The sequence below is a fragment of the Azonexus hydrophilus genome (assembly GCF_001956855.1).
GTDB lineage: Bacteria > Pseudomonadota > Gammaproteobacteria > Burkholderiales > Rhodocyclaceae > Azonexus > Azonexus hydrophilus_A.
The window spans coordinates 56,735-172,077 of the sequence record NZ_MTHD01000002.1 but is presented as its reverse complement, the minus strand read 5'-3'; the positions used below and the strand labels follow the sequence as shown (position 1 = coordinate 172,077).

112 protein-coding genes (2 of these 112 running past the window's edge) are annotated in these 115,343 nt (G+C 59.8%); 34 read left to right on the top strand and 78 right to left on the bottom strand.

Going from position 1 to position 115,343, the window contains the following annotated elements:
* A protein-coding gene (locus BJN45_RS05305; protein ID WP_076092872.1) for a hypothetical protein crosses the window boundary here: on the bottom strand, nt 1-340 show its 5' portion. It extends 116 nt beyond the left edge of the window; only the first 340 of its 456 coding nucleotides appear in the window; the start codon lies at nt 338-340; its stop codon lies off the left edge, out of view.
* A gap of 176 nt (nt 341-516) precedes the next feature.
* On the opposite strand from BJN45_RS05305, the gene BJN45_RS05300 reads away from it, so the two are divergent.
* A complete protein-coding gene (locus tag BJN45_RS05300) occupies nt 517-1,011 on the top strand; it encodes a TlpA family protein disulfide reductase (protein WP_076092870.1) in 495 nt (164 codons plus the stop codon).
* A 15-nt stretch (nt 1,012-1,026) separates the two neighbouring features.
* On the opposite strand, the gene BJN45_RS05295 is transcribed toward BJN45_RS05300, so the two are convergent.
* Nucleotides 1,027-1,206, bottom strand: coding sequence for a LiaI-LiaF-like domain-containing protein (locus tag BJN45_RS05295; RefSeq protein ID WP_076092868.1), 180 nt, complete (start codon nt 1,204-1,206; stop codon nt 1,027-1,029).
* Between the two features lie 15 nt (nt 1,207-1,221).
* On the bottom strand, nt 1,222-3,444 hold the full coding sequence (locus tag BJN45_RS05290; protein WP_076092866.1) for a RelA/SpoT family protein: 2,223 nt from the start codon (nt 3,442-3,444) through the stop codon (nt 1,222-1,224).
* Between the two features lie 265 nt (nt 3,445-3,709).
* Between BJN45_RS05290 and BJN45_RS05285 the strand changes: the two genes are divergently transcribed.
* From BJN45_RS05285 to BJN45_RS05265, 5 genes are all read left to right on the top strand, one after another.
* Nucleotides 3,710-4,678 (top strand): TAXI family TRAP transporter solute-binding subunit, encoded by a 969-nt coding sequence (locus BJN45_RS05285; protein ID WP_076092864.1) that lies wholly within the window; start codon nt 3,710-3,712, stop codon nt 4,676-4,678.
* A gap of 123 nt (nt 4,679-4,801) precedes the next feature.
* Complete coding sequence (locus BJN45_RS05280; protein WP_076092862.1) at nt 4,802-7,411, top strand: TRAP transporter permease; 2,610 nt, start codon at nt 4,802-4,804, stop codon at nt 7,409-7,411.
* A gap of 28 nt (nt 7,412-7,439) precedes the next feature.
* Entirely contained in the window at nt 7,440-8,750 is a 1,311-nt protein-coding gene (locus BJN45_RS05275; RefSeq protein WP_076092861.1) for a Glu/Leu/Phe/Val family dehydrogenase, read from the top strand.
* Nucleotides 8,751-8,857: 107 nt separating this feature from the next.
* A complete protein-coding gene (locus tag BJN45_RS05270; RefSeq protein ID WP_076092859.1) occupies nt 8,858-9,745 on the top strand; it encodes a DMT family transporter in 888 nt (295 codons plus the stop codon).
* Between the two features lies 1 nt (nt 9,746).
* Nucleotides 9,747-10,547 carry a zinc-dependent peptidase gene (locus BJN45_RS05265; protein WP_076092857.1) on the top strand — a complete coding sequence of 267 codons (801 nt, stop codon included), beginning with the start codon at nt 9,747-9,749 and terminating at the stop codon, nt 10,545-10,547.
* Nucleotides 10,548-10,553: 6 nt separating this feature from the next.
* On the opposite strand, the gene fliW is transcribed toward BJN45_RS05265, so the two are convergent.
* Complete coding sequence (gene fliW / locus BJN45_RS05260; RefSeq protein ID WP_076092855.1) at nt 10,554-10,994, bottom strand: flagellar assembly protein FliW; 441 nt, start codon at nt 10,992-10,994, stop codon at nt 10,554-10,556.
* 120 nt (nt 10,995-11,114) lie between these two features.
* On the opposite strand from fliW, the gene BJN45_RS05255 reads away from it, so the two are divergent.
* Entirely contained in the window at nt 11,115-13,421 is a 2,307-nt protein-coding gene (locus BJN45_RS05255) for a Tex family protein (RefSeq protein WP_076092853.1), read from the top strand.
* A gap of 80 nt (nt 13,422-13,501) precedes the next feature.
* Here the strand turns inward: BJN45_RS05255 and BJN45_RS05250 are convergent, their stop codons facing one another.
* Nucleotides 13,502-16,750, bottom strand: a complete 3,249-nt coding sequence (locus tag BJN45_RS05250; RefSeq protein ID WP_076092851.1) for an autotransporter outer membrane beta-barrel domain-containing protein — start codon at nt 16,748-16,750, stop codon at nt 13,502-13,504.
* A 248-nt stretch (nt 16,751-16,998) separates the two neighbouring features.
* Between BJN45_RS05250 and BJN45_RS05245 the strand changes: the two genes are divergently transcribed.
* Nucleotides 16,999-18,333 carry a ferredoxin reductase family protein gene (locus BJN45_RS05245; protein WP_083650867.1) on the top strand — a complete coding sequence of 445 codons (1,335 nt, stop codon included), beginning with the start codon at nt 16,999-17,001 and terminating at the stop codon, nt 18,331-18,333.
* Here the strand turns inward: BJN45_RS05245 and BJN45_RS05240 are convergent.
* A complete protein-coding gene (locus BJN45_RS05240; protein ID WP_076092849.1) occupies nt 18,330-19,412 on the bottom strand; it encodes an NADH:flavin oxidoreductase/NADH oxidase in 1,083 nt (360 codons plus the stop codon). The genes BJN45_RS05245 and BJN45_RS05240 overlap by 4 nt on opposite strands.
* Before the next feature lie 55 nt (nt 19,413-19,467).
* Nucleotides 19,468-20,472 carry a zinc-binding alcohol dehydrogenase family protein gene (locus BJN45_RS05235; RefSeq protein WP_076092847.1) on the bottom strand — a complete coding sequence of 335 codons (1,005 nt, stop codon included), beginning with the start codon at nt 20,470-20,472 and terminating at the stop codon, nt 19,468-19,470.
* Nucleotides 20,473-20,568: 96 nt separating this feature from the next.
* Between BJN45_RS05235 and BJN45_RS05230 the strand changes: the two genes are divergently transcribed.
* Nucleotides 20,569-21,489, top strand: a complete 921-nt coding sequence (locus BJN45_RS05230) for a LysR family transcriptional regulator (protein WP_205750546.1) — start codon at nt 20,569-20,571, stop codon at nt 21,487-21,489.
* 11 nt (nt 21,490-21,500) lie between these two features.
* Here the strand turns inward: BJN45_RS05230 and BJN45_RS05225 are convergent, their stop codons facing one another.
* The 4 genes from BJN45_RS05225 to BJN45_RS05210 all read right to left on the bottom strand — a co-directional run bounded on the left by BJN45_RS05225 (nt 21,501) and on the right by BJN45_RS05210 (nt 24,161).
* Complete coding sequence (locus tag BJN45_RS05225) at nt 21,501-21,974, bottom strand: VF530 family DNA-binding protein (protein ID WP_076092845.1); 474 nt, start codon at nt 21,972-21,974, stop codon at nt 21,501-21,503.
* 286 nt (nt 21,975-22,260) lie between these two features.
* Complete coding sequence (locus tag BJN45_RS05220; protein ID WP_076092843.1) at nt 22,261-22,566, bottom strand: NIPSNAP family protein; 306 nt, start codon at nt 22,564-22,566, stop codon at nt 22,261-22,263.
* 262 nt (nt 22,567-22,828) lie between these two features.
* The gene (locus BJN45_RS05215; protein ID WP_076092841.1) at nt 22,829-23,341 is read right to left on the bottom strand and encodes a hypothetical protein; all 513 of its coding nucleotides are present in this window, start codon (nt 23,339-23,341) and stop codon (nt 22,829-22,831) included.
* Between the two features lie 115 nt (nt 23,342-23,456).
* A complete protein-coding gene (locus BJN45_RS05210) occupies nt 23,457-24,161 on the bottom strand; it encodes a hypothetical protein (protein ID WP_076092839.1) in 705 nt (234 codons plus the stop codon).
* 509 nt (nt 24,162-24,670) lie between these two features.
* Between BJN45_RS05210 and BJN45_RS05205 the strand changes: the two genes are divergently transcribed.
* The 3 genes from BJN45_RS05205 to BJN45_RS05195 all read left to right on the top strand — a co-directional run bounded on the left by BJN45_RS05205 (nt 24,671) and on the right by BJN45_RS05195 (nt 26,494).
* A complete protein-coding gene (locus tag BJN45_RS05205) occupies nt 24,671-25,204 on the top strand; it encodes a hypothetical protein (RefSeq protein WP_139326291.1) in 534 nt (177 codons plus the stop codon).
* A 115-nt stretch (nt 25,205-25,319) separates the two neighbouring features.
* Nucleotides 25,320-25,616, top strand: coding sequence for an ArsC/Spx/MgsR family protein (locus BJN45_RS05200; RefSeq protein ID WP_240494498.1), 297 nt, complete (start codon nt 25,320-25,322; stop codon nt 25,614-25,616).
* On the top strand, nt 25,613-26,494 hold the full coding sequence (locus BJN45_RS05195) for an Hsp33 family molecular chaperone HslO (protein WP_076092833.1): 882 nt from the start codon (nt 25,613-25,615) through the stop codon (nt 26,492-26,494). Before BJN45_RS05200 ends, BJN45_RS05195 begins: the two co-directional genes overlap by 4 nt.
* A gap of 54 nt (nt 26,495-26,548) precedes the next feature.
* On the opposite strand, the gene BJN45_RS05190 is transcribed toward BJN45_RS05195, so the two are convergent.
* Nucleotides 26,549-27,049 carry an OmpA family protein gene (locus BJN45_RS05190; RefSeq protein ID WP_076092831.1) on the bottom strand — a complete coding sequence of 167 codons (501 nt, stop codon included), beginning with the start codon at nt 27,047-27,049 and terminating at the stop codon, nt 26,549-26,551.
* A 1-nt stretch (nt 27,050) separates the two neighbouring features.
* Nucleotides 27,051-27,557, bottom strand: a complete 507-nt coding sequence (locus BJN45_RS05185; protein ID WP_240494497.1) for a MarR family winged helix-turn-helix transcriptional regulator — start codon at nt 27,555-27,557, stop codon at nt 27,051-27,053.
* 310 nt (nt 27,558-27,867) lie between these two features.
* On the opposite strand from BJN45_RS05185, the gene BJN45_RS05180 reads away from it, so the two are divergent.
* Nucleotides 27,868-28,665 (top strand): 4-hydroxy-tetrahydrodipicolinate reductase, encoded by a 798-nt coding sequence (locus BJN45_RS05180; RefSeq protein ID WP_076092827.1) that lies wholly within the window; start codon nt 27,868-27,870, stop codon nt 28,663-28,665.
* On the opposite strand, the gene BJN45_RS05175 is transcribed toward BJN45_RS05180, so the two are convergent.
* Nucleotides 28,604-30,022 carry an FAD-binding oxidoreductase gene (locus BJN45_RS05175; protein ID WP_170873030.1) on the bottom strand — a complete coding sequence of 473 codons (1,419 nt, stop codon included), beginning with the start codon at nt 30,020-30,022 and terminating at the stop codon, nt 28,604-28,606. The two genes, BJN45_RS05180 and BJN45_RS05175, sit on opposite strands and share 62 nt — an antisense overlap.
* Entirely contained in the window at nt 29,997-31,319 is a 1,323-nt protein-coding gene (gene rimO / locus BJN45_RS05170) for a 30S ribosomal protein S12 methylthiotransferase RimO (RefSeq protein WP_076092825.1), read from the bottom strand. Before rimO ends, BJN45_RS05175 begins: the two co-directional genes overlap by 26 nt.
* A gap of 149 nt (nt 31,320-31,468) precedes the next feature.
* Here rimO and BJN45_RS05165 point away from each other — a divergent pair, with 149 nt between their 5' ends.
* Nucleotides 31,469-32,002, top strand: coding sequence for a DUF2478 domain-containing protein (locus tag BJN45_RS05165; RefSeq protein ID WP_083650865.1), 534 nt, complete (start codon nt 31,469-31,471; stop codon nt 32,000-32,002).
* Nucleotides 32,003-32,175: 173 nt separating this feature from the next.
* Nucleotides 32,176-32,580, top strand: a complete 405-nt coding sequence (locus tag BJN45_RS05160) for a hypothetical protein (protein ID WP_076092823.1) — start codon at nt 32,176-32,178, stop codon at nt 32,578-32,580.
* A 25-nt stretch (nt 32,581-32,605) separates the two neighbouring features.
* Here BJN45_RS05160 and BJN45_RS05155 read toward each other — a convergent pair whose 3' ends face one another.
* Nucleotides 32,606-33,034 (bottom strand): TOBE domain-containing protein, encoded by a 429-nt coding sequence (locus BJN45_RS05155; RefSeq protein WP_076092821.1) that lies wholly within the window; start codon nt 33,032-33,034, stop codon nt 32,606-32,608.
* 176 nt (nt 33,035-33,210) lie between these two features.
* Here BJN45_RS05155 and BJN45_RS05150 point away from each other — a divergent pair, with 176 nt between their 5' ends.
* Genes BJN45_RS05150 through modD form a run of 5 tightly spaced genes read left to right on the top strand, consistent with a single transcriptional unit; the run spans nt 33,211 to nt 37,411 of the window.
* Nucleotides 33,211-34,029, top strand: a complete 819-nt coding sequence (locus BJN45_RS05150; RefSeq protein WP_076092819.1) for a TOBE domain-containing protein — start codon at nt 33,211-33,213, stop codon at nt 34,027-34,029.
* Nucleotides 34,030-34,055: 26 nt separating this feature from the next.
* Complete coding sequence (modA, locus tag BJN45_RS05145; protein ID WP_076092817.1) at nt 34,056-34,802, top strand: molybdate ABC transporter substrate-binding protein; 747 nt, start codon at nt 34,056-34,058, stop codon at nt 34,800-34,802.
* Between the two features lie 21 nt (nt 34,803-34,823).
* Nucleotides 34,824-35,504, top strand: coding sequence for a molybdate ABC transporter permease subunit (gene modB / locus BJN45_RS05140; RefSeq protein WP_076092815.1), 681 nt, complete (start codon nt 34,824-34,826; stop codon nt 35,502-35,504).
* A 1-nt stretch (nt 35,505) separates the two neighbouring features.
* Entirely contained in the window at nt 35,506-36,576 is a 1,071-nt protein-coding gene (gene modC / locus BJN45_RS05135; protein ID WP_076092813.1) for a molybdenum ABC transporter ATP-binding protein, read from the top strand.
* A gap of 4 nt (nt 36,577-36,580) precedes the next feature.
* Nucleotides 36,581-37,411, top strand: coding sequence for a ModD protein (gene modD, locus BJN45_RS05130; RefSeq protein WP_076092811.1), 831 nt, complete (start codon nt 36,581-36,583; stop codon nt 37,409-37,411).
* Here modD and BJN45_RS05125 read toward each other — a convergent pair.
* Nucleotides 37,408-37,818, bottom strand: a complete 411-nt coding sequence (locus BJN45_RS05125; RefSeq protein ID WP_076092809.1) for a winged helix-turn-helix transcriptional regulator — start codon at nt 37,816-37,818, stop codon at nt 37,408-37,410. The two genes, modD and BJN45_RS05125, sit on opposite strands and share 4 nt — an antisense overlap.
* Nucleotides 37,819-37,909: 91 nt before the next feature.
* Between BJN45_RS05125 and BJN45_RS05120 the strand changes: the two genes are divergently transcribed.
* Nucleotides 37,910-38,767 (top strand): SDR family oxidoreductase, encoded by an 858-nt coding sequence (locus BJN45_RS05120; protein ID WP_076092807.1) that lies wholly within the window; start codon nt 37,910-37,912, stop codon nt 38,765-38,767.
* 61 nt (nt 38,768-38,828) lie between these two features.
* Nucleotides 38,829-39,221 (top strand): NifB/NifX family molybdenum-iron cluster-binding protein, encoded by a 393-nt coding sequence (locus BJN45_RS05115; protein ID WP_076092805.1) that lies wholly within the window; start codon nt 38,829-38,831, stop codon nt 39,219-39,221.
* A gap of 3 nt (nt 39,222-39,224) precedes the next feature.
* Here BJN45_RS05115 and BJN45_RS05110 read toward each other — a convergent pair whose 3' ends face one another.
* The gene (locus BJN45_RS05110; protein ID WP_076092803.1) at nt 39,225-39,896 is read right to left on the bottom strand and encodes an SIMPL domain-containing protein; all 672 of its coding nucleotides are present in this window, start codon (nt 39,894-39,896) and stop codon (nt 39,225-39,227) included.
* A gap of 149 nt (nt 39,897-40,045) precedes the next feature.
* On the opposite strand from BJN45_RS05110, the gene BJN45_RS05105 reads away from it, so the two are divergent.
* On the top strand, nt 40,046-41,008 hold the full coding sequence (locus tag BJN45_RS05105; protein ID WP_076092801.1) for a hypothetical protein: 963 nt from the start codon (nt 40,046-40,048) through the stop codon (nt 41,006-41,008).
* A gap of 15 nt (nt 41,009-41,023) precedes the next feature.
* On the opposite strand, the gene BJN45_RS05100 is transcribed toward BJN45_RS05105, so the two are convergent.
* Nucleotides 41,024-41,962: a GGDEF domain-containing response regulator gene (locus BJN45_RS05100; RefSeq protein WP_076092798.1), complete on the bottom strand. Its 939-nt coding sequence runs from the start codon at nt 41,960-41,962 to the stop codon at nt 41,024-41,026.
* Between the two features lie 189 nt (nt 41,963-42,151).
* Between BJN45_RS05100 and BJN45_RS05095 the strand changes: the two genes are divergently transcribed.
* A complete protein-coding gene (locus BJN45_RS05095) occupies nt 42,152-42,649 on the top strand; it encodes an ankyrin repeat domain-containing protein (RefSeq protein WP_076092796.1) in 498 nt (165 codons plus the stop codon).
* Nucleotides 42,650-42,744: 95 nt separating this feature from the next.
* A complete protein-coding gene (gene ppk1 / locus BJN45_RS05090) occupies nt 42,745-44,826 on the top strand; it encodes a polyphosphate kinase 1 (RefSeq protein WP_076092794.1) in 2,082 nt (693 codons plus the stop codon).
* Between the two features lie 29 nt (nt 44,827-44,855).
* On the opposite strand, the gene lolA is transcribed toward ppk1, so the two are convergent.
* The gene (gene lolA / locus BJN45_RS05085) at nt 44,856-45,476 is read right to left on the bottom strand and encodes an outer membrane lipoprotein chaperone LolA (RefSeq protein WP_076092792.1); all 621 of its coding nucleotides are present in this window, start codon (nt 45,474-45,476) and stop codon (nt 44,856-44,858) included.
* Between the two features lie 80 nt (nt 45,477-45,556).
* Nucleotides 45,557-47,857, bottom strand: a complete 2,301-nt coding sequence (locus tag BJN45_RS05080) for a DNA translocase FtsK (protein ID WP_076092790.1) — start codon at nt 47,855-47,857, stop codon at nt 45,557-45,559.
* A 172-nt stretch (nt 47,858-48,029) separates the two neighbouring features.
* Between BJN45_RS05080 and trxB the strand changes: the two genes are divergently transcribed.
* Both trxB and BJN45_RS05070 read left to right on the top strand, forming a co-directional pair.
* A complete protein-coding gene (trxB, locus tag BJN45_RS05075; RefSeq protein WP_076092788.1) occupies nt 48,030-48,986 on the top strand; it encodes a thioredoxin-disulfide reductase in 957 nt (318 codons plus the stop codon).
* Between the two features lie 6 nt (nt 48,987-48,992).
* Nucleotides 48,993-49,760, top strand: a complete 768-nt coding sequence (locus tag BJN45_RS05070) for a Smr/MutS family protein (RefSeq protein ID WP_240494496.1) — start codon at nt 48,993-48,995, stop codon at nt 49,758-49,760.
* A gap of 55 nt (nt 49,761-49,815) precedes the next feature.
* On the opposite strand, the gene BJN45_RS05065 is transcribed toward BJN45_RS05070, so the two are convergent.
* The 55 genes from BJN45_RS05065 to gyrA form a co-directional block, all read right to left on the bottom strand.
* On the bottom strand, nt 49,816-50,154 hold the full coding sequence (locus BJN45_RS05065; protein WP_076092786.1) for a P-II family nitrogen regulator: 339 nt from the start codon (nt 50,152-50,154) through the stop codon (nt 49,816-49,818).
* A gap of 28 nt (nt 50,155-50,182) precedes the next feature.
* A complete protein-coding gene (locus BJN45_RS05060) occupies nt 50,183-51,799 on the bottom strand; it encodes an NAD+ synthase (RefSeq protein WP_076092784.1) in 1,617 nt (538 codons plus the stop codon).
* A 3-nt stretch (nt 51,800-51,802) separates the two neighbouring features.
* Nucleotides 51,803-52,339 carry an inorganic diphosphatase gene (ppa, locus tag BJN45_RS05055; RefSeq protein ID WP_076092782.1) on the bottom strand — a complete coding sequence of 179 codons (537 nt, stop codon included), beginning with the start codon at nt 52,337-52,339 and terminating at the stop codon, nt 51,803-51,805.
* A 58-nt stretch (nt 52,340-52,397) separates the two neighbouring features.
* Nucleotides 52,398-53,183: a 3'-5' exonuclease gene (locus BJN45_RS05050; RefSeq protein WP_076092780.1), complete on the bottom strand. Its 786-nt coding sequence runs from the start codon at nt 53,181-53,183 to the stop codon at nt 52,398-52,400.
* Nucleotides 53,184-53,193: 10 nt separating this feature from the next.
* On the bottom strand, nt 53,194-54,093 hold the full coding sequence (gene cysM / locus BJN45_RS05045) for a cysteine synthase CysM (RefSeq protein WP_076092778.1): 900 nt from the start codon (nt 54,091-54,093) through the stop codon (nt 53,194-53,196).
* Complete coding sequence (rfaD, locus tag BJN45_RS05040; RefSeq protein WP_076092776.1) at nt 54,086-55,096, bottom strand: ADP-glyceromanno-heptose 6-epimerase; 1,011 nt, start codon at nt 55,094-55,096, stop codon at nt 54,086-54,088. Before rfaD ends, cysM begins: the two co-directional genes overlap by 8 nt.
* Before the next feature lie 9 nt (nt 55,097-55,105).
* The gene (rfaE1, locus tag BJN45_RS05035) at nt 55,106-56,032 is read right to left on the bottom strand and encodes a D-glycero-beta-D-manno-heptose-7-phosphate kinase (RefSeq protein ID WP_076092774.1); all 927 of its coding nucleotides are present in this window, start codon (nt 56,030-56,032) and stop codon (nt 55,106-55,108) included.
* Nucleotides 56,033-56,039: 7 nt separating this feature from the next.
* The gene (lapB, locus tag BJN45_RS05030) at nt 56,040-57,212 is read right to left on the bottom strand and encodes a lipopolysaccharide assembly protein LapB (RefSeq protein ID WP_076092772.1); all 1,173 of its coding nucleotides are present in this window, start codon (nt 57,210-57,212) and stop codon (nt 56,040-56,042) included.
* Nucleotides 57,209-57,490: a LapA family protein gene (locus BJN45_RS05025; RefSeq protein ID WP_076092770.1), complete on the bottom strand. Its 282-nt coding sequence runs from the start codon at nt 57,488-57,490 to the stop codon at nt 57,209-57,211. Before BJN45_RS05025 ends, lapB begins: the two co-directional genes overlap by 4 nt.
* Before the next feature lie 67 nt (nt 57,491-57,557).
* Nucleotides 57,558-57,842 (bottom strand): integration host factor subunit beta, encoded by a 285-nt coding sequence (locus tag BJN45_RS05020; protein WP_076092768.1) that lies wholly within the window; start codon nt 57,840-57,842, stop codon nt 57,558-57,560.
* A gap of 11 nt (nt 57,843-57,853) precedes the next feature.
* Complete coding sequence (gene rpsA, locus BJN45_RS05015) at nt 57,854-59,530, bottom strand: 30S ribosomal protein S1 (protein WP_076092766.1); 1,677 nt, start codon at nt 59,528-59,530, stop codon at nt 57,854-57,856.
* Nucleotides 59,531-59,631: 101 nt separating this feature from the next.
* Entirely contained in the window at nt 59,632-61,563 is a 1,932-nt protein-coding gene (locus BJN45_RS05010) for a bifunctional 3-phosphoshikimate 1-carboxyvinyltransferase/cytidylate kinase (RefSeq protein ID WP_076094073.1), read from the bottom strand.
* An 83-nt stretch (nt 61,564-61,646) separates the two neighbouring features.
* On the bottom strand, nt 61,647-63,575 hold the full coding sequence (locus BJN45_RS05005; protein ID WP_076094071.1) for a polysaccharide biosynthesis protein: 1,929 nt from the start codon (nt 63,573-63,575) through the stop codon (nt 61,647-61,649).
* A gap of 45 nt (nt 63,576-63,620) precedes the next feature.
* A complete protein-coding gene (locus tag BJN45_RS05000; RefSeq protein WP_240494495.1) occupies nt 63,621-64,841 on the bottom strand; it encodes a DegT/DnrJ/EryC1/StrS family aminotransferase in 1,221 nt (406 codons plus the stop codon).
* Entirely contained in the window at nt 64,810-65,463 is a 654-nt protein-coding gene (locus tag BJN45_RS04995; RefSeq protein ID WP_076092764.1) for an acetyltransferase, read from the bottom strand. The genes BJN45_RS05000 and BJN45_RS04995 overlap by 32 nt, the downstream gene beginning before the upstream one ends.
* Nucleotides 65,460-66,128, bottom strand: coding sequence for a sugar transferase (locus BJN45_RS04990; protein ID WP_276205203.1), 669 nt, complete (start codon nt 66,126-66,128; stop codon nt 65,460-65,462). The genes BJN45_RS04995 and BJN45_RS04990 overlap by 4 nt, the downstream gene beginning before the upstream one ends.
* A gap of 29 nt (nt 66,129-66,157) precedes the next feature.
* Nucleotides 66,158-67,321: a glycosyltransferase family 4 protein gene (locus BJN45_RS04985; RefSeq protein ID WP_170873029.1), complete on the bottom strand. Its 1,164-nt coding sequence runs from the start codon at nt 67,319-67,321 to the stop codon at nt 66,158-66,160.
* Nucleotides 67,318-68,268 (bottom strand): glycosyltransferase family 2 protein, encoded by a 951-nt coding sequence (locus BJN45_RS04980; protein ID WP_170873028.1) that lies wholly within the window; start codon nt 68,266-68,268, stop codon nt 67,318-67,320. The genes BJN45_RS04985 and BJN45_RS04980 overlap by 4 nt, the downstream gene beginning before the upstream one ends.
* Complete coding sequence (locus BJN45_RS04975) at nt 68,265-69,158, bottom strand: glycosyltransferase family 2 protein (RefSeq protein ID WP_170873027.1); 894 nt, start codon at nt 69,156-69,158, stop codon at nt 68,265-68,267. The genes BJN45_RS04980 and BJN45_RS04975 overlap by 4 nt, the downstream gene beginning before the upstream one ends.
* Nucleotides 69,159-69,190: 32 nt before the next feature.
* Nucleotides 69,191-70,126, bottom strand: coding sequence for a UDP-glucuronic acid decarboxylase family protein (locus tag BJN45_RS04970; RefSeq protein ID WP_076092756.1), 936 nt, complete (start codon nt 70,124-70,126; stop codon nt 69,191-69,193).
* Nucleotides 70,123-71,121 carry a glycosyltransferase gene (locus BJN45_RS04965; RefSeq protein WP_076092754.1) on the bottom strand — a complete coding sequence of 333 codons (999 nt, stop codon included), beginning with the start codon at nt 71,119-71,121 and terminating at the stop codon, nt 70,123-70,125. Before BJN45_RS04965 ends, BJN45_RS04970 begins: the two co-directional genes overlap by 4 nt.
* Nucleotides 71,121-72,257: an NAD-dependent epimerase/dehydratase family protein gene (locus BJN45_RS04960; protein WP_076092752.1), complete on the bottom strand. Its 1,137-nt coding sequence runs from the start codon at nt 72,255-72,257 to the stop codon at nt 71,121-71,123. The genes BJN45_RS04965 and BJN45_RS04960 overlap by 1 nt, the downstream gene beginning before the upstream one ends.
* Entirely contained in the window at nt 72,250-72,846 is a 597-nt protein-coding gene (locus BJN45_RS18240; protein WP_076092750.1) for a CatB-related O-acetyltransferase, read from the bottom strand. The genes BJN45_RS04960 and BJN45_RS18240 overlap by 8 nt, the downstream gene beginning before the upstream one ends.
* A gap of 11 nt (nt 72,847-72,857) precedes the next feature.
* Entirely contained in the window at nt 72,858-73,769 is a 912-nt protein-coding gene (locus BJN45_RS04950) for a class I SAM-dependent methyltransferase (RefSeq protein WP_076092748.1), read from the bottom strand.
* Nucleotides 73,769-74,464, bottom strand: a complete 696-nt coding sequence (locus tag BJN45_RS18135; protein WP_076092746.1) for a CatB-related O-acetyltransferase — start codon at nt 74,462-74,464, stop codon at nt 73,769-73,771. Before BJN45_RS18135 ends, BJN45_RS04950 begins: the two co-directional genes overlap by 1 nt.
* 6 nt (nt 74,465-74,470) lie before the next feature.
* Entirely contained in the window at nt 74,471-76,324 is a 1,854-nt protein-coding gene (locus tag BJN45_RS04940; protein WP_139326289.1) for a hypothetical protein, read from the bottom strand.
* A 35-nt stretch (nt 76,325-76,359) separates the two neighbouring features.
* Nucleotides 76,360-77,160, bottom strand: coding sequence for a class I SAM-dependent methyltransferase (locus BJN45_RS04935; protein ID WP_076092743.1), 801 nt, complete (start codon nt 77,158-77,160; stop codon nt 76,360-76,362).
* Nucleotides 77,157-78,728, bottom strand: coding sequence for a lipopolysaccharide biosynthesis protein (locus BJN45_RS04930; RefSeq protein ID WP_076092741.1), 1,572 nt, complete (start codon nt 78,726-78,728; stop codon nt 77,157-77,159). Before BJN45_RS04930 ends, BJN45_RS04935 begins: the two co-directional genes overlap by 4 nt.
* A gap of 14 nt (nt 78,729-78,742) precedes the next feature.
* A complete protein-coding gene (locus tag BJN45_RS04925; protein WP_076092739.1) occupies nt 78,743-79,510 on the bottom strand; it encodes an oxidoreductase in 768 nt (255 codons plus the stop codon).
* A gap of 20 nt (nt 79,511-79,530) precedes the next feature.
* The gene (locus BJN45_RS04920; protein WP_076092737.1) at nt 79,531-81,348 is read right to left on the bottom strand and encodes a carbamoyltransferase C-terminal domain-containing protein; all 1,818 of its coding nucleotides are present in this window, start codon (nt 81,346-81,348) and stop codon (nt 79,531-79,533) included.
* A gap of 34 nt (nt 81,349-81,382) precedes the next feature.
* Complete coding sequence (locus BJN45_RS04915; RefSeq protein WP_076094065.1) at nt 81,383-82,096, bottom strand: cytidylyltransferase domain-containing protein; 714 nt, start codon at nt 82,094-82,096, stop codon at nt 81,383-81,385.
* Complete coding sequence (locus BJN45_RS04910) at nt 82,093-83,004, bottom strand: Gfo/Idh/MocA family protein (RefSeq protein ID WP_076092735.1); 912 nt, start codon at nt 83,002-83,004, stop codon at nt 82,093-82,095. The genes BJN45_RS04915 and BJN45_RS04910 overlap by 4 nt, the downstream gene beginning before the upstream one ends.
* Before the next feature lie 2 nt (nt 83,005-83,006).
* Nucleotides 83,007-84,074 (bottom strand): nucleotidyltransferase family protein, encoded by a 1,068-nt coding sequence (locus BJN45_RS04905; RefSeq protein ID WP_076092733.1) that lies wholly within the window; start codon nt 84,072-84,074, stop codon nt 83,007-83,009.
* A gap of 20 nt (nt 84,075-84,094) precedes the next feature.
* Nucleotides 84,095-84,763, bottom strand: a complete 669-nt coding sequence (locus BJN45_RS04900) for a PIG-L deacetylase family protein (protein WP_076092731.1) — start codon at nt 84,761-84,763, stop codon at nt 84,095-84,097.
* Nucleotides 84,763-85,926 (bottom strand): UDP-N-acetylglucosamine 2-epimerase, encoded by a 1,164-nt coding sequence (neuC, locus tag BJN45_RS04895; RefSeq protein WP_076092729.1) that lies wholly within the window; start codon nt 85,924-85,926, stop codon nt 84,763-84,765. Before neuC ends, BJN45_RS04900 begins: the two co-directional genes overlap by 1 nt.
* Nucleotides 85,923-86,621, bottom strand: coding sequence for a WbqC family protein (locus BJN45_RS04890; protein WP_076092727.1), 699 nt, complete (start codon nt 86,619-86,621; stop codon nt 85,923-85,925). Before BJN45_RS04890 ends, neuC begins: the two co-directional genes overlap by 4 nt.
* Nucleotides 86,618-87,763 carry a DegT/DnrJ/EryC1/StrS family aminotransferase gene (locus tag BJN45_RS04885; protein ID WP_076092725.1) on the bottom strand — a complete coding sequence of 382 codons (1,146 nt, stop codon included), beginning with the start codon at nt 87,761-87,763 and terminating at the stop codon, nt 86,618-86,620. The genes BJN45_RS04890 and BJN45_RS04885 overlap by 4 nt, the downstream gene beginning before the upstream one ends.
* The gene (locus BJN45_RS04880; RefSeq protein ID WP_076092723.1) at nt 87,760-88,659 is read right to left on the bottom strand and encodes an NAD-dependent epimerase/dehydratase family protein; all 900 of its coding nucleotides are present in this window, start codon (nt 88,657-88,659) and stop codon (nt 87,760-87,762) included. The genes BJN45_RS04885 and BJN45_RS04880 overlap by 4 nt, the downstream gene beginning before the upstream one ends.
* 3 nt (nt 88,660-88,662) lie before the next feature.
* Complete coding sequence (locus tag BJN45_RS04875; RefSeq protein ID WP_076092721.1) at nt 88,663-89,358, bottom strand: class I SAM-dependent methyltransferase; 696 nt, start codon at nt 89,356-89,358, stop codon at nt 88,663-88,665.
* Nucleotides 89,359-89,371: 13 nt separating this feature from the next.
* A complete protein-coding gene (locus tag BJN45_RS04870; RefSeq protein WP_276205209.1) occupies nt 89,372-90,484 on the bottom strand; it encodes an N-acetyl sugar amidotransferase in 1,113 nt (370 codons plus the stop codon).
* An 8-nt stretch (nt 90,485-90,492) separates the two neighbouring features.
* On the bottom strand, nt 90,493-91,824 hold the full coding sequence (locus BJN45_RS04865) for an N-acetyl sugar amidotransferase (RefSeq protein WP_076092717.1): 1,332 nt from the start codon (nt 91,822-91,824) through the stop codon (nt 90,493-90,495).
* Complete coding sequence (gene hisF, locus BJN45_RS04860) at nt 91,821-92,693, bottom strand: imidazole glycerol phosphate synthase subunit HisF (protein WP_076092715.1); 873 nt, start codon at nt 92,691-92,693, stop codon at nt 91,821-91,823. Before hisF ends, BJN45_RS04865 begins: the two co-directional genes overlap by 4 nt.
* A 16-nt stretch (nt 92,694-92,709) precedes the next feature.
* The gene (gene hisH, locus BJN45_RS04855) at nt 92,710-93,342 is read right to left on the bottom strand and encodes an imidazole glycerol phosphate synthase subunit HisH (RefSeq protein WP_076092713.1); all 633 of its coding nucleotides are present in this window, start codon (nt 93,340-93,342) and stop codon (nt 92,710-92,712) included.
* Nucleotides 93,343-93,385: 43 nt separating this feature from the next.
* On the bottom strand, nt 93,386-94,387 hold the full coding sequence (gene neuB, locus BJN45_RS04850) for an N-acetylneuraminate synthase (protein WP_076092711.1): 1,002 nt from the start codon (nt 94,385-94,387) through the stop codon (nt 93,386-93,388).
* A gap of 23 nt (nt 94,388-94,410) precedes the next feature.
* Complete coding sequence (locus tag BJN45_RS04845; protein WP_076092709.1) at nt 94,411-95,409, bottom strand: NAD-dependent 4,6-dehydratase LegB; 999 nt, start codon at nt 95,407-95,409, stop codon at nt 94,411-94,413.
* Between the two features lie 380 nt (nt 95,410-95,789).
* Nucleotides 95,790-96,287 (bottom strand): transcription/translation regulatory transformer protein RfaH, encoded by a 498-nt coding sequence (rfaH, locus tag BJN45_RS04840; RefSeq protein WP_076092707.1) that lies wholly within the window; start codon nt 96,285-96,287, stop codon nt 95,790-95,792.
* 42 nt (nt 96,288-96,329) lie between these two features.
* Nucleotides 96,330-96,875 (bottom strand): dTDP-4-dehydrorhamnose 3,5-epimerase, encoded by a 546-nt coding sequence (rfbC, locus tag BJN45_RS04835; RefSeq protein ID WP_076092705.1) that lies wholly within the window; start codon nt 96,873-96,875, stop codon nt 96,330-96,332.
* The gene (gene rfbA, locus BJN45_RS04830; RefSeq protein ID WP_076092703.1) at nt 96,875-97,771 is read right to left on the bottom strand and encodes a glucose-1-phosphate thymidylyltransferase RfbA; all 897 of its coding nucleotides are present in this window, start codon (nt 97,769-97,771) and stop codon (nt 96,875-96,877) included. Before rfbA ends, rfbC begins: the two co-directional genes overlap by 1 nt.
* Nucleotides 97,768-98,832 carry a dTDP-glucose 4,6-dehydratase gene (gene rfbB, locus BJN45_RS04825; RefSeq protein WP_076092701.1) on the bottom strand — a complete coding sequence of 355 codons (1,065 nt, stop codon included), beginning with the start codon at nt 98,830-98,832 and terminating at the stop codon, nt 97,768-97,770. Before rfbB ends, rfbA begins: the two co-directional genes overlap by 4 nt.
* Before the next feature lie 49 nt (nt 98,833-98,881).
* Entirely contained in the window at nt 98,882-99,736 is an 855-nt protein-coding gene (locus tag BJN45_RS04820) for a DNA ligase (protein WP_240494494.1), read from the bottom strand.
* Nucleotides 99,721-100,599: a prephenate dehydrogenase gene (locus BJN45_RS04815; protein ID WP_076092699.1), complete on the bottom strand. Its 879-nt coding sequence runs from the start codon at nt 100,597-100,599 to the stop codon at nt 99,721-99,723. Before BJN45_RS04815 ends, BJN45_RS04820 begins: the two co-directional genes overlap by 16 nt.
* Complete coding sequence (hisC, locus tag BJN45_RS04810) at nt 100,600-101,688, bottom strand: histidinol-phosphate transaminase (RefSeq protein ID WP_076092697.1); 1,089 nt, start codon at nt 101,686-101,688, stop codon at nt 100,600-100,602. It lies immediately after the preceding gene.
* Nucleotides 101,689-101,697: 9 nt separating this feature from the next.
* Nucleotides 101,698-102,789: a prephenate dehydratase gene (gene pheA / locus BJN45_RS04805; protein WP_076092695.1), complete on the bottom strand. Its 1,092-nt coding sequence runs from the start codon at nt 102,787-102,789 to the stop codon at nt 101,698-101,700.
* Between the two features lie 4 nt (nt 102,790-102,793).
* Nucleotides 102,794-103,879 (bottom strand): 3-phosphoserine/phosphohydroxythreonine transaminase, encoded by a 1,086-nt coding sequence (gene serC, locus BJN45_RS04800; RefSeq protein ID WP_076092693.1) that lies wholly within the window; start codon nt 103,877-103,879, stop codon nt 102,794-102,796.
* Nucleotides 103,879-106,533 (bottom strand): DNA gyrase subunit A, encoded by a 2,655-nt coding sequence (gyrA, locus tag BJN45_RS04795; RefSeq protein WP_076092691.1) that lies wholly within the window; start codon nt 106,531-106,533, stop codon nt 103,879-103,881. Before gyrA ends, serC begins: the two co-directional genes overlap by 1 nt.
* Nucleotides 106,534-106,622: 89 nt before the next feature.
* Here gyrA and BJN45_RS04790 point away from each other — a divergent pair, with 89 nt between their 5' ends.
* The 4 genes from BJN45_RS04790 (at nt 106,623) to gph (ending at nt 110,120) form a co-directional block, all read left to right on the top strand.
* Nucleotides 106,623-107,978: a TRZ/ATZ family hydrolase gene (locus tag BJN45_RS04790; protein WP_240494493.1), complete on the top strand. Its 1,356-nt coding sequence runs from the start codon at nt 106,623-106,625 to the stop codon at nt 107,976-107,978.
* Between the two features lie 43 nt (nt 107,979-108,021).
* A complete protein-coding gene (locus BJN45_RS04785) occupies nt 108,022-108,678 on the top strand; it encodes an OmpA family protein (RefSeq protein WP_076092689.1) in 657 nt (218 codons plus the stop codon).
* Nucleotides 108,679-108,748: 70 nt separating this feature from the next.
* A complete protein-coding gene (ubiG, locus tag BJN45_RS04780; protein WP_076092687.1) occupies nt 108,749-109,447 on the top strand; it encodes a bifunctional 2-polyprenyl-6-hydroxyphenol methylase/3-demethylubiquinol 3-O-methyltransferase UbiG in 699 nt (232 codons plus the stop codon).
* On the top strand, nt 109,440-110,120 hold the full coding sequence (gene gph / locus BJN45_RS04775) for a phosphoglycolate phosphatase (protein ID WP_076092685.1): 681 nt from the start codon (nt 109,440-109,442) through the stop codon (nt 110,118-110,120). Before ubiG ends, gph begins: the two co-directional genes overlap by 8 nt.
* Here gph and BJN45_RS04770 read toward each other — a convergent pair.
* Nucleotides 110,104-112,251, bottom strand: a complete 2,148-nt coding sequence (locus tag BJN45_RS04770; RefSeq protein ID WP_076092683.1) for an ABC transporter substrate-binding protein — start codon at nt 112,249-112,251, stop codon at nt 110,104-110,106. The genes gph and BJN45_RS04770 overlap by 17 nt on opposite strands.
* 79 nt (nt 112,252-112,330) lie before the next feature.
* On the opposite strand from BJN45_RS04770, the gene BJN45_RS04765 reads away from it, so the two are divergent.
* Both BJN45_RS04765 and BJN45_RS04760 read left to right on the top strand, forming a co-directional pair.
* Nucleotides 112,331-112,786, top strand: a complete 456-nt coding sequence (locus tag BJN45_RS04765; RefSeq protein ID WP_076092681.1) for a peroxiredoxin — start codon at nt 112,331-112,333, stop codon at nt 112,784-112,786.
* Between the two features lie 36 nt (nt 112,787-112,822).
* Complete coding sequence (locus tag BJN45_RS04760) at nt 112,823-114,241, top strand: PhoH family protein (RefSeq protein WP_076092679.1); 1,419 nt, start codon at nt 112,823-112,825, stop codon at nt 114,239-114,241.
* Nucleotides 114,242-114,298: 57 nt separating this feature from the next.
* Here BJN45_RS04760 and BJN45_RS17740 read toward each other — a convergent pair whose 3' ends face one another.
* Nucleotides 114,299-114,484 (bottom strand): hypothetical protein, encoded by a 186-nt coding sequence (locus BJN45_RS17740; RefSeq protein ID WP_170873025.1) that lies wholly within the window; start codon nt 114,482-114,484, stop codon nt 114,299-114,301.
* 19 nt (nt 114,485-114,503) lie between these two features.
* Between BJN45_RS17740 and BJN45_RS17490 the strand changes: the two genes are divergently transcribed.
* Nucleotides 114,504-115,343: the 5' portion of a transglutaminase-like domain-containing protein gene (locus tag BJN45_RS17490; protein WP_170873024.1), read on the top strand. 228 nt of this gene lie beyond the right edge of the window; only the first 840 of its 1,068 coding nucleotides appear in the window; the start codon lies at nt 114,504-114,506; its stop codon lies beyond the right edge, outside the window.

Here is a 115,343-nt window from a genome sequence, read left to right as displayed (position 1 = left end):
CAAACACACCGGGCGTCCGCTCCTGCAGACGCGGACGATTGAAACCCATGTCCATGTCCACACCGGCGAAATCGACATCGACCTGACGTGCCCCGGCAACTTCGACCTTGACCTCGAAGGGCTTGACCAGCGGCACCGGCCGCGTGCCGAACGAAAAACTCAGCGCCCCACCACCGGGCAGCTGCACGGTACACGGCCCGCTCTGCAAGCTACATGCGGGATCCGGCTCGACCGTCAGATCGGCCTTCGGCAGCAGCATCGGCGACAACTTGTAGCCAACCAGCACCACCAGCGCGATGAGCAGCAGACCAATGATGTCGAGGAGAATTTTCTTGTTCACAGGCTTCTTTCATGATGACCCGGTCCGGCATATTTCCGGCGTATCCGGTCACGGCAGATATTGTTGCATGATGCTTTGCTGACAAAAGTGCGGCATATTGTCGCAGTGTTCCCGGCCACTACTTCGCCGAATGCTAATATGCACCGCTCCGACCACCTGATGATCCAGATCAATTCGTGAAAACTCTCCTTGCCGCCATCGTTTTTGCCCTGTTTTCGTCGTTGACCGCAGCAGCCGAAACACCCGATGCCAGCGCCTTCTTCGCTGCCACGCTGCACAATCCGGACGACAAGCCGGCAGCGCTGTCACGTTTCAAGGGCAAGCCCCTGGTCGTCAACTTCTGGGCCCGCTGGTGTCCACCCTGCCGGGCCGAGATTCCCGAACTTAACGCGTTCCAGAAAACGCACCAGGGCCGGATCGAGGTCGTCGGCATCGGCATTGAAGACGACGCTGCCGCGGTCAAGACCTTCGTCCGCGAACATGCCATGAACTACCCGGTGTTTCTCGCCCGCGACCAGGGCCAGTCATTGATGACGGCGCTGGGCAACCGGCGCGGCGGCCTGCCCTACACACTGTTCATCGACCGCCACGGCCGCGTTGTCGGCCAGAAGCTCGGCCTGCTGCGCAAGGGTGATCTCGACGCGATCACGCCGCAACTGCTCGCGCGCTGACGCGCGGTCGGCCGCTCAGGAGCGGTCCCGGCGCCCGTCCGGTGCGAACAGCATTGCCACCCCGACCCCGATCGGGATCAACGGCCACCAGGTGCCGATCAATTCAAAGATGTTGATGTGAAACAGATCAAGGTTCGCCCCCAGCGCTGCGACACCGACAACGATCAGCACGATGGCTGCGACATTTCCCTTCATGCGGACTCCCTGGATTCAGGCACGACGTACGCCGACCACGCCTTCGACCTCGTGAATGAGGGTCAGCGTGCGCTGCAACTGGCGCAGATTGGTGATCTCGACGGTAAAGCTCATGTGCGCATTGCCCTGGCGTGACTGGGTATTGACGCCGACGACATTGAGCTTCTCGCGGGTGAAGATTTCCGAGATGTCGCGCAGCAGGCCCTGACGATCGTGCGCATCGACAACGATGTCGCAGGCGAAGACGCCGGTCGTCTCACCGCCCCAGTCGGTCTCGATGACCCGTTCCGGATGCAGCGCGGCGAGATTGGCGAAATTCGAACAATCGGCACGGTGAATGGAAATCCCCTTGCCGCGCGTGATGAAGCCCTGGATCTCGTCCGGTGGCGCCGGCTTGCAGCAGCGCGCCAGTTGCGTCAGCAACTTGTCGACACCGACGATCAGGATGCCCTGATTGCCTTCGACCGGCTTGCGCGGCTTGGTTGCCACAGCGTCCGGCACCAGGTTTTCCAGTGCCGCCTCGCCACCGCGGGCGACGGTCTGGAACTGACGCTGGTTCAGCTCGCCACGGGCTGCCGCGATATAGAGATCGTCGGCTTTGGCGAAATCGAGCTTGCGCGCCAGTTCGTCAATATTGCCCCCGCTCTGTCCCGCACGCTGCAATTCCTTGGCAATCAGTGCCCGCCCTTCGGTCAGCGTCTCTTCCAGCGCCAGCGTCGAGAACCAGGCACGCACCTTGGTCCGCGCACTCTTGGTATGAATGTAACCGAGCGAGGGATTCAGCCAGTCGCGTGACGGACCACCGAGCTTGGCAGTGACGATCTCGACCTGCTGGCCGGTTTCCAGCGGCGTGTTCAGCGGCAGCAGATGACCGTCGACCTTGGCCCCCCGGCAACGATGGCCGAGATCGGTATGCACGCGGTAAGCGAAGTCGACGGCGGTCGAACCGGACGGCAGATCGACGACCCGCCCCTGCGGCGTCATCACGTAGATCGTTTCGTCGAGCGCGGCCTGTTTGTAGTGATTGACCCAGTCGGAGCTGTCGGCGACCTCGTTCTTCCAGGTCAGCAGTTGGCGCAACCAGGCGATCTTCTCGTCGTAGGCATCGGCCCCCGGCGCGCGGGCGCCTTCCTTGTAGCGCCAGTGCGCAGCAACGCCGAGTTCGGCATGCTTGTGCATTTCCCAGGTGCGGATCTGGATTTCCAGACTGCGCCCGTCCGGACAATGCACGGCGGTATGCAACGAACGGTAGTGATTGCCCTTGGGATTCGAGATGTAATCGTCGAACTCCTTGGAAATCGGCTGCCACAGGTTGTGCACGATGCCGAGCGCGGTGTAGCAGTCCTTGACGTCATCGACGATGATGCGCAGCGCGCGCACATCGTACACCTCGGAGAAGTCGACGCCCTTCTTGCGCATCTTGTTCCAGATACTGAAGATGTGCTTCGGTCGACCGTAGATTTCGGCGTTGGTAATGCCGGAAGCCACCAGTTCCCCGCGGACCTTGGCCACCGCATCGCTGATGAAGGCTTCGCGCTCGCTGCGCTTTTCATCAAGCTGCTTGGCGATGGTCTTGTAGATGTCGGGATGGATGAAGCGGAACGACAGATCCTCCAGCTCCCACTTCAGCTCCCAGACACCGAGGCGATTGGCCAGCGGCGAATAGAGTTCGAGCGTCTCACGCGCCACCTGCACGCGCAGGTCGTCGGGATTCGCCGCGTAATAGCGCAGCGTCTGCGTCCGGCTGGCCAGTCGCAGCAGCACGACGCGGATATCCTCGACCATCGCCAGCAGCATCTTGCGCAGGACTTCGACCTGCGCGCGCATTTCCGCCGGATTGCTCTCGCCGGCCTCGATATCGACGGCGACAAAACCCTTGGCGATCGGCCGCAGACGATTCAGCCGGAAAATGCCATGGACCAGATGGGCGGCCGGCTTGCCGAACTTTTCCTCGATGCGTGCGACGCCATGTTCTTCCTGCGCCGGGATGGCGAACAGCACGGCGGCAATGCGCGATTCCACGTCGAGCTTGAGGCCGGCAATGATCACGGCCATCCCCAGCGCATGCGACCAGACGCGTTCACCACTGCCCAGCGTGCGGTCGCCGTAGGTTTCCCAGGCGTAACTGACGGCATCCTGCAGTCGCTGAACGTCGGGCGCCGGCAAACCGGCCGAGAGGATGGCGAGGAACTGCTCGAAATCGCTTTGGGCAGCGACGGAATGGACGACTGAAACCATGGCCGCGATTATAGGTCTGAGCACTCAGGAAAGACAGAGTTCAGGCACCTAGCTTACACACTGTCACATGCCGCCAGCACGGAGCGTCAGCATGGATCTGCAGCAATTGACCACGACCAGGCCATCGGGGTTTACCCCAATCCCTCCTCATCCCATTATGTGGGACCGTGCACAACGTTATGCGCCGTATCCGGCCAATTGCCCAAGGTCACAAGCCGGAACGGCATTCCAGCATCCTTTTCACGTCACCCCGTAAGGAGAAAACATGAAGAAATTCACCGTACTGGCTTCCGCCCTGGCCATCATCGGCACCCTCGGCGCCACCCCGGCCCAGGCCCAGCAGAAGTTCGTCACCATCGGTACTGGTGGTGTCACCGGCGTCTATTACGCTGCTGGCGGCGCCATCTGTCGCCTGATGAACAAGGATCGCGCCAAGCATGGCATCCGCTGCTCGGTCGAAAGTACCGGCGGCTCCGTTTACAACATCAATACCATCAAGGCTGGCGAACTCGATTTCGGCGTTTCCCAGTCCGACGTCCAGTACAACGCCGTCAAGGGCCTGAACCAGTACAAGGACGGCGGTGCCTTCGGCGACCTGCGTGCCGTCTTCGCACTGCACCCGGAACCGCTGACCATTGTCGCCCGCAAGGAAGCCAAGGTCGTCAAGTTCGAGGACTTCAAAGGCAAGCGCTTCAACGTCGGCGTTCCCGGCTCCGGCCAGCGCGCCACCATGGAAGTCCTGCTGCCGGCAATCAACATGAAGAATGCCGATTTCTCGCTGACCTCCGAACTGAAGCCTGACGAACACGGCGCCGCCCTGTGCGACAACAAGATCGACGGCTTTGCCTTCGTCGTCGGCCACCCGGCAGCCAACATCCAGGACGTGACCACGACCTGCGGCGCACAACTGGTCAATGTCACCGGCCCGGGCGTCGACAAGCTGATCGCCACCTATCCGTACTATGCCAAGGCCACCATCCCGGGCGGCCTGTATGCCAACAATCCGAACCCTGCCACGACCTTCGGCGTGGTGGCCAGCATCGTCAGCTCGACCAAGGTACCTGACGAAGTGGTCTACACCATGGTCAAGTCGGTTTTCGAGAACTTCGACGAATTCAAGAAGCTGCACCCGGCTTTCGGCAACCTCGATCCCAAGAGCATGATCAAGGATGGTCTGTCGGCCCCGCTGCACAATGGCGCCGTCAAGTACTACAAGGAAAAGGGCTGGATGTAATACAGCCCGCAGCCAGCATCGCCCGGGCGTCCTGACGATGCTGGCGGATGAATCACAACACAGCAAGACGCCAGTGGCGTCTTGCTGCGTTTACACCCTGCCCGAATTCCGGAGAACCGCAGCATGACAAGCTCGGACAAAAACAAAGTCGTACACGAACTCACCGAAGAACAGCTGAAGCAGATCGTTGCCGAAGCCGATACCGGTGGCCGCAAGCCCACCGGTGCAGCAGCCAAGTTGCTGCTGGCCCTCGCCCTCGCCTGGTCGCTGTTCCAGTTATGGATCGCCTCGCCCCTGCCCTTCTCGCTCGGCGTGTTCGTGCTCAATGACACCCAGTCGCGCGCCATTCACCTGGCCTTTGCCGTATTCATGGCGTTTGCCGCCTATCCTGCCTTCAAGTCCTCGCCACGCGCCTACATTCCTGCGGTCGACTGGCTTCTGGCAGCAGTTTCCGCCTTCTGCGCGGGCTACCTGTTCCTGTTCTACGCCGAACTGGCAGGCCGCCCCGGCATGCCGACCACGCTCGATCTGGTCGTCGCCGTCGTCGGCCTGACACTGCTGCTTGAAGCCGCACGCCGGGCACTCGGCCTGCCGATGGTCATCCTGGCCATCCTGTTCATGGTCTACATCTTCTTCGGCCAGTACATGCCGGAAGTCATCGCCCACCGCGGCGCTTCGCTGGCCAAGGGGATGAGCCACATCTGGCTGACCACCGAGGGTGTATTCGGCGTGGCGCTCGGCGTCTCGGCCAGTTTCATCTTCCTTTTCGTACTCTTCGGCGCACTGCTGGAAACCGCCGGCGCCGGCAACTACTTCATCAAGTCGGCCATTGCCCTGCTCGGCCACATGAAAGGCGGCCCGGCCAAGGCGGCCGTCGTTGCCTCCGCCAGCACCGGCCTGATTTCCGGTTCGTCGATCGCCAATGTCGTCACCACCGGCACCTTCACCATTCCGCTGATGAAGAGCGTCGGCTATCGTGCTGACCAGGCAGCCTCGGTCGAAGTCGCCTCGTCGGTCAACGGCCAGATCATGCCGCCGGTGATGGGCGCCGCCGCCTTCCTGATGGTCGAGTACGTCGGCATTCCCTACACCCAGGTGATGAAGCACGCGATCGTGCCGGCGTTGATTTCCTATATCGCGCTGTTCTACATCGTCCACCTCGAAGCCCTGAAGATGAACCTGCAGGGCCTGCCGCGGCGTGAACCGCTGCCCTGGCAACGCGCCACCATCTCGACACTGATGACGGTGTCCGGCCTGGTGATCCTTTCCGCCATCGTCTACTGGGGCTTCGGCTGGATCAAGGATCTCGCCGGCGACTCCGCCTTCGCCATCGTCAGCGTGCTGATGCTCGGCGCTTATGTCGGCATCGTCCGCTTCTCGGCACGCTATCCGGAACTGCACATGGACAAGCCGGACGAGAAGATGGAATACCTGCCGGAAATCGGCCCGACGCTGAAATCCGGCCTGCATTTCCTGCTGCCCGTCGCCGCACTGATCTGGAACCTGATGGTTGAACAGTTGTCGCCGGCTCTGTCGGCCTTCTGGGCAACGATGTTCCTGATCTTCATCCTGGTCACGCAACGCCCGCTGTTCGCCTTCTTCCGCGGTACCGGCACCTTCATGCCGGCGTTGAAGCAAGGCTTCCAGGACCTGTTCGACGGCCTCGTCACCGGTGCCCGCAACATGATCGGCATCGGCATCGCCACCGCGACGGCCGGCGTCATCGTCGGCACCGTGACGCTGACCGGTGTCGGCCTGGCGATGACCGAACTGGTCGAGATCCTTTCCGGCGGCAACCTGATGCTCATGCTGGTGCTGGTTGCGGTGATATCGCTGATCCTCGGCATGGGCCTGCCAACGACCGCCAACTACATCGTGGTGTCGACGCTGATGGCACCGGTGATCGTCGAGCTCGGTGCCCAGACCGGCCTGCTCGTGCCGCTGATCGCCGTACATCTGTTCGTCTTCTACTTCGGTCTGATGGCTGACGTCACGCCACCGGTCGGACTGGCGTCGTATGCGGCCGCCGGCATCGCCAAGAGCGACCCGATCAAGACCGGTTTCACCGCCTTCGGCTACAGCGCGCGCACGGCGATCCTGCCATTCATGTTCATCTTCAACACGCAGTTGCTGCTGATCGGCATTGATAGCTTCTTCCACCTGGTCCTCACTGTTACTAGCGCGACACTGGCCTGCCTGATGTTCGCAGCGGCAACTCAGGGCTGGTTCGTGGTCCGCAACCGCCTCCATGAATCCTTGCTGCTGTTACTCGTCACCTTCAGCCTGTTCCGCCCCGGTTTCTGGATGGACATGGTCTACCCGCCGTTCGAAGAAGTCGCGCCGACCGAACTCAGCCGTCTGGTCGAAGCGGCACCGAAAAATGGCAAGCTGCGCGTCTGGGTCGAAGGCATCACGCTGGAAGGCAAGGACGTCACCAAGGGCGTGCTGCTGTCGCTCGGGGAACCGGGCAAGGCCAGCGAGCGTCTGGGCAGCATGGGCCTGACGATGATGACCCTGGGCGACCAGGTGCAGGTCGCTGCGGTGCGCTTCGGCAGTCCGGCGGAAAAACTCGGTCTCGAACAGGGTTTCAACCTGAAGCACATCGAGGTAAACAACCCGGGACGTCCGGACAAGGAGTGGATCTTCATCCCGGCGCTGATGTTGCTGGCGCTGGTCTGGTTCATGCAACGTGCCCGCCGCAATCGCGAAAGCGCTGCAGCGACGCTTGCCTGAACTGCGTCACCAAGGAAAGGAAGTCAGGATGAGCATGCATGACGAAAACCGGAGCGCATCGGCCAGACTTGGCGGCCTTTCCTACCTCAACCCGGCGGCCCCGGAACCCTGGGCCAGTTTCATCGAACAGATCGAGCGCGTGCGCCCCTACCTGGGGCCACTCGAACGCTGGATCGAAACGCTGAAGCATCCGAAACGGACGCTGATCGTCGATGTCCCGATCGAGCGCGACGACGGCAGCATCGCCCACTTCGAGGGTTACCGCGTCCAGCACAACCTGTCGCGCGGCCCGGGCAAGGGTGGCATCCGCTTCCACCCGGCGGTAACGCTCAACGAAGTCATGGCGCTGGCCGGCTGGATGACCGTCAAGAATGCCGCCATCGGCCTGCCCTTCGGTGGCGCCAAGGGCGGCATCCGCGTCGATCCGGCCAGCCTGAGCAAGGGCGAACTGCAGCGCATGACGCGCCGCTTCACCTCGGAAATCGGCCTGATCATCGGCCCCGACCGCGACATCCCGGCACCGGACGTCGGCACCAACGCCAAGACCATGGCGATCATGATGGACACCTTCTCGATGAACCGCGGCGGTACCGCCACCGGGGTCGTCACCGGCAAGCCGATCGCGCTGGGCGGCAGTCTCGGCCGTCAGGAAGCCACCGGTCGCGGCGTTTTCCTGTGCGCCCGCGAAGCCGGCAAGCACCAGCACATCCCTCTTGAAGGCGCCCGCATCGTCGTCCAGGGCTTCGGCAACGTCGGCGGCATTGCCGCCCGGCTGTTCCGCGCCGCCGGCGCGCGGGTCATCGCCATCGCCGACCACACGGCAACGCTGGCCAACGATGCCGGCATCGACATTCCCGCCGCCCAGGCCTGGGTTGCCGAACACGGTGGCCTGGCCGGTTTTGACGGCGCCGGAGCGATCGAAATCGAGGACTTCTGGCAACTCGAATGCGAATACCTGATTCCCGCCGCGCTGGAAGGCCAGATCACGCCGGAGCGAGCCAACCGTGTGCGCGCCCGCGTTGTCGTCGAAGGCGCCAACGGCCCGACCACGCCGGCCGCCGACGACGTGCTGCGCGACCGTGGCATTCTCGTCGTCCCCGACGTGCTGGCCAATGCCGGCGGCGTCACGGTGTCGTACTTCGAATGGGTACAGGACTTCTCCAGCTTCTTCTGGACCGAAGACGAAATCAACGCCCGCCTCGAACGCATCATGGTCAGCGCCTTCGACGCCATCTGGCAGGTCGCCCAAGAAAAACAGGTTTCACTGCGTACGGCAGCTTTCATCATCGCCTGCCACCGCGTCCTCGAAGCGCGTGCCGAACGGGGGTTGTACCCCTGATTTGATCGCTGCTGCACGCCTGAGCTGGCAGCAATTCCACCCTTTCCCCAACGGGCCACACCGTCGATCCTGCGGTCGACGGTGCCGTCGGGCATAATCCGCCGACCATGCCGAAATTCCTCACCAATCCCTATCTCCTGCTCACCCTGACCGCACTGTTCTGGTCCGGCAACATGGTCCTCGGTCGCGGCATCCGCGCCGACGTGCCGCCGATGGCGCTGGCCTTCTGGCGCTGGGCCATCGCCTTCGTGCTCGTGCTGCCGCTGGCATTGCCACACCTTAAAAGCCAATGGCCACTGCTGAAGAAAGGCTGGAAACCGCTCTTCATCCTCGGCCTGCTCGGCGTCGGCTGCTACAACACCTTCGCCTACCTGGCGCTGCAGACAACGACAGCAACCAACGCGGTGCTGCTCAATTCCTTCATCCCGGTCGCCACCATCGCCATTTCCTGGGCCTTTCTCGGCAAGCACCTGAAGCCGCTGGCGGCATTCGGCGTCGCCATCTCGCTCGCTGGCGCGCTGACCATCGTTGCCCGCGGCGACCTCGACGTACTGCTGCACCTCAACCTGAACACCGGTGACGTCTGGATGCTTGCCGCCGTCGCCGTCTGGGCCATCTACACCGTCGGCCTGGCCTGGCGGCCAGCCGGCGTGCATCCGATGCTGATGCTCGCCGCCTTCACGCTGGTCGGACTGCTCGCGCTGTTCCCTGCCTACCTCTGGGAAATCGCCCAGGGCCGGACGATCAACATGCATCTCGGCTCGCTGGCGTCACTCGCCTACGTCGGCATCTTCCCGAGCTTCATCGGCTACATCTTCTACAACCGCGGCGTTGCCGAAGTCGGCGCCAACAAGGCCAGCCTGTTCATCCACCTGATGCCGGTCTTCGGCACGCTGCTGTCGGTCGCCTTCCTCGGCGAAATCCCGTACGCCTACCACTACGCAGGCATCGCGCTGATTTTCGCCGGCATCTGGCTGACCATGAAGAAGGGCTGAAATGGGCTTGTTCGACTGGCTGCGCCGCCCCCGGCCCGCCATTCCCGAGGCGCTGTGGCAACAGACCATGGCCAGCCTGCCGTTCTTCACCGATCTTGCGGTCGACGAGCAAAAACGCCTGAAAACCCTGACCGAGAAATTTCTCGCCGAGAAGGAATTCTCGACCGCCGGCGGCCTGCAACTGAGCGATGAAATCTGCGTCGCCATCGCCGCCCAGGGCTGCCTGCCGGTACTCGAACTGGGACTGGGCGCTTACGGCGACTGGGTCGGAATCATCGTTTACCCCGACGAGTTCGTCGTCCAGCGGGAAATGGCCGACGAGGCCGGCGTCGTGCACGAATACGCCGACGTGCTCTCCGGCGAAGCCTGGGAAGGCGGGCCGCTGCTGGTGTCGTGGCACGACGTGCAGATGGCCGGCGGCGACTACAACGTGGTCATCCACGAATTCGCGCACAAGCTGGACATGCTCAACGGCGCCGTCGACGGCATGCCGGCGCTGCATTCGGATCTTGCGGTCGACGAGTGGGAAAGCGTGTTTTCCGCGGCCTGGGAGAATTTCTGCCAGCGCGTCGACAGCGGCGAGGAAACGATCATCGACCCCTACGCCAGCGAAGCCCCGGAAGAATTCTTCGCCGTACTCAGCGAATGTTTTTTTGGCATTCCCGAAGTCGTCGACCGTGAATATCCTGCGGTCTACGCCCTGTTGCGCCGCTATTTCCGCCAGGACCCACTGGCCCGGCTGCGGACGAAAAACGGACAAAACAAAGCCGGCCCCGCAGGACCGGCCATTGCTATCGGCTGAAGCCGGTCAGACCTTGCTGACCAGATTCGACAGGGTCACGTTGGTAGCGACCTGAGCCAGCAGCTTCTGCAGGCCGACACGGGCCTTCAGGTTGATGATCAGCGGTGCGCGCAGGCTCGGCGCGATGCCGGCATCGCCTTCTTCCTGCTTGTACAGCACGATCATCACGGCCACATCGTCGGCAGCCGGCGATTTCAACAGGGCATCTTCCTCGTCGCTCAGTTCGAGCTCATAGCTGAAACCGAGGGCAGCCGGATCGATGATCTGGAATGCCAGTGCCGGCTCTTCCAGCGACTGCAGCGTGAAACTGGCCGGGGCGCCCTTGCCTTCTTCGTGAACCAGCATGAACTGTTTCTTGTCTTCGAAAGCGAACAGGCCATTCGGGAAAGTAATGGTTTTTTCCGGCGAAACGTCAACCGCACCAAACAGGTAAGTCTGAACTTGCATGTGTTTCCTCCTCTGTCATTGGAATACTTACGAATACATCCTACACCAGTAGAACAAGAGTTGTAATTTCAGTTTGGATTGCGCATTATTCACCCCCCCTTTTGCTGCACTGCCGCACCCATGCTCGCACCCATCGAACACCGCATCGCCGTCGAACTCAACGTCCGTCCCGCCCAGGTCAAGGCTGCCGTCCAGCTCCTCGACGAAGGCGCCACCGTGCCCTTCATCGCCCGTTACCGCAAGGAAGTCACCGGCGAACTCGACGACACGCAGCTGCGCAACCTGGAAGAGCGTCTCGGCTACCTGCGAGAACTCGAAGACCGCCGCGGCGCCGTTCTCGCCAGCATCGAGGAACAAGGCAAGCTGACGCCGGAACTGCGGGCGGTGATCGAAGATGCCGAAACCAAGCAGCGTCTCGAAGACCTTTACCTGCCGTACAAGCAGAAACGCCGGACCAAGGCCCAGATCGCCCGCGAGGCCGGCATCGAGCCGCTGGCGCTGGCGCTGCTCGACAACCCGGAACTGACGCCGGACGACGAAGCCGAAAAATACCTCAACGCCGACGCCGGCTTCGCCGACGCCAAGGCCGTGCTCGACGGCGCCCGCCAGATCCTGATGGAAAAGTTCGCCGAAGATGCGCAACTGCTGCAGACGCTGCGCGACTACCTGAAGGAACACGGTTTATTGCGGTCGACCGTCATTGAAGGCAAAGAATTGGAAGGCGCCAAGTTCCGCGACTGGTTCGACTTCGCCGAATCGATTGTCGACATGCCATCGCACCGCGCGCTGGCCTTACTGCGCGGGCGTAACGAAGGTTTCCTCAACGTCAGCCTGGTGCTCGACTCCGAGCTCAACGAGGACGCCGTCAAGCCCGGACCGAGCCCGTGCGAGCAACGCATCGCCGCCCGCTTCGGCATCAAGGCGCAGAACCGCCCGGCCGACAAATGGCTGCAGGACACCGTGCGCTGGACCTGGAAGGTCAAGGTCTATACCCACCTCGAACTCGAACTGGTCAATGAACTGCGCGAGCGCGCCGAGGAAGAAGCCATCCGCATCTTCGGCAAGAACCTCAAGGACCTGCTGCTCGCCGCACCGGCCGGCCAGCACGTGACCATGGGCGTCGACCCGGGCATCCGCACCGGCTGCAAGATCGCCGTCGTCGACGCCACCGGCAAGCTGCTCGACACCGCCACCATCTACCCGCACGAACCGCGCAACGACTGGGGCGGCTCGATCTCGACCATTGCCCGCCTGGCCTCGACGCACGGCGTCACCCTGGTCGCCATCGGCAACGGCACTGCCAGCCGCGAAACCGACAAGCTGGTGCAGGACGTCATGAAGAAGTACCCGGAAGCCCGGCTGCAGAAAATCGTCGTCTCGGAAGCCGGCGCCTCGGTGTACTCCGCTTCGGAACTGGCGGCCAAGGAATTCCCCGACCTCGACGTCTCGATCCGCGGCGCCGTGTCGATTGCCCGCCGGCTGCAGGACCCGCTCGCCGAACTGGTAAAGATCGAACCAAAATCGATCGGCGTCGGCCAGTACCAGCACGACGTTTCCCAATCCAAGCTGGCGAAGAACCTGGATGCCGTTGTCGAGGATTGCGTCAATGCCGTCGGCGTCGACGTGAACACCGCCTCGGTGCCATTGCTGACCCGCATCTCCGGCCTCAACGGCAACCTGGCCGCGAACATCGTCAGCTACCGCGACGCCCACGGCGCCTTCAAGTCGCGCGACGACCTGAAGAAGGTGCCGCGCCTCGGTGACAAGACCTTCGAACAGGCTGCCGGCTTCCTGCGCGTGCCCAACGGCGACAACCCGCTCGACGCCTCATCGGTGCACCCGGAAGCCTATCCGGTCGTCGAAAAGATCATTGTCGATCTGAAGAAATCGATGAAGGACATCCTCGGTAACAGCCAGGCGCTCAAGGGTTTGAACCCGGCCAAATACACCGACGAACGCTTCGGCCTGCCGACCGTGCAGGACATCTTCAAAGAACTGGAAAAACCCGGCCGCGACCCGCGCCCCGAGTTCAAGACCGCCACCTTCGCCGACGGCGTCGAGGAAGTGAAGGACCTGCGTCCGGGCATGATCCTCGAAGGGGTGGTGACCAACGTCGCCGCCTTCGGCGCCTTCGTCGACATCGGCGTGCATCAGGACGGCCTGGTTCACGTTTCCGCGCTGTCCAACACCTTCGTCAAGGACCCGCACAGCATCGTCAAGGCCGGCCAGGTGGTGAAAGTGAAAGTGCTGGAAGTCGACCTCGCCCGCCAGCGCATCGCGCTGACCATGCGCATGAGCGACGAGCCGAAGAAGCACGACGCCGGCGCCCAACGCGGTGCGCCGCTGTCGAAAAACCAGGCTCGGCACAACGCCCCGGCTCCCGCCGGCAGCGCCATGGCCAGCGCCTTCGCCAAGCTGAAACGCTGACCTCACCGTCATTGCGAGCGCAGCGCGGCAATCCATGGATCGCCGCGGAGCTTTGCCCTCGCGATGACTGCCAACCTCGCTCAGAAATGCCAGAGTGCGCGCGCCGTCAGTTGGTGCAGTTGGTACTTCGACTTGAATTCGCCGTCGTAATTGACGGCAATCGTCACGCCCTCGCCGACGATCTTGCGGTAACCAAGCCCAAGTTGCAGGGCGTCCCGCTCCTGCTTGACCTCATCGATCGTGAATGCCGACCCACCGCTATTCAGGCTCGCGCGGATCTCGGGCGAGTTGGCGAACTCGTGGAGGTAACGGGCGCGCAGATTCAACTGGCTGGACGACGAGAGTTGCTGGCTCAACTCAACCCCGAGCACCGACTGCAGGGATGTGGCGCTGCTGTCCTTGATGCGCAGGGCGGCCGCAGCATTGCCTTTTTCGGTATAGCCGGAAGTATCGAGGTAAGCGGCGCGGGCACCAACGAGCCAGCGACCGGACCAGACGGCGGAGATGGCAAACGGGAAGCCGGCTTCGACCCGACCACTGATACCGAGACCATGATAGTCGCCGCGCAGATCGGCGGAGAAGCCGGTAAAGCTGACCCGGCGCCGGGTTTCATACTTGTTGTAGCCTGCAACCAGCGACGCATCGAGCGTCAAGTCATCGCCCGCCCGGCTGAAATATCCGCCAAGATGGTAGCCATCGACGTTCAGGTCATCGCCGCTGGCGGTATCGGTACCATCGGCATAAGCACGGGTATAGCCGCCCGATACGCCCAGCACCTCACCTGCAGAGCGATCCGTTTCGAAACCGAAGGCAAGGCCGCCGGCACCGGAGCGATAACCACCGACATCGGCCCGGGATTCCTGCCGGCCACGGGCACCCAGTGCCTCCATCCAGAAACGGCCGCTGACGGCATCGCCGGATGCGATGCCGCGACTCGAGCCAGTAGCACTACGATTACCGAACGCCGACATCAACATCCCTGACGACAATTGCGTCGCCTGAAATCCGGCGCCGGAACGAACCGGCATGACCTGCCCGAGCGCCTGCCTGAAGGCCGCCGGCGAACGCTGGTTGTCCAGCGCCCCCAGCAACTCGTTGGCACCTGAGCTGCCACCCTGGCCAAGTGCGTCCAGCACGCCAGCCAGCCCCCGGGTCTCATCATCGGCCAGGCTGGCCATGCTCGCCGTGCGGGTTGCCGTCAGCACCAGGTCGGCGCCAACGTTGCTCAGCGCATAACTGACCGTTGCCGAATCAGCATCCGCCGCCAGCGTGGAGACGCTGGAAACGCCCCCCTGGATCAGCGTGTACTGGGCGCCGTTTGCCACGTAGGCAAGCGAAACCGGTTTGATCGTCGAACCGGCGGTCAATGTCGTCGTGCCGCCAACGGTGAAGCGATCACTGCTGTTGCCCTGGCCCACCCCCATCTCGACCAGCGACGCCGAGCCGAAAACGAGGTCACCGCCAACCGCAGTATTGCGCGCCGAATTGTCGCTGGCGCGCCGGAAAGTGCCGTCAATACCCACGTCAGCACTGGTCGAAAAGCCGCCGTTCATCTGCAGGCTGGCGCCGGCATCGACCTGCAGGGAAGTGATGCTGCCCAGGCCGTAGTCGAAAACGGTGCTGCCGTCGCGTACGACAAAGCGCTCGAAGCCGCTCAATGTACCGCTGGCAAAGCGCTGGACACCGCCAGTTTCCAGCGTATCGACACCGGCACCACCGGCAATGCTGCCGACAACGACGCCCGTCCCGCCACCGTTGAACAGCTTCAGGACGTCATCGCCGGCGCCCATGTCGATGGCCATGCCGTTCCTGCCTTCGATCCGGCCGTAGTTGGTCAGCGTATCGGCGCCTGCGCCCATCTGCACCGCCGCACCGGCAGTCGTACCGGCGGCTTCATCGACCAGGGTCGAGTCGACACCGCCGGTGATCGTGCCGCTGGCATAATTGATCAACACGTCATCGAAAGTGCCGACCAGGCCAATCGCCGTCTTCTTTTCGCCGACGATGCTGCCTTCGTTGAAGATCCGCACACTTGCCGGGTCAACCGTCGCCGTGCCACGCCCCGCGGCAACGGCGGTACCAGCGGCACCGTCATCGATCAATATCCCCTTCGACTGCCCGTAGATCGTCGCGCCGGAATGGTTGACGATGGTTCCGCCACCCGCTGCGATGCCGTCGGCGCCATTGGCGTTGCCGCCTGAATCGAGGCCACCGGCGCCGGTCCCGCGAATGCTGCCCCAGTTCTCGACATAGGCCACACCATCGATATCGACGCCGTCGCCGTCACCGTTGCTGGTGGTCTGGCCGAGGCCCTCGTGGTCATAGACATTGCCCGCACCGGCGTAATTCCCGGTGATCGTCCCGTAGTTGATGACCACGCCGTGACCGTCCAGACCGACGCCCGAACCGTTGTTGCCGGTAATGACGCCGCTGGCGTAATTGATCACCACCGAGTCGTCGATCTTGACCCCGGCCGTCGTCACACCACCAACCACCTTGTCGAAGGTGACACCGTTCGGCCCGGTCGAAGTGACGACCAGGCGGTCGATGCCGACCAGATCGGCATCGGCGATGGCGGCAACCGGATCGCCGCCGTCAACGCCGTGCCGCGGCCCGGTGATCGTGCCGTAGTTCAGGATGGCCACGTTCGAACGGCCATTCTCGATCGCCACACCATCCGCCGCCGAGTAATCATTGACGCAGCCGGCACCGATATACCCCGGACAACTGGTGTTGACCGCACCGGTCGAATGGATGGCGCCGTAATTGGTCAGCGTGAAGTTGCTGCCGAGGCGCAGCGCATCGTTCCCGGTCGAGCTGATCACCGCCGCGCTGTTGCTCACCGAACCGTTGATGATCCGGTTGTTGGTCGAGCTGTAGTTGGCATCCGCCTTGATCGCCCGTTCGCCGTTGATCGCCGGACCAGTCTGCGAAATCGTTCCCTGGTTGTCGATCAGATAACTGCCTGCGGCGCGATTCAGGCGGATCACGACACCACCGCTGGCGGTGATCAGGCCACCGAGATTGTTGGTGATGCTCAGCACCGGCGTTCCGGCATTGGCGTCAATCGTTCGTCCGGTGCCTGTCTGGCTGATGGTGCCACTGTTGGTGATTGACGTGGTGCCGGCCCCGACCGTCACCGCTACCGTACTGCCGGAAGTCGTCAGCGCCCCGCTCGCCGCCACCACCCCGGTTTCTCCACTGGCAACGCTCTGGGCAGTGGTATTGGTCTCGCCACCGGCAACGGTAAAACTCGCCGCATACGCCTGCGAAAGAAACAAGGTTTGTACAGCCAGTGCCAGCGGCAAGCGCCGAAATGCAGGATTCATCGGAAGACCCCAGGGGAAAAATGCCATGAGTCTATGAGGGCGCTATTACATGGTCGTTACAGCACGCCCACCGAGCGGGCGCTGTGGCACTTCATCGCGAGGAGCAAAGCCCCGTGGCAATCCAGGCACTTTCTGGATTGCCTGGCTACGCTCGCAATGGCAGCCTTGTCGAGCGGCGATTTTCATTTGCTTACATCCTGAAACCTCCACCAGACAACGCAAGGCGTAGACTATTGTCATCAAACGACATGGCAATCGTCATCATGAAACGCCCGCTCTATTTACTCGCACTGATCCCCATCGGCCTGTGGGCCGCCTTCATCCTGCCGGATCTCATGGCCGGCGAACAAAACGGTCCCTGGTTCTGGCGTCGCAACCTGATCCTGCTGTCCGGCATTGTCGCACTGTGGTGGATGAGCGCCGGCATGCTGCTCGCCACCCGGGCGCCCTGGCTGGAAAACCGTTTCGGCGGGCTGGACAGGCTCTACCGGCTGCACAAGAACATCGGCATCGGCGCCGGCATTCTGGTTTTTGCCCACTGGATGCTGGAATGGCTGCCCAAGAACCTCGCCCAGGCGGGCTGGATTGCCGGGCCCAATCGTCCGCGCGGGCCGCGCGTCGCCGAACCGTGGGTCGATCTGGCCAAGGATGTCGGCGAATGGGCCGGTTACATCCTGCTGGCGCTGGTTGTCGTGGCGCTGATCCGGCGCATTCCCTACCGTTATTTCCGGCTGGTGCACAAGGCCTTCGGCCTGATCTTCCTGGCTGGCGTCTTCCATGGGCTGATGCTGCTGCCGGGCGCCTTCTGGCAAACCCCGCTGGCCTGGCTGACCGTTGCCGTGGCCGCCGCCGGTGTCGTACCGGCACTGCTGTCGCTGAGCAACCGTATCGGTCGCAAACGCCAGCACGGTGCAACCATCGAAGCGATCCATCAGGCCGACGGGCAGACACTCGAAATCGTCTGTCGCCCGGACAACAGCTGGCCCGGCCACCGCGCCGGCCAGTTCCTGCTGGCCGATTTTGCCGTCGCCCGCGAAGGCGCCCACCCCTTCACCATTGCCTCTGCCTGGGACAGCCAGGACGGGACATTGACGCTGGACATCAAGGCGCTCGGCCACCTGACGCAGCAGTTGCCGGCGCTGCTGGTTACCGGCCAGCGGATCACGCTGGAAGGCCCCTACGGTCACTTCGATTTTTCCGGAAATCCGGCGGTCGACCGCAGCAACGGGCACCAGATCTGGGTCGCCGGCGGTGTCGGCATCACGCCCTTCCTCGCCCGCCTGCAGCACCTGGCCAGCTTCGGCGCCCGTGCCGACGTCGACCTGTTCTACTCAACCACCGGCACCGGTGATTTTCCCGAGCAGCTAGACGCCTTGTGCCAACGCACCGGCGTCCGCCTGCACCGCCGCCTGAGCGACCGCGACGGCCCGTTCGCCGCCGCCGACATCACCGCCTGCCAACAGGGCGGGACCAGCGTCTGGTTCTGCGGCCCGCGCAACTGGGGCGAAATGCTTGCCCGCCAGTTCCGCACCGTCGGCCTGCCGCAAGAGAGTTTCCACCAGGAAGCCTTCGAGTTCCGCTAGGCGCGGAGCGGCGTCCCGGGTGGCAGCGCCCGCAGGTACTGCGCCGGCCATGCCGCGGTGACGCCCAATGCCTGTGCCGCCTGCAGCGGCCAGTGAGGATTGCGCAGGATTTCGCGGCCGACCAGCACCAGATCAGCTTCACCGCCGGCGACAATGGCCTCGGCCTGCGCCGCGTCGGTGATCAGGCCGACAGCGGCCACCGGCAAACCGGTTTCCGTGCGGATACGTGTCGCGAACGGCACCTGGAAACCGGGCCCGGCCGGAATCTTCGCCCCCGGCACCAGCCCGCCGGTGGATACATCGATCAGATCGACGCCGTCGGTTTTGAGCAGGCGGCACAGGTCGATCGTCTGTTCCGCATCCCAGCCGCCATCGACCCAATCGGTCGCCGACAGGCGAACCAGCAGCGGCAGGTGTTGCGGCCATGCCTCACGCACCGCTGCGATCACCGCGCGCGGCAGGCGAATCCGGTTGGCGAAACTGCCGCCGTATTCATCGGTGCGCAAATTGCTCAGCGGCGACAGGAACTGATGCAGTAGATAGCCATGCGCCGCGTGGATTTCAACCGCCTTGAAACCGGCCTGCAAAGCCCGGCGGGCGGCGGCGACGAACGCTGGCAGCACCTGGCCGATCCCGTTCGCGTCCAGCGCCTGCGGTGGCGCGTAACCGTCAAAGGCAATCGCTGACGGCGCGACGGTGGTCCAGCCACCTTCTGCCGCAGTCAGCGTCTTTTGCGCCTCCCAGCCACGCCCGACACTCGCCTTGCGGCCGGCATGCGCCAGCTGGATCGCCGGCACCCCGCCCTGCGCCTCGATCAGCCGGACGATGCGCGCCAGGCCCTCGATCTGGGTGTCGTCCCACAAGCCGAGGTCACCGTGGCTGATCCGCCCTTCCGGCAACACCGCCGTCGCCTCGACGATGACCAGCCCTGCACCGCCGACGGCGCGACTGCCGTAATGCTGGAGATGCCAGTCGGTCACCCGACCGTCGATGGCGGAATACTGGCACATCGGCGGCATGCCGATGCGGTTGGGTAGCTGAAGGTCGCGCAATTGCAGCGGGGAGAACAGGGATGACATCAAATGCTCCGGTCACAGATGAAAATTGGCAAAATCCTGCGGTCGACCGCAGGAATCAGAAGTTTTCCAGCACGATCTTGCCACGTGCCCGGCCGCTTTCAAGCAAAGCGTGCGCGCGTCGCAGGTTGGCGGCGTCGATGCGGCCGAAATGCTCGGCCAGCGTCGTGCGCACGCGCCCGGTATCGACCAGTTGCGCCACCGCATTCAACAGTTCGCCCTGCTTCGCCATGTCCGGCGTGCCGAACAGCGAGCGCGTGAACATCAACTCCCAATGTACCGACACGCTCTTGCGCTTCAGCGACACGACATCCAGACTGGCCGGATCGTCGATCAGCGCAAACTTGCCCTGAGGTGCGATCAACTCGACGATCCCGGCAAAGTGCCGGTCGGTCTGGTTCAGGCTCACCACGTAATCCGCCTCGGCAAAACCGGCAGCGCGCAATTCGCCCGCCAACGGCCGGCTGTGGTCGATGACGCAATGCGCCCCCAGTTCCTCCAGCCAGGCATGCGTTTCCGGCCGCGACGCGGTGCCGACCACGGTCAGCCCGGTCAGTTGTCGCGCCAGTTGCACGAGGATGGAGCCGACGCCCCCGGCCGCGCCAATCACCAGCAAGGTACCGGTCGAATCAGCCTGCAGGCCGAGGCGGTCGAACAGGATTTCCCAGGCGGTGATCGCCGTCAGCGGCAAGGCCGCGGCCTGCGCAAAATTTACGGTCGACGGCATTTTTCCGACAATTCTCGCGTCGACCGCATGCAACTCGCTGTTGCCGCCCGGCCGCGCAATCGAGCCGGCGTACCAGACGCGATCACCCAGCGCAAAACCCTGCACGGCGCTGCCGACCTCGAGCACCTCGCCCGCCACATCCCAGCCGAGCACCTTCCATTCACCATCGGCCGGCGCCACACCACGGCGCACCTTGGTATCAACCGGGTTGACCGAAACCGCGCGCACGGCCACCAGCAAATCATGTTCGCCGATCCCCGGCGACGGCAACTCGATATCGACCAGCGACTGCACATCGGCAATCGGCAGGCACTGGCGGTAGGCAACGGCTTTCATCGGACGACTCCATCAATTGGTTCAGGACGTCCGCAGTATCGTTTACTCAAAAACCGAAATAAACTAGCCGAACAACGAAACACTTTCAAAAATATCGTGAGAATAAAAAACCTCCACGACCTGCAGCTATTCGTCCGCGCTGCCGAACTCGGCAGCCTGTCCGCCGCCGCCCGCCAGCTCGACCTCTCGCCGGCACTCGCCAGCGCCGGCCTGAAGCGGCTCGAAGCCGAACTCGGCGTGCCGCTGATGCTGCGCTCAACCCGCAGCCTGCGCCTGTCCCGCGAAGGCGAACGCCTGCTGCCCGCCGCCCGCCTCGCGCTCGACGGCCTGCGCGACGCCACCGAAGAAATCGCCACCGGCCGCCAGGTCATCCGCGACCACCTGCAAATCTCCCTGCCCTCCGACCTCGGCCGCAACCACATCCTCGGCTGGCTCGACGCCTTCCAGGCGCGCTGGCCCGACGTCAGCTTCCGCCTGCAATTCAGCGACCGCGCCGCCGACGTTTACCGCCAGCCCGTCGACCTCGCCATCCGCTACGGCAGCCAGCCCGACTCCGGCCTCGTCGCCCTGCCACTGCACGCCGCCAACCAGCGCATCCTCTGCGCCGCCCCCGCCTACCTCGCACGCCACGGCACCCCGGGCTCGCCCGAAGAGCTCACCCGGCACAACTGCCTGCGTTTCAAGGTTGGCGACGAACTGCACGACCACTGGCGCTTCACCCGCGCCGGCAAGGAAATCCGCATCGAAGTCAGCGGCGACCGCGCCTGCGACGATGGCGACGCCGTCCGCCGCTGGGCCGTCGCCGGCCGCGGCATCGCCTACAAATCCGGCCTCGACATCGCCGAAGACATCGCCAGCCGCCGTCTCATCCGCCTCTGCCCCGACTGGCAAGGCGAAACCGTCCCGCTCGCCCTCATCTGCGCCGACCGCCGCCAGCTATCGCCGACCGTGGTACTGCTCAGGGAACATTTGCGCGAACAGTGCGAAGCGCTGGGCCAGCGCCTCGAAACCAGTTGAACGAACCGGACTTATTTTTTCCACTTCGCCCAGGGATCGGAATCATCAGGAACAGCAGTCCTCGCATGATTCGACACCTTGGCCGGGCCAGCACGACGACCGGCATCCGAACCAAACGCGGCCGCTTTCCTGGCGCGCTTTTCCGACAAGCGCTCGGCATCCTCCAGACTCAACACAGCCGGCGCCCCCGGCACTTGCCCCGGCGGAATGATGCGATCCCGCGGCGGCAACTCGAACTGCTCCTCGGACGCACGCGGCAAGCTCTTGAATTTGTACAGATAAAACGACTCAACCTTCTCCCGCGCCCAATCCGTCTTCTTGAGGAATTTGACGCTCGATTCAATACTCGGATTTTTGTTGAAGCAATTGATATTCAGATAGGCGAACAAAATCTCAAAACCATAACAATCGACCAGTTCAGTCAACAACTCCTTCAAACCAACACCATGCAAGGGGTTGTTTTTGTAGTCCAAATCAACGTTCATCAAGATATCCGGGCACGTGAAAAATGGGGCATTGTAGCTGTTTCGGCTGAGGGGATTCAGCGGGATGCGGATTGGGCTAGAGGACGCAGGCAGTAGCTGGATAGGGGATGGTTGCGGCGGGCGTGACGGCTGCTGGGCTAGCGCTCATTGCTGAATCAAGAGCAAGACGAGAGAAAAGAGCATGACTGCGACATTGATGACAAAGTATACACAGCTCTTTATGCATGACGCTTGACATGAGGGACGAGATTTTGCGCGTCCCTCATGGCGTATGGGCTAGCCATTTTCACTCGAAAACAGGCCTGAAAAAGCTGCGCTCATAGCTGATGATGCAACGCGTGTCTTCAGCGTACTTGAACGCGGCGATGCACTCCGGGTCTTGAAACGATTTGGCTCTGTACTCCTCATAAAGTGCCAAACTCGGAAAAGTGAACATTGCCAAAGCAACATTATTTGCCCCCTCCGATGGCAGGAAGTAGCCATGGTGTTTGCCACCAAACCTCTCGACGAGTGGAATCCAGATTTTTCCGTAATTTTCAAATTCTTTGAGTTTGAAAGGATCAATGATGTAACGCAGATAACAGGTAACCATGATTTACTCAGAAGGACTAACGACGCTGTAGAAAAAACCACTCAAAAAATTGAGGGGTATATTAAGAGGATAATTTATCTACCCTGAGACGATGGTCATCGAATCTGGAGCGATTGTGCAAGCTGGGTTTTTGTCGGACATGGCCATTTATCGCAGAATTTGGTTTTTCTACAGCTTCAACGTAGCGGTGGCCGGCACTGCGCAGCTTCATCGCGCAGCATCCAGCGACCGAAGGGAACGAGGTCGACCGCCATGTTGGGCGTTAACGTTCCTCGCGGATGCGACTAGAGATATCAGCCATAATTTTCAAATACTCATCAATCGTTTGCTTAGCTGCTTTCAGCTCCCTCTTAGAGTACCGTTGCGGGATCAGATTAAGATTGACTTCGTATGCTTGGCCAAAATAGGTTGGCCCAATGTAGCTTAACAATGCTTCTTTGCAGAGGTTCAAGATTCTTCGGCGTTTGAAGTAGGCTAACTTGAGGTTGCGATCAATTTCGATGTTAAAAACTTCTATTGTGGTGTAGCCCTCGCTGTACGGCTTCGTCATCCTGCGTGTTTGTTTAACCGCGAAGTGTTCGCCATACGCAAAAAACTTGCACTTCAGTGTGGGCGGAAAATCCGAATAATGCAGCTCTTGAGGAAAGGACAATAAGCCAGCTTTCCGCTTCAAATCGACATAGATGGGAACCTGAGTCAAAGCCTTTACATCCTCAGTGCTGATGCCTAGTAGCTCAACAATGTAGTCACTCGTGGTTGTTTTTGAGAAGGCCATGGAGTGTTCGCTGGTAATGGATTAACGACGCCCAACGTCTGGATTCACCGGCGCTGCGCGGCTTCATCGCGCAGCGTCCGGTGGAATGATGGGTTAGTCCGATTGTCATATAGGCTCACTTAGATCTGCGGTCCATCATTCGCTTGCCAATGGAATCACCGGGGCCGACCCACGCTCCTTTGTAGTAGACCATCTCCTCACAGTTCACAGAGGACCCATAGGAGCCAGCTGGAACTTCGGTGCGTAGGATAGATTTGTACTCGGGCTGTTTAAATCGTGAGTTTGCCCGTTTGACGTCGTCGACCGTGACATGGGTTTTGCCCAGTCGCTCAATTTCGATATCTGGGGCGGAAGAAATCAAATTGGGAATGATGATTTCCTTCGGTAGGTCAGACAGCGGAATGCGCGTCCAGCGCTCTCCTTTGTAGCGGAAGACAACATAAGGTGGATTTGGTCTTCCCCATTTGTTGTATGAGAGGCAGCCCATCGGGGTTACGACAACATAGGGGGTGTTGGCCACGATATCGACGAGCATTGGTAGGAAGCTGGCAGTGCCAATGTCCTTGGCATTGAGGTCTTCCCAGATTACCTTCTCCCCTGTGGCCGAATGCTTGAACTGCAATCGCTGCTCTCGGTACGGGGGCTTCTGTCCGATTTCATGCCGGCCACCGCGCTCGACATTTCGCTCAACGAGCAACACGGCACCATTGTGGAGCAATGCATCCTCAGTCCATCTAGTGCCGCCAAATCCCAAGAATCCGAACGAGTTCATGCTGAATGACGACAGCGCGAGCGCGAGAAGAAACGGACGAGATTTCATCGGGCTAACTAGTAGACGACAGAAGTGTCCAATAAGCTGGACCTCTGTCCGATAAGCTGCCAGGCAGGACAAGTCAAATCCGTTGCCTGGAGGGTATTTTCAGATGGGCTACGTTTACGTGACATGTCAGCAAGTAATTGAAACCGGACAGCTTGCCATTGTACTGACACTGATCATGCAATTGCCATCCCAGCCCATGTCGGTTTCAGGAAAAATCGACCAGCAGTGAATACTTGTCCCGCATAAACCACTCTCAGAAGTAAAAGCCTGCGATGCGACGCAGGGCTGTTTCAGTTCCGCCTGTTCCACCAAAACATCCTGTCCACGTGAGCCCGGCGCAAAAGCTGGGATAATTGCGCCCTTCCCCAAACACGAACCGGAGAACAGAGATGGGCACGATCCGCGTCTTTGGCATCAAGAACTGAGTAACGATATTAAATATGGATACCAACCTATCCCGATGCAATAATCAACACTGTCAATATCGGTAAGTGCTGGACATCTAATTTATGACTTGTGAACTTTCGGGATACTCGTGTGAAGGCATAGGTGCAATCGCCAGCGCCATCATAGCTATATGTGCTTTTTTTACTGCTACTTGGCAGGCATATGCCACTTACAAACATAACCGCCTTTCTGTAAGGCCGTTGCTCAATACTTGGCAAGATTTTTCCAAAAATCGCTACAAAATACAGCTATCAAATATTGGAATTGGGCCAGCACTTATCGATAGCTACTGCGTTTTTGTTGATGACAAGAAGATTGAAGGCGTTAACACAGAGCCGATTGCTAAAGCTGTCAGCATTCTTTTTCCGCAAAACACGCCTCAAATCCTCTATAGCGCCTATCTTGCAAAGGGGAGCGCACTTGCTACTAATCAAAGCATTGACGTAGTTGTTCTCGAATTTGATCCAAGCAAGCTACCAACACCAAGTGTGCTGGAACACGCCATAAACAGGGCGAAGCTTGTTATCAAGTACACTTCGATATATCAAAATGAGACGTTCACTTACGACTCTTACAAGAACCACCGCGACGACTAACCCCAAAAAATCCAGCAGCAGAGAGAAAGCAAAAATGCATAACACAGAATTAGAAAATAAGCAATATTTAGTATCGTGCTATGGCATCAAGAACTGCGACACCATGAAGAAAGCCATGACCTGGCTGACTGAAAACGGTGTTGCTTACGAATTCATCGATTACAAGAAGGCCGGTGTGGCCGAGGCGAATCTGCCGGACTGGGCGGCGCGGGCGGGTTGGGAAGTGCTGCTGAACCGGCGCGGGCTGATGTGGAAGAAGCTGACGGATGAGGAGCGTGCTGCGGTCGACGCGGCAAAAGCGCTGAAATTGATGGCGCAGTATCCGGCGCTGATCAAGCGGCCGGTGCTCGATACCGGCAAGGAACTGCTGGTCGGCTTTGCGCCGGAAACCTATGCGGAAAAACTGAAATGAGCGCCAGCACGATTCGTCGTTTCATTTTTGAGGGGCTGGACATTCGCGGCGCCATCGTTCATCTGGGCGATGCTTGGGAGCAGATGCAGGCCGGTCGCGATTACCAGCCGACGGTGGCGCAGTTGCTTGGCGAGACGGCGGCGGTGACGGCGCTGATTGCCGGCCAGTTGAAGCAGCCCGGCCGGCTGACGCTGCAGTTGCGCGGCAACGGGCCGATCCAGTTGCTGGTGATGGATTGCAACGAGGCGTTGCAGATGCGCGGCATGGCGCGCAGCAACCCGGTGGTGCTGCCGGCGCCAGTGCAGGAACTGCTGGGCGCCCACCAGGGCGGGCAGTTGCTGATGAGTCTGGATCTGCCGACGGCGCGTCAGCCTTATCAGAGCTATGTGCCGATGGTTGGCGACAGCATCGCGCAGATTTTCGAGCATTACCTGGAGCAGTCGGAGCAGCAGCCGTCGCGGCTGTTCACCACGGCCAGCCCGCGCGCGGCGGTGTGCCTGTTCCTGCAGAAGCTGCCGCAGGCGGACCAGCACGATCCGGATGGCTGGCACCGCATTACCCAGCTGGCGGCGACGGTGAAGCCGGCCGAACTGCTGGAGCTTGATGCGGAAACACTGCTTGGCCGGCTGTTCCATGAGGAAATCGAAGCCCGCGGCATCCGCATCTACGATCCGCAGACGGTGGTTTATCACTGCCCCGAGGATTGGGAGAAGGTGCGCGACATGATCCGCAGCCTGGGTCGCGAGGATGCCGAAACCATCGTCGCCGAACATGGCGAGATCCTGATCCGCGACGATATCTGCAACCGCGATTACCGCTTCAGCCCGGAAGACGTGGCGGCGCTGTTCGACGATTACGCCGGCCGGTCGATTCACTGATATTGGGGCGGCGAAACTGGATTGCTTCGCTGCCCCCGCGATGACGGGCCCGGCCTATTCGCCGTAGTGCAGTTGCACCCGGCGCATTTTCCTGCGGCATTGGGCCGATTTGCAGCCCAGCCCCATCTGCTCGCTGCCGACACCGTAGCGCCGGATCTGGATCAACGGCACGCCCTGGCTGCGCAGGACGGCGTAGACGGCATTGACCCGCTGTTCGGCAATGGCGAGGTTGTAGGACGGGCTGCCCAGGTTGTCGGTATGGCCGACGAGCGTCACTACCAGATCCGGATTGGCTTTGAGCCTGGCCGCATGTTCGAGCAGTCGACGCCGGCCATCGGCATCGACTGCCGTGCCGGATGACGGGAAAAACACGCTGTTTTCGACGTCGACCGCAGCAATCAGTTTGTCCTCGCCGACGACCGGCTCCGGCGTTGCCGGTTTCCTTGCGGCTACCGCTTCAGTTGAAACAGCTTCGTCTTTCGGCGCCGGCGTACCGGCACAGGCCGCCAGCATCAGTGCTGCGAACAGGCCCAACGACAGGTTGTGCAGTGACAAGTTATTCCCCTTCAGGCTGTTTCAGCATGTCGGCGAGCGGCATGCTGGCAAATTTATCGTCCTTGCCCGGCAGATGCCTGAGCAGTTCATCAAGATTGATATGCAAGGTTTTCAGGACGGCGAGCGGTACAGCCGACAAGGCCTCCGGCAGGATGCCCTCGGCCGGTCCCGGCAAGGCGGCCAGCGCTTCGCGACCACGGTCGGCGAGACACAGGCCGACGCGGCGCTGATCGCTCTGTTTTTTCCGTTTGTCGAGGCAACCCAGGGCGACCAGCTTGTCCACCAGCAAACTGCAGGTGGACTGGTGAATCCCCATGCGGGAAGCCAGTTCGCCGATGCCGATCTCCGGTGAACGCTGCACTTCCTGGAGCACCCACATCTGCGATCCGGACATGCCGCAGCGTTCTTCAACGAGCCTGAAATGCCGGCGCATCGAGCCGTAGATCAGGCGAAATTGTTGCAGTACATCCAGTACGGTCTGGTCCGACTGCGCGTTATGCGGTTTCAATATTCAGTTCCGGTTGAAATAGTGTTGCACGATTTACGAGGCTCAATTATATTGCTTGGCAATGGAGTTGTAACTTAGGTGATAGCCCCATTCCTTTTCGACGAGGACATTTCACTGGGGGGACATTCCCCCCATTTTTTTCCCCACTCGTCGTCACTGTGCCCGCAGAGGCTGCCAGACAGGCGCCCGGCACACACAAAAAAACAATAGATCGGCCGGATTGGCAACATTCCGGCGCCCCGGATTTTTCGTCGATCCATCGAGGTGAATATCGACAAACGATTATCAAACTGCAAGAGAGAGGGTATTTATGATCAAGATCGGACTCATTGGTTACGGCAAGGCCGGCCAGGCGGTTGCCGGCGTACTGCGTGAAGACCCGCGCTACGAACTGTGCTGGATCGCCCGGCAATCCGACGCACCGGCCGACACCGACATCCCGGTGGTCAAGCTCGACAGTGCAAGCTTCCCGGCCTGGCTGGACGCTCATCCGGTAGACGGCATCATCGATTTCTCCAACGCCGCGGCCATCCATCTGTATGGCGAAGCCGTCCGCCAGCGCGGCATCATGCTGGTCACCGCGATTTCCGGTTACCCGGAAGAAACGCTGGCCTACATCCACGATCTCGGGCGCGACATCCGCGTGCTGTCGTCGCCCAACATCACGCTGGGCATCAATTTCCTGCTGCTGTCGTCGAAGATCCTGCGTCACATTGCGCCGTTTGCCGATGTCGAGATCGTCGAGCAGCATTTCCGCGACAAGCCCGAAATATCCGGCACCGCCCAGCGCATCGCCGAGGTGCTGGATGTCGATGACGATCACATCACATCACTGCGCCTGGGCGGCATCGTCGGCCGGCATGAGGTGATTTTCGGCTTTCCGTACCAGACGGTGCGGCTGATCCACGATTCGATCCGGCGCGAAGCCTTCGGTACCGGTGCGGCATTTGCGATGGAGCAGCTGGCACGCTGCGAAACCGGTTTCTATACGCTGGACAGCCTGCTGCTGCGGGTGATCCGTGACGAACTGCAGCGCGAGGACGATCTCAGCCTGGCCCAGGCAGTTTCCCGGGATTCATCAGCCCGCGTGGATCGAGTGCCTGCCTGATCGTCTGCATCAGGGCGATTTCCGTGGCCGACTTGTAGCGCAGGATTTCCTCGCGCTTCAACTGGCCGATGCCGTGTTCGGCGGAAATCGAGCCGTTCAGCGCGTGCACGGTGTCGTGGACGATGCGGTTGACCTCGGCCTGGCTGGCGAGGAAAACCGCGTTGTCCTGGGCACCGGGCTTTGACAGGTTGTAGTGCAGGTTGCCGTCGCCGACATGGCCGAAGGCAACCACGCGGATGCCGGGAAAAGCCGCTGCCAACTCCGCATCGGCGGTGCTCAGGAAATCGGGAATGCGCGACACCGGCACGGCGATGTCGTGCTTGATGCTGACGCCTTCAATCTTCTGCGCTTCGGAAATGTTCTCGCGCAGCGCCCACAGTTTTTTTGCCTGCGCTTCGCTGGCAGCGATCACGCCATCGGCGACGGCACCGGCTGCCATCTGCTCGCCCAGCCAGCCTTCGACCGCCGCCGGATCGGCGTCGGAAAACTCGGCCAGCACGTACCACGGGCTGGCCGCCGCCGGCCGGGTGGCGCCGGGGATGTGCTGCAGCACCAGGGCCAATGAGGCTTCCGACACCAGCTCAAAGGCGGTCAATTGCGCATCGAAAGTGCTTTTTGCCTGATTCAGCAGGTCGACCGCAACAGCCGGCGAGGCGATGTTGAGCCAGCAGGTGGTCTGCGTTTTCGGCAACGGATACAGCTTCAACACGGCGGCGGTGATGATGCCGAGCGTGCCTTCGGCGCCGATGAACAGGTGCTTCAGGTCGTAGCCAGTGTTGTCCTTGCGCAGGCCGCGCAGGCCGTCCCAGAGTTCTCCGCTGGGCAGCACGACCTGCAGGCCGAGCGTCAGTTCGCGCGTGTTACCGTAGCGCAGCACCTGGACGCCGCCGGCGTTGGTCGACAGGTTGCCGCCGATCTGGCACGTCCCTTCGGACGCCAGCGCCAGCGGGAACAGCCGGTCGACGGCGCGCGCCGCATCCTGCACGGCGGCCAGCGTGCAGCCGGCTTCGACGGAAATCGTGTTGTTTTGCCGGTCGACCGCAAGAATGCGGTTCATCCGGCCAAGGCTGACGACCACTGCCCGGCCCGTCTCATCCGGCGTCGCCGCGCCGCACAGGCTGGTGTTGCCGCCCTGCGGCACGATCGCCACGCCGGCTTCGATGCAGGCGCGGACGACGGCGGCGACTTCTCCGGCATTGCCGGGACGGACGACGCACTGCGCCGCACCGCGATAACGGCCGCGCCAGTCGGTCAGGAAGGGCGCGGTGTCGGCCGCATCGACGAGGACGTTGGCCGCGCCGACCGCTTCAACCAGCCGCGCGGCCAGCGTATCAGACAACTTCGGCGTAGAGGTCATGGTGGTCGGCGTCGATGACGCGGACCTTGAGGAAATCGCCCGGCTGGGCGTCGAAATGGCCGTCGAGGTAAACCACGCCGTCGATTTCCGGCGCGTCGGCCTTGGAGCGGGCGATCGTGCCTTCTTCGTCCACTTCGTCGACCAGCACTTCGATCACCGTGTCGATCTTGGCGGCCAGCTTGTCGGCGGAGATGTCTTCCTGGACGCGCATCAGCCAGCTACGGCGGTCTTCGCGCACGCTTTCCGGCGGCAGGCCGGGAATCTCGTTGGCCGTCGCGCCTTCGACCGGCGAGTAGGCGAAGCAGCCGACGCGGTCGAGCTTGGCGTCTTCGAGGAACTGGATCAGCTGGTCGAAATCCTCGTCGGTCTCACCCGGGAAGCCGGTGATGAAGGTCGAGCGGATGACGATTTCCGGACAGATCTCGCGCCACTTGGCGATGCGTTCCAGCGTGTTCTCGGCTGAGGCCGGGCGCTTCATCGCTTTCAGGATCTTCGGGCTGGCGTGCTGGAACGGCACGTCGAGGTAAGGCAGGATCTTGCCCTCGGCCATCAGCGGGATGACGTCGTCGACGGACGGGTACGGGTAAACATAATGCAGGCGGACCCAGATGCCGAACGAGGCCAGTGCCTCGCACAGCTCGCGCAGCCGGGTCTTGACCGGCTTGCCGCCCCAGAATTGCGTGCGGTATTTGACATCGACGCCGTAGGCGCTGGTGTCCTGGGAGATGACGAGGATTTCCTTGACGCCGGCACGGGCCAGGTTCTCGGCTTCAGCGAGCACATCGCCGACCGGGCGCGAAACCAGCGGGCCGCGCAGCGACGGGATGATGCAGAAGGTGCAGCTATGGTTGCAGCCTTCGGAAATCTTCAGGTAGGCATAGTGATCCGGCGTCAGGCGGATGCCTTGCGGCGGCACCAGATCGGAATACGGGTCGTGCGGCTTGGGCAGGTGCTGGTGCACGTGACCCATCACCTCTTCCATTGCGTGCGGGCCGGTAATGGCCAGCACCGACGGGTGCGTAGACTGGACGATGTCGCCCTTGGCGCCGAGGCAGCCGGTGACGATGACCTTGCCGTTCTCGTTGAGCGCCTCGCCGATGGCGTCGAGCGATTCCTCGACGGCGGCATCGATGAAGCCGCAGGTGTTGACGATGACCAGGTCGGAATCGTCGTAGCTGGGGGAAATCTCGTAACCCTCGGCGCGCAGGCGGGTGAGGATGAGTTCGGCATCGGAACCGGCCTTCGGGCAACCCAGGCTTACGAAGCCGACGGTCGGCACTTTCTGTTGAATCGTCATGCGTTTATCTAACCTTTTTCCGGCACGGCCGGCGAGCAAAGCGCGTATTTTACGCGGGGGAAGGCCGTGGACCGCAGAAATCACAGAAAGTGCCGGGCTGCGGACAGCGAACTTTGTGCAGAAGCACCACAAGCGCCTAAAATCACAGCATGTCGCTCCCAAGTCAAAATCTGGATGATGATCCGCTGCTGATTGCCGCCGTGGTTCCGCCCCCCGGCATCAATGCCGACCTGCCGGTACGTGCCTTCGTCGCCGACCTGCGCGCCCGCGGCGTTCGCGTTGCCGGCCTGTTGCAGGACATGCTGCCAACGGCCAGCGGTTGCAACATCTGCCTGGTGGACATCGAAACCGGCGACAGCTATCCAATCTCGCAGCGGCTGGGCAGCCAGTCGGCGTCCTGCACGCTCGATCCCGGCGCCCTCGCCGACGCCAGCCGCGTCATGCGCCGGATCGCCGAAGACGGCGCCGAGCTGGTCGTCTTCAACCGCTTTTCCGGCATGGAAGCCGAAGGCGACGGCTTTGCCGGGGAAATGCTCGACTTCATGAGTTGCGCCATCCCGGTCCTGACCATCGTCCAGGAAAAACACCTGCCCGCCTGGCGCCACTTCACCGGTGGCATGGCCTGCGAACTACCGCCGGAAGCGCAGGCACTGGATGACTGGTACGCCCGCCTAGGCCGCTGAGCCCGTTTGTTGCAAGCCTGGTCGCAATGCCGACATTCGTTATATAGTCGACAACATATCGTAGCAAATCCGACACAAGACCGCTGTCAATACGAGCAAATACATTCCTCCATCGCTGGCACTGGTCTTGCTGAAGGAATTCCAACCGATATATACACAACTATATTTCCAACATGAACACACCAACCAGACATGACACCCGGAGCCGGGCCAGGTGCGACCAGCACAGTTCTTCCACCGAGGCGGAAATACGCTGGCGCGACCAGCTACCCGCCGACTGGGCCGACGCCGTCGACCCGCCGCTGCATTTCCGGCATTACCGCGAATACGAAATTTCAGCCGAGCGCTCGGTCGGTTACGACGAGGATGAGCAACCTTGTTTCATCACCCACCGTTTCGCCCTGACCCGACTGGTCAGCGATGACGACGAGGAGTTCTACGAGACGGTGACCTTGAGCGAAGAAATGACCGCCTGGCGCCTGCGCGATGGCCGCTGGCTGGTATTGCGCAAAACCCACCCCGGCACCTGCCAGGCCAACAGAGGCTTCTATGCGATCTCTCCGGACATGCCGCGCTGAGCGCGGCGGCAAACCCTTGGCAAACTCAGGCGGGAATACTGAGGATGACGTGACTGGCCTTGATCAGCGCCGTTGCCGGCTCGCCGACCTTGAGCCCGAGTTCGAGCACCGCTTCGTTGGTCACCACCGAATGCACCACCGTACCGCCAGCCAGCATGATGGCGACTTCGGTATTCACCGCGCCTCTGGTCAGCGCGCTGACCGTACCGGACAACTGGTTGCGCGCCGAGAAATGCACATCGGGCGCCCCAGACAGCAGCATGACCCACGGCGCCTTGACGTAGGCGACCGCCTCCTTGCCGACGGCCAGACCGAGCGACTGGACACTCCCCTCTGTCACGATTGCGACAATCCTGTCGCCCCCCGCCAAGGTCAGCTCGACTTCGGCATTGACCGTGCCGTCGGTGAGAGCGGAAATTTTTCCTTTGAAAACATTGCGTGCGCTGACATTCATGACTTTCTCCTGGTTGGTCGATCCGGCTGGCCCAATTTTCGCTATATACAAAAAGAACTAACGAATCATCGCCGGTCGCTGCCAATGTAACCAGCATGCTTATACAGACACAACCATAGCGCTGCAGATAATTTTCGATAAACTCGCCTTCGTTATATAACCATCGACATAACACCATGAACCAAGCCCTTCCCCGCCTGCGCAGCAAGCTCGAATTCGATGGCCCACTCGGCGCTTTCCTTGGCGACACGCGCATCCGCCTGCTTGAAGCCATCGATCAGCATGGCTCGATCTCGCAGGCAGCAAAAGCCGTACCGCTGTCGTACAAGGCCGCCTGGGACGCTGTCGATGCAATGAACAACCTGGCCGAGCAACCGCTGGTACTGCGCTCGACCGGCGGCAAGCACGGTGGCGGCACGCTGCTGACCGATTACGGACGCAAGGTGATTGCCCTCTACCGCGCGCTGGAAGCCGAATATCAGGCAGCACTCGACCGTCTGACGGCGAGCATGAACGACGGTCAGGCCAGCGATTTCCAGCAGTTCAGCCAGTTGTTGAAGCGCATGTCGATGAAGACCAGCGCGCGCAACCAGTTCGCCGGCAAGATCGTCGGTCTGCGCGAGGGGGATGTCGATTTCGAGGTGCGCATCAAACTCGATGAAGAAAATGAACTGGTCGCCGTGATCACCGGCGAATCGGCCGAAAATCTCGGCCTGACGATCGGCATGGAGATCAACGCGCTGGTCAAATCGTCGTCGGTGTTGCTGCTCAACGACCCGGCGGTGAAGACCACGGCGCGCAACCACCTGTGGGGCGAGATCACCCGCATCCACGAAGGGCCGGTCAATTCCGAAGTGACGCTGGCGATGAAGACGGGCAAGTCGGTCTGCGCCGTCGTCACCCACGACAGCGTCGAGAAACTCGGCCTGGTCGTCGGCGAACAGGCCTGCGCCGTGTTCAAGGCCTCGTCCGTCATTCTTTGCAAGTACGCCTGAAACCCAACTGCCAAGGAGAAGCCCCCATGAAACGCCTGTCCGCCCTGTTCGTCACGCTGCTCACCGCCGCCGGCCTGCACGCCGGCGAAGTCCAGGTTGCCGTCGCTGCCAACTTCACCGCGCCGATGCAGCAGATCGCCGCCGATTTCGCCAGGGACACCGGCCACAAGGCCGTGCTCTCCTTCGGCGCCACCGGCAAGTTCTACGCCCAGATCGTCAATGGCGCGCCATTCGAAGTCTTCCTCGCCGCCGACGACACGACGCCGGCCAGGCTGGAAAAGGAAGGCCATGCCGTGCCCGGCAGCCGCTTCACTTACGCGGTCGGCAAGCTGGTGCTGTGGTCGGCCAAAGCCGATTTCGTCGATGCCAAAGGTGACGTGCTGAAGGGCGGCAACTTCAACAAGGTCTCCATCGCCAACCCGAAAACCGCGCCCTACGGCGCAGCCGCCGTCGAAACACTGAAGAAGCTGAACCTGCTGGATGCCGTGCAGCCCAAGTTCGTCCAGGGCGAGAACATCTCGCAGACGCTGCAGTTCGTCCATACCGGCAACGCCGACCTCGGCTTCGTCGCACTGTCGCAGGTATTCAAGGATGGCAAGCTGAACGGCGGTTCGGCCTGGATCGTTCCCGGCGAATTCCATGAGCCGATCTACCAGGATGCCGCCATTCTCGCCAAAGGCAAGGACAACGCCGCCGCCACTGCCCTGCTCGCCTACCTGAAGGGCGACAAGGCCAGGGCCGTGATCAGGTCTTTCGGTTACGATCTGCGCTGATATCCCCCACCGCCGAATACCATGCTGCTGACCGACTCCGACCTGCAAGCCATCTGGCTGACCATCCGCCTGGCCGGGATCACGACGCTGATCCTGCTGCTGATCGGCACCCCCATTGCCTGGTGGCTGGCGCGCAGCCGCGCCTGGTGGAAGGGGCCGGTCGGTGCCGTTGTCGCGCTGCCGCTGGTGTTGCCGCCGTCGGTGCTCGGTTTCTACCTGCTGCTGGCGATGGGGCCGAATGGCCCGTTCGGCCAGCTGACGCAGTCGCTCGGCCTGGGCACGCTGCCGTTTACCTTCTGGGGTCTGGTCATTGCATCGGTGTTCTATTCGCTGCCGTTCATGGTGCAACCGCTGCAGAATGCCTTCGAGGGCATCGGCGAGCGGCCGCTGGAAGTTGCCGCGACCTTGCGCGCTTCTCCGGTCGACACCTTTTTTTCAGTGGTTTTGCCGCTGGCCAGGCCGGGCTTCATCACTGCCGGCATCCTGACCTTTGCCCACACCGTCGGCGAATTCGGTGTCGTGTTGATGATCGGCGGCAACATCCCCGGCGTCACCCGCGTTGCTTCGGTGCAGATCTACGACCACGTCGAGGCAATGGAATACGCCGATGCGCACCGGCTGGCGGCGGTGATGCTGGTCTTCTCGTTTACCGTGCTGCTGGCGATGTACACCCGGCGCAGCCCGGCCCGAAAGGCGGCCTGACATGGAGAACATTCAAGCCCGCTTCAAACTCGACTGGCCCGGTTTCACACTGGATGTCGACCTGAACCTGCCCGGCCGCGGCGTCACCGCGCTGTTCGGCCATTCCGGCTCGGGCAAGACCTCGCTGCTGCGCTGCATTGCCGGCCTGGAAAGGGCGTCCTGCGGTCGACTCGTGTTCAAGGGCAAAATCTGGCAGGACGAAAAAAACTGGCTGCCAACGCATCGCCGGCCGATCGGCTACGTCTTCCAGGAAGCCAGCCTGTTCCCGCACCTGTCGATTCTCGGCAATTTGCGTTACGGCCAGAAACGCAGCGACGGCGCCGGGCGCGTCGGCCTCGATGCGGCCATCGAACTGCTCGGCATTGGCCACCTGCTGGAACGCAAGCCGGATACGCTGTCCGGCGGCGAACGTCAGCGCGTCGGCATCGCCCGGGCGCTGGCCGTCGGCCCGGAAATCCTGCTGATGGACGAACCGCTGGCGGCGCTCGACTTGAAGCGCAAGCAGGAAATCCTGCCCTACCTGGAACGCCTGCACGACGAACTCGACATTCCGGTCATCTATGTCAGCCATTCGCCGGACGAAGTCGCCCGGCTGGCCGACCATATCGTTGCCATGGACGGCGGCCGCGCCGTCGCTGCCGGCCCGCTCGGCGAAACGCTGGCCCGCCTCGACCTGCCGATCAGGCTCGGCGAGGATGTCGGCGTCGTACTCGATGCAACGGTCGGCGAGATCGATGCCGAATGGCATCTGGCGCGCGTCGATTTCGCCGGTGGCAGCTTGTGGACGCGCGACCATGCGGTGCCGGTCGGCAAACGCGTCCGGGTCCGCGTACTCGCCCGCGACGTCAGCCTGGCGCTGGACGAACCAGGCATGAGCAGCATCCAGAACTGTCTCGATGGCTGCGTCGAAAGCGTCGCCGCCGACGATCACCCCGGCCTGCTGCTGGTCCGCGTGCAAGTCGGGGCAAGCCTGCTGGTCGCCCGCCTGACCCGCCGTTCGGCAGCCCAGCTCGGCATCGCACCGGGCCTGCCGGTCAAGGTCCAGGTCAAGTCCGTCGCCCTGATGGAATGAGCCGATGAGCCCCTATACCCTGCCTGACCACGAACTCGAACGCCTGCTCGGTGAAGATGCCCCGGCCGGCGATGCGACGACTTTCGCACTCGATATCGGCGAATGTTGCGGTCGACTCGATTTTCGCGCCCGTTTTGCCATGGTCGTCTGCGGCAGCGAGGAAGCCCGGCGCCTGGGCGAACTGCGCGGCCTCGTGCCGACCGGCCCGTTTGCCGCCAGCGGCACGAAGCTGCAGCCGGGTGAAACGATCCTGTCCCTGACCGGCGAAGCGGCCGCGCTTCATATCGTCTGGAAAACCGCGCAGACCTTGATGGAATACCTGTCCGGCATCGCCACGACCACCGCCGACATCGTCGCCGCCGCCCACGCGGGCAACCCGGACTGCGCCGTCGTGTGCACGCGCAAGAACTTCCCCGGCACCAAGGCGGCGACGGTCAAGGCCGTGCTCACTGGCGGCGCCAGTCCGCACCGGCTGAGCCTGTCGGAAACACTGCTGGTCTTCGCCGAACATCGCGCCTTCCTCGCCGAAACGCCAGCAGCGACGCTCGCCCGCCTGCGCCGTCGCTGGCCGGAACGCGCCATCGTCGTCGAAGTCGGCGACGAGGCCGAGGCGCTAGCCTGGGCCGGCGCCAACATCCTGCAACTGGAAAAATGGCCAATTGCTGCGGTCGACCGCATCAAACAGCAAATTCCCGGTACGCGCATTGCCGCTGCCGGCGGAGTCAATGCCGCCAACGCCGCCGATTACGCTCGCGCCGGGGCCGCCATCCTGGTCACCAGCGCGCCCTACTTCGCCGGCCCGCGCGATGTGGCGGTGAGCATCAGCCCCGCCTAATCCGGCCCGCTCTCCCTGGCAGCGCGCGCCGCCATGATCGCCGGCAGGTTGAATTCGATCCAGTCGGCCAGCACCTCGACCTTGCCTGCAACCTCGATGCCCAGCGGGGTCAGGCTGTACTCGACGTGCGGCGGCACCACCGGGTGGGCAATGCGGGCGACGAAACCATCCGCTTCCAGCCATTGCAGCGTCTGCGCCAGCATCTTCTCGCTGATGCCGCCGACCTTGCGCCGCAGATCGCTGAAGCGCTGCGTACCAGCGAGCAAGGCCACCAGCAGCAACACGCCCCAGCGGCTGGTCACATGCTTGAGCACTTCGCGCGACGGGCATTGTTCGGCAAACACGTTGCCGCGCCGTAGCAATTCGGCCAGCGTGGCGGGTGGTGTGGCTGCGATCCGATCGTTCATTCGGCACTTACCTTTCCGTGCGTACTTACTATTAGTTAGCTTAGTCGCTATTCTGCCGCTTCCCCGTCACGAAATAAAGAAAGGAATTCCCATGATCGTCATCACCGGCGCCACCGGCCAACTCGGCCAACTGGTCATCGAGCACCTGCTCAAGCGCGTGCCCGCCAGCGAAATTGCCGCTGCAGTGCGCAACCCGGACAAGGCGGGTGCACTGGCAGCACGTGGCATCGCCATCCGGGAAGCCGATTACGACCGTCCGGAAACCCTGGCAAAAAGTTTCGCTCCCGGCGACAAGGTACTGTTGATTTCGTCGAGCGAAGTCGGCCGCCGCCTGCCCCAGCACCAGGCCGTCATCGCTGCCGCCCGTCAGGCCGGCGTCGCCCTGCTCGCCTACACCAGCCTGCTGCACGCCGACACCTCGCCGTTGCCGCTGGCCGCCGAACACAAGGCAACCGAAGCGGCGCTGCAAGCTTCCGGGCTGCCGGTCGCCATCCTGCGCAATGGCTGGTACAGCGAAAACTACCTGGCCGGCATCGCCGCCGTGCTGGCGCATGGCGCCGTACTCGGCAGCGCCGGCAACGGCCGCATCGCATCGGCGGCACGCACCGACTATGCCGAAGCCGCCGCAGCCGTCCTGACCGCTGACAACCAGGCAGGCCGGATCTACGAACTGGCCGGCGACACCGCCTACACGCTGAGCGAACTGGCCGGTGAAATCGCGACGCAGATCGACCGCCCCATCATTTATCGCGATCTGCCGGCCGCCGATTACCAGGCCGTACTGGTCGGCGCCGGCCTGCCCGATGCGGTGGCGACACTGCTTGCCGAATCCGATACCGGTGCGGCACAAGGCGGCTTGTTCGACGACAGCCACCAGTTGAGCCAGTTGATCGGCCGGCCGACCACGCCGCTGGCCGAATCGGTGCGGGCCGCGCTACGTCAGGATTGATCGGCACAACCGGGCGCGAAACTTGCACAGCAGCAAAATCACTGTCCGGTTTACGACAACCATGAAAATCGCCATCGCCACCAAGGATTTCACCGCGGTCAGCGGCCATGCCGGCCAGTGCCGGCACTGGCTGATCTACGACCTGACGGAACACCGTTCGAGCCAGTTGCTGCCACCGCCGCTACGCGTCGACCTGGACAAGGACGAAGTCCTGCATGTATTCGAGGACAACCGGCCGCACCCGCTCGACGGCATCGCCATTGCCGTCTGCGCCAGTGCCGGCGATGGTTTCATCCGGCACATGCGGAAAAGGGGCTGCGACGTGCTGTTGACCGGAGAAAGCGACCCGAGCCTGGCGATCACCCGCATCCTTGCCGGTGAAGCCCTGCCCGATCCGCGTTTCGACATCACCACGTCGCTATGCAAGTTGCGCGATCTGTTCTCGCGCCACTGAGACTCAGTCGGCCAGTTCGATCTGGCCGCTGACCGTCGTCGTCAGCAGGCTTTCACCGGCTTCCAGCGGCGCCGGCGCGGCTTCGGCCATCATCACCTTGGCGCTGCGATAGATCGGCATCGGCATCGCGCCGCCCTGCTGCGAGACCGACAACTGCTTGATCGTCCACCGCTTGCCCAGCGCCCCGGCGATCACTGCCGCACGTTCCTGGAACGCCTTGATCGCATCCCGCGTTGCCTCGTCTTCGACCTGACGACGGGTTTCCGGCGACGGCATCTGGCTGACGTTACCAACCGCCAGGCGGCGCTGCTGCAGTTCGCCGAGCAGATCGGAAACGGCACCGAGATCGCGCGATTCGAGCACCAGCTCACTGCGCATGCGCCAGCTTTCGATCTTCTGGTCGCGTCCATAAACCGGGTAGGTCGACTGGTTGCCGCTCTTCACCGACACGCCGGCCTTGCCGCGGATCAGTTGCAGCGCGCCGGCGATTTCCTGATTGACCCGGCGGGCAATCTCGGCCGGGTTGCTGCCCTGGCCTTCGCTGTAAACCACGGCTCGCACCTGGTCGTTCACCGCTGGTCGCGAGGCCTCGGCAGCCAGGTCGACGGTCGTTGCCGCCTGCACGGAAGCCGCCATCAGGGTCAAGGAAAAGAGCAGGACAGGTAGTGATTTCATCGTGAATCTCCGGAAGGGTCAGAAACGATCATAGCTGGCGGGTTTTCCCATGCCCACGGCGAAAAGGTAAAAATATGTTTCCTGGCGGTTAAACCGGCTACGTGTTTTTGCTTGTATCCGACTCTGCCTTTTGTAATACTTCGGCGTCTATGATCAACGTTCTCAAAATCGATCGCGTGCCAAACCAGGACGAATTTCCCGAGGAAGGCAGCCGCCGCATCATCGGTGGGGAAGAGCGCGTTTTCTACGACGGCTACTGGATCAAGGTGTACAAGGTTCCGGCCGACACGCTGGAAGCCAAGAAACGTCTGATCGATGCGCTGACGCGCCGCCTGTTCAACCATACCGAACATGGCCTGAACATTCCCGGCACGCGCCTGGCCGAGGCCCGCAGTTCCTTCGAAGCTGAAACCGATACTTCCCGTCGCCGGGTCAAGGGTGCGATGCTCGCCGGCGCGCTGTTCAACCGCGCCGCCGACATCTTCCGCAAACTGGTCGAACTACAGGCCTGCGGCATTGAAATCCTCAGCGACAACCCGTTGATGCGTGAATGCGGCCGCTGCCTGCTCGAAGCCATGGAACTGGGCCGCAACGTGCTGCACCGCAGCGGCGAGGAAGGCATCGACGAACTCTGGGGCGAACCTTTCCGTGCCTTCTCGATTCCGCTCGAGGATTTCTACGAGAGCCGCTACATCAAGATCGGCCAGACGATGCGCGACATCGACCGCATCGCCAAGTGCCTGATCATCAATCTGGCCCAGTTGCCGGCATTCCAGGGCGTTGAATCGGCCATCGTCGATCTCGCCAATGCGGCCAAGATCAAGACCGAAACGCTGCGTACCGACCCGGACATCTTCGACGTCTGGTCGATCATGGTCACGGCCGGCGAACGCCTTGCCAACCTGACGCCACACCCGGTACCGGCGGCGGATGAATGCATCCGGCACGATTCGGCCGAGGGCCTGCAACTGATCCGCCAGGGACGCGACCTGATCTTCTACATCACCCGCGCCCGGACGCCGATGCCCAAGAGCACCAGCGAATTCATCTCGCGCTGCGAAACCTACCTGGCAACCGGCCACGCGCCGCTGGCGACCTTCCGCCAGGACTGAGGCCGCCCGGCAATTTCAGTTGGATTCGTGGCGATTGCGCCCGGCATCCTTGGCCTGGTAAAGCAGTTCGTCGGCCAGGCGGAATACCTGCTTGACCAATCCATTCGCCGGCGTGACGCAGGCCGCGCCAACGGATACCGTGACCACCCCCCAGGCTTCGTTCGATGTGTGTTCGATCGCCAGCGCGGCAATGGCCTCCACCACTGCCATCGCAATACCGACATGGACGCCGGCCGCAGCATCGGGAATGACCAGCGAAAATTCCTCGCCACCGTAGCGGGCGGCAAATACGCCGGGGGCCATCTGGTCTTCGTTGGCCTGCACCGCCACCCGCTCGATGCATGCGGCAACCGCGCACAGACACTCATCCCCGGCCTGATGGCCGTAGTGATCGTTGTATTTCTTGAAGTTGTCGACATCGATCATCAGCAGGCTGAACGGCTTGCCGAGACGGACCGCCTCTTCCCACAGCGAATCCACCCGCAAATCCATCGCCCGGCGATTGAGCAGGCCGGTCAGACCGTCGCGATTGGCCTGGTCCTGCAACTTGCCGTTGGCCTGGGCCAGGCGCGCACGCAAGGCCGCAATCCGGGTCATTGCCTTCATCTTCGCCTGCAGCACGCTTTCCGGCGAACTCTTGGAAATGAAATCATCGCCACCGGCCTCGATGGCGGTCACCAGATTGGTATCACTGTCGGTCGCCGTGACGAAGATGATCGGGGTCCACGCCCACGGCTCATGCCCTTCCTGCGCGCGGATCCGGGTTGTGGTTTCGAAGCCGTTCATGCCGGGCATCTCGATATCCATCAGGATCAGGTCGAAATGATCGCTCTGGAAAAGATCGATGGCCGTCTGACCGTTGATCGCGTGGCGCACTTCGTGTCCGTAGGACTCGAGACGGGCGGTCGTGACCATCGCTATCGCCCGCGAGTCGTCGACCAGGAGTATTTTCATTGCGCGGAAACCTGTTACTACAAGACAGCCGACAGGATACCCTTTAGACCATTCGCCGGGTAGCACCAAGGTCGTATTATTGGCATTCATTGCGTCGGCGCGAAGCACTACAATGGCTTACATTGCTTGACAGACAGGCAGGCACACCGGGATTACCATGCGCCCTCACCCGCCCAGGAGAAAACCATAATGTCCTCACAAATCACGCTGATCAAAGCCATCCGCGCAGGCCAGCTGGCTGCCGTGCGCGCTGCGCTCGACGCCGGCGCCCCGGTGGAACTGGACGACGGCAATGGCGACCCCGGCCTGCCGATGGGCATCGCCTGCTTCATGGGCTTCGCCGACATCGTGCGCGAACTGGCCCAACGCGGTGCCCGCATCAACGTGGACGACAACAGCCAGCCGACTTCACCGCTGAGCATGGCCGTACGCGGCAAGCGAACCGAAGTCGTGCGCACGTTGCTCGAACTGGGCGCCGAACTGCCGCCGGGCATGGAAACCGGGCTGAACGAAAACGAGATCATGATTGCCTGCTGGAAAGCCCAGCGGGACGGTCACGCGAAGAAGGATGAACTCGATCCGGCCACACTCCCGCAAGTCGAGGAAATCGAGATGACCTCGTGCATCGGCACCGACACCATGGTCCTCGAAGCCGACGCCCTCCGCCTGGCCCGCGAGATGCGCTGAAACCACCACCAGTCGGTCATCAAGCCGTAACACGAGTGCAACAAAATGAGCAGCTTGAGGCCTATACTTGAGAAACTGCTTCCGGATCCTGCACGATGCCAATTCACACCATGACCCATCGTTTTCCGACGGAAAACTACCTGAACCGCGAACTCGGCCTGCTGGCTTTCAACCGGCGCGTGCTGGCCCAGGCGGAAGACGAGCGGATGCCGCTGCTGGAACGCCTGCGCTTCCTGTGCATCGTCTCCAGCAACATGGACGAATTCTTCGAAATCCGCGTCTCCGGCCTCAAGGAACAGATTCGCGCCCAGGCTTCGGTCGCCACCATCGACGGCAAGACGGCGCAGGAAACTTTCCGTCTCGTTTCTGCCGAAGCCCACGCCATCGTCACCGAACAGTACCTGCACCTGAACGACGTGATCCTGCCGGCACTCGCCGAGCGCGGCATCCGCTTCCTGCGCCGGTCGACCTGGAACGAAGCCCAGCGCGAGTGGATCCGCAACTATTTCATCCGCGAGATGGTGCCGGTGCTGACGCCGATCGGACTCGATCCCTCGCACCCCTTCCCGCGCGTGCTCAACAAGAGCCTGAATTTCGCCGTCGAACTGGAAGGCAAGGACGCCTTCGGCCGCAGCTCGAACATCGCCATCGTCCAGGCACCGCGCGTGCTGCCGCGCGTCATCCGGCTGCCCGAGGAACTGGCCGGCGTCGAATACGGCTTCGTTTTCCTGTCGTCGATCCTGCACGAGTTCGTCAACGAACTGTTCACCGGCATGACCGTGCTCGGCTGCTACCAGTTCCGCGCCACGCGCAACTCCGACCTGTTCGTCGATGAGGAAGAAGTCACCAACCTGCGCACCAAGCTGCAGGGCGAACTGCCGCAGCGCCATTTCGGCAATGCCGTGCGCCTCGAAGTCGCCGACAACTGCTCACCAGCCATCACCGAATTCCTGCTCTCGCAATTCGGCCTGCAGGCTGCCGACCTGTACCGTGTGCATGGGCCGGTCAACCTGGTGCGCCTGATGCAGGTGCCGGACTGGGTGGACCGCCCGGACATGAAATTCCGCCCCTTCGTCCCCGGCACACCGAAAGGCCTGCCCAAGGGCGCCAACATTTTCGACAGCATCCGCAAGGGCGACATCCTGCTGCATCACCCCTACCAGTCGTTCGCGCCGGTGATCGAGTTGCTCAACCAAGCCGCGACCGATCCCAGCGTCGTCGCCATCAAGATGACCGTCTATCGCACCGGCACCGACTCGGTGCTGATGCAGTCGCTGCTGCGTGCTGCGCAAAGCGGCAAGGAAGTCACCGTCGTCGTCGAACTGATGGCGCGTTTCGACGAGGAAGCCAACATCGTCTGGGCGACCAAACTCGAAGAAGTCGGCGCCCATGTCGTCTACGGTGTCGTCGGCTACAAGACGCACGCCAAGGCCCTGCTCATCGTCCGCCGCGAAGAAGGCGGCCTGAAGCGCTACGCCCATCTCGGCACCGGCAACTACCACCCGCGCACCGCCCGCATGTATTCCGACTTCGGCCTGATGACCGCCAACGAGGAAATCACCCATGACGTTTCCGAGGTTTTCAAGCAATTGACCGGACTCGGCAAGGCGCGCACGCTGAAGCACCTGTGGCAGGCGCCCTTCACGCTGCAACCCAATGTCGTCGCGGCGATCCAGGCCGAGGCCGAAGCCGCCCGTGCCGGCCAGAAGGCACGCATCGTCGGCAAGATGAATTCACTGGTCGAACCGGAAGTCATCAATGCTCTGTATGAAGCCTCGCAGGCCGGCGTCGACATCAATTTGATCGTCCGTGGCGTGTGCATGCTGCGTCCCGGCGTTCCCGGGCTGTCCGAAAAGATCCGCGTCCGCTCGATCATCGGCCGCTTCCTTGAACACCACCGCATCATGTACTTCTACGCAGGCGGCAAGGAAAACGTCTATCTCTCGTCCGCCGACTGGATGGACCGCAATTTCTTCAAGCGCATCGAACTTGCCTTCCCGGTCCTCGATCCGAAACTGAAGAAGCGCGTCATCACCGAAGGCCTCAAGTTCTACCTCGCCGACAACCAGCAAGGCTGGGACATGAACAGCCAAGGCAGCTACCAGCGCCGGCGCTCCAGCCGCAGCAAGCCGCACAATGCGCAAGGCGAACTGATGCTGACGCTGGGCAGCAGCTGAACGCTACCCGACCAATCTGCTGAGGGTACTCATTCGCCGATCACATCGGCCCCGGCCGGCGGCGTGAAGCGGAACAGCGTCGCCGGCAGCGTCGGATTGCGCTCGTTGCGCAACAGCCGGATGTGGGTCGTCTGGCCGAAGTTGTCGAACAGTTCCATGGCCTTCATGTCCTTGCCGGCCATGCCGATGCGGACCTTCTCGAATCCGCTGTCGGGGCTTTTCGGGATGGCTTCGACCCAGGCCAAGCCTTCCGCATCGCCGGCTTCCCGCAGCGTGAAGTTCTTTTCCAGTTCGTTGCTGCCGGCAAGCAAGGCCGCCGGTGAGCCACCGATGGCCTGCCCGGCCTTGCGCACGGTGACCTGCTGCAATTCCGGATCGTGAATCCAGATTTTTTCGCCGTCACCGACGACCAGTTGCGGATAGGGCTTGAGGATTTCCCAACGCAGTTTCCCTGGCCGCAGGATCGCCAGCGTGCCCGACGATTCCTGCGGTTTGCGGCCGTTGCGCGAAACCACGGCCTGTTCGAAATCAGCCTTGTAGCTGCGCGTTTCGTTGAGGAAGCCGCGTAGCTGATCGATGGCACCGGCGTGGGCGAACAACGGCAGGGCAGCGAATATTGCGGTCGACAGGAGTTTTTGAGCGATTTTCATGAGCGCAGCTTACGCCAGTGCGAACACCGGCGCTGTTTCAATGTGTAAGCGGATCCGAGCCGGTTCAACGTGATCAGGCATCATTCGGCAGCCGGCTTCTTCATCAGCACTTCGCGGCCACCGCGACCGTCCATCGCCGATACCAGGCCGGCGTTTTCCATGGCTTCGATGAGGCGGGCCGAGCGGTTGTAGCCAATGCGCAGATGGCGCTGGACCAGCGAGATTGACGCGCGCTGGTTCTTCAGCACGATGTCGACGGCCTGATCGTAGAGCGGATCGCTCTCGGCATCGGCCGCGCCGCCCTCGCCGGCTTCACCGCCGCCATCGTCATCACCGCCGGCGCCGCTGAGGATATCCTCGACATACTCCGGCGCGCCGGTGGTTTTCAGATGCTCGACAACGCGATGCACTTCATCATCGGAGACGAAGGCGCCGTGGACACGGGTCGGGTAGCCGGTGCCGGGTGCAAGGTAGAGCATGTCGCCCTGACCGAGCAGCGCTTCGGCGCCCATCTGGTCGAGGATGGTGCGCGAGTCGATCTTGCTCGACACCTGGAAGGACAGGCGGGTCGGGATGTTGGCCTTGATCAGGCCGGTGATCACATCGACCGACGGGCGTTGCGTCGCCAGCACCAGGTGGATGCCGGAAGCACGCGCCTTTTGCGCCAGACGGGCTATCTGCTCCTCGACCTTCTTGCCGACGACCATCATCAGGTCGGCCAGTTCGTCGATGATGACGACGATGAACGGCATCGTCTTCAGCGGCTCCGGGGCTTCCGGCGTCAGCGACAGCGGATTGGGAATGTGTTCGCCGCGCTTCTCGGCATCCTTGATCTTGGTATTGAGACCGGCGATGTTGCGCACGCCCATCGCCGACATCAGCTTGTAGCGCTTTTCCATCTCGGTGACGCACCAGTGCAGCGCGTTGGCCGCCTGCTTCATGTCGGTGACGACCGGCGCCAGCAGGTGCGGAATGCCCTCGTAGATCGACAGTTCGAGCATCTTGGGGTCGACCATGATCAAACGGACATTTTCCGGCTCGGACTTGTACAGCATCGACAGGATCATCGCGTTGACGCCAACCGACTTGCCCGAACCGGTGGTGCCGGCGACCAGCAGGTGTGGCGTCTTGGCCAGGTCGGCGACCACCGGCAGGCCGCCGATGTCCTTGCCCAGGCACACCGTCAGCGGACTGCTCATGTCGTTGTACGGCTTGCTGGAGATGATTTCGGAGAGCTTGACCATCTGCCGCTTCGGGTTCGGCAGTTCGAGCGCCATGCACGACTTGCCCGGCACCGTCTCGACGACGCGGATCGACACCATCGCCAGCGCGCGCGCCAGGTCGCGCGCCAGGTTGACGATCTGGGCGCCCTTGACGCCGACCGCCGGCTCGATTTCATAGCGGGTGATCACCGGCCCCGGCATCGCCGCCAGCACCTTGACCTGGACGCCGAAGTCGGCGAGCTTGCGCTCGATCAGGCGCGACGTGTATTCCAGCGTTTCCGGACTGACCGTCTCGGTCGCCGGCGGCGCCGGGTCGAGCAGGTGCAGCGGCGGCAATGTGCCGCCGACGATCGCCTCGGGGAACAGCATCGCCTGCTTTTCGCGCTCGACGCGCTTCTCGGCCTTCTTCGATACCGGCACTTCGACCGGCGCCGCGGGCTCGATGTAGATCGGCTCATGCAGTTCGACGCGGCGCTTTTCTTCCTCGACGACGACTTCCCGCTGCTGCGCAACTTCCTTGCCGATCTGGCGATCGCGCCAGGCGTCGATGCGGCCGTAGACGAAGCCGGTCAACGCTTCCAGCAGCAGGCCGAGTTTTTCGAAGGCCCACAGCCAGGACATCCCGGAAAACGCGCTCCAGGCAGCGGCCATCAGCGCCAGCAGGAACAGCGTCGCGCCGGTGAAGCCCAGGGTATCGGCAAGCCAGCGGCTGACTTCCAGCCCGAGCATGCCGCCCGGCGCCAGCGGCAACTGCGCCGTCATCGTGTGGAAGCGCAGCGCCTCCAGCGCACAACTGGCAAGCAGCAGGACGATGAAGCCGGGCAGCGCCAGATACGGCGAGTGGGCAACCCGTCCGGTATTGGCGTGCAGTTGGCGGAAGCCCCACCAGACGATCATCCCGAGCAGCACCACCCACCACCAGGCGGAGATGCCGAAAACATAGAGCATCAGGTCGGCAACCCAGGCGCCAGCACGACCGGCCGGGTTCTGCGTGCTGCTGGCGCCGACCGCATGCGACCAGCCCGGATCGCTGCGCTGGAATCCCCACAGCGCCATGATCAGGAACAGGGCCAGGGCGCCAACGCCAAGCCAGCGTGACTCCTGCAACAGGCTGCCGATCTTGTCCGGCATCGGACTGGGGTCGTTTCGTTTGGCCATCGGCTTTTTCCTCAACCGGCTTCAGCCCTGCTGAAATCGGTGTAAATCATTTTGAGTCATACAGTTAGCATGGAATTATAAACCGGTTTGATAGATTGGTTACGATCCTCTACAAAACGATCGTCCATCAGGAGGCTATAATTTTCCCCGTCCAACTTACAGGCAGAAAAACATGTCCAAGACCACCCGCCACACTCCACTGATCATTCTCGGTTCCGGCCCGGCCGGCTACACCGCTGCCGTTTACGCCGCCCGCGCCAACCTGAAGCCGGTGCTGATCACCGGCATGGCCCAGGGTGGCCAGCTGATGACCACGACCGAAGTGGATAACTGGCCGGCCGACGCCGATGGCGTCCAGGGTCCGGAACTGATGCAGCGCTTCGAGAAGCACGCCACCCGCTTCGATACCGAAATCATCTTCGACCACATCCATACGACCCAGCTCACCGAAAAGCCGTTCACGCTGATCGGCGACGCCGGCACCTACACCTGCGACGCGCTGATCATCGCCACCGGCGCTTCCGCCATGTACCTCGGCCTGCCGTCCGAGCAGGCCTTCCAGGGCAAGGGCGTGTCCGCCTGCGCCACCTGTGACGGTTTCTTCTACCGCAACAAGCCGGTCGCTGTTGTCGGCGGCGGCAACACTGCCGTCGAAGAAGCACTGTACCTGGCCAACATCGCCAGCCACGTCACCGTGATCCACCGTCGCGAGAAGTTCAAGGCCGAGAAGATCATGCAGGACAAGCTGTTCCAGAAGGAAAAGGAAGGCAAGGTCACGATCCTGTGGAACAGCACGCTCGACGAAGTGCTCGGCGACGATTCCGGTGTCACCGGCCTGGCGGTCAAGCACGTGCAGTCCGGTGAAGTGAAGAAGGTCGACGTGCATGGCGTGTTCATCGCCATCGGCCACAAGCCGAATACCGACATCTTCGCCGGCCAGCTCGAAATGGACCACGGCTACCTGGTCACCCAGGCCGGCCGCAACGGCAACGCGACGCAGACCAGCATCCCCGGTGTCTTTGCCGCCGGCGACGTCCAGGACCAGATCTACAAGCAGGCCTGCACCTCGGCGGCCAGCGGTTGCATGGCGGCGCTCGATGCCGAGCGCTACCTGGACAACCTGTCCTGAAATCCCTTGATCGACCCGGACGACCTGGCGGCCTTCCGGGCGGCGGTGGCGGATGCCGATCCGCTGCCGCCGGATAATCGCGTCCAGCTGACGCGTGCCAGACCGCGGCGCCAGCCGCCGGCTCGCCCACTGCACGAAGCCAGCAAACCGACGACGAAAGCTCGTCGCGGCACTGACCTCCCGGCCCACTGGCACAGCGAGGGCAGCGCTCCCCGGCCGCGCCTGCCGGACGATCCCGATGCGGCAGCCTTCGTCCTGGCGATGCAGGGCGTGCATCCCCTGCCGGCGGCCAACCGCGTCGTCGTCGGCACCCCGCCGCCGCCACCGCGGCCGCAGCAATTCCTTGCCGACGAACGGGCCGCACTGCATGAAAGCCTGCATGGCCGCATCGGCCTGCAGGACCGGCTCGAAGGCGGCGACGAACCGCACTACCTGCGCAACGGCATCGCCGGCAACGTGCTGCGCGACCTGCGCCGCGGCCGCTGGGTGATCCAGGATGAAATCGACCTGCACGGCGCCAATCGTGACGAAGCCCGGCAACTGCTGGCAACGTTCCTCGCTGAATGCCTGCATCACGGTGTCCGCTGCGTCCGGGTGATCACCGGCAAGGGCCTGGGCTCGCCGCAGAAGCTGTCGATCCTGCGCCAGCTGACACGCGGCTGGCTGGCCCAGCGCGAGGAAGTCCTGGCCTACTGCCAGGCACGCCCGCACGACGGCGGCGAAGGCGCCTTGCTGGTATTGCTGCGCGCGCCGAAAAAGACAAGGGCGGCCTGAGCCGCCCTGCGTTTTTGCCTGAATCCTGCGGTCGACCGCAGGATTTGCCAAAAAATCAGATTGCCGATTCGTTGGTTTCGCCGGTACGGATACGCACCACCTGCTCGACCGGCATGACAAAGATCTTGCCGTCACCGATCTTGCCGGTACGCGCAGCCTTGACGATGGCGTCGATGGCCGGTTCGACATGTTCGGTGGCGACGACCACCTCGATCTTGATCTTGGGCAGAAAATCGACGACGTACTCGGCACCGCGGTACAGCTCGGTGTGACCCTTCTGGCGACCAAAACCCTTGACCTCTGTCACCGTCAGGCCGGTGATGCCGACTTCCGACAGGGCTTCGCGCACTTCGTCCAGCTTGAACGGCTTGATGATGGCTTCGATTTTCTTCATGGATGCATCCCCTCTTCTCTGTTTGATCTCAAAATTCGTCGACGTAGCGATTGGTGACAGGATAACGCCAGTCCTTGCCAAAACCACGCGGCGTGATGCGAATGCCGATCGGTGCCTGCCGGCGCTTGTACTCGGCGATGCGCAGCAGGCGCACGACGCGGCGCACATCGGCCTCGGGCAGGCCGGCGGCGATGATCTCGCGCGGGCTGCGGTCTTCTTCCATGTAGGCGCGGACGATGGCGTCGAGCACCTCGTATTCGGGCAGCGAATCCTGGTCCTTCTGATCCGGCTTCAGCTCGGCTGACGGCGGCCGGACGATGATGTTCTCGGGAATCACCGGCTCGCCCTGGCACAGCGTGTTGCGGTAGCGCGACAGACGATAGACCAGCGTCTTGTACACGTCCTTGATCACTGCGAAGCCGCCGGCCATGTCGCCGTACAGCGTGCAGTAGCCGACCGCCATTTCGGACTTGTTGCCGGTGGTCAGCACCAGCTTGCCGGTCTTGTTCGACAACGCCATCAGGATGTTGCCGCGGATCCGCGCCTGGATGTTCTCTTCGGTGGTGTCCTGCGGCAAGCCGGCGAACAGCGGTGCCAGCATGGATTCGTAGGTGGCCATCGCCGGCGCGATGGCGATTTCGTCGTACGAGCAACCGAGCTGACGGATCATCTCGCGCGAGTCGTCGAGACTCATCTGCGCCGTATAGGGCGACGGCATCATCACCGCGTGGACTTTTTCCGCGCCCAGCGCGTCGACCGCAACGCACAGCGTCAGCGCCGAATCGATGCCACCGGAAAGGCCGATGATCGCGCCCTTGAAGCCGGTCTTGCCGATGTAGTCGCGCACACCGAGGACCAGCGCCGAATAGGCTTCGGCTTCCAGCGACAGCGGTTCGGCATGATCGTCCGACTGCAGCCGGCCGCGATCGAAATCGACGATGCCGAGCGCTTCCTCGAACTGCGGCAGGCGCATGCAGATCTGCTCGCGCTCGTCGATGGCGAACGAGGCGCCGTCAAAAACCAGTTCGTCCTGGCCGCCGACTAGGTTGCAGTAGATGGCGGGCACGCCGGTCGCCTCGACCCGCTCGCCGAGCACGCGGGCGCGCTCGTGGTGTTTCTCGAGATGACAGGGCGAGGCATTGAGCACCAGCACCAGTTCGGCACCGGCGGCACAACTCAGTTCGTAGGGACCTTCTTCCCAGATGTCGGCGCAGATGTTGATGCCGACATTGACGTCACCGAGCGTGACGACACAGGCTTCGTGGCCCGGCTCGAAATAGCGCTTCTCGTCGAAGACGTCGTAGTTGGGCAGGCGGATCTTGCGGTAGACCGCAGTTTTCCGGCCATTTTCAATGACCGAGGCAGCGTTGTGACAGGCGCCTTCAAATTCTTCCGGATGGCCGACAACCAGCGCAATCCCGTCAACACGGGCGGCCAGATCGTCGAGCGCCCGCTGGCAGGCCCGGTAGAAATCCGGGCGCAGCAGCAGGTCTTCCGGCGGATAGCCGCTGAGCGCCAGTTCCGGCGTCAGCAGCACCTGCGCGCCGCGGGCTTTCGCCTCGGCAGCGCAGGCGATGATGCGTTCGACGTTGCCCGTCAGGTCACCGACGACGGCATTGAACTGGGCAACGGCGATGCGCAGCATGGCTTACTTGGCTTCGGCCTGGTAACGGGCGACGCCTTCCATGACTTCCTTGCGGGCTTCTTCGATGCCCTGCCAGCCAACGACCTTGACCCACTTGCCCGGTTCCAGATCCTTGTAGTGCTCGAAGAAATGCGAGATCTGCTTGCGCAGCAGTTCGGGGATGTCTTCAAAGGACTTGACGTCGTTGTACAGCGGAGTCAGCTTGGAAACCGGCACGGCCAGCAGCTTGGCGTCCTGACCGCCTTCGTCTTCCATGGCCAGCATGCCGAGCGGACGGCAGCGGATGACAACGCCCGGCGGCAGCGGGAACGGGGTAACGACCAGCACATCGACCGGATCACCGTCACCGGCGATGGTGTTGTTGATGTAGCCATAGTTGCAGGGATAGTGCATCGCCGTGCCCAGGAAGCGGTCGACGAAAACGGCGCCGGATTCCTTGTCCACTTCGTACTTGACCGGATCGGAATTGGCGGTGATTTCGATGATGACGTTGAAGTCGTCGGGCAGGGACTTGCCGGAAGAAACGTTGTTCAGGGACATCGTGAGCTCTCTGCGTTTAGTTTGAAAACCTTGATTATAGCGCCGTACGGCGACGTCATCAGCCCCAGGCAGCAAGAAACTCCCGCCAGTGCGGCGCGTCGATCCTGCCCAGTTGGGCCTTGATGAAAGCGATTTCGGCCACTTCCTCGTCGGCCGTCAGTTCGCCACGCATGCGCCGGAAACGGTTATAGACCAGGTAGGTATTGACCACGTCGGTTTCGCAGTAATCGCGGATGTCGGCGGCCTGCCCGGCCTGCCAGGCTTCCCAGACCTTGCTGCCGTCCATGCCGAGCTTGCCGGGAAAACCGAACAGTTTGGCCAGATCATCCAATGGCGCATTCGCCCGGCCGTTGTACAGCGCCAGCAGGTCCATCAGGTCGAGGTGGCGGGTGTGGTAACGGCTGATGTAGTTGTTCCACTTGAAATCGCGTGAATCGGCGTAGTCGCCCTCGCCCATGTCCCAGTAGCGCGGCGCGACGACGCCGTGCAGCATGCCGCGATAGTGCAGCACCGGCAGATCGAAACCGCTGCCGTTCCAGGAAATGATCTGCGGCGTGAATTTCTCGATGCCGTCGAAAAAGCGCTGGATGATCGCGCCTTCGTCGAGATCCGGCTCGGCCAGTGACCACACCTTGAAACCTTCGAGCGTGCGCAGCACGCAGGAAATGGCGACGACGCGCTGCAGGTGCAGCGGCAGGAAATCGTTGCCGCTCTTCGCCCGGCGCTGCTGGAAGGCGAGTTCGGCAACCTCGGCGTCGGACAACTCGGAGGGCAGATCGTTGATCCGGCGCAGGCCGGGGACATCGGGAATGGTCTCGATGTCGAAGACGAGGACCGGCTTCATGCCGCGCCGCTCATGCTGGAAACACGCCCGTCGACAGATAGCGGTCGCCGCGGTCGCAAACGATGGTGACGATGGTCGCGTTCTCCAGCGTCTGCGCCAAGCGCAGTGCCACCGCCAGCGCGCCGCCCGACGAGATGCCGGCGAAGATGCCTTCCTCGGTCGCCAGACGCCGGGTCATCGTTTCGGCGTCGGCCTGCGACACGTATTCGATGCGGTCGACATTGGTCTTGTCGTAAATCTTCGGCAGGTAGGCTTCCGGCCATTTGCGGATGCCAGGAATCTGGCTGCCGTCTTCCGGCTGGCAGCCGACGATCTGAATCGCCGGGTTCTGCGCCTTCAGATAGGCCGAGGTGCCCATGATGGTCCCGGTAGTGCCCATGCTGGAAACGAAATGGGTGATCCGGCCGTCGGTATCGCGCCAGATTTCCGGGCCGGTGCCTTCGATGTGGGCGCGCGGATTGTCCGGATTGGCGAACTGGTCGAGGATGATGCCCTTGCCTTCGTCACGCATCCGTTCGGCGACATCGCGGCACAGCTCCATGCCGCCGTCCTTCGGTGTCAACACCAGTTCGGCGCCGTAGGCGCGCATGCTCTGGCGGCGCTCGATGCTCTGGTTCTCGGGCATCACCAGGATCATCTTGTAGCCCTTGATCGCCGCCGCCATCGCCAGCGCGATGCCGGTGTTGCCGGAAGTCGCCTCGATCAGCGTGTCGCCCGGCTTGATCTCGCCGCGCGCTTCGGCATGGACGATCATCGACAGTGCCGGGCGGTCCTTGACCGAACCCGCCGGGTTGTTGCCTTCGAGCTTGGCCAGGATGACGTTGCCGCGGCGCTCGTTGTCAGCGCCGGGAATGCGCTGCAGCCGAACCAGCGGGGTGTTTCCGACAAAATCCTGCAGGGTTTTATACATTGCGGTTCAGCCACTCGATATATTGGGAAACGCCTTCCTCAACCGTGGCCATCGGTGCAACGTAGCCGGCATCGCGCAGCTTGGTCAGATCCGCCTGCGTAAAGGCCTGGTACTTGCCCTTCAAGGCTTCGGGGAAGGCGATGTATTCGAGCAAGCCCTGTGCCCGGAGTTCCACCAGACCCAGCGGCGCCGCGTTTTTTGCCTCGCTTTTTCCACACAGACAGCCGTTGACCGCAGCAACGGCGACGTCGTTGAAGCTCTGCGCGCGCCCCGAGCCCAGATTGAAGATGCCGGACTTTTCCGGATGGTCGAGGAAAAAGAGATTGACCTTGGCCACATCGCCAACGAAAACGAAATCGCGCATCTGGCCGCCATTTTCGTAGCCGTGCGAGCCTTCGAACAGCTTGACCTTGCCGTCAGCGCGGAACTGGTTGAAGTTGTGGAAGGCGACCGATGCCATCCGCCCCTTGTGCGTTTCGCGCGGACCATAGACGTTGAAGTAGCGGAAGCCGACGATCTGCGACGACGGATTCTGCGCCAGCTTTTGCCGGACAACCTGGTCAAACAGGAACTTGGAGTAGCCGTAAACGTTGAGCGGCCCTTCGTACTGGCGCTCTTCCCTGAAAACGTTGCTGGCGCCGTAGGTCGCCGCGCTGGAGGCATAGAGGAACTGGACGTCCTGATCGAGACACCAGTCGAGCAGGATGCACGAATAGCGGTAATTGTTCTCCATCATGTAGCGGCCGTCGGTTTCCATCGTGTCCGAACAGGCACCTTCATGGAAGATGGCTTCGATCTCGCCGTCGAAATGCCCGGCCTGGATGCGCTCGATGAAATCCTGCTTGTCGATGTAATCGGCGATTTCGCAATCGATCAGGTTCTTGAACTTTTCTGCCTTGGTCAGGTTGTCGACCGCAATGATCTTGGTCACGCCGCGCTCGTTGAGCGCCTTGACGATATTGGCACCGATGAAGCCGGCAGCGCCGGTAACGACTGTGTACATGGTTTTTCCTTACAGGGCGCCCGCGATTTCATCGCGGGTCACAACGGCGGTTCCCAGTTTGCCGACAACGATGCCGGCAGCGATATTGGCGACTCGAATGGCTTCGGCCCAGTCGGCACCGGCAGCAAGCATCACGGCGAGGGTAGCGATGACGGTATCGCCGGCACCAGAGACGTCGAAGACCTCGCGCGCCTGCGCTGCCTGGTGGAAGGTCTGGCCGTCGGCGAAGAGCGTCATGCCCTCCTCGCTGCGGGTGACCAGCAGGGCTTCCAGGCCGAGCTCGCCGCGCAGTTTCTCGGCCTTGTCGAACAGCACCGCCTCCGACGACCAGCGGCCGACGACATCGCGCAATTCGGAGCGGTTCGGCGTGATTACCGTGGCGCCAGCATACTTATCCCACTCATCACCCTTCGGATCGACCAGCACCGGCTTGGCGGCAACGCGGGCAAGCCGGATCATCTCGGTGATGTGCGTCAGGCCGCCCTTGCCGTAATCGGACAGGATGACGATGTCGCAATCGGCGAGCCGGCGTTCGTACTCGGCCAGTTTGGCATCGAGGATTTCGTGCGAAGGCGTGGTTTCGAAATCGATGCGCAGCAGTTGCTGCTGGCGACCGATGACCCGCAACTTGACCGTCGTGTCGATCTCGCGGTCGACCTGCAAATCGGCGGCAATTCCACCTTCGGCCAGCAGACGGCCGAGCGTGCGCCCGGCCTCGTCGTCGCCGACCACCGACAGCAAGGTCGTTTGCGCCCCCAGCGAGGCGGCGTTGCGGGCGACGTTGGCGGCGCCACCGAGGCGCTCTTCCATCCGCGCCACCTTGACCACCGGCACCGGCGCTTCCGGCGAAATGCGGCTGACTTCGCCGAACCAGTAGCGGTCAAGCATCACGTCGCCGACGACAAGCAGGCGAACCTGCGACAGTTTTTCCAGCATCGAAGTCCTACAGGGATTGATCGAATTCTTCGCTGCGTCGCGGTGGATTGGTTTCCCAACCGCCGCACGCCGGACAACGCCAGTAGAACTGGCGCGCCTTGAAGCCGCAATTATTGCATCGATAGCGCGACAGGCGACGGGTATAGCCCTGGATGATGGTCTTCGCCAGTTCGACATCCGGCCGCACTTCCGGCGAGGCCAGCGGCAGACGCGCACTCATCAGCTTTTCCAGGCCAAGCAGCGACGGATTGCGCTGCAATTCGGCACGCACCAGACGGTAGGCCGCCTCGTCACCCTGACCTTCGAGCACCAGTTGATGAACGACATCGAGCAGGTCCTGCGACGGATAATGCTCGAGATAACCGCCGAGCAGCGCGATGCCCTCGCCCAGGCGCTCAAGCTTGCGATAGGCGTCAAGCAGACGCTGGGCAACCAGCGACAGGTAGGCGGGATCCTGCTGCTCGATCCCCTGCCAGACGGCGATCGCCTCTTCCAGCTTGCCTTCCTGAGCAAACAGGTCGCCCAGCAGCATGCTGGCACGGACGCACTTGCGGTTTTCCTGCATCGCGACATCAAGATACTGACGCGCCGAATCACTGCGCGAACGCATGATTTCACCGGCCGCCAGTTCGCAGAAATACTCGGCTATTTCACGGTGCGATGCGACATCCGGCAATTCACGGGCAATGTCGATGGCCTTCTGCCATTCCTTGCCGACCTGATAGATTTCCAGCAGCGAGCGCTTGGCATCAGGCTCGCGCGAAGTACCGATCAGCTTGTTGAAGATTTCTTCGGCACGGTCGAGCAGGCCGGCCTTGAGAAAGTCCTGGCCGAGTTCGACCATCGCCTGCAAACGGTGCTTTTCCTCGATTTCGGGCAAGGCCAGCAGGTTCTGGTGCATGCGGATGGCCCGCTCGGTCTCGCCCCGACGGCGGAACAGGTTGCCGAGCGCGAAATGCAGCTCGACGGTCTGCGAATCAACCTTGGCAACTTCGAGGAAGGAATCGATGGCCTTGTCCGGCTGCTCGTTGAGCAGGAAATTGAGGCCCTTGAAATAGGAGCGCGGCAACGCACGGGACTCGTGCACCACCTGGCGCATGTCGACACGGGCGGCAGTCCAGCCCATGGCAAAAAACACGGGTACCAGCAGCAGTTGCCAGTATTCAAAAAGTTCGTTCATGGTTGAGGCGGCAGTTCCGGCACAGGGGCGTGCTCAGCCTTGGCCAGCGCCCGCTTGAGGCGGGCGATTTCGCGGCGCTGCCGGAAAACCGGGCCGACCAGCGACAACACGCCAAGAATCGCGCCACCGGCAAAGAATGCCAGCAGAAGAATGACCAGCGGCGCCTGCCACTGGTAGTCGAGCACCAGGGTCAGGGTGACCGGTGCGGTGTTCTGGATGGCAAAGACCACCAGAAAGGAAAAGATGATGAAGCGCAGGAACCAGGTCAGGGCTGTCATGACATTCAATGAAAAGGGGCAGTGAAATTCACTGCCCCGAATCTACCACATTGGGCCAAGCCCGGCTTCAGATCGACTGGTCGACCCGCTCGCGCAGTTCCTTGCCGGCCTTGAAGTGGGGGACCCACTTCGCCGGTACGCTGACCTTGTCTCCCGACTTGGGATTGCGACCAACGCGCGGCGGCCGGTAGTTGAGCGCGAAGCTGCCAAATCCGCGGATCTCGATGCGGTCTCCGCGCACCAGCGCTTCAGACATCGCATCGAGAATCATCTTGACCGCGAAATCAGCATCCTTCGCCACCAACTGCGGAAATCGCTCCGCCAGCCGGGCGATGAGCTCGGATTTGGTCATGCTTGCCCTTATCAGCCTTGCTGGTTCAGCTTGGCCTTGAGCAGGGCACCCAGGTTGGTCGTACCGGTAGCAGCAGAGGTGTCAGAAGAGAACTTCTGCAGGGCTTCGTGCTGTTCGGCTTGATCCTTGGCCTTGATGGACAGATTGATGCCACGGGTCTTGCGATCCACGTTGATGATCATGGCTTCGATCTCGTCACCCACCTTCAGGTGCTGGGACAGGTCTTCGGTACGCTCGCGAGAGAACTCGGAGGCACGCAGGTAGGCTTCGTTTTCGCCATCCAGCGCAACCACGGCACCACGGGCATCAACCGACTTGACGATGCCACGGACGATGCTGTTCTTCTCGTGGGTAGCGATGAAGTTGGCGTACGGGTCGCCATCCAGCTGCTTGATACCCAGGGAGATGCGTTCCTTCTCGACGTCGATGCCGAGAACCACGGCTTCAACTTCGTCACCCTTCTTGAAGTTGCGGATGGCTTCTTCGCCGGTCGCGGACCAGGACAGGTCGGACAGGTGAACCAGACCATCGATGCCGCCAGGCAGACCGATGAAGATGCCGAAGTCGGTGATCGACTTGATCGCGCCCTTGACCTTGTCACCCTTCTTCTGATTCATCGCGAAGTCGTCCCAGGGATTGGCCTGGCACTGCTTCATGCCCAGGGAGATACGACGACGTTCTTCGTCGATTTCCAGGATCATGACTTCAACTTCGTCGCCCAGGGAAACAACCTTGGACGGGTGGACGTTCTTGTTGGTCCAGTCCATTTCGGACACGTGCACCAGGCCTTCGATGCCCTGTTCGATTTCGACGAAGCCGCCGTAATCGGTCAGGTTGGTGACCTTGCCGAACAGGCGGGTGCCAGCCGGGTAGCGGCGGCCGATGCCGACCCACGGATCGTCGCCCAGCTGCTTCATGCCCAGGGAGACGCGGTTCTTCTCGGCGTCGAACTTGAGGATCTTGGCGGTAACTTCGTCACCAACGTTGAGCACTTCGCTCGGGTGACGGACACGGCGCCAGGCCAGGTCGGTGATGTGCAGCAGACCATCGATGCCGCCGAGGTCGACGAATGCACCGTAGTCGGTGATGTTCTTGACGATACCCTTGACGGTGGAACCTTCCTTGAGGTTCTCCATCAGCTTTTCGCGATCCTTGTCGGCGGTCGCTTCGAGGACGGCACGACGGGACAGGACGACGTTGTTGCGCTTGCGATCGAGCTTGATGACCTTGAATTCAAGGGTCTTGCCTTCGTACGGGGTGGTGTCCTTGACCGGACGCATGTCAACCAGCGAGCCCGGGAGGAAGGCACGGACGCCGTTGGACATGACGGTGAGGCCGCCCTTGACCTTGCCGGTGATGGTGCCGCTGACCAGCGCGCCATCGTTCAGGGCCTGCTCCAGGAAGTTCCAGGAGGCGATGCGCTTGGCGCGATCGCGGGACAGGCGGGTCGAACCATAGCCGTCTTCCAGCATTTCGATGGCGACCTGGACGAAATCGCCGACGGCGACTTCAATTTCACCCATATCGTTCAGGAATTCTTCTACGGGAACGTAGGATTCGGATTTCAGGCCGGCATTGACCACAACGAAATTGTGATCGATGAGCACCACTTCTGCAGTGATGACTTCGCCTTGACGCATTTCCTGGCGAGCCAGGGATTCTTCAAACAGTTGAGCAAAAGATTCCATTACGGAGTGAGTTCCTTGCCACGAATCAAATGACCCGCAGCGGGTTGAGGGTTACAACAAATTGCCTGCCACATGGCCGGCAACACCTTGCTACGACAGCTTTACGACGATGCTTCCGAGTACCAGTCCAGAACCTGCTTCACCGCCTGTTCGATGGTGAGTTGCGTGGTCTCCAGCAGCCTGGCATCAGCCTCCTGCCTGAGCGGCGCCACGCTACGCTGCGAGTCGCGCGCGTCACGTTGCTGCAGGTCAGCCAGAAGGTCCGGGAGATTAGCAGAGAAACCTTTTTCGATCAACTGCTTATAGCGTCGTTCAGCGCGCGCCTCGGCAGTGGCTGTGAGGAAGACCTTGAGCACGGCACGCGGGAAGATCACCGACCCCATGTCGCGCCCGTCGCCGACCAGGCCGGGCAAGGTGTTGAAGACGCGCTGACGGAACAGCAACGCCTCGCGCACGGCCGGCAAGGCGGCGACTTTCGAGGCGCCGGCCGAGATGTCTTCGGTCCGGATGGCGTCGCCAACCAGCACGCCGGCCAGGCGGATGTCTTCACCGGTGAACACCACGTCAAGACCGGCGGCAATAGCCGCGACACCAGCTTCATCGTCCCAGGCGATACCGGCGCGTTGTGCGGCGAGCGCAGTCAGTCGGTAGAGCGCACCGGAATCGAGGTAGGCAAAACCGAGCGCCGCGGCAACGCGCGCCGCCACCGAACCCTTGCCCGACGCCGACGGGCCGTCGATGGCGATCACCGGCGCCGCCCGGGTGACCGTCGCGAAGCGTTCGAAGTAATCGGGGAAGGTCTTGGCCACGCACTTCGGATCGTTGATGCGCAACGGCGTTGCGAAAGCGGCGAGCGAGAAGCACATCGCCATGCGGTGGTCGTCGTAGGTGTCGATCGCCGCGGGTCTCGCGGTCGACGGCGTGATCTTGATGAAATCCGCGCCCTCCTCGACTACGGCGCCGATCTTGCGCAGCTCGGTCGCCATCGCCGCGATGCGGTCGGTTTCCTTGACCCGCCAGCTGGCGATGTTGCGCAGCGTCGTCGTGCCCTTGGCGAACAGCGCAGCGGTAGCCAGCGTCATCGCCGCGTCGGGAATGTGGTTGCAATCGAGGTCGACCGCAATCAGCCCGCCCTGTGGCGCGCATGCAGTCATCCAGTTCGGCCCGGTTTCGATGATGGCGCCCATCTGCGCCAGCGCCTCGGCGAACTTCACATCGCCCTGGATCGAATCACGACCGACGCCCTCGACCCGGACCGGCCCGCCACCAATGGCGCCGAGCGCAAGGAAATAGGACGCCGACGAGGCATCGCCCTCGACATACACCGTCCCTGGCGAGACATAACGGCTGCCGGCACGCACGGTGAAACGCTGCCAGCCGTCGCGCTCGACGACAACACCAAAGCGTGCCATCGTCGCCAGCGTGATCTCGATGTAGGGCTTGGAAATCAGCTCGCCGACGACGTCGACCGCAACAGTCTGACCGGTCAGAGGCAAGGCCATCAGCAGACCGGTCAGGAACTGGCTGGAAACGTCGCCACGAACGCTGACCACGCCATCCGGTCGGATCGTTGCCGGCTTCAGGTGCAGTGGCGGGTAACCCTCATTGCCCAGGTAGCTGACATCGGCACCGAGCTGGCGCAGACCATCGACCAGGTCGCCGATCGGCCGCTCGTGCATGCGCGCCACGCCCTTCAGCACGTAATCGCCACCAGCCAGCGCCAGCGCCGCGGTCAGCGGCCGGAAGGCAGTACCGGCGTTGCCGAGAAAGAGTTCAGCCTGCTTGACCGGGAAAGCACCGCCGCAGCCGACGATCTTCCAGTTTTCACCGCCCAGGTGCGTGACACCGATGCCCAGCGCTTGCAGTGCATCGAGCATGCGCTCGGTATCGTCGGAAGCAAGCAGATCGCGAACCTCGGTCTCACCATCGGCCAGCGCCGCCAGCAGCAGCACACGGTTGGAAATGCTTTTGGAACCGGGCAGACGGACGGTACCGGCGGCAGACAACAACTGGGGGAGATCAAGGAATTCCATGGCGGCGATGCCCAAAAATGCGGGAGGCAGGCACGCTAGGGCATGCTTGCACCTTTGTCAATGCGCCGTATCGACTTCCCGGCTTAGCTCGCTTCTGCCAACTGAGCCAGATGCACCCAATCAACGATCTCGCCAGAAGGCTCATAGCCGGAAACCAGCTCCTGCAGCATCAACCGCACCACACCGACATCGTTGACCTCCAGCGCTGCTTGCAGGGCGAGCAAACGCTGCTCCAACTCCACCCAGGCGAGGAAGTCCTCATGCGCCTTCATGATGCGTGGATGGCTGGTCGGCTTGGGGTTATCGCCGATCAGCAATTCTTCGTAGAGCTTCTCTCCCGGCCGCAGGCCGGTGATCTCGATCTCGATGTCGCCATCGGGGTTGTCCTCGCCTCTGACCTCAAGACCGGACAACTCGACCATGCGCCGGGCAAGATCGAGGATTTTCACCGGCTGCCCCATGTCGAGTACAAACACATCTCCGCCCTTGGCCATCGCGCCAGCCTGGATGACCAGTTGCGCAGCCTCGGGAATGGTCATGAAGTAGCGGGTGATCTCCGGGTGGGTGAGCGTGATCGGTCCTCCATCGCGGATCTGCTGACGAAAACGCGGCACCACCGAGCCAGAGGAACCGAGCACATTGCCGAATCGGACCATGGCGAATTTGGTCCCCGGAGATATCTCGGCCAACGCTTGCAGAACCATCTCGGCCATGCGCTTGCTCGCCCCCATGATGTTGGTCGGACGCACCGCCTTGTCGGTACTGATCAGGACAAAATCAGCCACCCCATTGCGCGCCGCCGCCTGTGCCGCGCGCAACGTGCCCAGCACGTTGTTCTTGATGCCCTCGGCCGGATTATGCTCGACCAGAGGCACGTGCTTGTAGGCGGCAGCGTGGTAAACCGTGTCTGGTCGCCAGGTCGACATGATCTCGTGCATCCGCTCATCGTCCTGCACGGAAGCCAGCAGGGGAACCAGATGCACATTCCGTCCGGCCAGTTTTTCTTCCAGCTCCTGATGAATCGCATACAGTGCGAACTCGCTCTGCTCGATCAGCAACAACTTCTGTGGCCCGATGACCAGTATCTGACGACACAACTCGCTGCCGATGGAGCCTCCCGCCCCGGTCACCAGTACCACCTTATCGAGAATATTCTTCGCCAGCAGGATGTGGTTCGGCGACACCGGATCGCGTCCGAGCAAGTCGTCAATATCGAGTTCGCGCAGATCGGAGATGCTGACCTTGCCCTGAGCCAGGTCGCTCATGCTTGGCAGCGTACGCACCGAGACGTGGGCGCGACGTATCTCCGCCAGAATTTCATTGCGGCGCTTGCGATTCAGCGAAGGCATCGCGAGCAACACATCGCTGATATTCAGCGCCGATTCAAGACTGACCAAATCCCCCGGGTTATAAATCCGCAGGCCGTTAAGCACATGACCATGCAAACGATCATCGTCATCGAGAAACCCGACCACCTGCATCTCATGACTGTTGCCCATGGCCGCAGCAAGTTGCCGCCCACTTCTCCCGGCACCATAGATCAGCGCCTTGGGGCGGGCCACCTCTTTCAGGATGCTCCGGTAACGATCACCCAGCCAAATCCGTGCAAAAGCTCTGGATGCACCGACGAACAGCAGCAACAGGATGGGCTGGATGATGCCGACAGTTCGCGGCACCTCGTTAACACCGATGGCAGCGAAGATGGATGCATACAGCACCCCGTAGATTCCGACAGCGCGCGCCACCGTCAGCAAGGCTGGCCAGCCGCTATAACGGAAGATTGCCAGATAAAGCCCCGAGGCAATGAATACAGGTATGGCAATACCTACCGATACTGCAACCGACCAGAGACCATTTCCCGATAACGCGACAAACTCACCCAAGCGGAGATAGTAAGCCAGCCAGACAGACAGTACGCACAACCCTATATCAACGAACACAACAATGAATCGCTTTGCAGATCTCGGCAGGCCGAGCACGGGAGCCGCAAACTTATTGAGCAATCTGATCATCGCTGCCATCCACCGAAACCTGTTTTCCGATTGCGCAATAGCGCCTCATTGACACGCCTCGTTCATTACCCGACGTAACGCGACACATGTCTCATTGATTTCCATCTGAGTCAGCGAAGGATGAACCATGAACATCATAGAGGTTTCTCCTAACTCATGAGCCACAGGCAACGGCGCCTCTGGCCTCCAGCCGGTGTTGTCAAAAGCTTTTTCCAGATATATCTCTGAACAGCTTCCCTGATTACAAGGAATGCCAACCTCATTCAGCGCATCCAGAATACGTCGCCGCGTCCAGCCAGCCTTCAGGCGCACTGGTTCAACAAAGACATAGCATTTGTATGCTGCGTGCAGGATATCACCGGGCAACTCCGGCACCCGCAACCCAGGGAGCTCACGTGCACAAGCCCATATCTGCTGGCAATTGTCAGTGCGCTTACGGCTCCACTCCGACATCCGCTGCAACTGGATACGGCCGATTACCGCCTGCATTTCGATCATTCGCCAGTTCGATCCAAAGCCTTCGTGCAACCAGCGAAAGCCCGCCGGGTGCTCCCGCTCGTAAACCGCTTGATACGATTTTCCATGGTCCTTGTAAGACCACATCGTCCGCCAGAGCGCTTCGTCCTGAGTCGTTACCATCCCCCCCTCACCACCAGTGGTCATGATCTTGTCCTGACAGAAAGACCAAGCCCCCACATGGCCGATGCTACCAACGGGCCGGCCTTTATAGCGTGCCCCGTGCGCCTGAGCGCAATCCTCGATCACTTTCAGGCCGCGCCGGTCAGCCAGTGCCATGATTGGGTCCATATCACACGGCCAACCAGCCAGATGGACACAGATCACCGCTTTGGTTCGTGGAGTCAGCACCGCCTCGATTGTTTGCGCAGTTATATTCTGGGAATCCTTGTCAACATCAGCAAATACCGGCTTCGCCCCAAGACTGACAATACACGACGCTGACGCAATGAAGGTTCTGGGCGTCACGATGACCTCATCGCCGGAACCAATACCTAGGGCGCGTAGCGCCAACTCCAGAGCTACCGTGCCGTTGGCCACAGCCACCGCATGAGCGCACCCGCACCAATCAGCAAACTCAGTCTCAAAACGGCGACAGTGATCGCCAGTCCAGTAGTTCACCCGGTTGGACAGGAGAACGGAACGGACAGCATCAGCCTCTTCTTCTGAAAAAGATGGCCACGGGGAAAAAGGTGTATTCAGCATTTCATCAATATCCTCAAGCAAGCGGGCGGGCCGGATTACCGACAACAGTCACACCGTTTGGTACGTCCCGTGTCACCACAGCCCCCATACCGACAACCGCCCCGGCGCCAATAAGCAATGGCTGCCCAGGCTTGCCCTGACGGATGATGGCACCGGAACCAACATAGGCATGGTCACCTATATGGATGTTCCCGTTGCATTTGACGCCAGGAGCGAAGGTTACGAAATCGCCGATCACGCAGTCGTGCTCGACGTAGCTATACAGGTTGGCGTGAAAATGCCGACCGATGATGATGTTCGAAGTCAATGTAACGAAAGGACTCAGGATCGCCCCCTCCCCGATGGAAACATCATCCATTATCGTCACGTTCCCGGCTGATATGGTCCAGGGTAGGATGCCATCCTGCTGGCAATGCAAGGCGATACGTTCCCGTACCTTGCCATTTGCCACTGCGATAACGGCATGACGGCTGCCGGCGGGCTCTGCAATGAACTGTGCGTGGCTGACAACGCGGTGACCGTTGATGATTTTGCCGGCCAGTGCATCGTCGACAAATACCAGTTGCTCCACACCTATCCCATCGGCGAGCAATTGCTGACGAGCCAGCGGCAGAACGCCGCGGCCGCAGCCTCCGGCTCCGATGACCCCATACAATCCATCCTTCATGACCCCTGGCTCCCGGTAAACTTGCTCATCGTTGCCTTTCCTGCCTCATTGATTCCTTCCCTGGCCAGTACCTTGCGGACAGTCAGGAGAAGTATCCTGAGGTCCAGCCAAAACGACTGATGATCCACATACCAAACATCAAGTCGGAAACGCTCATCCCAGTCGAGCGTGTTGCGACCGTTTATCTGAGCCCAGCCTGTTATCCCCGGCCGAACATCATGCCGACGCCGCTGCTCGGGAGAATACAGCGGGAGGTATTCCATCAACAGAGGCCTCGGCCCGACCAGACTCATGTCGCCCACCAGAACATTCCACAACTCCGGCAATTCATCGAGGCTCGTCGCCCGGAGAAAGCGGCCAAATCGTGTCATGCGCTGTGCATCTTCCAGCGGGCGCCCATCATCGTCATAGGCATCGAGCATGGTGCGGAACTTGAACATTCGGAACGGAACACCATGCAAGCCAGGCCGGACTTGCACGAAAAATACAGGTCTGCCCAAGGCACCAGCCACTGCCAGGGCAAGTACAAAAAGTAGAGGCCCGAGCAGCAGCAGCGAGACTGCTGCCACCGTGATATCAATCAACCTTTTAGTCATTCCTGATAATTTCCAGAACCGCTCCGTCTGCGCCGAAATTGCAATACCAATGATTTCGTCATGAGCCACATCCCGTTCAAACGCCTAGCTTGAGATTTCTATCGGACAAGGCAGGATTCGATGAAGGACAGCATCCCATCGGTCAGACGTTGCTGGCTGAATTCATTGACCGCACGATTGCGCGCAGCCTCTCCAAGTCGTTCCCTCAGCGCAGGATCAAGCAGTTGTTCCAGCCTGATTTTGATATCCGTCACATCCGCAGGAGTGTGCAAGACCCCGGTCACCCCGTCGACCACAGCGTCGGTCAAGCCGTAGATTCTCGAACATACGCTCGGCACACCACATGCAGCCGCCTCAATTACCGATGAGCCAAAACCTTCCCGATAACTCGGCAGGGCAAAAATATCGGCGGCCACCATGAAACGCTCAGGCTGATCGGTAAAGCCAAGCAGCCTTGTCCGCGAACTCACATCAGCACAGATCGCTGCGACATCTGCCTGGATGTTTTCCTCGTCAGGCCCAACCGCCAGCAACCAAAGACCCTGATTTTTGACCGCCAGATCGGCGTAGGCCCGCGCCAAATCCAATACGCCTTTGTCACGGTTCATCCTGCCCAGGAAGAGCACCACCACTGCATCTTCGGGAATACCAAGTTCCTGCCTGAGACTGTCTCGCATTCCGGGACGAGCCTGGAAGCGTTCAACATCGACGCCACAGATCGAGCCTCCCGCCAGTACCTGTATCTTCTCCGGACGAACCACGCCTTCGGCAATAAGAAATTCACGTTGCGACGGGCTGTCGGTCAGCAAATCGGTAGCCAGCCAAGCCATCAGCTTATCGATCATCTTGAGCAACCAGCGCTTCACACCGCTTCGGGTGACCCAGACCTGGCCGGTAAAGATGTGGATCCTGACCGGTGTCCTGCTGAAGAATGCCGCCAGCAGGGAAAGCAGGCCGGCCTTGGGCGTGACGGAACAAATCGCCCCGTAGCGACTGGTGCAAAAGTGACGGTATAGCCTCAACAGCGCCACCAAGTCTGCAAGCGGCGACACCTTGCGCTCGATTGCCACCGGAATAACCGCTACCTTGCCAGCCAGGCTATCTAGCGCCGCGCCGCCGTCGGCATGGCAGACCAGATCAACGGCATACCGGCGACTCAAGGCAAGCAGATGCCCAGTCAGGAATGCCCGTGCAGTCATCGGACTGGAAACAACGAAGCAGATTCGATCATTGAACATATTGCCCGTCGAGCCTTTCATCATTTCTGCTCTCTCGCGAACGTACCGGGCACTTGTCCGCTGGAACCCCTGTTTGCCAACAAAAAGCCGACAAGCCGGGGCAAGCCGGTTTTTTGGGCAACAAGCAAGAGCACTCTCGCCAAAGGCCATTCACCCAGCAATTGGAGATTCCGGCGTGTTGCTTCGATCAATCTTGGGTCCCGGCACTGCTCATAGCGAACGAAGTGCTTGAACAACCATATTACCAACGTGCTTGCCTCGCCTGACGGTTGTTCCCCCGCACGACGGTGCCGGGCGTAATGTTTCTTTACGACCTCCAGCTCCCAATAGGAAATATTCAGCAGATTCCTCGACAGCCCGTTTTCATTGACCCTATAGAGATACAGGGGCAGATCAATGTTGAATGCAGGCACCCCCGCGTCTAGAAGGCGTAGCCAGAGATCGAAATCCTCACACGAGCGCAGGGTTTCGTCGTAGCCTCCCAGCGACAGGAAGAGCTCCCGGGACACCATCAAGGAGGCGCCCGTCAGCGTATTTCTGCGGACCAGTACCGACGAGTCCGCGAGTACCGAGTGCCTGACCTCGCCGGCATAAGGCGCGACGCGGTCAATGCCTCGCTCGTCGCCAATGCGCTCGACGCTGCAGCTGACAGCCCGCCCCGGGCGATAAAGCGACAACTGCAGCTCAATTTTCTGGGGATGCAATTCGTCATCGGCATCGAGAAAGCAGACGATCTCCCCCGAAGCTGCATGCACACCCGCATTCCTCGTTGCAGCCAACCCAAGATTCGCCGCATTTACGACATATTTCACACTCGGGTAGGCAACCAGGACAGCCTCAATTTCTCTTGTTTCCGGCGATGCATCGTTGACCACGATGACTTCGTCTGCAGAACGCGATTGGGCAAACACGGAATCCAGTGCCCTGCCCAGCGTTGCAGAATCCTTGAAACAAGGAATGATAACGCTCACGCGCATCGAGTTTTCATCCGGGACCAGAGGGCCCGCGCAGCGAAATAGATCGCCTTTAGGCGATACCCCGGTTCTATAGGATGCGCCAAGGCGTCCCGAAAACAACTGAGCGCAGTGCCAAAATCCCCGTGCTGTTGCGCGATTCGAGCTACCCGATAGGCCAGGAAGCCTTCCGCCCGTTGCCTGACATCGGCCGGCAAAGCTTCCAGATGCCGCGCGTAGAGCGCCTTGATTCTTGTTTGCTGCCTGGGAGACGCGGCAGATATGTTGCCACCGCCGACCCAGTAGTAGCCATCACATGCATCCAGGCGCACAAAACGTTCAGTACAGCGTGCCAGACAAAGCCACGTATCGTAATCTTCAACCGAAATCAGTTCCCTGTCTTCGCAAACCCCGCCGATCTGCTCAAGCAGACTTTTCCTGACCACCGCGCTCGAATTCGGAATCGAAATACCTGTACACAGCAGCGACTGGAACATCGGCACCCTGGGCGGGGTGGATTCAACCCGTGCGCTGAATTCTTGCTGATGCTGCGAGCGAACGATGTACAGGTCGTGATAGACCACATCGGCACCTGCCTCCAAAACCGGAACGCTATTAGCCAGTTTTCCGGGTTTCCACCAGTCATCCGAATCAAGAAATGCCACGAATGGCGCCCTAGCAAGAGCAATCCCGCGATTTCTCGGTCGCGCCGGCCCGCCGAAATTCTCCGCAGTATCGAACCTGAGATCAAGCCTGTCCGCAAAATCTGCGGCCACCTCTGCGCTGTTGTCCGTAGATCCATCATCGCAAACCAGAACCTCGAAATCATCGAAAGTCTGGGCCACCAACGAATCCAGACACCGCTGAAGATCGCCTGCACGATTGTAGTTTGGAATGACGACGCTCACCCGGGGTTGCTTATTTCTTGGCATAGGCAACTTCAAATGTGCTTGCTGAAATACGCGATAGTCTCCTTCAGGCCATCCTCGAGCGATACCGTGGGCTCCCAATCCAGCGCCTGTTTCGCCAGACTGATATCAGGCTGTCGTTGCTTCGGGTCGTCTGACGGCAAAGGCTTGAACACCAGCTTGCTTCTGGAACCAGTGAGACTTATCACCTTTTCGGCTAATTCAAGCATGGTGAACTCTCCCGGATTCCCGATATTCACGGGCCCGGTTAAATCAGCAGGAGAGTCCATGAAACGGATTATCACCTCGACCAGATCATCAACATAGCAAAAGCTCCGTGTCTGCTGACCACTGCCATAGATTGTGATGTCCTCACCCCGCAATGCCTGGACGATGAAATTGCTCACCACCCGACCATCATTGGGATGCATCCGCGGCCCATACGTATTGAAGATACGGGCCACCTTGATTTCAACCTGGTGCTGCCGCCAGTAATCAAAGAACAACGTCTCCGCGCATCGCTTGCCTTCATCATAGCAACTACGCAAACCAATCGGATTCACGCGCCCCCAATAGCCCTCCACTTGGGGATGAATCTCAGGATCACCATAAACTTCGCTAGTCGATGCCTGAAAAATCCGCGCCTTGACTCGCTTTGCCAGTCCAAGCATGTTGATCGCACCATGCACACTGGTTTTGGTCGTTTGCACCGGGTCGAACTGATAGTGAATCGGCGAAGCGGGACAAGCCAGGTTATAGATCTGATCGACCTCGACATAAAGAGGAAAAGTCACGTCATGCCGTATCAGTTCAAAATAAGGATTCCCGATCAGGTGGGCGATGTTGTCTTTGCTGCCGGTAAAGAAATTGTCAACACACAGGACATCATTCCCGGCCGCAAGCAGACGTTCACACAGGTGCGATCCCAGAAACCCGGCTCCACCGGTCACCAGTATTTTTTTTGTCATCCCAACACTCTTTTTTTAGATGAGAAACCCAGTTTATGAAACACCTTCACCGCCAGTTCACTGGCGCGCACGATGCATGCAGGAAGAAAGAACAGCAAGGCCAATGGATCCAGACTGAAAATTCTGCCGAAATGATACGGCAGGTTGAAAACACCGTTCAAAGATGGCGAAAACAGATGCACTGTCCACAAATACATTACATGCGTTCTGAACTTGGCGCGTTCGACAACTGACAGATTGAGCCTTTTGATCTCACCAAGCAACAGACGGAAATACTCCTCAAACACTACCTTGTCCTTGGTCACGCTGCGGATCGTTTTCCGATGCTGCCGGAAGCGGTTCAACGGCTCTGCCACGTAGGCGATATCGTATTGAGCTGCAACCCTGAAAAACAGATCCCAATCGCAACAAACTCGGTAAGCAGATGACAGTTTGCCGACTTTGGCAAAACACTCGCGCCGGAACAACGCCGCGCTCAGATTTGGAATCACGCAGGAATGCAGCAGAAAACGACTGGCCTCACTGCCCGACAGCAGCGTGTCCTGCGCACAGCGCTTACGGAAACTCGCCTCGCGGATCGTGAAGTCATCTCCGAGCACCTGATCATCCTCGTCCACCATCAGGCTGCGGCAAAAGGCAATACCGGCGGAAGGATGCTGCTGCAGGGCATCTACCAGGCGCTCGACCATACGGGGATCACAATCGTCATCGCAGTTGGCGAACAGCACGTACTCTCCGGACGACAGATCGACCCCCTGGTTGCTGACCGTAACCCAGCCACCATTCTGATCGCGTAGCACCAGTCGGATCCGGGGGTTTGCCTCGTAGTGACGCAGTATCTCGACGCTGTGATCGGGGGATTTATCGTCGATGACCAGAATATCGACATCCGGATAGGTCTGGCCGATAAGGCTATCCATCCGGCGAGTAAGAAAACCGGCATGGTTGTAGCTGGCAACCACCAGACTGACCAGCCCCTGACGCTGGGGCACCATCACTTGAACAAGCCCTTTGCCCGCAATTCGTCCAGGCTTTCTTCGTAGCGATCATCGGCGATGCGTTCGCTACGAGCCCAATCGACAAAACGACGCAATCCTTCCTCGAACGAGACTTGCGCCTTGAAACCAAGCAATCGCGAAACCTTCTCCAGATCGGCCACGTTGTGGCGGATATCCCCGGCCCGATACTGCCCCGATACGGCTATATCCGAAATACCATCCAGATACTGACGCAGGGTCGTTGCAACGTTCAAGACGTCGGTCGCAACGCCGGAGCCGACATTGAACACCTCAACCAGCGGATCCTCATGCTCTATGCCACGCACCGTTGCCTCGACCACATCATCAATAAAGACAAAATCACGGCTTTCCTTGCCGTCCTCGAAAATATTGACCGGCTTACCCTGGCGTATCCGGGTCGAAAAAATGGACAGAATGCCGGTATAAGGATTCGAAAGCGACTGCCCCGGCCCATAAACATTCTGGTAGCGAAAAGCCAGTGCCGAAATGCCAAGCGCCTTGCCCACCGACAACACCAGTTGCTCCTGGGTCAGCTTGGTGACGCCATAAACCGAAGATGGATGCAGCGCCGACAACTCATCAGTCGGCAACACCTGCAGAACCTGCTGGCAAAGTGGGCAAGTGTGCTCGAACTGCCGGCCGGCCATCGCCGCATCGGAACGCGCACCTGGATACTGCACGCCGTGGACGGCGCACTGGTATTTTCCCTCACCATAAACTGCCCGTGATGAAGCCACGACCAGACGACTGACCGGAAAACGTTCGTTGGCGATCAAATCGAGCAACAGGGCGGTGCCACCCACATTGACCTCGGCGTAGTGCTGGATCGCATACATCGACTGTCCGGTCCCGGTTTCCGCCGCCAGATGCACCACGGTATCGACACCGGGCAAAACTTTCAGAAGGTCTTCCCGGGAGGTGACATCACCGCGAACAAAATCGACCTTGCCGCGAATCCTGGCAAACAACGGCGAAGCCTCCGCATCATCACCATGAATCTGCCGGGCCAGGTTATCCAGAACGGTAACCTCATGGCCACGGGCACTCAATGCGAGCGCAAGACTCGAACCGATAAAACCGGCACCACCAGTAATCAAGATTTTCTTAGTCATTGATCTTGTTCATCTCAATTGCTTTGCTCAAAAAAGCATCCACAGGCAGGTAGAACAACTCCATGTTCTCCCGGATGGTCTGTGGACTCCAATCCCACCACGCGACGCGCAACAGGCTTTCGATAGTCTCAGCTTCAAACCGATATTTGATCACACGGGCCGGCACGCCACCGACGATGGCATATGGCGGCACGGATTCGGTAACTACCGCGCCCGCCGCCACCACCGCACCATCTCCGATGGTAACCCCAGACAGGATTGTCGCATTTGCCCCGATCCAGACATCATTGCCTATCCGGACCGGCCCCTTTGAAAAGGTATCCCTGTCGATGTCCTGATTCAGAACAGCGGCGAATGGGTAGTTGGCAACGCCACCATAATTGTGCTCCCCACTGGAGACAATCGTGACGCCGTAGGCCACGCTGCAGTACTTGCCAATCCGTACCCTGTCGTCGTCGCGAAAGAGGAGCACCGTTTTCTCGCCGACACCATAAGTTCCATGACCAACGCTAACCCGCGGGTCCAGCATGGACACCCCGAGAAGACGCTTGACCCTTCTCCGAAGACGCGCTGCTATCGTGTTCAGCATACTGTCGCCTGCTATTTTTTGGTCAGCTTCACGCCGCACAGGATGAAACGTCCTGGCAAGGAAAAGGACTCCCATCCGAAACGCCTGAACAGCAGTCGATCCAGCCCGTACCAGAACCGCCCCAGCGGCTCATAGTATTTGCGAGCGCCCTCCCTGAGCGCTGTCACCTGCATCGAGAACCCCAGGCTATGCAAATGCCAGCCCTTGATTTCGGATATTTCGAATTCGTTCCCGCAGAATTTCCTGAGCAATGCCACGTCGACCGGGCGCTCGTGCGGACTGGTCATCTTGTAGCCACGCGCCAGTTCGGCCGTGTGCCTTTCACTGATCAAACCCAGCCACTTCGGAAATTTGTCGAGCAGCAGCAACAACCCCAGCGAAGACACGCGGTCAATCAACTTGATTGTCAGACGCCTCGGTCTTGCCGAAGTCAGCGGCTCATACAGGAACACTCGCCCCCCCTGTTTGACGACCGATGCAATTTTTTGAACAGTCTGCTCGAGTTCGACCTCCGGCAGGTGATGCATGAAAGCACTGACGAACACACTGTCGAAAGCCCCGACATATTGACTGCTGTCCCAGGCGATGAAATCTGCGCATTCGAAGCTGACGTTTTTCACCCCTCGACTCAGCTTCAACTCGTTGGCAGCATTGATTTGCTCTTTCGCTACGTCGATGCCCAGAACTGACATGCCCTGCTCAGCGAAATGAAACGACAACCAGCCACTCCCGCAACCAAGATCAAGCAAACGGCCGCCCGGCTTCAGCAGATAGTCGACATACTCGTTTTCGAGCGGAGTTCTGATGACATCATGCAAGTAAGGAGTAAGTTGCCACTGGTAAGTCATGTAGTCGCCATACATGTTCCACCAGGCTTTTTCATCCTGATGCCACTGCAGCAGCGGGTCAAGTTCTGTATTCATCAATTGTTCGCAGTATTTTCAAGTGCAATCAACAACTCTGCCGGTCTGGAAAAAAGATCGACGTGCGTTTCCAACCATTCATCAGGCATCTCCCACCAGCGTGACGCCAGCAGCCTGTTCCTCATCGGCTCCTCGAAGCGATAGCGGATGACTCGCGCTGGAACACCTCCGACGATCGCATAGTCCGGCACATCGCGGGTCACCACGGAACCTGCACCAACGACAGCACCAACCCCGACTTTGACACCGGCCATAACCAATGCGCCATGACCGATCCAGACATCGTGGGCAATCGATGTTCTTGGATTTGAGCCAATGCGGTCAGATTTGCAGAATTTTCTCACTAACGGCGTATTCCTGAGATAGAAAACCGGATGAGAACTGACTTCGCTCATTTGATGTTGCGGAAGTCCCATGTAGGCACGCATCGCAATCGAGCAGTATTTTCCGATATCACAGGACTGCGCGGTCGCCCCCATTTGCAGATAGGTATGGTCGCCTACAGTTGAGTCGAGCAAACGTGCCCCCTCAAAGAGAACATTAAACTTAGCGAGTCGCGAATCGCCGTCAACCACGACACCTTCGTACAGGCGGCAACTCGGATTGTCTTGAGACAATTTTGCATGACGGAGTTGGGATGACAAAAAATTGCCAAGTTTCCTCATCATGTTGCGGAGTACTAGCAGTATTTTCATATCCGTTTATCGCTTCCCCTGCTCACCAGAGCAAGCTGAGGAATGTTCAAGCAAGCCGATAACGTAATCGAAATTGCGCTCAAGGTTCTTCCCGTCAAGCGGACCGATATACTTCTCCATGACGCTTTTATCCAGAAATGCGTCAAAGCGATGGCTGCCCACCAGGAAATCCTGCAGCGCCTGTTCCAGATCGGAAACGTTATGGGTGGTCACCAATTCGGACTCACCATCGAATGGTGGATCCATGATTTCGCGATCATTCTTGTGATAGATCACCGGGATACCTAGACAAGATGCCTCAAACAAAGTCTGGGAATAAATTGAAATAAACAGGTCGCTCTCATGCAGCACTTCGCGCATCGGCACCTGATCGACGATCAGGTTGACCATCCCGGGGAAATATTCCTCGGTGAACTGCCGATACAGTTCGAGGTAACCATTGGGTCTAACCTTCAGCACCACCCGGAAAGCCGGTGCCGGATGCTCGAGATTTCGGATTGCCAACAAGACCTCATACAGGAATTCGAACTCGACCGCGAGGAAGGAGTTGAGGTCAATGTTGCTGAAGCCTGATGCACCGATAGTAATCGTCGGCGTGACACGATTGATCCGTCTGACAGGCGCGTGGGCGTAGGCATCCATGCGCGGATCGCCCAGGCAGACGATGTTGTCCATGCCGCGAAAGTAGTTCTCCCGAATGCTCTTCGAATACGCATTGATCACAGTCGCGTACTTGGCCTCATCCAGATAATCGTTACCCAACAAGCCGTTGATGATCATGTAGCTGGGAACCCCCCGGCTCTTGGCAACACTATCTACCAGCATGGCTACCTGCCCAATATTGGCGATCAGGATTTCCAGGCGTAGCGGATGCCGGTCCAGATAGTTGATGACGCAATCCAGTGCGCGCAGCACCTGCGGCAAGACTTCGACGATTTTTCGATTGATTGATCGGTTGACCGCATCAGTGATATCTACGCCGTTCGACAGTATCAAACGAGCCGAACGTCGCTGCCGAAATGCCTCCATTAACCTAGCAGACGGTTCTTGGTATGTTTTCAGCCGGCCATAGATCGGGATCGGGCGTTCGCGCAGGAACTTCATCAAGCCAGGGGCTGCAGAAAAATGCGCTTGCAACACCCTGATGCCCGGATGCTGCCGTAAGCGCTGCAACAACCGACGGGTCGGGTGGTATTCCTGGACAAACACACCGGCCTTGCCGCCAAAGCAATCCACCGCGCGATCCAGCCAACTCATCGCGACGCCCTGAACCGTCACGACGAGGTCCCGAAGCACGTGACGGGGCAGACGAATGCGAAGACGCTCGTTCATCCAGCGATGAATCGGAAAAAAATAGCCATCCGCCGCGCTTTCCGCAGAAGCTGAACATTCCAGTACTTCGAATGCGAGCCCCATGTCATCGAGTGTTTCGCGTAGCAGAGGGAGTCCGGAATCGAGATAAATCTGCTGGTAGACAAAGCCCCGAAGTTGCTCCAAGCAGAGCCGACTGCGTACATAAAACGTGTAGTCGTTCCAGATTTCGATGCGAAAGCTGAATCCGAAATCCACCTCACGATAGCGGAAGATGTCTGCCCCATCTGCATCAAGGTGCCAGTCACGGAAAAACCGGTACATCAGAAAATTGTTTTCCTGCATGAGAGACTGCTCACACAGGTGATCAACATAACGCGCAGCGCCGCCACTATCTTCGACCAGCTTGCGCAAGGCAAAGTCATAGGTCAGCACGAAATCTTGCACAGGATCAAAATTCGGCTGGATGGCCGACCATCCCTGGCGTGACTCAAGGATGAATATGTTCCGGAACACAGACCCGGAGGCAATGGACTTACTTGGCGTCAACTTTTATCTCTATCACGCTTTGCTTAATGGCCTGCTCAGGCAGCCCTGCAGACAAAATGAATCAATGAACGCCCCTTGCTACCCTTGACTGTCGGCATGCCGGTATCCATCACGGATTCGATGACAAAACCCGAGGCACGTAGCGCTTCTTTCCAGTACCAGACCGGATAATCCCTGTCGCCCAGAGCAGGGTCGTAGAGATAGCCACTGGCTGAGACCGACGGTGATACTGGTCGATAGCGCTGCAACGATAGATCGCGCAGGGTGCGCACGGAAGCAGCCAGCACGGATAGCAAGTGCCGATAACCCGGCCACGGCGTCTCGTTCAATACAAACAGTAAGCCTCCCGGCTTCAAGGTGCGTCGAATCTCCTTGAGCACCGACTCCAGGTTGTCGGCGTGATGAAGCGCCGATGAAGCAACAACGACATCAAGATGGGCATCGTCGAAAAGCAGTGGCTGAAACAGACCCTCGATCTCGACCAGCTTAAACTGATTCCCCTCCATTAATGCCATGACCTGTGGCAACAGACTCTGAAGAAAGTGCTGACTGGAATCGAGCGCGTAGATCGTCTCGACAGAATCAACTCGCGACAACATTGCACTCAACCACCCGCCCCCACAACCCATGTCGAGAACTTTGGCATTTGATGGAAGGTAGTTCTCCCAAGGCACCAGTTCACATGCTGCGATGTAATTGCAGGTTTCTCCCACCGTATCAAGGTAGTCACGTGCGCTTTTCAGATAAGCGTTCGATTCCGGATACATCTCCGTCATCGCACGGTCGAATTGGGCGACCCCACGACGAGTCTGTTCAACAATCCAGTTGCTTTTCATCGTTCATTCCCACCTAGACGTCCAATATTGCGTATTTTCTGAAGATAGCCTGTCACCTCATGTTGCGTCATTCCCGCCAAACGCGGAATCAGCATCAGCACCATGAGAACCCCACCAAGATAAAGCAGCCCAGCTCCGATCATCCCGATCAACATCCCTATCCGTGCAGAAGCACCGAATGAAGGCTGAATCCAAGCGAGCAATTGATCAACTGAAAACTTGCACGCATAGCCAATCAGCAAAAGAATTACTATCGCGCCGATCTGATTTCGCCATTGGAACTGAATTCCGTAGCAGCGTGATATCACCCAGGATTGAATATTGACGAACAAAAAATTCAGCCCAAGGATTTTCAGGGCCAAGCCCATGGCGCCAAGCCCCAATCCAACTCCCCCCAACGCACTCCCCGGTGCGATCAGCACATAAGAGACTGGAACACTCACCAACAACCCGGTCACCGTGAGCCTCATGTACACCGAATTCCGCCCTGTCGCCATGAACAAGGTGCCATTGATCTGCCCGATAGCCTGGTGAATAGGATAAAAAAGCATCAGGAACAGCACCGGCCAGGCCGCATGATACGCGCTGCCAAGCAGCACATCGACCAGCAGCTCTGCCCAGGGAGCCAGAAAACAGGTGACACCTGCCGCAAGAAACACCAGCGACTGTGTCGTTTTCAGATACAGTCCCGCGACACGCTCATGTGCTCCGCGCTCATTGGCTTCGGCAATCTCTTTCCAGAAGATATTCAATATCGACGAAGCCGCCAGAAGACTGATTGTCGATAACTGCGCAGCAACCTGATAAAACCCTTGCTGTGCGGCGCCTCCGTAACGCTGCAGCAGCCACCTGTCCGCCATTTCATAGCCGAACGAAAACACAGCGATCACAGCCATCGGCCGACAATATTGAATATATGCGAGAACGACTGATCTAAGGCCGTCCCGGGCTCCATCAACACCTGAAGGCTGAGGTTCAGTGATGCGTAGCCTGACCGACAACCAGACCGCTGCGACAAAGTACTCGCCTACGATAGCCCAGAGTACCGCACGAACACTGAGCCATTGGCTAACCAGCATCGATGCGACCAGAACGAGGTGGGCAAGGATGACAAACAGCCCGGCAACCTGAATCCGTATGGTCTTTCGCTCAGCTTCATGCATTTGCACCACAGTTAGCCAGACCTGGTTCTGCAGAAAAGTGGCCAGCAAAGCCAACAAAATCAACTCACGATCCTGCCCCAACCAGAAGCTCTCAATCACGGCCGAAGGCAATAGTAAAGTCACCAGCACCACGGAGAACAGGAACTGAAACGCAAGCCATGAGAAGTACACGAGATAGTAGTGGCTATCTCGTCCACGCTGGGCAATGAAAGTATAAAAAGCGCTTGAGCTCCCCATATCGAGCAAGGCGCGAATGGCCCAAAAACTGCCCAACAGGTAAGCAAGATTTCCGTAATCGGTCGGACCCAGGCCCCTTGCTACGAGCAGGCCGACAGCCAGACTGATTGCTGCCCGCGCGACGTTAGCGCCCGCAGAAAAGAGGAAGCGTTTCCGGATGGAACTCACACCAATGGCGACGCCTAGATTGAAAACCCGTCGTCAACGAAGAGGTTCTGCCCCGTCATGTAACGCGAGTCATCGGACAACAAAAAGAGCAGAGCCCCGACGACATCGCCCGCTGACAGCATTCCCTTGGAAGCGCAATGACTGTTGTACGCATCGAGGAAACTGGCTGGCTGGCTGGCTAGTATCCCCCCCGGACTCAGGCAGTTCACGCGAATCCCGGCACCTTTGAAATATTGAGCGAAGTAGCGGGTCAAATGCACGACAGCCGACTTGATTGCCGCATATTCAACGGGCATCGTCATCGGCGTGCCGTCGTAAACCTCGAAGCGGGGCGCCATCGACCCGTAAATCGATGACATGTTGATCAGATTGCCGTACCCCTGCACCTTGAACGCCTTGCAAAACTGCTGGGCAACCAGGAAATACCCTCCAAGATGGCTGTCGACGTTCTCGCAGAAATCCTCGTAGGTCACTTCCTCAAGCGGCCGCCCATAGTTCTTGTTGCGCGGGTAGGCATTATTGACTACAGCATCTATTTTCCCATGACGCCGCATCAAATCTTCAATAAGAGCAGTGATCGATTGCTTGCTTGTGATGTCAAGCTCGGCAGCCTCTACAGAACCAGGCCCAGTTTTCCGCAACTCTTCAGCAACCCGAACCGCAGCACTTGCGTTGACATCTGCCACTACCGCAATGCCGCCTTTTCTGGCTATCCCGGAAATGAAAGCCTGGCCAATAACACCAGCCCCCCCAGTCACCACGATCACCTTTTTATCCAGCATGGCTCCTCCTTGCACCGAACTCACAGCGAAGGGAGCGGCTCAATCCCCCGCTTGGAAAGAAGAATCTGATCCTCGATGAGCAAATGGTCTAGGCCGGAAAGTTCAAAAGTGCGAATGGCATCAGCTACCGTATCCACGATGGGTTCACCATGAAGATTGAAACTTGTGTTCAGCAGAGCAGGGATGCCCGTTATCTGACGGAAAGCGCTGATCAGTTGGTGATAACGAGGAGCCTCCTGGCACGATACAAATTGAGGGCGTACCGTCTGGTCGTAGGGGTGAGTACCAGCCTCGATCATTGAATGTTTTTCCGGCCGGACATCAAGACTGATCGCCATGAACGGCGAATGCAGTTTCTTGGGATTCAGAATGTACTCGTCCTGATACTCCTCAAGGATGGATAACGCGAACGGCATCCAAAAATCGCGATTCTTGATCGCCTCGTTGATTTTTTGAACGGTACTACGGCGGCTTGGGTTGGCAAGAATGCTTCGGTTACCCAACGCACGCGCGCCAAACTCAGCACGTCCGCGCACAACCGCAACGATATCGCCTCGCGCTATAAGACGTGCAACATGCTCTGGAGTGACGTTCTGGTTGATATCAAACCGACCTTGGCACCGATCCACATCAAACTGCTCAATTTCGTCCGCTATGTCGTAACCCAGGTACAGATTATTGAGTGGCTGATTACGCTTAGGGTCGGAATTCAGATAGTAACAACCACCAATACTGAGGCTTTCGTCGCCCGATGAGCCACAAACGAACAATGACTCAACTTCCTCGAGTTCGGATATCGCCTTGTTCATCTTGATGTTCATGGCAATGCCTCCGCCGATCACAAAGCGCTTGATGCCAGTTTCCTTGGCAATGCTCTTGATCAACTCGCACGCCAACTCTTCAGTGTAAGTCTGCACCGCCCCCGCAATGTTGTCGAAGCGATGATCCTTCCAGCGATCTTCGAGGTAGGAATAAAGGTCTGCGGGCCGATTCTTCGAGACCAAGCGCATTCCCTCGACCCCGCAGATGCCATCGAGCGCCTTCTTTGCCCGTGCGACATGCGATGCCTTGGCATAAGGCGCCAGGCCCATAACCTTGAACTCATGTTCGTCGGGGCGCATCGCTAGCAACAAGGTCGCCATCTTGTAGATCCGTCCGAGATCATTCTGACTCGACTCGGCCAACAGCGTGAACTTGTCGTCACTCACTTTCCAGACAGTTTGGTTACGCCCGTCGCCATCGCCATCGAGAGTCAGAGCGATACACTCCTGGCCACGAAACGGGGAGCCAAAGTATGCGTAGTAGGCATGGCAGGTATGGTGATCGACAAACTCGACCTTTTCAGGTGGAATACCAAGATGGTCACTCAACTTACGCCGCTGCGCCTCCCTCATCAGGACCTCATCCTGCTCCGAGTCGAGCATCACCTCGTCAGTCAAGTAGGAAAAGTCGTAGTACTGCTTATCCTCATTGAACTTTGCGTCTGAATTCAACCATTGCAGGTAATCCAGAACGCTTTCCCCGCGCATTTTTCGCTTGTAATAGCGTTCACCGTAGTAGTCGATGTAGTCGCGAATCGAGAACTGGGTAGATGTCTTGGCCTTCACAAAAACCGAGGCACCAATCGCCACTGTCGTATACGCAACCCTGGACAACTCCTCGCTTACGACACCTTCTTTCGTCAAGCAATATTCAATCGCCTGAAATGGATACCCGACGTAGTTCTTCTTGCGACAGAATCGTTCCTCTAGGGCTGCGGTTACAACCACCCCATTCCGCATCAATGCCGCCGATGCATTGTGGCCCGCGTGTACCGCCAGTATTAATTCGTTTCTCATTGTTAATCCAAGTTCTTGGTGTGTAAATGGTATGTCAGCGAGACTTGATCTCGGAATTGGCTGAGATCATCAAATGCTCGACAAATCGGAAATCCATTTCCGAATCAATATCGATCGAACGCTCCTCGGGCATCACGTACAGACGCGTATCCGCGTTGAACAGACCGGCACTCTGGAAAAGCACGGGCCTTCGCCAAACGTAGATGGAAGCATTCATGTCGTAGCACTTTGGTGCATCCTGGCGCCGGACAATCGCCTCGCTCAAGGGTTTAGAAAGATGAACAATTCCGTTTGCATCAACCTCGACCAGATTGAAATAAGGTGATCGCCGGGACGGCATGGCGGTCAGCACGTTACCAGCACCGCTTTCCTCGAGAAGTCTTACTGCGCCGGCAATGTCAGCCGGTGTCCGTAGCGGGGAAGTTGCATCAAGATCAACAAGCGTGTCAAAGGTCTCTTCCGAAAGCCGTTCCACTTCGGCAACGCAATGCCGAATCACTGGCAATTTTGCAGCCTGATCGGTTGCCAGTTCGTCCGGGCGTTTGATCAGGTAATCACATTCCCACTTCCTCGCTACCTCAAGTATCTCATCCGAATCGCTACTGACTGCCAGCGTATCGAACAACCCGGAAGCACGAGCCTGCTCGATGCTATGGGCTATCAGCGGTTTCCCCGCCAGCATGCGTACGTTCTTCCCCTTGACGCCTTTCGAACCGCCGCGCGCGCAAATGGTGCACAACCTTTTCATCGCCTGATCCATTCTTTTTGTTGATTCGCACGCTCTGCAGCTTCGATCAGTTGCAACGTGGCCAATCCTTCTTCAACCGTGCACAGCGCCGCCAAATTCCCGCTTAGCGCCGCACGATGCATTTCTCGGTATGTATGATCGCGTTCGACAACGACAGTCTCAACTTTTCCGTCGATCTGCAGCACCCCTGCAACCAAGTCCACCTCAATGGCATGATGCTGCGTATTGATCGTGACCCGCCGGCGCGGCACTCGGTCGAGATAGCTAACCTGTACGGAAACCACGGGGCAGCGATCAGTCTGCATCAACAGTACGAAAAGATCATCGCTATCGATTTCCAGCGAACTGAGGTGACCTCCCACCGCCGTTACGGCAGACCAGGTACCGAACAACCACCCCAGATAATCCAGCTCGTGACTCAAATCACGCAACGCACCACCACCTTCAGCAGCCTTGGCCGAATAGGAGCATCGGTAATCAGTGGCGGGACGCCAATCGGGAAGGAATTGGCCGACATAGGCCTGAACCGAAATGACCGTCTCGCCTGCCAACAGGTCATGCAATCGTTGGATCAGCGGATGAAAACGCAGGTTATAGGCGACGGACAAACTCCGGAAAGCATTCTGAGGAACAGGCATCGACCCGCCAAACAGTGGCTTTTCAACCAGCACCCGCCCAGAGTACCCGGCAGCAGCCAGCACCTGGAGTACCTGGTGATGCTGGTTGGTCGGATTTGCGATGACCAGATATTCTGGCTGATGTCTGGATAGTGCCGACTCCATTTCGCCAAACACGACGGGAAAGTCAACACTACGGCGGCTGATGACAGCCGTATCACAGCCAAGTTCCGACAGCACGCGCGCATGGCGCGAACCGATCGACCCATAACCAATCACGAGTGCTTTCAAGGCTACTCCACAGCAACGTGCGCTGCACGGGCCCGCTTCAGATCATCGTCGCGCCCGACATCAAGCCAAGGTTCGTGCATCGGATAAACGATGGTTCGCTCCGACTGTTCCTGCAGACGGGCAAACAAGGTCGGCATATCGCAATGCTCATCCCGCCTGAGAAGACTAAGGGCCGCCGGCTCCAGCACATACACCCCAGCATTGATGTGACTGCGGGTAATCGGTTTTTCCTCGAAGCCAATGATATCGACCCCCTGAGTACGCACTACGCCGAACGGGTGCTGCCATTCATGCAGACGAACTGCCATCGTCGCCATAGCTGCATGGCGGCAGTGAAAATCAAGCAGTTCACCATAGCGAATATCGGTCAGAACATCACCGTTCGATACCAGAAACGGCAACTCCGGACGCGGCGAGAGCAAGCCGATTGCTCCCGCAGTACCCAGCGGCGATTCCTCACGCAGATAATCAATGGATACTTGCCAGCGGCCACCATCACCGAAATATTCCTCAATCATGTGACCAAGATAGTGAATGGCAAGAACAAAACGGTTGAATCCTTCTCCCCGTGCGCGTTCGATGATGTGCTCCAGCATCGGCTTACCGCCAACTGGCAGTAACGGCTTTGGGCAGTTTTCAGTATGCGGGCGCAAACGCGTACCCTGCCCGCCTGCCATGATCACCATCAGGTTCTCACGTCTCTTCGGGACCATCAACTCATCGAGAAGATGCAAGCCGACAACATGCCGGCAATCATCGACGACCGGCAATTGATGAATGCGATTCGCCTGCATCAATTGCAGAACAGCTTCTCTCCCCAACTGAGGCGGAGCGACCAGTGGATCAAGATTGACCAGCGATTCAATCGAGCTATCAAGGCTCAAACCGCGCAACAGTCCCCTTCTGATATCACCGTCAGTCAGCGTTCCCTGCAAGACGCCATCTGAAGAGACAAGCAGCACAATCTGGAACGACGATTCGTTCAAGCAGGCAATTGCCTGCTGAAGACTGGAACCAGAAGGCAACACCGCCTTGCGCCAATCTTTACCACTGCGAACTGACTCGTTCATTTTTCCCCCTCTTGTTTCACCTACTGTCTCTCGCGCAGTAGTTCAAATGCTTCCGCTGCCAAATAGCCTGCGCTCGCCCCCCGCCACTCGGCAAGCGCCCGAATCGCGCGTAGACTTCGCGGAAAGGGGAATTCCCCAAGTTCGCTTCGATAGACGTTCAAAATTTCGAGCTTGCGCTCCAAATATTCGCTGATATCAATGAAATAATTTGGCTCAAAGGCACTTCCTCGGGCCAAACCGAACTCCGACTCGGAAACAGTTTCGTAGGCCAAAACGCGGCGCACGGACGGATAACGAAACCATTTTGCGCAAGCTGCAACGACATCGAAAGTCACCCGGTGATCAGAATGCACATCTCCGTGGTGAGGAACGAAAACCTCCTCCGGTGCAAACGATCTAAAAACCGAAGAAAAAGCCGAGACCACATCTGACATAGGCAAGGCATCCAGGCCCGTTGCCGGTAAGCGAAGGTTGAATACTTCATCGAAGCCGATCAATTTTGCAACCGCATCGATTTCGTTGTCACGCTGCAAGATTCGCTCAGCGGACCAACCTGTCTCGGTAGTCATACCCGTGACGATCAGCCAGCCAACCGTACCGCCCTCATTTTTTCGGCGCAACAGCGCGCCACCGCACCCCAGAAGTTCATCGTCGGGATGCGGAGCAACGACAAGAGTTCTTCCAGTCATCAGTAGGTAATATCCTTGATCAGCAATCGGTTATCGAGCGGGGTCGTGGCCAGAAGGTCGGCAATTCTGGACGACGACTTTCCATCGCCGTAGGGGTTCGAGCATACGGCAACGGATTTCCGATACGTTTGATCAGATATCGCCCGACGCAGAGCCTCAATTATCCTGTTTTTGTCATGTGGAACAAACTCGACATTTTCCGCATGTAAACGTCCACACTGTCGGTTACCGATGTTGATCACCGGGAGCTTGAGCAAGGGGGCTTCCAGTATTCCGGCGCTGGAATTCCCAATCAAGCAGGACGCACGCCGCATCAGATTGACGAACTCCAGGCGGGGAATGTTTTTTGCGGTATGCAGGAAAGGCAGCGATTCATATTCGCGAATCGCGCGAATCATTTGCTGGCCCCCGGCATCTGAGTTCGGATAACTGAGCACTGTCTTTATACCGAACTCTCGTACCGCTTCGAGGGTGGTCTTCATCTGCTCGTATGCCTGCTCGATCTCTGTCGAGATGACGTGCTGAATCAGCATGAGGAAAGGCTCGCCTTCCTCGATGAAAAACCCAAGCCGAGCCGACAATTCAGCGCAACTCAAATCTGGAACTTCAAGGAGACGGTCGAGCCCAGGATTACCCACATTGAATACCCTGAACGACTGCTCACCCAAGCGAATTATCCGTTCGGCGCTTTCATCATTGGTGACGAAATGTAGATGAGCGAGCTTGGTTACGGCATGGCGAATCTGGTCATCGACATTACCGACGACTCGGTCCCCACCAGCGATATGAGCAACCGGGATATTCATGTAGGCGCCGACAAGAGCAGTCGTCATGGCCTCCTCCCGGTCACCCAGTACCAGAAGGATATCAGGCTTTATGCGGGCTACCGTTTGCACCAGGCCTTGCAACTGAATTGCCAGCCCCTTGACGCGAAACGAAGCCTGATCACCGTTCAGCAGGCTCTCTATCTCTTCCGCGACGACAAAACCATCTGCCCGGACTTCGTCGACAGTACTTCCGAAAGCATCTGCAAGATGAGCGCCAGTCACCACCAACTGCAACTCGAGTTGCGGATGATTACTTATGGCGCGGAATACGGAAGACATGATGTCGTACTCTGAACGGATACCGGTCACACCAAGCACTAATCTTCTGGATCTCATGATCCCCTCTCCTCTTCCGGCAAATAGGACTTCCACGAGTCTCCGCAATTGAGCAAAAGATCGAGTGCAGACAAATGATTGATGAATCCGGCCTTGGGTGACAGTTGAGGATAGGCCGTTGGCAACACCGCCGCTCGGTAGACGATTTCGACGCCAGCCTGCCGAAATGCATCCTCATCGAGATAGTTTTTGCCGCCGACGCCCGACAGGTACTGCGTCGCCTGCACCTCCAGGCAAAGATTGAGCACGAGTTCGGATGCACTCCCCCCTGCTGTCATCTGACTACTCTTGAGGATAGGCGTGCGGACATCCATCCAGCGCATCATCGTGGCGATTATCTCTGTATTCAGATCACTCAGACTGGACCACTCGCCATCGAACCATGCCTGCATATCCTTCTTGTAGGTCTCGAATGCTGCCGCCTTGCCATAGCATTGGCAAAGCGTCTGCCAATGTTTGCGGCGCCAGTCAGCACTATTGTCGATCCTGGTATCGACAATCTTTTGGCCGAGTTGCTGCCGAACGGGAACAGTCAGCCAATGTGCCCCCTGCGGCGTCTTGATCTGATTCCGGTTCTGCAGCCCATTTTTCTGGAAATCCACCGAATCGAGAAGAATGAACAGATCACTTTCCTCGATTTTGGTGAAATAAGGAAGCCACGGCAGATACTGCGGTTGATGGATGGCGACCTTCATCTTCCCAACCCGTGGCGAGCGCTACCTTCAATCGCTGTGCGAATCGCTTCCGCAACACGAATCGCATCGTCATCACTCATGCGAGGATGACATGGCAGACATAGGTGGCGACTCAGCAATTCCTCCGTTCGCGGAAGCAATCCTTCACTGGTTCCGTAGAGTGCACGAAATACCGGTTGCAGATGTAGAGCCGGCTGGTAGGCCCAATCTACGGCGATACCAGCGGCCGCCATATGCTCGGCAATCATTTCGCGATCCAGACCCGGTTCGAGTAGTAACGGGACTTTCCAGAATGACGAGCATTCCAGATCATCCGGCAGCAAAAGTTGCATTCCCGGCGCGCCGGCAAGCGCTTCACCGTAGATGGCAGCCACCCGACGCCGTCGGCCGAGAAACTCGTCGAGATGACTCAACTGGACTCTCCCGAGGAGGGCGGACATTTCTGTCATTCGTACGTTGCGCCCCGGGTTCAAATAGTGTTCCGCACGGGCTTCCATGTCTCTGCCGCGGTTCTGGTAACTTCGCGCAAAGGAAGCGACCGCGTCGTCGTCGGTCGTCAGCATGCCACCTTCGCCCGCCGTGATCACCTTGGTCGGAAAAAATGAAAAACAACCTGCGTGACCAAACGACCCTGCCTCTTTCCCGGCGCTACGCGCCCCGGGCGAATGCGCCGCATCTTCAATCAGGAACAGCCCCTCAGAGTCACAGTAGCGCCTAAACTCGGCCACCTCCGGCGACAACAGCCCTGCCATATGTACCAAAATGATACCCGCGGTACGGGATGTCACCTTGCGCTTCACGTCTTCCAGATCCAGGCACAGCGACGACGCCGAGATTTCCGCAAAAACAGGAATGCCCCCTGTCAAATGCACGGCCATGCCGGTCGCGATGAAAGTCTCCGCCGGGATGATCACTTCGCGCCCTGCCACCCCTTTGGCAAGCAAGGCTGCCTCCAGAGCCGACGTGCAGGAGTTCATGGCTATAGCATGGCGCACCCCGACGCGTGCCGCAAACTCGTTCTCAAATGCCCGAACATTTGGCCCCATGCTGAGCGCGCCGTCGAGAATCGCATCAATTTCCCGGTGAATCCATTTCCGGTCATCCTCATCGAAGTGAGGATCTGCCATATTGATTTTCTTCATCCTCTCCTCACCTCGTCCTTACGGAGCCGCGTATAACTACGGACAGCCTCTGCCAGGCTGCCCGGACTGAAATCGAAAAGTCTGCTTGCCAGATCGATATTGAAAACAAAATCACCTTGTGGCGACGGACTATCCAACAAATGGATCAGGCTGGGTGACTGCAGTTCGGTACAAACAAGTGTCGCCAACTCCTGCGCGCTGATTGCCTGCCCCGAACCGATGTTGACCGGCAAGAAATCCCTGCTTCCTTTGTAATTCAAGGCAGAAACCATGACATCAATGGCTTTTTCAACAGGCAGATAATCACGCCTTACCGTACCGTTGGCAAAAAGCTCTATTGTTTCTCCGGACAACCCCCGGTCGATCAGGTAATCGACAATCCCCCCGCCTTCGATAAAGCCGCAAAGACGCAGTGACAGATACTGACCGCCATGACGTTTCTGAAACCAGCGCAGCCAGTTTTCGCTGTTCAGCTTGCTGCAAGCATAGGCAGAGGAATCCGGCTGAAGCGGGAAGTCTTCGGTCACCGCCAAATGGCAGGGATTACCATAGACGACCTGCGACGACGCAAATATGAAACGGTCCGTCCGCTCCGCCAATGCCTGACACAAACGGACCGTGGTCTGCTCATTGGCGCGCAGGAACATCAATTCATCCTTGCCGGCCCCGAGCGTCGCTCCAGCCAGGTGCAGCACCGCATCGATGTGTGGCAGGCTGACGACATCGAGACCATCCTGAGCAATATCTCTTGTCAGCCAACGCACTCCGGGAAGCTTCTGAAACTCGGCCGGCACCTGACGGCGAGTCAATGCAATGACTTCGTAGCCACCGACGGACAAGCGTTCAATCAACCTGCGCCCGAGAAACCCGCTGGCCCCCGCGACAAGAATCGCCACTCGTCAAATCCTCTTGAGTATCAGGTGATAGCGTGATGCGTACCCACCTTGCAGGATGTTTTCTCGGCGAATGAGGTTGCATTCGACGATCTCGAAGGCCCCCTGGATCATCGCGCGTATCTTTTCGATATTGAAATAAAGCTGAATGGTCCCTTGCTCGTGCGCAGTCGTTACCAGTTCTTCGCCGCTGAATTCCCGGGCATGCTTTGAATCATCGCCAGAAATAAGATCGCAGTAGAACAGGCCATCTACCGGCATCACTCGCGCCAGTTCAAGGCAAGCTGCCCTGGCAATGTCGAAAGGCATGCTGTCCAGCACGCCGTGACTGATCGCATATCGGAAAAAACCATCTCCCCAGGGAAGTTGCCTCACATCTCCCTGGCGCACTCTATCTTCTGGACTTGGTAGCCCCTGCTGCTGCCCCCACTGGCGCGCAACTGCGACCGCGGCATCGGACAGGTCGACACCATAGGCTTCGAGGCCCATTTCGTGACAATAAACTACATGGCGACCGATACCGCAGCCCAGATCAAGGACCCGCCCCTCGACGCTATTCGGTGCGGTGTCCAGGAACTCAGTCAAGCCGACCCGCTTGCGTATGAACTTGGAGACAAACCGGATCACCTCTTCATGAGGGTAGAAAACAAAGTTGTCACGCTTCTCGTAAGATTTGTCCCACTCCGACTTATTGTTGTTCAATTTTCACTCCCGTTCAGCAGACTTCGTTTTTCAATCGCCACTGGCCATTCACCTTGTGCCAGATGTCGTGGTTGCGCCACCGTTCCTCGCATGCCCGAAACTCGGCTCCGGTCAGCTGGTGGTATTCGAGGAATTCGTTTAAATACTCGTGGGGGAACTCGTACTGTTTTTCGCGCACCAGTTCAACAGCCTGTTCCCGGGTCATCCGGCCATTCCAGATGTGGTAACAACACTGATCGGTCGGACGCCAGAAACCAAACTTCAGGAACTTGAACCAGATGTGGATCTCGCACAGTTTCTCGTCGATGTTGTCATAGTCGAGTACATTTCCGGAAAGCGGCCCCTTCTGACGAGGCTGAAAACCGAACTCTCTGGCGACACCGAGATGCTTGTAGCCATCCCACCAGTGGTAATACCCCAGATAGATACTTTTGATCCGGCGCCGCTGAAACTCTTCTTTTTCCGGATTGACGTAGAAAAACAACTCGTTCTCGTCGACACGCCCCTTGAGCAGGTCATCGAAGCTGCTTTCGCGGAAGAGATCGTTGCTGATCAGATCTTCCGCTGACCCCTCATCCTCAGCGCTTTTTGCAGTATTGCCGCCAAACTCGACCGCAATATCTTCCCCCCAGACTACCAGCGGGGCACCATAAAACAATGCCGCTCGAGCGACACCCGCAAATACGACGCGGTGATCTCCATAACCCGGATTGCCAATCTCTAGAAATGCAATACGACGGATTTTCTGCAGCGTACTCGGCCGAACCGAGACCTTCAACAGATCGATGCCCAGGTTACTCACCATGGCGTTCAGGTTAAGTACGCCCTCGCGGGTTTGCAGATGCGGTACCAGTACGATTCCCAACGTCTTCAATTTATAGACGCGGCTCATCATATATGCCTGATAAACACTATCCTTACCGCCGCTCACCGGAACCACACATTCGTAGCCGTTGCCGTTGGATCCGCGAACCTGGTCACACAAGGCTTTGAGCCGAGCGGCACGCCCCTCCCAGTCGATAAGGTGCTTTTTCTCGACCGACCGACAGGCGCTGCATATTCCTTCGTGATCAATCACCAGCCCGGGCTTCGTATCCGGCATCACGCATCGTGAGCAATATCGCATAGCCATTCTCAGTAAATCGGTTTCCGTTGCCAGGTCCGGGGAGTCATTCCTCCGGGCGGCTGATCTTCGACAGCGCCATAATTGTATCTGTCGATATAACCACGCCCCATCAACAAATATTGGTTGTCAGGCGTTTGCGGCTCTGCCGTCGGCGTCACCCGGTAATGGCACTCTTCCTTCTTTTCAAGGCGAACGGCGTCGATGCCTTCATCATTGATGTGGCGATCAACGCGGTCACGCAGAACCCATTCGCCGGATTTGTCGCGAGCCCAGATACGCCCATCCCGACGATTCCACACGCAATCGAGAAACTCCCGCTCACTCATTTCCGCCCAATCAAGAAACAAAGACAGGTCTGCTGGACTTCGTTCAGAGTATTCAAGGACTTTCGCAATACCCTCCTCGCGCGTCATCCGCTTCAATCGGATTTCACGGGTCGCATGGTCAGTGACTTTCGAATAGCCGTATTTCAGGTACTTGATGTAATCGTGCACACCCGCTGAATGAAAACAGTGAACGTCCTCATAAGTATTGAAAGTACGTTGCTGCACGGATGATTCGTACCCATAGGTGTCGATCATCGCCTCGTGCTGTCGCTTGGCATCCCAACGGATATAGTTGCTGAGATATAGACCACGCACGCCAACCGTCTCAAGCTCACTATCATACGGATAGACAAAAGGCTGAACATCGCCCCGGGTAACGCCGGCCGCCGAATCAACAATATCTTCGGCGGAGATCCCCATGAGACCGTGCTCCTTGCGACAACGCTCGGTCATCTCCACTTCGTCGAGGTGGGAAAACATCCCGGTTTGCTCTGACCACGGCTGAACACCCCAAATGATGAGCGGAATCCGGAAGCGCACGGCTACTTGAACCGGAAAGGTCAGATAACCGGCAAGCACCTGCCAGTACATGCTTCCGTATTTTTTTAGCGTATGCCGCGTGATCCGCTTGAGGAGATCCGGTGAGAGGGTCGATGTGACAATGTCGCAATCGAAGACGGTCGCCAGGTTGGCCAGATTTCTGACCCCTATCTTGGTATTGTAGTGAGCGTTGTAGTTAACCAGCAGAGGATTCATTCCAAGTACGTTCTTCACCGTGTGCACGATGAAATAGCTGTCCCCACCGCCGGTAACCGGGACAATGCAGTCGAAACCCTTACGCCCCATCCGCTGTGCATTGGTATGAACAATGCGTTCAAGCATGCGAAAACGCTCGCCCCAGTCGAGCGAATCTTTTTCCTCATGTATACGACAGCCCATGCATACGCCATGATCATCCAAAACCATGCCGTAAGGATGATTGACTGGATACAGGCAGCGCTTGCAGTAAATCATATAAGGTCCTTCGATCCGCGCTTGAATTCAATGTCCGACAAACGGCTGCCGGAGAGCATTATCAAACGCCCGCTTTCATCGAACTCCCTCCCGTCATAAGTCGCTTCGCTGTCAAGACGGATATCGACCCCTGATTTCAGGAGATGTGCCTTGGCAACGATGGTGCTGTGTTCGATGTAGTGAAAAATATTGGCAGCAGCAACAGCTGAGGCGCCACCTTCAATGACCCCGGGCGCGAAATGCGTGTAGTTGCCAACACCACCACAAGCAACAACCGGTATGGAGACAGATTCGCTGACTCGGCGAATCAACTCGAGGTCATAGCCTTTTTTCGAGCCGTCGCGGTCTATTGAATTCAGGAATATCTCGCCAGCACCAAGCTTTTCGACCTGTTTCGCCCAGGCCACAGCGTCCAGGCCCGTAGCCTTCGATCCAGAATGGGTGTAAATCTGATAGCGGCCATCGTTTTCCAGGCGGCAATCCATTGAGACAACGACGCACTGCTGGCCGAATACATCGGCAACTTCAGAAATCAGCGCCGGCCTCGCCACGGCATGCGCGTTGATTGCAGCTTTGTCTGCCCCCGCCCGGGTTATCCTGCGCACGTCGTCCACCGACTTGATACCGCCACCGACCGTCAAGGGCACGAAACAGGAACGGGACAGCATTTCCAGAACACCGGTATCCGGGGAACGATTTTCTGGTGTAGCGCTCATGTCGAGCAGGACGATCTCGTCCACATCCCACTTGACGACGAATTCAATCGGAAATTTCGGATGTCCGATCGGCAAGTAGCGATTGAACCCGACACTCTGAACAATCAGGCCGTCCCGTATCAGCAGGCAGGCAACCAGTCTTTTCTTGAGCACTTTATAACCCGATTATCTATCCAACGGACTCAACAAAATCAACAAAATTCCGCAACAGACGAAGCCCTTTGCGCTGACTTCTCTCCGGATGAAACTGAACTCCGAAGATACGCTCCCGCTGCACGGCAGCCACGACATCCGTTCCGTAATCAGTCATTCCCGCCACATAGCGAGAATCACACTCGAAACGATAGGAATGGACGAAGTAGAAGGCACTTTTCTCCGGGAGTTTGTCGAACAGCGGCTCTGGCAGACGAATCGAAATGTCATTCCAGCCGATATGCGGTAAACGGTAGCCGGGGACCACCGGAATTTCACGCACCTGCCCAGGAATCAGACCCAGCCCGGAATAGCTTCCCCGCTCAGCAGAGCTGTCAGCGAGCAGTTGCATGCCAAGACAGATGCCTAGCAGAGGTTTGCCTTGATTCAGTACAGCCTCTCGAAGCGGCTCGATCAATTGCCGTTCACGAAGATTGTTCATAGCTTCGCCAAATGCCCCCACCCCCGGTAGAACGAGGGCATCGGCATCTACCAGAGCTGAGGGATCTTCCGATACCCGAACTTCACACCCCAGGCGCTCAAATGCATTCCGGACGGACTGAACATTGCCCATCCCGTAGTCGATGATATCGATTCTTGTCGGTCTCATGTGCTTGCTTAGCCTTCGTCCACCGTGCTACGGGCGGACATCTCTACCATTCAATCAATTCGTCTACAGCAAAGTCCCGGCTGGCCTTTCGCCCGAGCACTTCATGCAATCGCATAGGCGAAATGCCGGTCCCAGGACGTTTGGCCGTCAGGTTGTCTTCGCTAAAAATTTCTCCTGCGCGAATCGCCCGCACCGCCACCAGCGATTTCCGGGCTATCGGCCGATTTCTCTCTTCACTGGCGCAGGGGCGCTTGATGCCATCCCCCAAGGCAAGTTCGACATTGCGGATCGAACTAATCATTCGGGCCAGTTCGTTCGGTTCGATACTTGCCCGATGATCAGGGCCGGGCAACTTGCGGTCGAGCGTGAAGTGCTTTTCGATCACACAGGCACCCAGCGCAGCGGCGGCAATAGCTATTTCGATACCTTCAGTATGGTCCGAGAACCCCACCTGCACACCAAAAGCCTGAGCGATGGACTGCATGGCGCGCAAATTCACCTCGTTCATCGGCACCGGGTACTCAGTATTGCAATGGAGCACGATGATCTGCTGGCGCGGTGTTCCAGCCTGTTCGAGCACATTCAGCGCAGCTTCGATATCACCGAGATTAGACATGCCTGTAGACAGGATCACCTGCTTGCCAAATGCTCCTATCCGTCGCAGGTAGGGCAGATTGGTGATTTCACCCGACGGCACCTTGATGCGTGACATGCCCAGGCTCATCAGGTAATCGAGGCTTTGCAGGTCGAACGCCGTCGAAAAGAACTCTATACCCCGTTGCGCGGCATGTGCGATCAGTTCGTCGTGCATTTGTCCGGTCAACTCCAGACGCCTGAGCATTTCATGCTGGGACTCGTCCGAAGCCGTATTGGCGGCCTGATAGTCTGCTTTCCGCGCCGCACCAGTGACCAGTCGGTCGGCGCTAAAGGTCTGAAACTTGACCAGATCGGCGCCAGCATCTGCCGCTGCATCGATGAGCGCCCGAGCCATGCCCATATCACCATTATGGTTTACGCCTGCTTCAGCAATGACGAGGATTCTCACTCTCCAACCTTTTCCGTATGACGTCAGATGTTGTAACGGCCTGCCTTGTAGCAAGCAAGGTTACTCTTGTCCAGGAACCATTCGACGGTTTCCTCCAAGCCTCGGCGGAAACCTTCCTGGCTGCCGTAGGACGGACGCCAGCCGAACAACTCGAAAGCTTTTTTATTGTCCGCCCAAAGCCGTTCCACTTCGCTCTTTTCCGGCCGCAAGCGGACAGTATCGGTCTCGATCTCCACCTCGGCGCCCATCACCTGAGCGATCAACTTCACGGTATCACCAATCGAGATTTCGAAATTCGAGCCAAAGTTGACTACCTCACCAAGGCCATCGGTACTGCGAAGCGCCGCAATGAATGCACCAACGGTATCGGCGACAAAATTGAAATCCCTGGTCGGATGGAGCGCGCCAAGTTTGAGGTGACGCACCCCGCTGGCAATCTGCGTGATGATCGCTGGAATGACAGCCCTGGCTGACTGGCGCGGCCCATAGGTATTGAACGGCCTGGCGATAACCACAGGCAAATCAAACGACGCAAAAAAGGAATATGCCAGCTGATCTGCAGCGATTTTCGAGGCAGAATACGGTGACTGACCCTGTAGCGGATGTTCTTCGGTGATGGGCACGAAACGTGCCGTACCGTACACCTCACTCGTCGACGTGTGAATGACACGGGAAACACCGAGATCCCTTGCTGCCTGAAGGACATTCAAGGTTCCCTTGATATTGGTATCAACGTAGGTATCTGGCGAATGGTATGAGTAAGGAATTGCGATCAGTGCCGCCAGGTGCAAAACCGCATCGCAACCTTGCATCGCGGTACGCACACCATGTGGGTCGCGAATGTCACCTGCGAACACATCAATCGCCGACTTGATCTCATCGGACGAATGGTCCAGCCATCCCCAAGACCCAAACGAGTTATAGAGGACAAAGGCGCGCACATCGTACCCTTGGCGAACCAGGGCTTCCGTTAAATGCGAGCCGATGAAGCCATCAGCCCCCGTCACCAGTATTTTCTTCATTTGCGTTTTTCCACCAAATTACTGCTTTATATCCAGCACCGTCAACCGGAAGCCGAGTAGTCAATAGTGTCGAAGCTCACAAAAATTTTCGAACCAAAGTACGTTGGCCTGACTTCTTGGGTTTGGCGCAAGCAGCAGAACGCTCCGAACCGAATTCCTCTTAGCGGAGTGGCTAGACAAGCTACCGCCATGCTGTTTCACGATCAGCAAGCGCGGTTCAGAGGTTTTGACATAGCATAGTGTCCGGACAAGACAAACGTGACGGCATACAAACCCGCTGGTTCAATGGACGAGCGGCATTGTGCCATAGCGCCATAATTTTGCGAAAAGGAATTATCTGCAAGCCGCGCACCATCAATATTGCTGTGGCGCATTCGGTTTTAGCTCGCTTTACGCAAGCTTCCAGGCGAAACCCTGACGATGACGGGTTTACTTAAAATATTGATCAACAGCATGGCTCGACGCTCGCCATCTGCCATCTGGTAAACCCCTTCGATGCCGGAAAAAGGAGTTTCTACCAGACGGACTCGCTCCCCGGGTTTGAACAGCGGCTCTGGCGCTGCCTGAATTGATGCCTCTCGTGCCCTCAGTTGCTCAATGAGTGCATCATCCACATTTGCATATTCCACACCAAAGCAGACGAGCCGACTGACCCCCTTGGTCGAGCGAATCGGCGACCAACTTTTGGCCCTCTCTCCTTCCCCGAGGCGAATGAATAAATAGCGTGGGAAAAGTGGCTCGTCCTCTGCCCGCAAAGTTTCTTGCCTGAACTTCTCTTGGCGGAGCATCGGTAGATAGCATTCGTAACCTTGGCGTGCCAGATTAAGTAAGGCCAGCTTTTCTTGCCTCGGTTTACAGTGAATCAAATACCAACGCATTCCACTCTCCGGATGAAAACGGAAAAACCCCAGTACACATGCTTATACCGGATCGTACTCGGCGAAGCTGGTGCCGCTCTTATCCTTATCTGAGATCGTGGGAGAGTGCAGCAGCGGCCACTGAATCGCCAACTCCGGATCATCCCAGCGAATGCACCGCTCATGCTCGGGCGAGTAGTAGTCTGTGGTCTTGTACAGGAACTCGGCCGTTTCGCTCAGGGTCAGGAAGCCATGCGCGAATCCTGCCGGAATCCACAACTGTTTCTTGTTTTCGGCAGAGAGGGTTTCACCCACCCACTGGCCAAAGGTTTTTGAATTTTTGCGCAGGTCGACCGCAACATCGAAAACCTCGCCCTGAACGACACGCACCAGTTTGCCCTGGGCTTTCGGCGGCAACTGGTAATGCAGGCCGCGCAGTACGTTGCGGCTGCTTTTCGAGTGGTTGTCCTGGACGAAATCGACATGGGCGCCAGCCGCCTCGTCAAAAGCACGTTGATTGAAGCTCTCGAAGAAAAAACCGCGCTCGTCGCCAAAAACCCGCGGTTCGATGACCAGCACCCCGGCCAGCTTTGTCTGCGTGACTTTCATCAGAACACCCGTTCCTTGAGCAGTCCGGCCAAATACTGGCCGTAAGGGTTTTTCAGCATCGGCTGCGCCAGCTTTTCCAGTTGTGCCGCATCGACCCAGCCTTTACGGAAGGCGATTTCCTCCGGACAGGCCACTTTCAGACCCTGGCGTTTCTCGATCGTGGCGATGAACTGGCTGGCGTCGAGCAGGCTTTCGTGGGTGCCGGTATCGAGCCAGGCATGACCGCGGCCCATGACCTGGACGTTGAGTTGGTCGCGCTCGTGGTAAAGGCGATTGATGTCGGTGATCTCGAGTTCCCCGCGCGGCGACGGCTTCAGTTCACGGGCCATGTCGAGGACCTGGTTGTCGTAGAAATAGAGGCCGGTGACCGCGTAACTGGATTTCGGCACGAGCGGCTTTTCCTCAAGGCTGACCGCCCTGCCCGCGCGATCGAACTCGACGACACCGTAGCGCTCGGGATCATGGACATGGTAGGCGAAGACCGTTGCGCCGGCAGTCTGTGCATCAGCCGCAGCAAGGTCATTGGCAAATTCATGGCCGTAGAAGATGTTGTCGCCGAGCACCAGGGCCGAATCACCACCAGCGATGAAATCGCGACCGATGATGAAAGCCTGGGCCAGGCCATCCGGACTCGGCTGCACCGCATATTGCAGCGACAGTCCCCACTGGCTGCCGTCGCCAAGCAGTTGCTGGAAGCGCGGCGTGTCCTGCGGCGTCGAGATGATCAGGATTTCCCGGATGCCCGCCAGCATCAGGGTGCTCAGCGGGTAATAGATCATCGGCTTGTCGTGGATCGGCAGCAGTTGCTTGGAGACCGCCAGCGTTACCGGGTACAGCCGGGTGCCGGAACCGCCGGCGAGAATGATGCCCTTGCGCTGAGTTTTTTGCTGGTTCATGCGTTTGCCCCATATTGCTTGCCCAGCCAGTCGCGATAGGCGCCGCTGGTGACGTTATTGACCCAGGCCTGGTTGTCCAGATACCACTGCACCGTCTTGCGGATGCCGGTTTCGAAGGTTTCGGCCGGCTTCCAGCCGAGCTCGCGTTCGAGTTTCGTCGCATCGATGGCGTAACGGCGGTCGTGCCCCGGACGGTCGGTGACGAAGGTGATCTGCGTCCGGTACGACTGGCCGTCGGCGCGCGGGCTGAGTTCATCAAGGATGGCGCACAACGTGTGCACGACGTCGAGATTGGCCTTCTCGTTCCAGCCGCCGACGTTGTATACCTCGCCGAGCTTGCCGCCTTCGAGCACACGGCGGATGGCGCTGCAGTGATCCTTGACGTACAGCCAGTCGCGGATCTGCTGGCCGTCGCCGTAGATCGGCAGCGGCTTTCCGGCGAGCGCGTTGTGGATGACCAGCGGGATCAGCTTTTCCGGGAAATGGTAAGGCCCGTAGTTGTTGGAACAGTTGGTGGTCAGCACCGGCAGCCCGTAGGTGTGGTGGTAGGCGCGCACCAGGTGGTCGGATGCCGCCTTGCTTGCCGAGTACGGGCTGTTCGGCTCGTAGCGGTTGTTCTCGTTGAAGGCCGGGTCGTCCTTGGCGAGCGAGCCATAGACTTCATCGGTCGATACGTGCAGGAGGCGGAAGGCATTTTTTGCTTCCGGTGCCAGTTGACCGTACCAGGCGCGCACCGCTTCGAGCAGCCGGAAGGTGCCGACGATGTTGGTCTGGATGAAATCTTCCGGGCCGTGAATGCTGCGGTCGACATGCGATTCGGCAGCAAAATTGATGACGGCACGCGGCTGGTGTTCGGCCAGCAGACGGGAAACAAGTTCGAAATCACCGATGTCGCCGTGAACGAAAATGTGCCGCGGATCGCCGTCGACCGCAGCAAGGTTTTCCCGGTTGCCAGCGTAGGTCAAGGCATCGAGATTGATGACCGGCTCATTGCCTTGGGCCAGCCAGTCGAGAACGAAATTGCTGCCGATGAAGCCGGCACCGCCGGTGACGAGGATCATGCCGGAACACCAGAATGTCGAAAGGCGCACATTTTATCGCAAGCCGGCATCATTCCTGACGAATACGCAGGAAACTGGCGAATCGCGGCAAGCCGTTTGGCGTCAGTTCGCGATAGCGATAGGTGACGGTGCTGCCGACCGGTGGCGGATTGCGGCGCTGTGCGTCGGTAAAACCGGTACCCAGGCGAAACTCGCGACCATCGGGCAAACGCACGCGCAGCGCGCCCATCTGCCCGGTGTATTTGCCTTTGCCGGGCAGATGGGCGACGACCAGCGCTTCGGCATCGAGCCAGGGTTTCAGCTTGAGCAGCGTATCGCTGCGCCCGGTTTCGTATGGCGCATCGGCGCGATGCAGCATCAGCCCTTCACCGCCGGCCTTGACCGTATCGGCGAGCATTTTTTGCAATTTATTGCGGTCGACCGCGAGAATCTGTGGAATTTCAGCCAGCCACGGCAGACCGGCGGCGGTGACGATCTCGCGGATGCGCACCGCCCGTTCGGCAAAACTGCCCGGCGCGCCGGGCAGTTCGAAGATCATGTAGCGGATCTGGCGCCATTCGGCGTCATCGGGAAAATCGCGGCGGACGATGCCGGAAGTGCGGTCGAACTGACCGCGGCCGATCCACAGTTCGCCATCCAGCGCCAACTTCGGCAAGGCATCGACAAACCAGCGCGGTGCGTTGACCGGATGACCGCTGCGAAAACGCAGCGTTTCGCCGTCCCAGACGGCGCGCACGCCGTCGAGCTTTTCGCTGACCAAGTATTGGTTGAGTTCGATTCCGTCGCGATAGACGTTGGCCAGCAGGAGGTCCGGCGGCGCGGCGCGCAGTGGCAAGGCCGACAGCAGCAACGCCAGTCCGCAGAGCAGCGCGCGCAGCCGGCCGGCGATCAACTGCTGCCCCACTCCCGGCGCGCCTGGCGGGCGATGCCGAAGATGTCTTCGAGACGTTCGCCGTCAGCCTGATCGAGCACCTCGCGCAGTTCATCGAGCTGGCTGCGATAGCTGTCGAGTTCACCGAGCAGCGCGGCGCGGTTGGCAAGGCAGATGTCCCGCCACATTTCCGGATGACTGGCTGCGATCCGGGTGAAATCGCGGAAACCGGAAGCGGCGAAGGTGAAGAACAGGTCGGCATCCGGGCGGACGGCCAGGTCATGGACCAGCGCGAAGGACAGCAGATGCGGCAGGTGGCTGACGGCAGCGAAGACACGGTCGTGCATTTCCGGCGTCAGCTCGTAAATGTCGGCGCCGCACAGCGCCCAGGCGCGCTTGACGTGATCGAGCCGCTCGTCGTTGTTCTCCGGCAGCGGCGTGACGACGACCTTCTTGCCCTGGTACAGATCGCGGCGCGCCGCCGACGGGCCGCTGTTCTCGGCGCCGGCGATCGGGTGCGCCGGCACGAACTTGCCGATATGGCCGCGAAACGCCGCCCGCGCTGCGGCGACGACGTCGCCCTTGGTCGAGCCACCGTCGGTGACGATGGTATTCGGCCCGAGATAAGGCGCGATGCGGGCAAAGATTTCCGGCATCTGCGCCACCGGCGTCGCCACCAGCACGATGTCGGCGTCGCCGATCTCGTGCGCCGGGTTGATCCCGGCCCGGTCGATGACGCCAAGTTCCTGTGCCACCCGCAACGTAGACGGCGTGCGGCCAAAACCAACGACCTCCTCGACCGCGCCGGCCGCTTTCAGGGCGAGCGCGAACGAGCCACCGATCAGGCCGGTACCGAAGACGACGATCTTGCCGAACTCGGGCTGGCCGGCGTCCATTTACAGGGCCTTTTCCAGCGCTTCGATGAAGCGGGCGTTCTCGGCCTCGGTGCCGATGGTCACGCGCAGCCACTCGGGCATGCCGTAACCGCCGATCGGGCGGACGATGACGCCCTGCTGCAGCAGTTTCTGATTCACCGCCGCGCCATCGCCGGCCTTGAAGGTGACGAAGTTGCCGTAGGACGGAATGTAGGTCAGGCCGAGTTTTTCCAGCGCCGCGACGAGCTGCGCCATGCCGCGGCGATTCAGGTCGTAGCTGGCCTGCAGGAATTCATCGTCGTCGAGTGCCGCCAGCGCGCCGGCCAGCGCCAGGTTGTTGACGTTGAACGGCTGGCGGACGCGATTCATCAGGTCGGCGACGACCGGCGACGCCAGCGCGTAACCGATGCGCAGCCCGGCCAGGCCATAAATCTTCGACAACGTGCGGCAGACCACCAGATTCGGGAATTCGCTGATCCACGCCGCGGTATCGACCCGCGCTTCGGGCGGGATGTATTCGTTGTAGGCCTCGTCAAGGACGACGACGACATCCGTCGGCACGCGCTGCAAAAAGGCACGCACCTCGGCGTAGGGCAGGAAATTGCCGGTCGGATTGTTCGGATTGGCGATCCAGACAATGCGCGTATCCGGGCGGATCGCGGCCAGCATCGCGTCGAGGTCGTGACCGAAATCCTTGGCCGGCACGCAGATCAGTTCGGCGCCGGTCGACTGCGTCGCCAGCGGATAAACGGCAAAGGCGTGCTGGGCGAAGATCGCCGAGCGACCGGCCGCCAGGAAGACACGGGCGATCATGTCGAGGACGTCGTTGGAACCGTTGCCGAGCACCACCTGATTGCTGGCGACAGCGCAACGCGCAGCCACCTTGGCGATCAATTCAAACTGATCGGGATAGCGCTCGACCCCGCCGATCGCTGTGGCAACGGCCAGCCTGGCTTTCGGACTCATGCCCAGCGGATTTTCGTTGGACGCCAGCTTGACGATGCGCTCGACCGGGATGCCCATTTCGCGGGCCAGTTCAGTGATCGGTTTGCCCGGCTGGTAAGGTGAAATTGCACGGACGCAAGACAACGCCTGTTCGACAAGACTCATGACGGATTCTCAATAAACAGCGATCGGGTAGGACCCGAGAATTTTCAGATAAGCGGCATAGCCGGACAGCTTTTCCAGCGCGGCCTTGACCGCCGGATCATCACGATGCCCCTCGATATCGACGTAGAAAACGTATTCCCACAAGGCATTGCGGGCCGGTCGCGATTCCAGACGACACATCGAGACACCGGCCGTGGACAGCGGCAGCAGCAGTTCATGCAGCGCGCCGGTGCGATTCGGCGCCGACATGATCAGCGAGGTCTTGTCGCGACCGGAAGGACCGGCATCGTGCTTGCCGAGCACCAGGAAACGCGTCGTGTTGTTCGGCTCATCCTCGATGTTCTCGGCCAGTTTCGGCAAATCGTAACGGGCCGCTGCAGCCTCGCCGGCGATCGCCGCGCTTCCCGCTTCGCTGGCAGCCAGCTGCGCGGCCTGGGCGTTGCTGCCGACCGAAATGCGCTGGGCGTTCGGCAGCACGCGGTTGAGCCATTCGTGACACTGCGCCAGCGACTGGGCATGCGAGTAGACACGGGTGATGGCGTTGAGATCGGTTTCCCGGGTCAGCAGGTTCTGGTGGATGCGCAGCACGACTTCGCCACAGATGCGCAGCGGCGTGGACAACAGCAGATCCATCGTCCGGCCGACCGCGCCTTCCGTCGAATTCTCGACCGGCACGACCGCGTAATGCGCGTGGCCCGATTCGACCTCGCGGAACACGTCGTCGATCGACGACTGCGGCAGCAAACGACCGGCGTGGCCGAAATGCTTGGTCGCCGCCGATTCCGAGAAGGTGCCGAGCGGCCCGAGAAAGGCAACGCCCAGCGGCTGTTCGAGCGACAGACAGGCTGACATCACCTCGCGGAAGAAGAAAGTGATGTTCTCGCCCGGCAACGGCCCGGGATTGGCTTCCTGCAACCGGCGCAAGACCTGCGCCTCGCGTTCCGGCCGGTAGATGAACCCGGCGTCGCCGAATTCGGCCTTGATCTCGCCGACCCGCTGCGCGCAACGGGCACGTTCGTTCAACAGGCGCAGGATGTCACCGTCGATGCGGTCGATATCGGCACGCACGCCGGCCAGGGCTTTGGAGAGATCGTCGCTCATGCGGTCAACCGTTCCTCTTGGCGAAATCATTCATGAAACCGACCAGCGCCTGAACTGCGTCAAGCGATACGGCGTTGTAGATCGACGCGCGCATGCCGCCGACCGACTTGTGGCCCTTCAGGCCGAGCATGCCGGCAGCCTTGGCGTCGGCGAGGAAAGCCGCATCCAGTCCGCCATCGGCGAGGACGAAAGGCACGTTCATCCGCGAGCGGCAATCGGGATCGACCGGATTGGTGTAGAAACCGCCGGAGTTGTCGATGCATTCGTACAAAATCCGCGCTTTTTCGGCGTTGACCGCATCAATGCCGGCCAGCCCGCCCTGCCGCTTCAACCACTGGAAAACCAGCCCGGCGATGTAGATGCCGTAGGTCGGTGGCGTATTGAGCATCGAGCCGTTCTCGGCCATCACCGCGTAATCCATCACCGTCGGGATGTTGAGCGGCGCCATGCCGAGCAGATCACGATGGATGATCACCAGCGTGACGCCGGACGGGCCGATGTTCTTCTGCGCCCCGGCGTAAATCACCCCGAACTTCTCGACCGGCACCGGCCGCGACAGGATATGCGACGACATGTCGGCAACCAGCGGCACACCGGTATCGGCGATGCGCTGGGCGGGAATCTCGACACCGTGGATGGTTTCGTTGGTGCATACGTGCAGGTAGGCGGCAAACGGGTCGAGCTTGATTTCCTCGGCTGTCGGCAAGCGTGTGAAGCCGCTTTCCTCGGTGCTGGCGGCACAACGCACCGTACCGATACGCTGCGCTTCCTTGTAGGCCTTCTTCGACCACGAACCGGTGACGATGTAGTCGGCCGAACGGCCTGCCAGCAGGTTCATCGGAATCTGCGCGAACTGCTGCGTCGCCCCGCCCTGCAGGAACAGCACCCGGTACTGCTCGGGAATGCCCATCAGCTCGCGCAGGTCGGCTTCGGCCTGGGCCAGGATGGACATGAATTCCTTGCCGCGATGGCTCATTTCCATGACGCTGCAGCCGGCGCCCTGCCAGTCGAGCAGTTCTTCCTGCGCCTGCTTGAGGACTTCTTCGGGAAGCGCAGCCGGGCCGGCGCTGAAGTTCCAGATACGGGTCATCAGGCCTCGCCTCCCTCGTTGTCACCACCTTCGTTGCCAGCCTCCGGCGCCGGCGTTTCGCCTGCAGCATCGGCCACCACTTCGCCTTCAACTTCGCCTTCGACCTCGGTATCAACTTCGACCACCGATTCGGCAACCTTCTCCAGGCCGGCGAGTTTTTCTCCTTCGTCGAGCGAAATCAGCGTCACGCCCTGAGTCGCCCGGCCCATGCCACGGATTTCCGAGACACGGGTACGGATCAGCACACCGCCAGTGGTGATCAGCATCACCTCGTCGTCATCGCCGACCAGCTTGGCACCAACCACGACGCCGTTGCGCTCGGAATCGGCAATCGCCTTGACGCCCTGGGTGCCGCGACCGGAGTGGCGGAAATCGGCGAGCACGGTGCGCTTGCCAAAACCGTTTTCGGTCGCCACCAGCACGGTCTGCTGGTCATCCTCGGCAACCAGCAGCGAGATCACCGTCTGCCCCGGCTGCAGCTTCATGCCGCGCACACCGCGGGCACCGCGGCCCATCGGACGGACGTCTTCCTCATCGAACCAGACTGCCTTGCCGGCGTTCGAGACGAGCACGATGTCGCTCTGGCCGGTGGTCAGTTCGACGCCGATCAAATAATCGTCATCAAGCAGGTCGACCGCAATAATGCCGGCCTTGCGCGGGTTGGAGAAGTCGGACAGCGGCGTCTTCTTGACCGTGCCGTCGCGGGTCGCCATGAAGATGAACTTGTCATCGACGAATTCCTTGACCGGCAAGACGGCATTGATCCGTTCGCCTTCTTCCAGCGGGAAGAGATTGACGATCGGCTTGCCGCGACTGGTCCGGCTGCCCTGCGGCGCTTCGTAGACCTTCAGCCAGTAGCAACGGCCGCGGTTCGAGAAGCACAGGATGTAATCGTGGGTGTTGGCAACGAACAGGTGATCGACGAAATCCTCGTCCTTGATCGCCGCCGCCTGCTTGCCGCGACCGCCACGGCGCTGGGCGCGGTAGTCGGCGAGCGGCTGGGCCTTGACGTAGCCGCCGTGCGACAGCGTGACGACCATGTCCTGCGGCGTGATGAAATCCTCGATGCCGAGTTCCTGCGTGTGCAGCACGATTTCCGAGCGGCGCTCGTCGCCGAACTGCTCGCGGATCGCCGTCAGTTCGGTGACGATGATCGCGGTGATCCGTTCCGGCTTGGCCAGGATGTCGAGCAGGTCGAGGATCTTGGCCATGACGTCCTTGTACTCGCTGACGATCTTGTCTTGTTCGAGACCGGTCAGGCGCTGCAGACGCAGTTCCAGAATGGCCTGGGCCTGCGCGTCGGACAGGCGATAGCCCTGCGCCGACAGGCCGAATTCGGGCGCCAGACCGTCCGGACGCGAGGCATCCGACGAAGCACGGACCAGCATTTCCTCGACCACCGGGCTGCGCCACTGGCGCTCCATCAGGCTGCGCTTGGCATCCGGCGGCGTCGGTGCGGCCTTGATCAGGGTGATGATTTCATCGACGTTGGACAGCGCGACCGCCAGACCTTCGAGGATATGACCGCGTTCGCGCGCCTTGCGCAGTTCGAACACGGTGCGCCGCGTCACCACTTCACGGCGATGCGACAGGAAGCACTCGATCAACTGCTTCAGGTTGAGCAGGCGCGGCTGGCCATCGACCAGCGCCACCATGTTCATGCCGAAGGTGTCCTGCAGTTGCGTCTGCTTGTACAGATTGTTGAGGATGACTTCGCCGACTTCGCCACGCTTCAGTTCGATGACCACGCGCATGCCGGACTTGTCCGACTCGTCGCGGATGTCCGAGATGCCTTCGATCTTCTTCTCGTTGACCAGTTCGGCGATCTTCTCGATCAGCGACTTCTTGTTCACCTGGTAGGGAATTTCGTCGACGATCAGTGCCTGGCGATCGCCCTTGCCGATATCCTCGAAGTGCGTCCGGGCGCGCATGACGACGCGGCCGCGACCGGTCTTGTAGCCCTCGCGCACCCCCATCACGCCGTAGATCAGCGCCGCCGTCGGGAAATCCGGCGCCGGGATCAGGTCGATCAGGTCATCAATGGAGATTGCCGGGTTTTCCAGCATCGCCAGACAACCGGCAATGACTTCATTGAGGTTGTGCGGCGGAATGTTAGTCGCCATGCCGACGGCAATACCGGACGAACCGTTGATCAGCAGGTTGGGAATGCGCGCCGGCATGACCAGCGGCTCGTTTTCCGAACCGTCATAGTTCGGCCCGAAATCGACAGTTTCCTTGTCCAGATCCTCAAGCAACTGGTGCCCGATCTTGGCCATGCGCACTTCGGTGTAACGCATCGCCGCTGCGCTGTCGCCGTCGACCGAACCGAAGTTGCCCTGGCCATCGACCAGCATGTAACGCAGCGAGAAATGCTGCGCCATGCGGACGATGGTTTCGTAAACTGCCGAATCGCCGTGTGGATGGTATTTACCGATGACGTCACCGACAATACGGGCCGACTTCTTGTAAGCCTTGTTCCAGTCGTTGTTCAACTCATGCATCGCGAACAGCACGCGGCGATGCACTGGCTTCAGGCCGTCACGGGCATCAGGAAGAGCCCGGCCGACGATCACGCTCATCGCGTAATCGAGATAGGAACGCCGCATCTCGTCTTCGAGGCTGATCGGCAGGGTTTCTTTGGCGAATTGGTCCATGTCTCTTGAGTCCGCGCCGAATTATTGGCGCTTTGTTTGGTTGAAGCACGCGTAATTTGCTAGTTTACCACGCCACCCACGGCGAACCGATGCCCTTTTCCATGACACCGACACCCGAAACCATAGACCTGTTGATCGAAGCCCGCTGGATTGCCACGGTCGACCAGGACGAAACCCTGAAAAACCACGCCGTCGCCGTTCACGATGGCCGCATTCTCGCCATCCTGCCAACGGCTGAGGCGCGCAACCGCTATGCGCCAGCAGCGCGCCACGTGCTCGACCAGCACATCCTGATCCCCGGCCTGATCAACCTGCACACCCATGCCGCGATGTCGCTGATGCGCGGCATCGCTGACGACATCCCGCTGATGGAATGGCTGCAAAAGCACATCTGGCCGGCAGAATCGGCGCTGGTTTCGCATCAGTTCGTACTCGACGGAACGCGACTGGCCTGTGCCGAAATGCTGCGCGGCGGGATTACCTGCTTCAACGACATGTATTTCTTCCCACAGGCCGCGGCGCAGGCAGCCGGCGAATTCGGCATGCGCGCCGCACTGGGCATCACGACGCTCGAGTTCCCGGGCAACTATGCCAGCGATGCCGACGACTACATCGCCAAGGGGCTGGCGGCGCGTGAAGCCTGCAGCGGCAATCCGCTGCTCAGCTTCTGCCTGGCCCCGCACGCCCCGTACACGGTCTCCGACCGGAGCTTCCAGCGCATCGTCACCCTGGCCGGTCAACTGAACCTGCCGATTCACTGCCACATTCACGAAACCTGCAATGAGATCGAAGACGCAATCAAGCAGCATGGCCGACGACCACTGGCCCGCCTGCAGGACCTCGGCTTGATCGGTCCGTCCTTCATCGGCGTTCACGCGGTGCACCTGAACGATGCGGAAATTGCCCAACTGGCCGCAGCCAGTTGCAGCATTGCCCACTGCCCGAGTTCCAACCTCAAACTGGCCAGCGGCTTTGCCCGCATCACCGAAATGCAGCGCGCCGGCGTCAATATTGGCCTGGGCACCGACAGCGCCGCCAGCAACAACCGCCTCGACATGTTCTGGGAAATGCGCATGGCAGCCCTGCTGGCCAAGGGCCTCAGCGGCGATGCCAGCACCCTGCCGGCCCTTGAAGTGCTGCGCATGGCAACCTTGAACGGCGCCCGGGCGCTGGGTCTGGATGATGTCACCGGTTCGATCACCCCGGGAAAATCCGCCGATCTTTGCGCCGTCTCGCTCGGCGACACCGACTGCCAGCCCTGCTTCGACCCGCTGTCGCATTTGATTCACGTTGCCGGCAGGGATCAGGTCAGCGACGTCTGGATTGCCGGGAAATGTGTGCTGGAGCACAAAACTTTACGGATAGGCAACGAATTTCACTTGGATGCCAGTACGGCGCTATGGCAGAATAAGCTGGAAGTTTGTACTGGCTCGAATGCTGCCTGATACAAGCCGCTGGATTCATCCATTTCTTCAACGAGGGAAGACTATGATCAAAAATATCGCCAAAAAGACCCTGGCAATCGCTCTGCTTGCCGGTATCGGCTTCTCGGCCGTTGCCCAGGAACGTGTTTATGTCATCGACCAGCGCGACGTCGTCGCCAAGAGCGGCTTCGGCCTGTGCTGGCGCACCGGTTACTGGACCCCGGCCGGCGCTGCCGCCGACAAGGCCGGTTGCGAGTGCGACAAGGACCTGCTGCCGAAGGCTGCTTGCGAAGGCAAGGCTGCACCGGCACCGGCTGCTGCCGTAGGCGGTCCGAAGCCGACCGGTGAGAAGATCACCGTCGCTGCCGACGCCCTGTTCGACTTCAACAAGGCTGTCCTGCGTCCGGAAGGCAAGGCCAAGCTCGACGAGCTGGTCTCCAAGGCTGCCGCGATCAAGCTCGAAGTGATCCTGGCCGTTGGCCACACCGACCGTATCGGTGGCAACGCCTACAACCAGAAGCTGTCCGAGAAGCGCGCTGCCGCGGTCAAGGAATACCTGGTTGCCAAGGGTATCGAAGCCAACCGCGTCTACACCGAAGGCAAGGGCGAAACCCAGCCGGTCACCGGCGACACCTGCAAGGGCAACGCCAAGACCAAGGCCCTGATCGACTGCCTGCAGCCGGATCGTCGCGTTGACATCGAAGTCATCGGCACCAAGTAATCTGCCGCTGCTACAATGCAAAGCCCTGCCTCGGCAGGGCTTTTTCTTTTTCTACCTTGCGAATCGAGCCATGATCAACGCCGACCCCGCCGAACTGGCAAAATTTGGTGACCTTGCCCACCGCTGGTGGGACCCCAACAGCGAATTCAAGCCGCTGCACGAGATCAATCCGCTGCGCCTGGGCTGGATCAACAGCGCCTTACCGCTGCGCGGCAAGCGCGTCCTCGACGTCGGCTGCGGTGGCGGGTTGCTGTCCGAAGGCATGGCAGCGCTCGGTGCCGAAGTGACCGGCATCGATCTGTCCGAGAAGCCGCTCGGTGTCGCCAGGCTGCATCTGCTGGAAAGTGGACACAAGGTCGATTACCGGAAAATCGCGGTCGAAGAGTTGGCCGACGAAATGCCGGGGAGTTTCGACGCCGTGACCTGCATGGAGATGCTGGAACATGTGCCGAATCCCTCCAGCACGATCACCGCTTGCGCCCGCCTGGTCAAACCCGGTGGCACGGTGTTTTTCTCGACACTGAACCGCAATCCGAAGTCCTACCTGTTCGCAATCATCGGTGCGGAATACGTCCTGCAAATGCTGCCCAAGGGGACGCATGACTACGCCAAGTTCATCAAACCTTCCGAACTGTCACGCTGGGCCAAGATGGGCAATCTGGAGCCGGCCGAAGTAATCGGCATGAGTTACAACCCGCTCACCAAGGAATACAGCCTCGGCCGCGACACCAGCGTCAATTACCTGATGCGCGCCGTCAGGAATGCTTGAGGCCGTTCTATTCGACCTCGACGGCACGCTGGCCGATACCGCACCGGATCTCGCGGCCAGCGTCAATTTTTTGCTCGCACAGGAAGGTCGACCGCAACAATCGTTCGCACACCTGCGCCCTTATACCTCGCAAGGCGTGCGCGGCATGCTCGGTGCCGGTTTCGGCATGACACCGCAGCATCCGGATTATGAACGCCTGGCTGCGCGTTTTCTCGACATCTATGAAACGCGACTGTGCGTCGACAGCCGTCTTTTCGATGGCATCGCGGACTTGCTCGACACCCTCGATGCTGCCGGATTGCGCTGGGGCATCGTCACCAACAAGCGGATGCGCTTCACCGACCCGCTGGTCCGCCTGCTCAACCTCGCCCCGCGCACACCCTGCGTGGTCAGTGGCGATACGACGGCCGAAGCCAAGCCGTCGCCATTGCCGGTAGTGCACGCCTGCGAACTGCTGGGCGTTGATCCTGCACACAGCGTTTATGTTGGCGACGACCGCCGCGATATCGTTGCCGGGCGGGCCGCGGGATGCAGGACAGCTGCCGTGCGCTGGGGCTATTTTGGCGACAGCGGTCCTGTTGAGGCATGGGGTGCCGACATCATCGTGGACCATCCGCAAGCCCTGGCCGCATGGTCGCTGGCTGCCTGCCGGACGATCAGCGCTCCCCGCTGACCGCCGCCCGCTCCCGCCGCCGGTAACCGAGCACGGCCGGTACGCCGGCCAGCACGACAAGCGCCAGTCCGACCAGCACCGGCCACAACACCGGGGCATTCCACGCGGACCTTGCCTGCGCCCGCTCGGCAGCGTCGATCCGCTGGTATTTCAGGGTGTTGTTGCCAACATCGTTCGGTTTGCGGTTCTTCAACCAGCGATGCGTCAGCGTGTAGCTCTTGGGGTGCAGGCCAAAGACCCAGGGCGCATCGTGGCGCAGGATGTCGTTCATCTGCCGGACGATGCGCAGGCGCTCCCGCGTGTTCTCCATGTGCTTCATCTGCAGGAACAGCCGGTCGTACTCCGGATTGTCATAATTGGCCGAATTGGCGCCACCTTGCAGCCGGCCTTCCGGCCCATGCAGCAGAAACAGGAAATTCTCCGGATCGGGATAATCGGCGTTCCAGCCAAGGTAGAAAAGCTGGAAGGCACCCTTGCGCAGCTTGTCCTGAAAGCGGTTGAAGTCGGTCGTGCGGACCACCAGTTGCACATCGATCTTGGCAAACTGACGTGTCAGCCAGTCGAGACGCGACTTGTCGCCCATGCCACCGGCGGTGGTATCGAGATTGAGCACCAGCGGCTCGCCGGTTTTCGCATCGCGCCCATTCGGATAACCCGCCTCGGCGAGCAGTTGCCGCGCCACTTCGACCGGTTTGCGTACCGGTTTGCCGTCGATCCAGTCGTAAACAACGCGATTGATCCCGGCCTCGCCTTCTTCATAGCCGAAAATACCGGGCGGAATCGGCCCCTGCGCGGCGATGCCGCGGCCGTTCTGGAAGATCGAAATGAACTCTTCCTGATCCAGCGCAATCGATACCGCCTGGCGCAGCTTGGCGCGGCGCTCCGCCAGCCCGCCGACGACGCCGTCCTGCATGTTGAAGCCCATGTAGAAGGTCGAGGTCCGCACCGAGGTCAACAATTCGATGCCCTTGTCGCGCATCTCGTCGGACAGGGCGACGTCACCGCCAACATTGACGCGTACGGCCTGGTCAAAGCTGTCGGAAGAAATGCCAGAGGCGTCGTAGTAGCCTTGCAGGAACTTGTTCCAGTACGGAATCGCTTCCTTCTCGCGGGTGAACACCGCCTGCTCGATGAACGGCAACGGCTTGCCGCAGTCGACCAGCAGGCCGGCCTCGGCATCACCGGCTTCACCTTCGCAGGGATAGGTCTCGCCACGGAAATTCGGATTGCGGGTCAGCACCATGCGCCGGTTCGGGTCGTTCTCGGTCAGCATGTAGGGACCGGTGCCGACCGGCCACCAGTCGAGCGTCAGGTTCTTTTCGCGCATCCCCGGCTGGGCAAAGAAGCGGTCAACCTCGCGCGGCACCGGCGCGAAGAAGGGCATCGCCAGCCAGTAAGCGAACTGCGGATACTTGCCGCGGATGCGGATGCGCCAGGTCCGGGCATCGACGCGTTCGACGCCGGCAAGCGGATGGCGGTCGAGATCGATCCACCCCTCGTCCGGCACCTCCTTGGCAGCACCGCGCAGGCTGTCACCAAGCTCTTTCAAACCGACGATCTTCTCGGCCATCATGCCGTAAATCGGCGAGTGCAGGCGCGGATGCGCCAGGCGCTTGAGCTGATAGATATAGTCGTCGGCGGTCAGCTCGCGCGTTCCAGTTTCTGGAAAATCGGCAATGCGCTGTCGTCCGATGGCAGCATTTTTGCCCAGATACAGCGGTTGACCGTACGCATCGAGGGCAAAGGCGGGATGCGGCTGATAACGGATGCCCGGCCGCAGGGTCAGTTCGTAGACGCTCTCGGCAATGCTCTCGGCTGGCGAGTCATCGGCCAGCTGGCGCCCGTCCGCCGCGAAATAACGCGGATGCGGCAGGGCGTCGACCGTTGCCGGAAGCAGTTCATAAGGCCGCTTGAGATAGTGGTACTGCAGCGGTGGCTCGTAAATCTGGGCCGTGAAGGTGGCTTCATCTTCGGTATAGGACTGCGCCGGATCAAGATGCTTCGGACGGTCGGTAAAGGCCGTGTAGAGAATGTCACGGCTGGCGTCCCCGGCGGGATACGGTGCATTCCACGACTCGCCGCACGCAGCAAGGCAAGTACAGAGCAACAAACAGGCAAAGAGTTTTCCCATGGACGGGAGTTTAACAAAGGCTTGACCGGGCTAGCGACCTCCGAACAAAATGCCCTGAAACCCATCACAGGAAGGCAACATGCTCGATACCAAGGTTCCCGACTTCACCCTTCCCGCCACCGGCGGCCAACCCTTCAATCTGGCAGCGCATGGCGGCAAGATCGTGGTCATCTATTTCTACCCCAAGGACAGCACGCCGGGCTGCACCACCGAAGGACAGAATTTCCGCGATCTTCACACCGAGTTTCTTGCGGTCGACGCGGTCATTCTGGGCATTTCCCGTGACAGCCTGAAAGCGCACGAGAACTTCAAGAGCAAGCAAGCCTTCCCGTTCGAGCTTGGCTCGGATGCCGACGAAACCGTCTGCAACCTGTTCGGCGTCATCAAGCAGAAGATGATGTACGGCAAGCAATGCCGCGGCATCGAACGCAGCACCTTCGTCATCGACCGCAGCGGCACCCTGCGCCGTGAATGGCGCGGCCTGAAGGTGCCGGGCCACGCCCAGGAAGTGCTCGATTACGTCAGGACCCTCTGATCGCAGTTCCCCCCAACCATCTCCGAGACCACCGACATGCCGCGCCAACCCGCCGTCAAGAAGCCCGCGATGACCAAGATTTTCGTGCTCGACACCAACGTCCTGATGCACGACCCCAGCTGCCTGTACCGCTTTGAGGAACACGACGTCTTCCTGCCGATCATGACGCTGGAAGAACTCGACAATCACAAGAAGGGCATGTCGGAAATCGCCCGCAACGCCCGTCAGGCATCACGCACGCTGGACGAGATGCTGGCACATGATGATGTCGACATCGACGAAGGCATCGATCTCTACGGCCCGTCGAGCAAGCTCGCCAGCGGCCGCCTCTACCTGCAGACCGAGGCGATCAGTGCCGAACTGCCGCAAGGCCTGCCGACATCAAAAGTCGACAACCAGATCCTGTCGGTGGTCATCCACCTGCAGAAAAAATTCCCGAAACGCCCGGTCATCCTGGTGTCGAAAGACATCAACATGCGCATCAAGTCGCGCGCGCTCAACCTGCTTGCCGAAGATTACTTCAACGACAAGGTCCTTGAGGATACCGACATCCTCTACTCCGGTACCCGCGCCCTGCCGGAGAATTTCTGGGACAAGCACGGCAAGGGAATGGAGTCGTGGAAAAAGGACAGCAAGACCTACTACAAGGTTACCGGCCCGCTTTGTCCACAATTTCTGGTCAATGAGTTCGTCTGGCTGGAAAAGGATGGCTTCACGGCCATCGTCAAGGAAACCGCCGGCAAGACCGCCGTCCTCGAAACACTGATCGACTACACGCATCCGAAGAATGCCGTCTGGGGCATCACCGCCCGCAACCGCGAGCAGAATTTCGCCCTCAACCTGCTGCTGAACCCTGACATCGACTTCGTCACCCTGCTCGGCCAGGCCGGTACCGGCAAGACCCTGCTGACGCTCGCCGCAGGCCTGACCCAGACGCTGGAAAGCAAACAGTTCGCCGAGATCATCATGACCCGGGTCACCGTGCCGGTCGGCGAGGACATCGGCTTCCTGCCGGGCAGCGAGGAAGAAAAGATGGCGCCGTGGATGGGGGCACTCGAAGACAATCTCGAAGTGCTGACCCACACCGACGACAACAGCCCCTACGGCGGTGACTGGGGCAAGGCGGCGACGCACGACATCATCCGCTCGAAGATCAAGGTCAAGTCGCTCAACTTCATGCGCGGCCGCACCTTCCTGAAGAAATACCTGATCATCGACGAAGCCCAGAACCTGACGCCGAAGCAGATGAAAACACTGGTCACCCGTGCCGGCCCGGGCACCAAAGTCGTCTGCCTGGGCAATATCGCCCAGATCGACACGCCGTACCTGACCGAAGGCAGTTCCGGCCTGACTTACGTGGTCGATCGTTTCAAGGGCTGGACGCACTCCGGTCACATCACGTTACAAAGAGGCGAACGCTCGCGTCTGGCAGATCACGCAGCCGACGTGCTATAGTCATTTCGACCTAACAAGGCCGTGTCCTGGACACGGCCTTTTCATTTCGATCCCTGATCATTGCCCGAGGACAGCCTTGAAACGCAGAGATTTTCTTGCCGCGTCTGCCCTTTTTTCTCTTTTTGCCACGGAAGCTTCGGCTGCCCCGGCAAAAAAGGCGAGTACTACCAAGAAAAAGACCGCAGCCAAGCCGAAAAAGAAAAAAACCACCCAGGCCGCCCGCAATAATCGCAACACCAGCACCCAGGCCTCCAGAGCCCCCGTGCATAGCGCTAACACGCCACTGATCGACAGCCCACCCGAGGGCACATCCACCTCCCGCCTGCCACCGGTTAGAGCCCAGGAATTGCCCGGTGATTGGCGTACCTACGAAATCGTCACCACTGTGACGTTGAAATCCTCCGGACAAGCTGCACGATTCTGGCTGCCGCTACCGAGCAGCCAGGAAAGCATTTACCAGCGCACGCTAGGGCACACTTGGCAGGGCAACCCCAGCCGTGCTGGTATCTTGCGCCAACCGGACGGAGCGCTTGAATTGCTGCAATGCGAATGGCCTGACGCCGCCAACGCCAGCCTGCGCCTGGTCACACATGTCAGCATCGCAGACCGCCATTTCGACGTTACACGGCGCAGCATCGCCCCTGATCGGGACGACATCCTGCGCCGCAACCTGCAGGCAACAAGCTTGATTCCCAATGATGGACTGGCAAAGCAGTTGGGCGAACGCATCGTCGGCCGCATCAAGGACCCGGTCGCACAGGTCAAGGCCATTTACGACTGGATCTGTGAAAACACGATCTACGATCCCTCACTGCCAGGTTGCGGCAGCGGAAATATTCATCAGCAGCTGATCTCCGGACAGTATGGCGGGCGTTCGGCCGACATCAACGGCCTCTTCGTCTCGGTGTGCCGCAGCATCGGCATTCCCGCACGCTGTGTCTACGGCCTTCGCATTGGCCGCTCCCGGCTCTTCCGCAGTCTGGGTCTGCGCAGCGACGATGCAACCCAGGGCCAGCATGTCCGGGCCGAATTCTACCTACCCGGCTACGGCTGGATTCCCGTAGATCCCAGCGATGTCCGCCGCGCCGCAGCCTACGAGGCC

Excerpts from the sequence above, each read along its gene's own strand:
- BJN45_RS05295 (WP_076092868.1), bottom strand. The coding sequence starts at position 1,206 with ATGAAGGGAAATGTCGCAGCCATCGTGCTGATCGTTGTCGGTGTCGCA.
- BJN45_RS05290 (WP_076092866.1), bottom strand. The coding sequence starts at position 3,444 with ATGGTTTCAGTCGTCCATTCCGTCGCTGCCCAAAGCGATTTCGAGCAG.
- BJN45_RS05285 (WP_076092864.1), top strand. The coding sequence starts at position 3,710 with ATGAAGAAATTCACCGTACTGGCTTCCGCCCTGGCCATCATCGGCACC.
- BJN45_RS05280 (WP_076092862.1), top strand. The coding sequence starts at position 4,802 with ATGACAAGCTCGGACAAAAACAAAGTCGTACACGAACTCACCGAAGAA.
- BJN45_RS05275 (WP_076092861.1), top strand. The coding sequence starts at position 7,440 with ATGAGCATGCATGACGAAAACCGGAGCGCATCGGCCAGACTTGGCGGC.
- BJN45_RS05270 (WP_076092859.1), top strand. The coding sequence starts at position 8,858 with ATGCCGAAATTCCTCACCAATCCCTATCTCCTGCTCACCCTGACCGCA.
- BJN45_RS05265 (WP_076092857.1), top strand. The coding sequence starts at position 9,747 with ATGGGCTTGTTCGACTGGCTGCGCCGCCCCCGGCCCGCCATTCCCGAG.
- fliW (WP_076092855.1), bottom strand. The coding sequence starts at position 10,994 with ATGCAAGTTCAGACTTACCTGTTTGGTGCGGTTGACGTTTCGCCGGAA.
- BJN45_RS05255 (WP_076092853.1), top strand. The coding sequence starts at position 11,115 with ATGCTCGCACCCATCGAACACCGCATCGCCGTCGAACTCAACGTCCGT.
- BJN45_RS05250 (WP_076092851.1), bottom strand. The coding sequence starts at position 16,750 with ATGAATCCTGCATTTCGGCGCTTGCCGCTGGCACTGGCTGTACAAACC.
- BJN45_RS05245 (WP_083650867.1), top strand. The coding sequence starts at position 16,999 with ATGGCAATCGTCATCATGAAACGCCCGCTCTATTTACTCGCACTGATC.
- BJN45_RS05240 (WP_076092849.1), bottom strand. The coding sequence starts at position 19,412 with ATGTCATCCCTGTTCTCCCCGCTGCAATTGCGCGACCTTCAGCTACCC.
- BJN45_RS05235 (WP_076092847.1), bottom strand. The coding sequence starts at position 20,472 with ATGAAAGCCGTTGCCTACCGCCAGTGCCTGCCGATTGCCGATGTGCAG.
- BJN45_RS05225 (WP_076092845.1), bottom strand. The coding sequence starts at position 21,974 with ATGAACGTTGATTTGGACTACAAAAACAACCCCTTGCATGGTGTTGGT.
- BJN45_RS05220 (WP_076092843.1), bottom strand. The coding sequence starts at position 22,566 with ATGGTTACCTGTTATCTGCGTTACATCATTGATCCTTTCAAACTCAAA.
- BJN45_RS05215 (WP_076092841.1), bottom strand. The coding sequence starts at position 23,341 with ATGGCCTTCTCAAAAACAACCACGAGTGACTACATTGTTGAGCTACTA.
- BJN45_RS05210 (WP_076092839.1), bottom strand. The coding sequence starts at position 24,161 with ATGAAATCTCGTCCGTTTCTTCTCGCGCTCGCGCTGTCGTCATTCAGC.
- BJN45_RS05205 (WP_139326291.1), top strand. The coding sequence starts at position 24,671 with ATGACTTGTGAACTTTCGGGATACTCGTGTGAAGGCATAGGTGCAATC.
- BJN45_RS05200 (WP_240494498.1), top strand. The coding sequence starts at position 25,320 with ATGACCTGGCTGACTGAAAACGGTGTTGCTTACGAATTCATCGATTAC.
- BJN45_RS05195 (WP_076092833.1), top strand. The coding sequence starts at position 25,613 with ATGAGCGCCAGCACGATTCGTCGTTTCATTTTTGAGGGGCTGGACATT.
- BJN45_RS05180 (WP_076092827.1), top strand. The coding sequence starts at position 27,868 with ATGATCAAGATCGGACTCATTGGTTACGGCAAGGCCGGCCAGGCGGTT.
- BJN45_RS05175 (WP_170873030.1), bottom strand. The coding sequence starts at position 30,022 with ATGACCTCTACGCCGAAGTTGTCTGATACGCTGGCCGCGCGGCTGGTT.
- rimO (WP_076092825.1), bottom strand. The coding sequence starts at position 31,319 with ATGACGATTCAACAGAAAGTGCCGACCGTCGGCTTCGTAAGCCTGGGT.
- BJN45_RS05165 (WP_083650865.1), top strand. The coding sequence starts at position 31,469 with ATGTCGCTCCCAAGTCAAAATCTGGATGATGATCCGCTGCTGATTGCC.
- BJN45_RS05160 (WP_076092823.1), top strand. The coding sequence starts at position 32,176 with ATGAACACACCAACCAGACATGACACCCGGAGCCGGGCCAGGTGCGAC.
- BJN45_RS05155 (WP_076092821.1), bottom strand. The coding sequence starts at position 33,034 with ATGAATGTCAGCGCACGCAATGTTTTCAAAGGAAAAATTTCCGCTCTC.
- BJN45_RS05150 (WP_076092819.1), top strand. The coding sequence starts at position 33,211 with ATGAACCAAGCCCTTCCCCGCCTGCGCAGCAAGCTCGAATTCGATGGC.
- modA (WP_076092817.1), top strand. The coding sequence starts at position 34,056 with ATGAAACGCCTGTCCGCCCTGTTCGTCACGCTGCTCACCGCCGCCGGC.
- modB (WP_076092815.1), top strand. The coding sequence starts at position 34,824 with ATGCTGCTGACCGACTCCGACCTGCAAGCCATCTGGCTGACCATCCGC.
- modC (WP_076092813.1), top strand. The coding sequence starts at position 35,506 with ATGGAGAACATTCAAGCCCGCTTCAAACTCGACTGGCCCGGTTTCACA.
- modD (WP_076092811.1), top strand. The coding sequence starts at position 36,581 with ATGAGCCCCTATACCCTGCCTGACCACGAACTCGAACGCCTGCTCGGT.
- BJN45_RS05125 (WP_076092809.1), bottom strand. The coding sequence starts at position 37,818 with ATGAACGATCGGATCGCAGCCACACCACCCGCCACGCTGGCCGAATTG.
- BJN45_RS05120 (WP_076092807.1), top strand. The coding sequence starts at position 37,910 with ATGATCGTCATCACCGGCGCCACCGGCCAACTCGGCCAACTGGTCATC.
- BJN45_RS05115 (WP_076092805.1), top strand. The coding sequence starts at position 38,829 with ATGAAAATCGCCATCGCCACCAAGGATTTCACCGCGGTCAGCGGCCAT.
- BJN45_RS05110 (WP_076092803.1), bottom strand. The coding sequence starts at position 39,896 with ATGAAATCACTACCTGTCCTGCTCTTTTCCTTGACCCTGATGGCGGCT.
- BJN45_RS05105 (WP_076092801.1), top strand. The coding sequence starts at position 40,046 with ATGATCAACGTTCTCAAAATCGATCGCGTGCCAAACCAGGACGAATTT.
- BJN45_RS05100 (WP_076092798.1), bottom strand. The coding sequence starts at position 41,962 with ATGAAAATACTCCTGGTCGACGACTCGCGGGCGATAGCGATGGTCACG.
- BJN45_RS05095 (WP_076092796.1), top strand. The coding sequence starts at position 42,152 with ATGTCCTCACAAATCACGCTGATCAAAGCCATCCGCGCAGGCCAGCTG.
- ppk1 (WP_076092794.1), top strand. The coding sequence starts at position 42,745 with ATGCCAATTCACACCATGACCCATCGTTTTCCGACGGAAAACTACCTG.
- lolA (WP_076092792.1), bottom strand. The coding sequence starts at position 45,476 with ATGAAAATCGCTCAAAAACTCCTGTCGACCGCAATATTCGCTGCCCTG.
- BJN45_RS05080 (WP_076092790.1), bottom strand. The coding sequence starts at position 47,857 with ATGGCCAAACGAAACGACCCCAGTCCGATGCCGGACAAGATCGGCAGC.
- trxB (WP_076092788.1), top strand. The coding sequence starts at position 48,030 with ATGTCCAAGACCACCCGCCACACTCCACTGATCATTCTCGGTTCCGGC.
- BJN45_RS05065 (WP_076092786.1), bottom strand. The coding sequence starts at position 50,154 with ATGAAGAAAATCGAAGCCATCATCAAGCCGTTCAAGCTGGACGAAGTG.
- BJN45_RS05060 (WP_076092784.1), bottom strand. The coding sequence starts at position 51,799 with ATGCTGCGCATCGCCGTTGCCCAGTTCAATGCCGTCGTCGGTGACCTG.
- ppa (WP_076092782.1), bottom strand. The coding sequence starts at position 52,339 with ATGTCCCTGAACAACGTTTCTTCCGGCAAGTCCCTGCCCGACGACTTC.
- BJN45_RS05050 (WP_076092780.1), bottom strand. The coding sequence starts at position 53,183 with ATGAAGCCGGTCCTCGTCTTCGACATCGAGACCATTCCCGATGTCCCC.
- cysM (WP_076092778.1), bottom strand. The coding sequence starts at position 54,093 with ATGTATAAAACCCTGCAGGATTTTGTCGGAAACACCCCGCTGGTTCGG.
- rfaD (WP_076092776.1), bottom strand. The coding sequence starts at position 55,096 with ATGTACACAGTCGTTACCGGCGCTGCCGGCTTCATCGGTGCCAATATC.
- rfaE1 (WP_076092774.1), bottom strand. The coding sequence starts at position 56,032 with ATGCTGGAAAAACTGTCGCAGGTTCGCCTGCTTGTCGTCGGCGACGTG.
- lapB (WP_076092772.1), bottom strand. The coding sequence starts at position 57,212 with ATGAACGAACTTTTTGAATACTGGCAACTGCTGCTGGTACCCGTGTTT.
- BJN45_RS05025 (WP_076092770.1), bottom strand. The coding sequence starts at position 57,490 with ATGACAGCCCTGACCTGGTTCCTGCGCTTCATCATCTTTTCCTTTCTG.
- BJN45_RS05020 (WP_076092768.1), bottom strand. The coding sequence starts at position 57,842 with ATGACCAAATCCGAGCTCATCGCCCGGCTGGCGGAGCGATTTCCGCAG.
- rpsA (WP_076092766.1), bottom strand. The coding sequence starts at position 59,530 with ATGGAATCTTTTGCTCAACTGTTTGAAGAATCCCTGGCTCGCCAGGAA.
- BJN45_RS05010 (WP_076094073.1), bottom strand. The coding sequence starts at position 61,563 with ATGGAATTCCTTGATCTCCCCCAGTTGTTGTCTGCCGCCGGTACCGTC.
- BJN45_RS05005 (WP_076094071.1), bottom strand. The coding sequence starts at position 63,575 with ATGATCAGATTGCTCAATAAGTTTGCGGCTCCCGTGCTCGGCCTGCCG.
- BJN45_RS04995 (WP_076092764.1), bottom strand. The coding sequence starts at position 65,463 with ATGAAGGATGGATTGTATGGGGTCATCGGAGCCGGAGGCTGCGGCCGC.
- BJN45_RS04985 (WP_170873029.1), bottom strand. The coding sequence starts at position 67,321 with ATGATGAAAGGCTCGACGGGCAATATGTTCAATGATCGAATCTGCTTC.
- BJN45_RS04970 (WP_076092756.1), bottom strand. The coding sequence starts at position 70,126 with ATGACAAAAAAAATACTGGTGACCGGTGGAGCCGGGTTTCTGGGATCG.
- BJN45_RS04965 (WP_076092754.1), bottom strand. The coding sequence starts at position 71,121 with ATGGTGCCCCAGCGTCAGGGGCTGGTCAGTCTGGTGGTTGCCAGCTAC.
- BJN45_RS04960 (WP_076092752.1), bottom strand. The coding sequence starts at position 72,257 with ATGACTAAGAAAATCTTGATTACTGGTGGTGCCGGTTTTATCGGTTCG.
- BJN45_RS18240 (WP_076092750.1), bottom strand. The coding sequence starts at position 72,846 with ATGCTGAACACGATAGCAGCGCGTCTTCGGAGAAGGGTCAAGCGTCTT.
- BJN45_RS04950 (WP_076092748.1), bottom strand. The coding sequence starts at position 73,769 with ATGAATACAGAACTTGACCCGCTGCTGCAGTGGCATCAGGATGAAAAA.
- BJN45_RS18135 (WP_076092746.1), bottom strand. The coding sequence starts at position 74,464 with ATGAAAATACTGCTAGTACTCCGCAACATGATGAGGAAACTTGGCAAT.
- BJN45_RS04935 (WP_076092743.1), bottom strand. The coding sequence starts at position 77,160 with ATGAAAAGCAACTGGATTGTTGAACAGACTCGTCGTGGGGTCGCCCAA.
- BJN45_RS04925 (WP_076092739.1), bottom strand. The coding sequence starts at position 79,510 with ATGCTGGATAAAAAGGTGATCGTGGTGACTGGGGGGGCTGGTGTTATT.
- BJN45_RS04920 (WP_076092737.1), bottom strand. The coding sequence starts at position 81,348 with ATGAGAAACGAATTAATACTGGCGGTACACGCGGGCCACAATGCATCG.
- BJN45_RS04915 (WP_076094065.1), bottom strand. The coding sequence starts at position 82,096 with ATGAAAAGGTTGTGCACCATTTGCGCGCGCGGCGGTTCGAAAGGCGTC.
- BJN45_RS04905 (WP_076092733.1), bottom strand. The coding sequence starts at position 84,074 with ATGAACGAGTCAGTTCGCAGTGGTAAAGATTGGCGCAAGGCGGTGTTG.
- BJN45_RS04900 (WP_076092731.1), bottom strand. The coding sequence starts at position 84,763 with ATGACTGGAAGAACTCTTGTCGTTGCTCCGCATCCCGACGATGAACTT.
- neuC (WP_076092729.1), bottom strand. The coding sequence starts at position 85,926 with ATGAGATCCAGAAGATTAGTGCTTGGTGTGACCGGTATCCGTTCAGAG.
- BJN45_RS04890 (WP_076092727.1), bottom strand. The coding sequence starts at position 86,621 with ATGAAGGTCGCCATCCATCAACCGCAGTATCTGCCGTGGCTTCCTTAT.
- BJN45_RS04885 (WP_076092725.1), bottom strand. The coding sequence starts at position 87,763 with ATGAAGAAAATCAATATGGCAGATCCTCACTTCGATGAGGATGACCGG.
- BJN45_RS04870 (WP_276205209.1), bottom strand. The coding sequence starts at position 90,484 with ATGCGATATTGCTCACGATGCGTGATGCCGGATACGAAGCCCGGGCTG.
- BJN45_RS04865 (WP_076092717.1), bottom strand. The coding sequence starts at position 91,824 with ATGATTTACTGCAAGCGCTGCCTGTATCCAGTCAATCATCCTTACGGC.
- hisH (WP_076092713.1), bottom strand. The coding sequence starts at position 93,342 with ATGAGACCGACAAGAATCGATATCATCGACTACGGGATGGGCAATGTT.
- BJN45_RS04845 (WP_076092709.1), bottom strand. The coding sequence starts at position 95,409 with ATGAAGAAAATACTGGTGACGGGGGCTGATGGCTTCATCGGCTCGCAT.
- rfaH (WP_076092707.1), bottom strand. The coding sequence starts at position 96,287 with ATGCGTTGGTATTTGATTCACTGTAAACCGAGGCAAGAAAAGCTGGCC.
- rfbC (WP_076092705.1), bottom strand. The coding sequence starts at position 96,875 with ATGAAAGTCACGCAGACAAAGCTGGCCGGGGTGCTGGTCATCGAACCG.
- rfbA (WP_076092703.1), bottom strand. The coding sequence starts at position 97,771 with ATGAACCAGCAAAAAACTCAGCGCAAGGGCATCATTCTCGCCGGCGGT.
- rfbB (WP_076092701.1), bottom strand. The coding sequence starts at position 98,832 with ATGATCCTCGTCACCGGCGGTGCCGGCTTCATCGGCAGCAATTTCGTT.
- BJN45_RS04815 (WP_076092699.1), bottom strand. The coding sequence starts at position 100,599 with ATGGACGCCGGCCAGCCCGAGTTCGGCAAGATCGTCGTCTTCGGTACC.
- hisC (WP_076092697.1), bottom strand. The coding sequence starts at position 101,688 with ATGAGTCTTGTCGAACAGGCGTTGTCTTGCGTCCGTGCAATTTCACCT.
- pheA (WP_076092695.1), bottom strand. The coding sequence starts at position 102,789 with ATGAGCGACGATCTCTCCAAAGCCCTGGCCGGCGTGCGTGCCGATATC.
- serC (WP_076092693.1), bottom strand. The coding sequence starts at position 103,879 with ATGACCCGTATCTGGAACTTCAGCGCCGGCCCGGCTGCGCTTCCCGAA.
- gyrA (WP_076092691.1), bottom strand. The coding sequence starts at position 106,533 with ATGGACCAATTCGCCAAAGAAACCCTGCCGATCAGCCTCGAAGACGAG.
- BJN45_RS04790 (WP_240494493.1), top strand. The coding sequence starts at position 106,623 with ATGCCCTTTTCCATGACACCGACACCCGAAACCATAGACCTGTTGATC.
- BJN45_RS04785 (WP_076092689.1), top strand. The coding sequence starts at position 108,022 with ATGATCAAAAATATCGCCAAAAAGACCCTGGCAATCGCTCTGCTTGCC.
- ubiG (WP_076092687.1), top strand. The coding sequence starts at position 108,749 with ATGATCAACGCCGACCCCGCCGAACTGGCAAAATTTGGTGACCTTGCC.
- gph (WP_076092685.1), top strand. The coding sequence starts at position 109,440 with ATGCTTGAGGCCGTTCTATTCGACCTCGACGGCACGCTGGCCGATACC.
- BJN45_RS04770 (WP_076092683.1), bottom strand. The coding sequence starts at position 112,251 with ATGGGAAAACTCTTTGCCTGTTTGTTGCTCTGTACTTGCCTTGCTGCG.
- BJN45_RS04765 (WP_076092681.1), top strand. The coding sequence starts at position 112,331 with ATGCTCGATACCAAGGTTCCCGACTTCACCCTTCCCGCCACCGGCGGC.
- BJN45_RS04760 (WP_076092679.1), top strand. The coding sequence starts at position 112,823 with ATGCCGCGCCAACCCGCCGTCAAGAAGCCCGCGATGACCAAGATTTTC.